This window comes from Okeanomitos corallinicola TIOX110, from assembly GCF_038050375.1.
In the GTDB taxonomy this organism is placed as follows: Bacteria; Cyanobacteriota; Cyanobacteriia; order Cyanobacteriales; family Nostocaceae; genus Okeanomitos; species Okeanomitos corallinicola.
The window spans coordinates 403,528-518,870 of the sequence record NZ_CP150886.1 but is presented as its reverse complement, the minus strand read 5'-3'; the positions used below and the strand labels follow the sequence as shown (position 1 = coordinate 518,870).

Genomic DNA, 115,343 nt, shown 5'->3' with positions numbered 1-115,343 from the left:
TTCCAGGCATTATTAACAGCAATTGTCGAAAATCCCCAACAACCAGTAGCCTCACTGCCATTACTAACACAGTCAGAACAACAGCAATTATTAGTAGAGTGGAATCATACAGAAACAGACTATCCACAAGATCAATGTATTCATCAACTATTTGCACAACAAGTTGAGAAAACACCAGATACAATAGCCCTAGAATACGGAAATCAACAATTAACTTATTGCGAATTAAATAACCGTGCTAACCAACTAGCCCATTATTTAATATCTCTAGGCATTGGTGCAGATACCTTAGTCGGAATATCTGTAGAACGTTCTGCGGAAATGGTCATTGGACTTTTAGGAATACTCAAAGCTGGAGGTGCTTACGTACCATTAGACCCAGATTATCCCACCGAGCGTTTAGTATCCATCCTCGAAGATGCACAGGTCAGAGTATTATTAACCACAGAAAAATTAGCTCAGACAATTCCTGCAAATCAAGCCCGTATTATTTCCTACGATAGAGATGTAGAAGCGATCGCCCAGCAAAGTCAAGAAAATCCAGTCATACAAACAACATCAGAAAATCTCGCCTACGTAATATACACATCAGGTTCAACAGGCAAACCCAAAGGAGTCAGCGTTACTCACCAAGGGGTCAACCGTCTCGTACTCAACACCAATTACATCAACATCAAACCCCAAGATGTCATAGCCCAAGCATCAAATTATGCCTTTGACGCAGCCACCTTTGAAATATGGGGAGCATTACTCACAGGAGCGAAATTAGTAGGAGTCAGTAAACAGATAGCACTCTCACCCAGAGAATTAGCCGCCACCATTCGATCACAGGGAATTAGTGTTTTATTCCTCACCACAGCATTATTTAACCAAATAGCTCAAACAGAACCCACCGCATTTAGCACCCTCAGATATTTGTTATTTGGAGGAGAAGCAGTAGATCCTAAATGGGTGCAAGAAATCCTGAAAAAAGGCAGTCCTGAACAACTATTACACGTATACGGACCCACAGAAAATACAACCTTTACATCCTGGTACTTGGTAGAAAATGTCCCCAATCATGCCACCACCATTCCCATTGGTAAACCAATTGCCAACACCCAGATATACTTATTAGACGAAAACTTACAACCAGTACCAGTGGGAGTACCGGGAGAACTACACATAGGTGGTGCAGGTTTAGCGAGAGGATATTTAAACCGTCCAGAATTAACAGCAGAGAAATTTATTTCTAACCCCCTTGACAACGGTAAAACCAAACTTTACAAAACCGGAGACTTAGCCAGTTATTTACCCGATGGCAATATCGAATACGTCAGTCGGATCGATAACCAAGTGAAAATTCGCGGTTTTAGGATAGAACTGGGTGAAATTGAAGCTGTTTTAAATCAATACCCCTTAGTCCAGGAAAGCGTCGTCATTATCAGAACCAGCAGTGCTGGAGATAAAAGCCTGGTAGCTTATCTAGTCCCTGGTACTAAAAGTCAAGAATTACCTGAACAGTTCGCTGAGTGGCAGAGTGAGTTCATTAGTGACTGGCAAATACTGTACGAACAGGCTTATGGCCAAGGTGAAAAAACCACAGAAGACCTCACCTTTAACACTGCTGGTTGGAACAGTAGTTATAACAGAGAACCTATTCCAGAAGTAGAAATGCGGGAATGGGTGGAAAATACCGTCAATCGGATTAGGAAAGTATCACCCCAACGAGTTATAGAAATTGGTTGTGGAACAGGGTTATTACTATCGCGTCTTGCTCCTAGTAGTCCACAGTATTGGGGAACAGATTATTCTGTTACTGCCATTGAATATGTACAGCAGCTACGGGACACAGTTCCAGGTTTAGAACACGTGCAGTTAAGACACCAAATGGCGGATAACTTTACAGGTATTCCCCAAAACTTTGACACGGTGATTTTAAACTCGATTATTCAGTATTTCCCCAGTGTTGAATATCTGTTACAGGTAATCACAGGGGCAATGGAAAGCATTAATAACCAAGGATATATCTTCATTGGGGATGTCCGCAGTTTCCCGCTGTTAGAACCTTACTATGCGGCGGTGCAGTTGTCCCAGGCCAGTGAGTCAAGAACAGTTGAACAATGGCAACAGGTAGTACATCAAAGTGTAGCCGCAGAGGAAGAACTCTTAGTTGATCCCAGATTTTTCCTTGCCCTCAAACAAACTTTCCCGCAAATAACTTGGGTAGAAATTCAACCAAAACGGGGAAATGCTATTAATGAGTTAACCCAATTCCGCTATGATGTGACCATGCACCTGGGTAGTGCGGTGCCAACAAAGGCAGTATCTTGGTTAAATTGGCAACTAGACCAGCTTTCCTTAGCTAAAATTCAGCATCAGTTAACGGCTGAACAACCAGCACAACTAGGAATTAGGGCTATACCGAATAGAAGGTTGCAGAAAGCATTACTAGCTTGGCAATGGTTAGAAAGTCCCCCCGGTGTAGAAACTGTGGGAGAACTGCGAGAATTATTAGCCAAACAACCAGAAACTGGAGTAAACCCAGAGCAGTTTTGGCAACTGGGACAAAATTTAGGTTACACAGTAGAAGTTAGTTGGTGGGCTGGTACTAATGATGGCGCTTATGATGTGGTGTTCAGCCGTCATAGTTCAACTATAAAACCGGAATTCAATATTTTTTGGGAGGGGGAGAATGTCACAGTTAAACCCTGGACTCACTATACCAATAATCCACTTTCCGGTAAGCTAGTCCAGAAGTTAGTCCCACAGGTGCGGGAGTTTATTCAGCAAAAGCTACCTAATTACATGATTCCCCAGGCTTTTGTACTGTTAAATTCTTTACCTTTGACACCTAATGGTAAGGTAGATCGTCGCGCTCTACCCACACCTGATACAGCTTCCAGAAGTCTTTCTGGTGGCTGTGTGTCGCCACGAACTCCTGTTGAAGCTCAACTGGTGCAAATTTGGAGTGAGGTTTTAGGGATGGAAACTATTGGCGTTAAGGATAATTTCTTTGAAATTGGGGGACATTCTTTGCTTGCGACTCAGGTCATTTCTCGAATTAACTCAGCTTTTTCACTTAACTTATCTGTACAAAAAATGTTTGAATTTCCCACAGTGGCGGAAATAGCAGATTACATGGAAATGATGAATTGGGCAACTACAGACTTATCAGCAGATCAGACAAATACCGAAATAGTGGAGTTTTAAGAAATGACTAACAGCACCTTTGAATTTATCAGCCAACTGAAAAAGTTAAAGATTAACCTAGAGACTGATGGCGATCGCCTCCGTTGTCAAGCTCCCCCAGGGGCTTTAACTCCTACTATTAGTAAGGAAATTGGTCAGCGTAAACAGGAAATTATCGCTTTTTTACAAGATTTAAAGCACGACCAAGAACAAAACCGCGCTGATGGTTTGGCTATTTCTAAAGCTCCCAGAGATGGTAATTTACCTTTGTCTTTTGCTCAACAAAGATTATGGGTAGTACAACAGATACAGCCTGATAGCACTGCTTACAATATGTTGGAAGCTTTGTATTTACAAGGTGCAGTTGATGTAGTTGCTTTAGAAACAAGTCTGAGTGAATTGCTGAACCGGCATGAGGTGTTAAGAACTTCTTTTCCCACGATGGATGATAGTCCGATTCAGTTAATAGCTCCACCCACGGGTTTAACTTTACCAATTCAGAATTTACAAGGGTTAAGTGAACAGGAACAAACTGAGCAAATTAGAGAAATTGGTATTTCTTTAGCATCTACACCAGTGGATCTGGCTGTTGGACCCTTGGTAGAATTTGTCCTTTTACAATTACAAGCTCAGGAATATGTATTGCTGATTAAGATGCACCATATTATTTATGATGGTTGGTCTTTAAATATCTTTTTTAGTGAATTATCTCAACTATATACTGCATTTTCTCAAGGCTTACCTTCCCCACTGCCTGAGTTACAAATTCAATACGCAGATTTTGCCGTGTGGCAACGTCAATGGTTAACTGATGCGGTTTTAGAACGTCAAATTAATTATTGGCAAAAACAGTTAGAGGGTGTACCTTCAGTGTTAGAATTGCCATGCGATCGCCCTAGACCTCCAGTCCAAACTTTTCAAGGGGGAATGGCAAGATTTAAGCTAGATAGCGAACTCAGCCAACAATTGAAAAAGTTCAGCCAGGAATTTGATGTTACTTTATTTATTACTTTACTATCAGCTTTTATAGTTTTAGTTTCTCGTTATAGTGGACAGTTAGATTTAGTAGTTGGTTCTCCCATTGCTAACCGCAATAATTTAGCTTTAGAAAAAATCATGGGCTTTTTTGTTAACACTTTAGTTTTGCGAGGTGACTTATCAAAAAATCCCACCTTTGCAGAATTTTTAGCCCAAATGCGGACAACTACACTGTCAGCCTATAGCCATCAAGACTTACCCTTTGAAACCTTAGTAGATAAATTACACCCAGTCCGAGATTTAAGTAGAAATCCTTTAGTACAGGTAGTTTTTGCCCTGCAAAATGCACCCATGTCTGCTTCTAATTTGCCTGGGTTAACTATTGAAAATATGTCTTTACCCCTAGATTTAAAATCTCGGTTTGACCTAGAAGTTAACTATTGGGAAATAGATGGAGGTTTAGAGGGGGTTTGGTCTTACAGTAGTGATTTATTTGATGCTTCTACAATTGCACGCATAGCGAAAAACTTTGAAACCTTACTTTGGGCGATCGCTACAAATCCCCAAACAAAAGTTTCTGAATTACCATTGTTGAGTGCAACTGAACGCCATCAAATATTAGTAGATTGGAATAACACTTGCCAAGCATATCCACAAGATAAATGTATTCATGAATTATTTGCAGAACAAGTTGAAAAAACACCGGATGCGATCGCAGTAGTCTTTGCAAATCAACAATTAACATACAGAGAATTAAATAACAAAGCTAACCAATTAGCTCATCACTTGCAATCTTTAGGAGTCAAAGCAGATACCTTAGTGGGAATATGTGTAGAGCGTTCGGTGGAAATGGTAATTGGACTTTTGGGAATATTCAAAGCTGGTGGTGCTTATGTACCAATTGATCCTAGTTATCCCGCTGAACGCAAAGCTTTTATCCTCGCCGATACCCAAACTACCATACTCTTAACACAGCAACATTTAACCCACAACTTATCCACAGATGGGATCAAAGTCATTTGTCTAGATGCTGATTGGTCAAATCTACCACAACAAACCCAAAACCCAGTCAGTGCAACAAATTCCCAGCATCTGGCTTATGTGATCTATACTTCTGGTTCTACAGGTAAACCCAAAGGAACATTAATTCCCCATCAAGGACTTGTTAACTATCTAAGCTGGTGTACCCAAGCTTATGAAGTCAAAGCAGGAACAGGAACAATAGTTCATTCTCCTTTAGGTTTTGACCTGACAATTACCAGTTTATTCTCACCATTGTTAGTCGGTAATCAGGTAGAAATTCTCCCCCAAGGTGAAGATGTCGAAAACCTGAGTCATGCTTTACATCATCACTCGGATTTAAGCTTAGTTAAAATTACACCTGCTCACTTAGAATTACTCAACCAGCAAATACCAGCAACAGAAGCAGCCAATAGAACCAGATCCTTTATCATCGGTGGTGATAATCTATTAGCGGAAAATATTGCTTTCTGGCGAGAATTTGCCCCAGAAACTAAGCTAGTCAATGAATATGGACCAACAGAAACAGTAGTAGGTTGTTGTATTTACGAAGTTCCCAGGGGAAAACATTTTTCAGGTTCAGTTCCCATTGGCAGACCAATAGCAAATACACAATTATACATTCTAGATCAGAATTTACAACCAGTACCCATCATGGGTTCGGGAGAACTACACATAGGTGGTGCAGGGTTAGCAAGAGGTTATTTAAACCGTCCTGAATTAACAGCAGAGAAATTTATACCCAACCCCTTTGACAATGGCAAAACTAAACTCTATAAAACCGGAGACTTAGCTCGTTACTTGCCAGATGGCAACATAGAATACTTGGGGCGAATAGATAATCAAGTAAAAATACGGGGGTTTCGGATTGAATTAGGAGAAATAGAAGCCGTACTCAACCAACATCAAGAAATAAAAGCATCTTGTGTGATTGCTCGTGAAGATATACCTGGTAAAAAACGCTTAGTAGGTTATATAGTAGCCCAGGCAGAAACAACCCTCACCACCAGTCAATTACGGCAATATTTGAAAAACAAACTCCCAGAATACATGATACCTAGCACCTTCGTGTATCTGGAAAGTTTACCCTTAACAAGCAACGGTAAAATAGATAATCGCGCTCTTCCAGAACCAGAAACACGCGCTGGAATAGAAGAAGATTTAGTATCACCAAATACGCCAATAGAAGCTAAATTAGTAGAAATTTGGGCATTGGTTTTAGGAGTAGAAAAAGTAGGCATAAATGATAATTTCTTTGAATTGGGTGGCGACTCAATTCTAAGTATTCAAATCATCGCCAAAGCCAAACAAGCAGGCATAGAAATCACCTTAAAACAGCTATTTGGTAATCAAACCATAGCTGAACTAGCAGCAGTAGCGGGAACAACAAAAACCCTAAAAATAGAACAAGGAATAGTGAGGGGAAAATTACCATTAACACCTATTCAACAATGGTTTTTTGAGCAAGCACAATCAGAAAAACATCACTTCAATCAAGCCTTTTTACTATCAGTTCCAGCGGATATTGATAGAGAAAAATTAGAGCAAGTTTGGCGATATCTGCTAAATCATCATGATGCTTTGAGACTGAGATTTACCAAAGTAAATGAAGAATGGATAGCGAACCATGCAGAACCAAGTGAAAGTTTTAAAATAGAATATTTTGACATATCAGAAAAAATAGAAACAGAACAACCACAAGTAATAGAAGATATAGCCAACAAACTCCAAGCCAGTTTAGATTTAGAATCTCATCTAGTCAAAGTCGGATTATTTAAACTAGGAGAAAACAAACCAGGGAGATTATTAATAGTCATTCATCACCTAGTAGTGGATGGAGTATCTTGGCGAATTTTATTAGAAGACTTAGAAACAGGATATCAACAACTAAGTCAAAATCAGAAAATAAAATTACCTGCAAAAACCACATCCTTTAAAAACTGGAGTCAACACCTGAGAGAATATGCACAAACAGAAGAATTAAAATCCGAATTAGCTTACTGGTTACAAACATCAAACAACGAGGTTTCAAATATTCCCGTAGATAAACCAAAAGGAGAAAACACGATTGCATCTGCGGAAATAGTTTCCGTCTCATTAACAGCAGATGAAACAACTTCTCTACTGCAAGAAGTACCCACTGCTTACAAAACACAAATTAATGATATCTTATTAACTGCCTTAGTATTGGTATTGAGTAAATGGACAAACTCAAAATCAGTAATCTTTAATTTAGAAGGACATGGGAGAGAAGATATTATTGAAGGTGTAGATTTATCACGTACAATAGGATGGTTTACAACCTTATTTCCAGTGGTTTTAAAACTAGAAACAACCAAAATAAACAATCTAGAAAATGTTATTAAATCAGTTAAAGAACAACTAAGATCCATTCCCAATAAAGGTATAGGCTATGGTGTATTGCGCTATTTGAGTAAAGATGAAAACGAAAACATTAAACAACAAATAGCAAAAATACCCACAGCAGAGATAAACTTCAATTACTTGGGACAATTTACTCAAACATTGAATACGTCATCTTTGATCTCACCTGCAAATGAATCAAGTGGAGAATTACAAAGTTTAGCAAGTCAACGTTCTGCTTTATTGGAGGTGAATGCTTTCATCGCTGAGGAACAATTACAAATAAGTTGGATATATAGTAATAATATTCATCATCAAATAACCATTGAACAAATTGCCCAAGAATTTTTATCTACTTTACAAGAGCTTATTTCCCATTGTTTAGATCCAGAAAATTCCGGTTATACACCTACAGATTTTCCTTTAATAGACCTTGACCAATCAGAATTAGACCAAATATTACAAAATCTTTGATTTGTGAACTTTATGAAACTAGAACTTAACAAAACCAACCGCCAAAATATTGAAGATATTTATCCCTTGTCACCAATGCAAGAAGGGATGTTATTTGAAAGTTTATATGCACCAGAAGAGGGAGTATATTTTGAACAAATTACCTTTACATTTAATGGTGATATAAATGTAAAAGCATTTGAAAAAGCATGGCAACAAGTGGTAAATCGTCATGCTATTTTTAGAACTGCATTTATGTGGGAATCTGTCAATCAACCTGTACAGATAGTTTATAAACAGGTAGATATTAATATTGATTTCCAAGACTGGAGAGAGTTATCACAACCAGAGCAAAAAGAGCAATTAGAGGAATTTTTAGTTGCAGAAAGTAAAAAAGATTTCCAACTTGCTCAAGCACCATTAATCAGATTATATTTACTACAATTAGCTGAAAATAAATATCAATTTATTTGGTGTCATCATCATATATTACTTGATGGTTGGTCTTTACCCATAGTTTTTAAAGATTTATTTGCATTTTATCAAGCAATTATAGATGGAGTAACTTTAAAATTAAAACCTGCTGTTAAATATCGTAATTATATTGCTTGGTTAAAACAACAGAAAAAAGATTTAGCACAGGAATTTTGGCAGCAACAATTACAAGGTTTTAGCGCACCAACTCCGTTAGTTGTAGATAAATTATTTTCATCTTCAAAACAAGACAATGGTTATTTAGAAAAAGTTGTTTTTTTGACAGATGAAAAAACCATAGCATTAACAGAATTTGTCAAAAAACATAAGTTGACAATGAATAATCTTCTCCAAGGTATTTGGAGTTTGTTATTATCTCGTTATAGTCAAGAACATGATATAGTTTTTGGTTCTACTGTTTCTGGTCGTCCTCCATCTTTACCTGATGTAGAATCAATGGTGGGTTTATTTATTAATACCTTACCTGTAAGAGTTAAAATTAATGAAAATAGTGATGTTTTAAGTTTGTTAAAAAATTTACAACAGCAACAGGTAGAAAGTGAACAGTATTCTTATTGTTCGTTGGTAGAAATTCAAGGATGGAGTGATGTTCCTAGAGGTAATGGGTTATTTGATAGTTTAGTTGTCTTTGAAAATTACCCTCTTGATGCTGCTGGAGAAGATGATGGTAATTTAAAAGTAGAGAATTTCCGAGGAATTGCACATACTAATTTTCCTTTAGTAATTGCCGCTGGACCTGGTGACAGGTTATGGTTGAGAGTAAGTTATGATAGCAGTAGATTTGAGGATGATACTATCAATAGAATGTTAGGACACTTGCAAACTTTGTTAGTTGCAATAGTAAAAAATCCTCATATCATCATTAAGGAATTACCACTTTTAACAACAGCAGAAACACAACAGTTATTAATTGACTGTAATCAAAAAAATATAGATTTTTCTGTTAATGAATGTATTCATCAATTATTTGAATCACAAGTTAATAAAACTCCTGATGCAATTACAGTAGTTTATGAAAATCAACAATTAACTTATTTTGAATTAAATCAAAAAGCTAATCAATTAGCAAATTATTTAATTTCTTTGGGTGTGAAACCTGATACTTTGGTGGGAATTTGTGTAGAACGTTCCCTAGAAATGATGATAGGTATTTTGGGAATATTGAAAGCGGGTGCTGCGTATGTTCCCTTAGACCCTGAGTATCCCCAAGAACGTCTGCACTTTATTTTACAAGATGCTCAAGTTTATACACTGGTTACTCAAGAGTATCTAGTAAATAAATTACCGGAAAATACAGCTAAAGCAGTTTACTTAGATACTAACTGGAATTTAATTTCTCAGTGTAGTTGTGAGAATCCAGTCACGGAAGTAAATAATGCAAATTTAGCTTATGTGATTTATACTTCTGGTTCTACAGGAACTCCCAAAGGTGTGTTAGTCAAGCACTGTAATGTGACTCGTCTGTTTGCAGCTACACAATCTTGGTATAATTTTAATTCTGAAGATGTATGGACTCTGTTCCATTCCTATGCTTTTGACTTCTCAGTGTGGGAAATTTGGGGTGCTTTACTATACGGTGGAAAACTGGTAGTTGTACCTTATTTAGTAACTCGTTCTCCTGAGTCTTTTTATCAGTTGTTATCTGATGAAAAAGTGACTGTTCTCAATCAGACACCTTCGGCTTTTAGTCAGTTAATTGCTGTAGAAGAGTCTAGAAATCATGCTCAAGCTTTAAATCTGCGGTTGGTGATTTTTGGTGGTGAAAGTCTGGACATTAATAGTTTACAACCTTGGTTTGAGCGTCATGGTGATAAATCACCGCAGTTGGTGAATATGTATGGAATTACGGAAACTACTGTACACGTTACTTATCGTCCTTTGAGTCAGGATGATTTAGGTCGTAGTGGAAGTGTAATTGGTCGTCCTATTCCTGATTTACAGGTTTATGTTTTAGACCAGTATTTGCGGATTGTCCCTGTGGGTGTTCCTGGGGAAATGTATGTTGGTGGTGCGGGTGTGACTCGTGGTTATTTAAACCGTTCTGAGTTGACTGAGGAAAGATTTATTCCCCATCCGTGGTTGTCAGATTCTGGGAATGTTCTGTATAAGACGGGTGATTTAGCTAAGTATTTACCCGATGGTGATTTGGAGTATTTGGGTAGAATTGACAATCAGGTAAAAATCCGGGGTTTCCGGATTGAATTGGGTGAAATTGAGGCGATGTTAAGTCAATCAGAGGATGTCCAAGCTTGTTGTGTGATGGTGCGGGAAGATACACCTGGTGATAAACGTTTGGTTGCTTATATTGTCGGCCAAAATCCACAGAGTTTGAGTGTGAATACTCTTCGTCAATTCCTCAAAGACAGGTTGCCTGATTATATGCTGCCTGGTGCTTTTGTGGTTTTGGATGCTTTGCCTCTGACTGCTAATGGCAAAATTGACCGTCGTGCTTTACCATCACCAAGTATAAACACTGAAGGAGAAAATAAATATGTAGCTCCACGCACCGCTACAGAAGAAATACTGGTCATGATTTGGTCGCAAGTGCTAAAAGTAGAACGTGTGGGAATTTACGATAATTTCTTTGCACTGGGGGGACATTCACTACTAGCAACTCAGTTAATATCACGTATCCGTAGCAGTTTTCAAATAGAGTTACCCTTACGCAATTTGTTTACTACTGCGACTTTAGCGGAACTAGGGGAATTAATACAACAACAACAGCAGCAAAAAGCAGATATAACTTATACTCCCATCTTACCAAGAGCAGCCGAGGAAGAGTTACAGCTTTCTTATGCACAACAACGGTTATGGTTTTTGGATCAATTAGAACCTAATAGTTCTTCATATAATATACCTATAGGTTTGCGTTTGCAAGGAAAATTAGAAATTGCCGCTTTAGAAAAAAGTTTTACTGAAATAATTAATCGTCATCAAGCATTACGAACTAACTTTATAGCAGGGAACGGAACAGCCGCACAAATTATTCATACAGCCAAAAGCTGGAAAATCTCATTAATTGATTTACTAAATTTATCACCACAAGCACAAGAGAAAAAAGTTCAGGAATTAGTCACAGACCAAGGAATTAACCCTTTTAATTTAGCTAATGAATCCTTAATTAGAGCCACATTAATAGTTTTATCAGAGACAGAATATATATTAAGTATTTGCATACATCATATCGTTGCTGATGGCTGGTCAATGGGTGTGTTTATAGATGAATTGATGGCATTATATAATGCCTATATTCAAGGTCAAGAATCTCCATTGGAAGCATTACAAATACAGTATGCAGATTTTGCAATTTGGCAAAGAAACTGGTTACAAGGAGAAGTCTTAGACAGGCAATTAAATTATTGGGAAAAACAATTAAAAACAGCACCTACATTTCTAGAATTACCCACAGATAGACCTAGACCAGCAGTACAAACCTTTGCAGGAGCATATCAAGAATTTACACTATCAGCAGAATTAACAGACAAGTTAACAAAACTGAGTCAACAGTATGGTGTGACTTTGTTTATGACTCTTTTAGCAGGGTTCAAAACCTTACTATTTCGCTACACAGGACAAACAGATATTTTAGTAGGTTCTCCCATTGCTAACCGTCATCATAGAGAAGTAGAAGGGTTAATTGGGTTTTTTGTAAACACATTGGTATTGCGGACAGATATTTCTGGTAATCCTAAATTTAACGAATTATTGACTCGCATTCGTTCAACCGCATTATCAGCATACACACATCAAGATTTGCCTTTTGAAATGCTGGTAGAAATTTTGCAACCAGAAAGAGACTTGAGTCATTCACCATTATTTCAGGTGATGTTTATTCTCCAAAATGCACCGATGTCAGAAATAGAATTGACTGGTTTAACAGTGAATTCCTTAGCAATAGAAACTGCTACAGCTAAATTTGATTTAACCTTGTCAATGAAAAATACTGCTACGGAATTAGTGGGAGTTTGGGAATATAACACTGACTTGTTTGATAGTAGTACAATTACAAGAATGACAAGTCATTTTGTGAATTTATTAGAAGCCATAGTAGTTAATCCTCAAGAGCAAATTAATCAATTACCATTCTTGAATCCAGAGGAGAAACAACAGTTATTAGTTGCATGGAATGATACAGAAAAAGCATATCCCCATGAACAATGTTTACATCAACTATTTGAAGAACAAGTTAAGACAACACCAGATTTTATTGCAGTAGAATTTGGTGAACAACAACTAACTTATCAACAACTAAATAGTCGCGCGAACCAACTAGCAAATTATCTCATTTCCTTGGGAGTGAAAGCAGATGTAGTAGTGGGAATATGTGTACAACGTTCTCTAGAAATGATAGTGGGGATATTAGCAATATTAAAAGCCGGTGGTGCGTATTTACCCCTAGATCCCGAATATCCCATAGAACGTTTACAGTTCATGGTAGAGGATGCAAACATACCCGTTTTAATCACCCAAACATCATTAAAATCACAATTTAATCAATATCAAGGTCATACCATCTGTGTAGATACGGATTTATCAGTAATTTCCCAATACAGCGAAGAAAACACCAACCCCCAAGTAAAATCAGAAAACTTAGGATATGTAATTTATACATCTGGTTCTACGGGTAAACCCAAGGGTGTGGCCATGAGTCAATTAGCATTAGCTAACTTGATATTCTGGCACGTTGACGAATTAAAAGTTACCAGTGAAAAACGTACCTTACAATTCTCCCCATTAAGTTTTGATGCTTCCTTCCATGAAATGTTCACCGCTTGGCATTCTGGCGGTACATTGGTATTAATTACCGAAGAAATGCGCCTAGATGCGGTAGCATTGCTAGGTTTCATAGAAGAGAACAGAATTCACAGATTATTTATTCCCTTTGTTGGGTTGCAGCAAATAGCAGAAGTAGCAGTCAGTCGGGAATTCTTCACCAGTCATTTACAAGAAATCATTACCGCTGGGGAACAGTTACAAATTACTCCTAGCATTGCCCAATGGTTAAGTAAACTTACTAATAACTGCACCCTGCACAACCACTATGGCCCATCGGAAACTCATGTAGTCACAACCTATACCTTAACAGGGACAGTGGAAACATGGCCATTACTACCTCCTATTGGTCGTCCCATTGCTAACACCCAAGTTTATATATTGGATAAACAATTACAACCAGTACCAGTAGGAGTACCGGGGGAATTATATATTGGTGGTGTAGCTTTAGCTAATGGATACCTGAACAGACCGGAATTAACCGCTGAAAGATTTACAATTAATCCTTTTGATGAAAATTCACGGTTGTATAAAACAGGTGACTTAGTTAAGTATTTACCCGATGGCAACATTGAATTTTTAGGACGCATAGATAACCAAGTCAAAATCCGTGGTTTCCGTATCGAGCTAGGAGAAATAGAAGCGGTATTAAGTCAGTATGAAGACGTAGAAGGATGTTGTGCGATCGCCCGTGAAGATATACCCGGAGATAAACGTCTAGTAGCTTACGTAGTCGGTGCAAATACACTGACAAGTAGCAACTTACGGCAATTCCTGCAAGGAAAGCTACCAGAATATATGCTACCGACCGCCTTTGTCATCCTCGCAGAAATGCCACAAACCCCCAGTGGTAAAGTAGATCGTCGTGCCTTACCTGCGCCAGATGTCCAGAGTGAAATTACTGAAACTTATGTAGCACCACGCACTGCCACAGAAGAAATACTGACATTAATCTGGGCAGAAGTATTAAAAATAGAAAGAGTAGGAATTACAGATAACTTCTTTGAACTAGGAGGACATTCATTATTAGCAACACAAATAGTATCGAGAATTAGTAGTAGTTTCCAAATAGAAATACCACTGAAAAACATATTTACAGCACCGACAATAGAACAACAAGCACAAATAATAGAACAGACACAAAAAAAACAAACAAAAACCCAAAAAACTCCCATCAAACCCAGAATAGAAAAAACAGAAATACCTCTATCTTATGGACAGCAGCGGTTATGGTTTATAGACAAACTAGAACCAAACAGTGCATCATACAACCTACCAGCAGCATTAAAACTACAAGGTGAATTGTCCATAGAAGCATTAGAAAAAAGTTTCCAAACAATCATAAATAAGCATGAATCATTAAGAACAAACATCAAAGAAATAGCAGGAAAACCACAACAAATAATTCACCAAAAAACTAACTGGAAAATATCAACAATAGACATAAAAGCCTTATCAATAGAACAACAACAAAAAGAAACCAAAGCAATAATTAACCAACAAACAAATCAACTATTTAACCTAGAAAAAGACAGTTTAATTAGAGCAACATTAATCAAACTTACAGAAACAGAAAACATCTTCACATTGTGTATGCACCATATAATTTCTGATGGGTGGTCAATGGGTGTGTTTATAGAAGAATTAGTCACAATTTATAACAGCTACATTCAAGGGAAAGAAACAGAACTAAAACCCCTACCAATACAATATGCAGACTTTGCAATATGGCAAAGAAACTGGTTACAAGGAGAAGTATTAGAACAACAAATAAACTACTGGTCAAAACAGTTAGAAAACGCTCCCACATTTTTACCATTACCCACAGATAGACCAAGACCAGCAGTACAAACCTTTGCAGGAGCATATCAAGAATTTACAATATCAAAAGAGTTAACTAATGAACTACAAAAAGTCAGTAAAGAACAAGGTGTAACCTTATTCATGACCCTGTTAGCAGCATATAACACCCTACTGTATAGATACACAGGACAAACAGACATATTAGTAGGAACACCAATAGCCAACAGAAACAGAAAAGAAATAGAAAGTTTAATAGGCTTCTTTGTAAACACATTAGTATTGAGAACAGAACTATCAGGAAATAGTAAATTTAGCGAAATATTGAATAAAACCAGGTCAACAGCATTATCAGCATATGCACATCAAGATTTGCCCTTTGAAATGCTAGTAGAAGCATTAGAAATAGAAAGAGACCTGAGTCATTCACCATTATTTCAAGCAGTATTTGCCCTACAAAACGCACCCATATCAGAAATAGAATTAACAGGATTAAAAACCAACTTATTACCAATAGAAACAGCAACAGCAAAATTTGACTTAACCCTATCAATAGAGCAAACAGAAACAGGTTTAATTGGTGGTTGGGAATACAACACAGACTTATTTGACAGCAGCACCATTAATAGAATGACAGGACATTTCATCAACCTATTATCAGCAATAGTAGAAAATCCTCAAACAGAAATAAACCAACTACCAATATTAACAGCAACAGAAAAACAGCAATTATTAATTGATTGGAACAAAACAGAAACAGAAAATAAAATAGAAAAAACAATCACTCAATTATTCACAGAACAAGTTGAAAAAACACCAAATGCTGTAGCAGTAGTATTTGAAAATCAACAATTAACCTATTCTGAATTAAATAACAAAGCAAATCAACTAGCACATTATTTAATATCCTTGGGAGTGAAAGCAGATATTTTAGTAGGAATATGCGTAGAACGTTCCCTAGAAATGATAATCGGACAATTAGGAATATTAAAAGCAGGAGCATCATACCTACCAATAGACCCAGAATATCCCACAGAAAGAATCAAATTCATCTTAGAAGATACCAAAATAAACATCCTACTAACACAACAAAACCTCAAACAAAAAATCCAAAACAATCAAACACAAACAACCTGTTTAGACACAGAATGGGAAAAAATAAATCAACAAAATCAAAAAAATCCCCACAAAGAAATAACATCAAATCACCTAGCTTACGTAATATACACAAGTGGTTCAACAGGAACACCAAAAGGAGTAGAAATAACCCATCAAGGACTAACAAACCTAATCAATTGGCATCAAAAACAATTTAAAATAACCACAGCAGATAAAGCCACCCAACTAGCAGGAACAGGATTTGATGCAGCAGTATGGGAAACATGGCCATACCTAACAGCAGGAGCAACATTACATCTAGTTAGAAAAGAAATATTAGTATCACCAGAACAACTGCAAAAATGGTTAACAGAAAATCAAATAACCATTAGCTTTGTACCCACACCAATAACCCAAGAACTATTAAAACTAGACTGGAAAAAAGAAAAAACAAAACTACGCTACCTACTCACAGGAGGAGATAAATTAACCCAAAATCCAACAAATAAAATACCCTTCCAAGTAATTAACAACTATGGACCAACAGAAAACACAGTAGTCACCACATCTTGCATATTAGAAACACAAAAACAAACATCACCAAGTATTGGAAAACCGATAGATAATACCAAAGTATACATATTAGACAGCAATCTGCAACCAGTACCAGTAGGAGTAGCAGGAGAACTACATATAGCAGGAACAGGTTTAGCAAGAGGATATTTAAACAGACCAGAACTGACAGCAGAGAAATTTATCCCTAACCCCTTTGACAACGGAAAAACCAAACTCTACAAAACAGGAGACCTAGTACGATACTTAACAGATGGAAACATAGAATACTTAGGAAGAAGCGATAACCAAGTAAAAATAAGAGGATTCAGAATAGAAATAGGAGAAATAGAAACAGCACTCAATCAAAATGAAAATGTACAAACATCAGTAGTTGTAGTTAGAGAAGACAAACCAGGATATAAAAAATTAGTAGCTTATATAGTCTCAGAAACAAAACTGAAAACAAAAGAACTGAGAAAATATTTAAAAAGTAAACTACCAGAATACATGATACCAAGTAACTTTGTATATCTGGAAAACTTACCATTAACACCCAACGGAAAAATAGACAGACGCGCACTACCAGAACCAAAAACAAACACAGAAATAGAAAAAAAATATATAGCACCAAAAACAGAAATAGAAACCAAACTAGCAGAAATTTGGCAACAAGTATTAGGAATAGAAAAAATAGGAATAAATGATAACTTCTTTGAACTAGGTGGAGACTCAATTCTCAGTATTCAAATCATAGCAAAAGCCAAACAACAGGGAATAGAAATCACATTAAAACAGCTATTTGCGAATCAAACCATAGGAGAATTAGCAGCAGTAGCAGGAACAATTAAAACCCTAGAAATAGAACAGGTCACAGTTAGTGGAAACTTCCTCTTAACACCAATTCAAAAATGGTTCTTGGAGCAAAATAGACCAGAAACCCATCACTTTAACCAAGCATTTTTACTAACAGTACCAGCAGAAATAGATAGAAATAAAATAGAGAAAACTTGGCAAGAAATCATCAATCATCATGACGCTTTAAGATTGAGATTTACAGAAACAGAAAATCAATGGAAAGCAACACATAGTGAACCAATAGAAACTTTTGAAATTGAATACTTTGATATTTCCGAAGTTACAGAAACAGAAAAAACAGAAATAATAGAAACCACAGCGGATACACTGCAAGCAAGTTTAGACCTAGAATCTAATCTAGTCAAAGTGGGATTATTTAAACTAGGAGAAAATCAACCAGGAAGACTATTAATAATAATTCATCACCTAGTAGTAGATGGAATATCTTGGAGAATATTATTAGAAGACCTAGAAACAGGATATCAACAACTAAATCAAAATCAGAAAATCCAACTACCAGCAAAAACCACATCCTTTAAAACCTGGAGTGAGAAGTTATCAGAATATGCACAAACAGAAACATTAAAATCAGAAATTGATTATTGGGTAAATAAATCAAACAGTGCAATTAAATCAATTCCTGTAGATAAAGAAGGTGAAAACACCTTATCATCAACTCAAAATATAGCAGTATCATTAAACCAAAAAGAGACAACAGCATTATTACAAGAAGTACCAAAAGCATATAAAACACAGATAAACGATATCTTATTAACTGCATTAGTGTTAGTTTTGAGTAAATGGACAAACTCAAAATCTGTGTTGTTTAATTTAGAAGGACATGGTAGAGAAGATATTTTAGATGGTGTAGAGATATCCAGAACTATTGGATGGTTTACAACCATGTTTCCAGTAGTTATAAATATTGAAAAAACAGAATTCAATAACTTAGAAAACACCATAAAATCAGTCAAAGAACAATTAAGAGAAATACCGAACAAAGGGATTGGATATGGTGTATTGCGTTATTTGAGTGAAGATAAAAGCATTAAAAAACAAATAACAAAAACACCCAAAGCAGAAATTAGCTTTAACTACTTAGGACAATTTACCCAAACATTAAATACATCATCTTTGCTATCATCTGCGGATGAGTCTAGTGGACAAGACCAAAGTTCAGTAGGTCAACGTTCAAATTTACTAGATATTAACGCTATCATTGCAGAAGAACACTTACAAATTAACTGGACATACAGTAATAATATTCATGAAAAAACAACTGTTGAGAAAATAGCGCAAGAGTTTATTACAGCACTGCAAGAGATAATAACCCATTGTTTAGAACCAGAGAATGTAGGATATACACCTTCTGATTTCCCGTTAATAAAACTCAAACAACCAGAATTAGATGGAGTTTTAGGTAAACTGGGTAAACTAAACTGGCAAAATATTGAAGATATTTATCCCTTGTCACCAATGCAAGAAGGGATGTTATTTGAAAGTTTGTATGCACCGGAAGGTGGTGTGTATTTTGAACAAATAACCTGTACTTTCAATGGTGAATTAAATATTAAAGCTTTTGAAAAAGCATGGCAAAAATTAGTCAATCGTCATTCTATTTTCCGGACTGCATTTATATGGGAATCTCTCAGTCAAGCTGTGCAAGTGGTTTATAAACAGGTAGATTTAGGTGTAGAAATTAGAGACTGGAGAGAGTTATCAGAACAACAAACAGAAATAGAAACATTTTTAGAAGAGGAAAGAAAACAAGGATTTAAACTTGACAAAATTCCATTAATGAGATTGTATTTACTACAATTAAGTGATGAGAGTTATCAATTTGTCTGGTGTCATCATCATATTTTATTGGATGGTTGGTCTTTACCTTTGGTGTTTAAGGACTTGTTTGAGTTCTATCAAGAAATAATTGATGGTGTGGAAACTGTTAATAAACCAAGTCTCAATTATCGAAATTATATTGAGTGGTTACAACAGCAAAAACAAGATGCTGCACAAGAATTTTGGCAAGAAAAACTTAGTGGTTTTGATGCACCAACTCCGTTAGTGGTTGAGAAATCATTATCAAGTCAAAAAACACAAAGTGAATATAAAGAAGAAGTTGTTTATTTATCAGTTGAGAAAACCAATAAAGCGACAGAGTTTGTGAGAAAGCATCAATTAACGATGAGTAATTTGGTGCAAGGTGTCTGGGGTTTGTTGTTGTCTCGTTACAGTCAAGAAAATGATGTAGTGTTTGGTTCTACTGTTTCTGGTCGTCCTCCATCTTTACCTGGTGTGGAGTCAATGGTGGGGTTATTTATTAATACTTTACCTGTGCGAGTTCAGGTTTCAGATGATAATAATGTTTTGTCTTTATTAAAAGAATTACAGCAGCAACAGGTGGAGTCTGAACAGTTTTCTTATTGTTCTTTGGTGGAAATTCAAGGATGGAGTGATGTGACGAGAGGTACGTCTTTATTTGATAGTTTGGTTGTGTTTGAAAATTATCCGGTTGATGCGGATACTTTAGATGATGATGGTGGTTTACAGGTTGAGAATTTCCGAGGAATTGAACATACAAATTATCCGCTGACTGTAATTTCTGGTCCTGGTGAGCAGTTGTGGGTGAAGGTTAGTTATGATAATAGTCGTTTTGATGAGGGAACGATTAATAGAATGTTGGGTCATTTTCTGACTTTGTTATCAGCAATTGTGGAAAATTCTCAAGGGGAAATTAATCAATTACCTATTTTAACAGCAACAGAAGAAAAACAATTATTAATTGATTGGAATCAAACAGAAACAGAATATCCAAAAGATAAATGTATTCATCAGTTGTTTGAAGAACAAGTTGAAAAAACACCGGATGCTGTAGCAGTAGTATTTGAAAATCAACAATTAACCTATTCTGAATTAAATAACAAAGCTAATCAATTAGCACATTATTTAATATCCTTGGGAGTGAAAGCAGATGTTTTAGTGGGGATATGTGTTGAGCGTTCTGTGGAAATGATTGTGGGTATTTTGGGTATTCTTAAAGCTGGTGGTGCTTATGTTCCTCTTGACCCTGAATATCCTCAAGAACGACTGAATTTTATTTTAGAAGATGCTCAAGTGAGTGTTTTAGTAACTCAAGAGTCACTGGTTGATAAGTTACCGGAAAATACTGCTGAAGTTGTTTATTTAGATACTGGTTGGAATAAGATTTCTCAATCAAATCAAGAGAATCCCACTACAGAAGTCAACACCTCAAATTTAGCTTATGTCATCTATACCAGTGGTTCTACAGGAACTCCCAAAGGTGTGTTAGTCAAGCACTGTAATGTGACTCGTCTGTTTGCAGCTACACAATCTTGGTATAATTTTAATTCTGAAGATGTATGGACTCTGTTCCATTCCTATGCTTTTGACTTCTCAGTGTGGGAAATTTGGGGTGCTTTACTATACGGTGGAAAACTGGTAGTTGTACCTTATTTAGTAACTCGTTCTCCTGAGTCTTTTTATCAGTTGTTATCTGATGAAAAAGTGACTGTTCTCAATCAGACACCTTCGGCTTTTAGTCAGTTAATTGCTGTAGAAGAGTCTAGAAATCATGCTCAAGCTTTAAATCTGCGGTTGGTGATTTTTGGTGGTGAAAGTCTGGACATTAATAGTTTACAACCTTGGTTTGAGCGTCATGGTGATAAATCACCGCAGTTGGTGAATATGTATGGAATTACGGAAACTACTGTACACGTTACTTATCGTCCTTTGAGTCAGGATGATTTAGGTCGTAGTGGAAGTGTAATTGGTCGTCCTATTCCTGATTTACAGGTTTATGTTTTAGACCAGTATTTGCGGATTGTCCCTGTGGGTGTTCCTGGGGAAATGTATGTTGGTGGTGCGGGTGTGACTCGTGGTTATTTAAACCGTTCTGAGTTGACTGAGGAAAGATTTATTCCCCATCCGTGGTTGTCAGATTCTGGGAATGTTCTGTATAAGACGGGTGATTTAGCTAAGTATTTACCCGATGGTGATTTGGAGTATTTGGGTAGAATTGACAATCAGGTAAAAATCCGGGGTTTCCGGATTGAATTGGGTGAAATTGAGGCGATGTTAAGTCAATCAGAGGATGTCCAAGCTTGTTGTGTGATGGTGCGGGAAGATACACCTGGTGATAAACGTTTGGTTGCTTATATTGTCGGCCAAAATCCACAGAGTTTGAGTGTGAATCAATTGCGTCAGTTTCTCAGGGATAGGTTGCCTGATTATATGCTGCCTGGTGCTTTTGTGGTTTTGGATGCTTTCCCTCTGACTGCTAATGGCAAAATTGACCGTCGTGCTTTAAAAGCTCCAGAACAACGCAATTCCGACACCTTTGTTTCTCCTCGCAATGGGGTAGAACTACAACTGGTGCAAATTTGGTCAAAAGTTCTCAAGGTTGACAACGTCGGTGTAAAAGATAACTTCTTTGACCTTGGTGGCCATTCTCTCTTAGCTTTTCATTTGATGGGTCAAATTAAGGAACAGTTTGGCAAAGATATTCCCTTAGCTGCACTTTTCCAAAGTCCCACTATTGAAGATTTGGCGATTGCCATTCAACAATACACCAGTTCTGAATGGTCTCCTCTAGTAGCAATTCAACCCTATGGTTCTCAACCACCATTGTTCTGTATTCCCGGTTCTGGCGGTTTTCCCTTCTATTTCTACAATTTAGCCCGTTTTTTGGGTGAAGACCAGCCTTTTTATAGTTTCCAAGCTCAAGGTGAAGATGGTGAGTTAGTACCCATGAACAAAATTGAGGATGTAGCAACTCGCTATATTCAAGCTATGCAAGCAGTACAACCCCACGGCCCTTACTATTTAGGTGGACATTCTTTTGGTGGTAAAGTTGCCTTTGAAATGGCACAGCAGTTATTCCGTCAGGGTGAAGAAATAGCTTTAGTCGCAATTTTGGATACTACAGCACCCAAAAAGTCTGAAAACCCAACAGAAGTTGATGATGCTACATGGTTAATTGACATTGCTAAAAGTATGCAAGTTGCCTTTGCTAAGGATTTAGAAATGGATGGTGAATCCTTGCGTTCTTTACCTTTAACCGAGCAACTCCAATATGTTCTCAACTACCTACATCGGCTTGATCTTCTCCCTCCCAATGCCGACACTAAATACGTAAATAATTTATTACAGGCGTACAAAGCTAATAGTACCGTTGAATATGTCCCACAAGACTTTCATCCTCTTCCCATTACTCTATTTCGTGCCAGTGAGTTTGTTTCCGCAGAACAGCAAACGGCTTTACCACCGGAGTTTTTAGAAGATGTGAGTTTAGGATGGAATCCCTTTTCTAGCGAACCAGTGGATGTCGAATTTGTCCCTGGTAATCATGTGACAATGATGACTCAACCCCATGTTCAGGTTTTCGCGGAAAGGTTAAAAAGTTGTCTACAACAAAAGTTGAAATCATAGATTAATAATTACAGTTAGGAGTATTTCCCATGCAGTCCAGTCAAAAAACACCAAAGATGGAACGTTCATTACACTTACTGACCCTATCAGCCAAAAGTGAACAAGCTTTATCCGATTTGGCTGTCCGTTATCAAACATTTTTACAAGATGAACCAACAGCATCATTAGCCGATATTTGTTTTTCTGCTAATACCAGGCGATCGCATTTTCAACATCGGTTAGCTATTCTCTGTCCATCCACAACCCAGTTACAAGAAACCCTAAATCATTTTACAACCGGGTCTCAACCCCCAACAGCGGTTACTGGTCAATCACCAAAAAATCCACCACCACTGGCTTTTTTATTCACTGGTCAAGGTTCACAATATATCAACATGGGTCGTCAACTCTATGAACAAGCACCCATTTTCCAGCAAATCATTGACCAAGCTAATCAAATTCTACTTCCCTATTTAGAAAAACCTCTGCTTGAGGTCTTGTACCCCAGCACTGAAGAAAATTCTCTGATCAATCAAACCGCATACACCCAACCTGCTTTATTTGCTATAGAATACGCACTCACCGAATTATGGCAGTCTTGGGGGATTAAACCTGATGTAGTTATCGGTCATAGTTTAGGGGAATATGTGGCCGCTTGTGTGGCCGGAGCTTTTAGTTTTGAGGAAGGACTAAAACTGGTAGCTAAACGGGCCAGTCTCATGCAAGCACTTCCAAAAGATGGTCAAATGGTAGCAATATTTGCCGATGCAACAACAGTACAAAAAGCTATTCAACCCTACTCGGAAAAGATATCAATCGCAGCTATTAATAGTCCCAGCAACACAGTTATTTCTGGTGTTGGTGAAGCAATAGAAGTAGTCCTGACTATTTTAGAAACCCAAGGAATTGAAACTAGACGATTGAAAGTTTCTCATGCTTTTCATTCTCCTTTAATGGAGCAAATGTTAGGAGAATTTGCCCAAAATATCAGTCAGATGCAATTTCAACCTTTACAAATTCCTTTAATTTCTAATTTAACAGGTCAAATTATCCCTCCAGGTCAAGTTTTAGATAGTAGCTATTGGTTGCGTCAAATTCGTGAACCAGTCCAATTTATGCCAGGAATGAATACTCTTTTTGAACTGGGTTATGAAGTATTCTTAGAAATAGGTACAAAACCAGTTCTTTCTAGTTTAGGTAAACATTGTCAGCAAGAAAATACAGTCACTTGGTTATCTTCTCTAACCTATGATCAAGATAATTGGCATTCATTATTTCTGAGTTTATCAAATCTGTATATTAAAGGAGCAAAGATTAACTGGCAAGGATTTGATGATGATTACTCAAGGAGTGTTTTACCCCTGCCAACTTATCCTTTCCAGAAAAAACGTTATTGGTTTGATACCCTCTCAACCAATGACAATCAAGCCAATGAGAATGGATATAAATTACCAAATAAAATATTAAATCTAAATCAACAGGAACATAATTTACAAATGACTACCATTACACCATCCCAAAAACAGGAGCTAATCCTGGGTAAGATACGTTCTTTAGTAGCTTATTTTCTCAAAGCAGCACCAGAAGACATCAACATTCATCTTTCTTTCCTAGAAATGGGTGCTGACTCAATCGCTATGTTAGATGCTATCCGCGCTATTGAAAATACTTACAACTTCAAAATTACCATTCGGCAGTTATTTGAAGAATTACCAAATATTCAGGCGTTAGCAAATCACATTGCTGATAATTTATCACCAGAATGGATTAATGCCAATTTACAACAGTTTGCTGCTAAATCAGATCCAAAAGTAGCAACACCAATACAACCAAATACACCTTTAATAATTGGGCAAAACTTCCAAGCAACAACCTCAGCAAATGGCTTAGAACAAATCATGAGACAACAGTTAGAACTTGTCTCTCAAAGTTTGTCAGCAGTTGTATCTCAGCAGTTGGAATTTTTGCAAAATAATGGTTTAGCTACAAATAATCACAATCATCAGAATAATAATTCTCCCACTAACACCCCAACCAAAAAACCTGTTGTTCCTGTCAATAAAAGCCAACCAAAACAAAATGGTAGTACACCATATATAAAGTCCCAAGTTAATGGGAAAGTTAATGGGAAATCTAATGTAAATTCTCAACTGAGTGTAGAACAAGAATGTCATTTACAAGAACTGATAAATCTGTATAATCACAAGACTCAAAAATCAAAACAGCGCTCTCAAACTTACCGTCCAGTTTTAGCAGACAGTAGAGCAGTAGCAGGATTTCGTCTTTCTACCAAAGAAATGGTTTACCCCATCATTGGAGAGAGAGCAGTAGGAGCTAAATTTTGGGATATAGATGGCAACGAGTATCTAGATATTACTATGGGTTTTGGAGTGTTGTTGTTTGGTCATGCCCCATCCTTTATTACTCAAGCAGTACAAGAACAGATGGAAAAAGGTTTACAAATAGGACCACAATCAAAACTAGCGGGAGAAGTGGCCGAGTTAATTTGTGAACTAACTGGTATGGAGCGTGTCACTTTCTGTAATTCCGGTACAGAAGCAGTCATGACAGGTTTACGTCTAGCACGTACTACCACAGGAAGGACTAAAATAGCCATCTTTTCTGGTTCATATCATGGTCATTTTGACGGCATTTTAGCCAGATCATTAAATGAACAAGTTATGGGTGTACCTTTATCGCCAGGAGTATCTGAGCATACAGTCGAAGATGTCATGGTACTAGATTATGGAAATCCTGAATCCTTAGAAATTTTACGCTCCTGTGTCCATGAACTAGCTGCGGTCTTAGTTGAACCTGTACAGAGTCGTCACCCTGACTTACAACCCCAAGAATTCTTAACAGAACTAAGACAATTAACAGCAGATAACGGATGTGCGCTAATTTTCGATGAAGTAATTACAGGTTTCCGTATTCATCCCAGAGGCGCACAAGCATGGTTTGATATTGATGCAGACATAGCTATTTATGGAAAAATAGTCGGTGGAGGGATGCCTATTGGTGTTGTAGCAGGTAAAGCAAACTACATGAATGGAATTGACGGTGGTTTGTGGGAATATCAAGACCCTTCCTACCCCCAAGCAGAAAAAACATTCTTTGCGGGAACATTCAACAAAAACCATACAGGGATGGCCGCTGCACGTTCAGTTTTACAACATCTCAAGGAACAAGGTTCTAATTTACAACTGCAATTAAATCAACGTACTGCATATTTAGCTAACACACTCAACAATTATTTTCAAGCAGAAAACGTACCCATCAAAATCATCCATTTTGGTTCACTATTTCGCTTTACCTTTTCAGGCAATTTAGATTTATTGTTCTATCACCTACTATTAAAAGGTGTTTATATCTGGGAAGGACGCAACTGTTTTCTATCTACAGCACACACAGAACAAAATATTGAATTTTTGATTCAAGCAGTGAAAGATAGTGTTGAAGAATTACGTTCTGGTGGATTTTTACCTCAACGTCTAATTAATGTAGAAAAAAACTGAACAATCAGCAAAAAATATCATTCCTAAATTCAAAATCAATGATAGGAGAAACCTATGACTACCAGCGTTGAAAATCCAGTAGTGCAAAGTTCAGGAAATACAATTGCACGTATTCATAAACCCACACTATCAGAGTTTAAACAGGCAACTCAATCTTATAGTAAACCAGTGATTATTACTGGCAAAATAGAGGAATGGAAAGCCTTTGATTCCTGGTCAATTGACTATTTGAATCAAGCTTTAGAAAACAAAGAAGTTAAAATCAGCGTTTCTAAAAATAAAACCTTCACCTTTACCGAAGAAAATGATTACATCTTACCTAGTATACAAATGAAGTTTAATGACTTCACTGACTGGATTCTTAACGGTGATAGAACTGAAACATTTTATTACCTTTATCAAACTCCCATTGAAACATCTTTTCCAGAATTATTACCAGATATTGCAACGCCAGAATACATTAAAAAGAATGTCTTTGTGTTAGCAAATCTCTGGATGGGTACAGGAGGTAATACCAGTCCATTGCATTGGGATTCCGTACAAAATTTATTATGTCAGGTACGAGGAAGAAAAAAACTGTTACTGTTTGAACCTAAACAAACCTCTTGTTTATATTCTTTTCCTGTCAATTCAAAGATACCACATATGAGTCAGGTAAAAATTAATAACCCTGACTTCAATAAATTTCCTAAATTTAAAAACGCCAGATATACAGAGTGTACTCTAGAACCTGGTGAAATGCTTTTCATTCCTCCTTTTTGGTGGCATCAAGTTCACTCTCTAGATCAGCTAAATATTGCCATCAATTTTTGGTGGGGTATGAATTTTAAAGATTATTTTGCACCACAAGCAAGACGTATTTTTGCAAGTAGTCCTCAACAAATTGGACTTCTGATCAAATCCCTCTTCAGCAAGGCTTCTAAAAAAAACTGAGGGATAAGCAATTTAAAATTCCTAATTTTCAAATCCACTAAAATCAACTATGAGATAAAATCATGACTATCAATGTAGAAAAAAACCCGGAACAACTCTCAGTAAATAGCATTGCACGTATTCATAAACCTACAAAGCAAGAGTTCAAACAAGCAACTCAAGCTTATAGCAAACCAGTAATAATTACTGGCAAAATAGAAGAATGGAAAGCCTTTCATTCATGGTCACTGGATTATTTGAATGGTGTTGTGGGTGATAAAGAATTAGATATCAATATCTCTAATAAAAACAAAATATTTACTTTTGATCCAGATACTGGGGATACTTTATCTAGTACAAAAATGCAGTTTTCTGAGTTTACCAATTGGATAACTCAGGAAAATAAATCTGACCAATACTATTACCTGCAACAAAATCCAATTAAATTAATGTTCCCAGAACTATTACCAGATATTGAAGTTCCAGATTACATTAGTCAGAAATCTTTCATCGTGTCGAATCTCTGGATAGGTACTGGTGGAAATACTACTCCATTACATTGGGATGCAGCACAAAATATATTATGTCAGGTGCGGGGCAGAAAAAAACTGCTACTGTTTGCACCAAACCAAACTCCTTTTTTATATCCTCATTCTGTAGATTCAAAAGCACCACATTTGAGTTACTTAAATATTGACAAACCTGACTTTGATAAATTTCCTAAATTTAAAGAAGCACAAGTTATAGAATGTGTTCTAGAGCCTGGAGAAATGCTGTTTATGCCTCCTTTTTGGTGGCATCAAGTTTACTCTTTAGAACAAGTAAATATTGCAGTCAATTTCTGGTGGAAGGCAAATTTGAAAGACTATTTTACCCCACAAGCAAGAAACTTTATTTTCAAAAAACCTCTGATAGTTTTAGCACTTTTGCTACAAAAACCTAATCCTTAAAATTGACTGGAAAAAGGTATTTTATTGATAAGTAGTTACGCAAGAAACAACCAAACTATTCCCAGAAATGTTAAGGTTAGTGGTGGGCAATGCCCACCCTAAGTATATATTCAAAAATTAAATAGAATTGCTATATAATGAAAATTAAAATAAATATCATATAATCTTTATCATGAACTACACAAATAATAAAACTGAAAAATTTACAACTTACTATTCCAGTAAAGTTACTGACTATGTTACATCTCTAGCTTGGTCTGCATCTGGTGAAAAACTGGCTGTAACTTCCGCAGCAGGAGAGGTGATAATTTGGGAAAATCAACAACTTACCAACTTACAAACTATTACAGGTAAATCAACAGATTGTGTAGCTTTTTCTGCTGATGGTGAATATTTAGCCGTGGGTGGACAAGATGGAACGGTGAAAATATGGCGAGGTAATCAATTAATTACAACCTTAGAAAATGCCCCTGCTTGGGTTGATAAATTAACTTGGCATCCTATTAATAATTACCTGGCATTTAGTTTAGGACGTTATGTGCAAGTCTGGGATGCAGACACAGCAGAAATAGTTGTTACTCTTAATTTTGAAAACTCCTCAATCTTAGGAATTGATTGGCGTAATGATGGACAATATTTAGCGCTTAGTGGTTATCAAGGCTTAAAGGTTTGGAATAGTCAAAATTGGGATGATGAACCCTATGTTTTCGCTACTACAACTGTGAGTTTAGCTATGGGGTGGTCTCCTGACGGTAAATATTTAGCTTCAGGAAATATGGATCGTAGCGTTACAGTTTTAGAATGGGGAAATCCTGATCCATGGGTCATGCGTGGTTTTCCGGGGAAAATTCGCCAGTTGGTTTGGTCAGAAGTAAAAAGTGCTACAGGAGCGCCGCTATTGGCTACTTCCAGTGTTGATGGTGTGGTGGTTTGGGAAAAGTCAGTAGATGAAGATTTGGGTTGGGAAGCGCGAGTTTTAACCAATCATGTGGATATAATTAATGCGATCGCCTACATACCTCAAAGTCTAATTCTTACCTCTGCCGGTGCTGATGGTTGGTTATGTGTATGGAATCAAAATGACGAAGTAGCACAGATTTTAACTGGTGTGAGTGGAGGTTTTTCTACCCTAGCATGGCATCCCCAAGGTAAATTTTTAGCCGCAGGTGGGGAACAAGGAGAGTTATTAATGTGGTCAAGAACTAATGACTAATGCTGAATAAATCGAGTATGCTGTATCAGCAGCAGTATTTCAGTGTAAATTATAAGCAGTAAATTATGAACATAGCTAAACTGATTTTTTGCGCTTGTCAAGTTTTTTTAGCATCTCTGCTGTTGGTAGTTAATCCCGCCCAAGCATCTACTAAGTGCCAAGTTATACCTAATGCAGACCAAGTTGTAGCCGTATCTGTACAAGCAACTCCTGAATTAACAGAGCCAATTTTCCATCAACAAAACCATAAAGTTATCAATCACAATGGTTGTGGTTGTAGTGCTTGTGTTCAAGGAAATTTGGCTTTGTTACAAGGTAAATTACCTGTTGCTGACTTTTAAACTTCAGGGGGTGACAAGCAAGGAAAAACCTTTTCCGCAAGCCCTAATTAGAAGGCTTGAGTGCTGGTGTTTTCGGTGCTGGTTTAGATGTTTGTCCATTTAAATTAGCATCTTCTACCATATAAACTGATTCCACTTGACGATCAGATTTAGGCAAAGCAATAAATCGTCCTTCGTCAATTAAGTAAGTAACTCTTTCTGCTCGGATACTATTATTACCCTGTTGCAAAATATAAACATTACCACTGAAATCTATGCGCCGTTCTTGGCTAAAATATTGGGCTTGGGCTGCGGTTGCTTGTAACTGACGAGCAGGATATAACATTTGCACATTACCACGTGCAGTAATCACTTGAGTTGTAGAATCGTATTCTTGCACATCGGAACGAATAGTCAGAGGGCGATTTCCCTTCGCGGTTTGGGCTGTAGCCTGGGGAATTGGGTTGTTTAGGGATAACGTACCCAAGAAGGCTACAGGCAGCATGAGAGCTAATCCTAGACGGAGTATTTGTGATTTTGGCAATTGATAGGAAGGTATCATAGTAATTGGAAATAGAAGATTTCAGGTTATATTCTAATTTGAATTTTTGACGATTTCCTGAACCCAAAGTTTCTGAACTGCTATTCCTTAATAATAGAAATCCTTGGTAAAGGCAAGACTGAATTTGCTATTAAATCACCATGAGGTACTTTTTTTTGATCTGTTTGTTGGAGTACCTTTAAAAATTTCACACCATCGAGTAGTAATTTTTCCACATCAATACCACAATCATTATTAGGATAACGACGGAGACGATTTGTACCTTCTCCTAGTAAAATCATTGCCCCTCGTAAGTTACCATTACCCAGATGATAAAGACCTACGGCAATTTGGAGAATACCTTGGTATAGGCTTTTTTCTGGGTCTGCTGCTTCAATCCATAAAGCTTCTAGGGTGTCGTGACAGGCGTAGAACTGCCCAGTGTTGAACTGTTCTACTCCTTGCCAAAACTCTGGGGGTAGGTTTTCACTCATCAGTGTTTAACCCATGCTTTCGCGTACTTCTTTGATGGTTTCTAAAGAAATGTCTTGTCTTTCACAAGCAAAGTCATTATCACTGGTGAGAAATAACATACAGTGACATTCTTTTCTTTCTCGCATCGGTACACAGGGACAGTTCCAATAGGCAGCGTTAACTTCTGCTTCTTTATCTTCGTAGTGACGACAAGGACATAAAGGCGCTCCTAAATCATCTTTGTGTTTAGCTAAACCCTCAATTACTACTGCTGTAACGGAGGATTCAGTACAGAAGAAAGTACCAGTCCGCTTGGCGTATTGTTCGGAAAAATGGCGCATTGCCTCTAGGCTTTTATCACTGGCTTTTGTGTTCGCTTCTGAATTGACCATTGGGATCGGCGTTTTTATAACTTAAATATTTCTTTGCATTGTACAACAGCAGGGTACTAGGTGAGGGGGAGGCATCAAGTCAAAAGTCAAAAGTCAAAGTTAATAAATTCTGTCTTCTGACTTTCGCATTTCCTGTCAAAATGAGGCTAATGGTTTTTGTAGTTGTAGTTGCAATTCTTGTTCACTATCTAAAATGATGCCGGAGTAGTCTTGGTTAACTATCATTTTTGCTGATGAATTGGGATCTTGCCATAGTACCCAACGACTATCGGCTGGTAGGTTAGATAGGGTGAGGGGGTTTTGGGTTAGCCAAATTAGGGGTGATGTTTCTGGTGGTTGCTTGTCTTCTTCTAGGGGGTTGGTTGCTGCTAGGGCTTCTAAAATGGTGACATCACCTTTAACTACTCCTGTAGCTGCTGTCCATAGTTGTACTTGTAGTTCTTGCCTTTGGGCATAAAAATATAAGGATGCGGCGGCGATGACTGCTTGTTCAAATTGTTCTTCGTCCCATTTAGCAGCAGTATCAAGGGCAATAATCACTTCTTGGCCACCAGTGATTAATTCTAGTTCTCTGACTCGTAATTCTCCATAACGGGCGCTGGTACGCCAATGGATGAGACGGGTAGGATCTCCAATGCGGTAGGGACGGAGCGATCGCACTAAGCCAGATGTAGCTAATTGTAAGGGTTTACCACGGGGGTCATTTCTTTGACTGTCATCTTGGCCAATTTCGTCTACTAGGGGGCAATTGCTTAGGGGTAAGACAGTGGGATAAACTATGGCTATGGCGGGACATTCCCGTTGACGACGACACCAAAATAAACCCCAGGGCGCACCAGTAGCTAGTTCTACCTGAAGCCATTTATATATTCCTCTGCGTTGGGTAGGCTGGTAGTAGTGCCAACGGTAAAATTTTTCTGGCTCAATGATATCTATTGGTTGTTTGGTGGGTTCACCTAATACAAAGGGTAATGTATCGGATACTAGCAATAATGAGACTGGTTTTTGGGTGGGGTTATGAATTTCTATTTCTATGCTGAGTTCATCACCTGCGGTAATTGGGGGGATGGGGAAGCGTTTGACGACTAGATTTTTGAGCAATCGCGGTGCTGAAAATATTGATAATCCTAAAATAGCGAGGGATACCCCACTAATTACATATAACCAGCCCGTCATTGTGTTAATAGCAGCTCCTAAATAACTAACAGATACTCCTGCTAGTACCCAACCACCGTAGGTAGGGGCTGAGGCGTTGGTTTCTAGCCAGTTGGTGAGCCTTTTGGTAATTTTCATGATTGTTTGTTTAATATCTTGTTTGTTTAATTACCTATGATATTTGTTTATAATTGGTATTTCCTTGAGTCGCGCTATTTAGACCTTAATTTTTCTGGCTCTTGCGTTACTTTGATGGAGAATTAATACCAAAGTGCCAGTTTAATAAACTGCGTAATCTATCCGTTTTCTGTCATTTTCCGAAAAGCTTTATCATTTCTGAATTCCAGACCTGAATCAATTGATATTGCGTCTCTTGAAAACTCTTTAATTAATAGGATAATCCGGAAAGTGACAGAATAGGGATACATAACAAACTGCAAATTCCACTAAAATACACAAAAAAATACTTAAATAAAAAATTTGGGATAGTCTTATTCAGGAATGGTGCCAGAAATTTGGCTATCAAAGTTGATTGTTTCGGTTTGTTTGGCCTTAGAGTGCTATTACAACTTTATCCGGATTGGATTATTTTCCACTAGAACATTTTATTGGTAGATGCACCTTGATCTTCAACTCCCCTGGTAGGCTATGCCCACTGGGGGATTTCTTATAGATTTAATACATATCCCTATTCTGTCACTTTCCGGATTATCCTATTAATAAGGAGTTTTCAAGAGACGCAATATCAATTGATTCAGGTATTGGCCATCTTGCGGAATTTCTATGCGTAAAAAACTGGGCAATTGCCTACTGTATAAAAACTCTAGAATTCAGAAATGGCACGTGTTTTCAGAAAGTGACAGAAGAGAGATATTTATAACCAAGTTGCCCGAAAAAGGATGAAAACAGATATTCTATCCTGTTAATCCTTTAATCCTGGACATCCTAATTCTGACAATTTTTATTTTTCCAACAACGGGAAAAAATGCCCCACAGGGCCTTGTCCTTGACCAATATCTAAAGAATAACTCAATGCAGAAGTTACATATTCTTTAGCATCTTTTACCGCTGTCCATAAATCTTTACCCAAAGCTAAATTAGCAGTAATTGCAGCTGATAAAGTACAACCAGTTCCATGAGTATTTTTAGTTTCTACTTGTTTGGTTTTGAGAACTTCTAACCTTTCCCCATTAAACCAAACATCCACACCTTTCACATCTCCAGACATTCCCCCACCCTTCACTAAAACTGCTTTTGTACCCGAATTTTTAGATATATTTCTATAGATAATTTCCGCTGCTGTTTGCATATCTTCTAAACAAACAATTTCCAACCCACTTAAAATCTCTGCTTCATAACGATTTGGTGTGATTATAGCCGCTTGAGGAATTAATTGATTACATAAAGTTTGAATTGCATCATCATCTATTAATTGCGCTCCCGTCCGTGATACCATCACTGGGTCAACTACTAAATTATTAATCTGCAAAGCTGTCACTTCTCCAGCTACAGCGGTGATAATTTCCTGATTGAGTAACATTCCTGTTTTGGCAGCTTGCACTCCAATATCTTCCACCACTGCCCGAATTTGGGCAATTACAGCATCTGAAGTCATAGCATCAACCCGGACTACACCGAGAGTATTTTGGGCTGTAATGCAAGTAATAGCACTTGTTCCGTGAACACAGTGAAAAGCAAAAGTTTTTAAATCTGTTTGCATACCTGCACCTCCACCGCTGTCAGAACCAGCAATAGTTAAAGCTATAGGAATTGATGTTTTTGTAGTTGTCATTGTTAGGATTTATGAGAATCAGTAGTAGGGGTTTTAGCAGTGCTAAACCCTTACAAAATTGAGAGTTTAGGATTCGGAAGAAGCATTAAAATGTTGTAATTTTTGTAAAAATTCCTGTAAAAACTTAGTCCATTTTGCTGCTAAAGGAATTTCTGTAAAAGGAACTTTTACCGATTTATCCGATTCAGAAAATAGAAACTCTATTTCAATATTACGACCTTTTGGGGGTGGATTTTCTATTTCCACAGATTTATTATTTACTAATAGCTGGATTTTTATGACATCTAATAAACTAAAAGTTTCTAGTTGAATTGGTCCTTTAGTCGTGGGTTTTCCCCAAGTAATATCATTACTTTTTTGACCCATAACAGCATAAATATCATACTTAGCTCGTTCAAAGTTTTCTGCCCAAATTTTATATGCTTCTAGTTTCTGATATTCCTGTGAACCTTGCCAAGCTAACCAGAAAAATCCTACCAACAAAGGCAACCAAAAAAGACCACGTTCCATAATTAGTAACTCGTAATTAATAATAGGAAAACAGATAAAAATAAATTTTATCTCTGTTATTTTCCTAATATATAAATTATGCCAAAAAATAATCAAAAAATCTAATTTATTCTAATTTATTTAGTTTGATGTTAGTAAACTTATGGAAATTACAACATATTGTAGATCAATGAGGTACAAATAAGCATCAAAAATTTTTACACCACAAGGGTTTGACTGCTGTTAGCTGCTGTAACCTCTACATAGAATCATTAACCTTGTGTTAATATTCTCTGCTCTGAATCATGTAGATGTAATTAAATGTATAAAATTTCTTTGTAACTATGAAGTAAACTTATTGCTCTTAATGATATTATTAGACAGTGTAAATGCTGCCATATATTGATTTCAAGGATATTTTGTAATTTAAATAAATTCAATTCCCCTATTTGTAACATCAGTACAATTTCACTTAATTTATACATAAAATATATTAAAAATCAGTAATTACCAGGAATACAGAAAATGAAATTTGCACTTTAATAATTAGTATTGGTGTTAAAAATGCTGTAATTAAAACTTGTTTAAGTAACAAGCATCTTGAACATATAAATAGTTGTAGAGATTAAAAAGCGTAGTTTTAAGTGTAAAGAAAAATCTACAGTTAATAAAACTAATAAACAAGACTAAATTAGGTTCTGATTAATTAGTATTTTAATTAAAGCTTATAAACCGCTTCATTTTGAGCTTATTTGTTACTGGCTCACCATGAGAAACCCAATAGACAGTAACAGCATGAGAGAAAACTAGGAGAAGTTATGAATTTATACAGAATTATTTACAGTAGTTATGGAAAACCGGATTTAGGGTATCACGATCTCAGAGATATTATGCAAAAATCGGAAATAAATAACCAGCGAGATGGTATTACAGGAATGCTATGTTATGGTGATTTTGTATTTTTGCAGATATTGGAAGGCGATCGCACAACAATTAGTAACACATTCAATCGCATTTCTCAAGACCCACGTCATCATACCCCCGAACTGATTGAATGCAGACCCATCAAAAGTCGTATATTTGGCGTGTGGTCAATGAAAACAGTCAACCTGAGTGACTTAAAGTCCGAGCAGGTAAAAAACTTAATATTGAAGTATTCTACATCTGACACCATGAAACCACATAATATGAGTCCAAAACAGTGTCTAAGCCTCATGCAAGAACTAGCCGTATTTTATGATAAATAGTTTTCGCTGATAGGTTGGCTGGCGAAGAGAATTCGCGCCTACACAAGCAAAGTCCGTCTGCTCAGACTCACAGCCTGGGGAGGCAGACTTAGTGTGTATATGGAATTTTTACATTTAAGCTGTTGTGCATTTAATTTTGTATAATTCTAGCGGGCAAGATGCCCACACCACAAAACTTAACTATATTTAGGATATAAAGTCTAGCGGCATAACAGCTGAGTATGCTCCCCCACTGACTCCTAGAACACCTAATTATGAGTTATGGTAGTGGTCAAACTGACAAGAAGCGGTGATGAGTTGATATGAAAAGACTTATACTATCAAGCCTGTTTGTCATCGGTTTGGTTGCAGCCATATTTGGGTTTCTGAATATTCAGGGATTAGCAAACAACGGTGAATTCGATACAATCCTACTAGACTTTCGGGAGAATACACCAGCCACAGTTATAAAACAAGACTTAGAAGCGATCGCTCAACAATATAATGTTACACCTAGACTGGATAACCAATATTCGGCCCAAGATAATGTTTATATTATCAAAGGCGATCGCCAGCGGTTAAAAGAACTCAGAAAATCAACCATAGCCAAAGTCACAGAATTTATCGAACCTAACTACATATACAAAGCAGTTCCCATCACACAAACCGCCCAGTTAGGAGAAATACAACCTTCCCAACCATACCCAACCCTACGCGGACCCAACGACCAATATTACAGCAAACAATGGAACTTGCACAAAATTGGCATAGAAGGCGCGTGGACACAAACCAAAGGTAGTGGTATCACAGTTGCAGTCATAGACACCGGCATCACCAAAGTTAGAGACTTACAAGAAACAAAATTCGTCAAAGGTTACGACTTCGTCAACGACACCGAAACCGCCAACGACGACAACGGCCACGGTACACACGTAGCTGGCACAGTCGCCCAAGCCACCAACAACAAATATGGAGTAGCCGGAGTCGCCTACGAAGCCAACCTCATGCCCCTCAAAGTATTAAGCTCAGACGGTGGTGGTACAGTAGCAGACATCGCCGAAGCCATCAAATTTGCCGCTAACAACGGTGCAGATGTCATCAACATGAGCTTAGGTGGTGGCGGTGAAAGCCAACTCATGAAAGAAGCCATCCAATATGCCTACAACAAAGGCGTAGTCATAGTAGCCGCCGCCGGAAACGAAAACACCGACGGTGCAAGCTACCCCGCCCGTTATCCCCAAGTCATTAGTGTTTCCGCCTTTGGTGCAGACGGAGAAAAAGCCCCCTACTCTAACTTTGGTGCAGGAGTAGATATATCCGCCCCCGGTGGTAGTGACTCCGGTACAATTCTCCAAGAAACCATAGACGAACAAGGCCAAGGCGTATTTTTAGGACTTCAAGGTACAAGCATGGCGGCCCCCCACGTCGCCGGAGTAGCCGCCCTAGTCAAAGCCGCAGGAATTAACGAACCAGAAGAAATATTAAAAGTTCTCCAACAGTCAGCCAGAGTTATTCAAGATGACGGTTTAAACTACTACGGTGCTGGACAACTAAACGCCGAAGCCGCAGTAAAACTCGCCAGTGTCGGACAAATTAGCTTTAACGACTTTTTCCGCTGGTTACGAGATAACGGTTATATCAACCCCGGTTTTTGGATAGATGGCGGAGTAGTCGCCCTAGTCCCAAAAGTTCTCATGGTAGTAGGTTCATATCTCCTTGCTTGGTTTTTAAGGGCTTACTTCCCCTTCGGTTGGAGTTGGTCACTAGGTAGCGGTTTAATATTTGGTAGTTCCGGTTTATTCTTCCTCAAAGGATTTTACATCTTTGACCTACCCCAATGGCCATTCCGAGTCTTAGGAAGTTCCATACCCGAACTAGGCAACAGCATCCAGGGAACAGGTACATTAAATCCCCTCTTTGCCAGTGTTTTAATTCCCCTAATTTTAATAGTCTTACTCTTAGGAAACACTACCTGGAAATGGTTTGCCATTGGTTCTAGCTTGGGAGTAGCAGCCTGTTTAACCATCAGCGCCATTTATGACCCCGCAGTTTGGGGTTTAGGAGACGGGAACTTAGCCCGCACCTTTCTACTTTTCAACGCCCTACTCTGCTACGGACTAGCCCGTTTAGCATTGAAAAACGACGAACAAACAGCATAAGTTTAGGGGTAATGGGGAGGATGAATAACCCATTACCCATTACCCATTACCCATTACCCATTACCCATTACCCATTACCAAATGATTACAACCACAGGCAAAATAGAACGCCGTAATATTGGACTCGGTGCTTGGGCTTTTGTCACAGAAGATGGCACTACCTACGAAATTCCTAAAAGTACCGACAAAAACCTACTTAAGTCAGGACAAACAGCCCAAATTACCGGACAGGTACGCGAAGATATCATGACAACCGCCATGATAGGCCCTGTCCTAGAGGTAAAATCCTTTGAAGTAATTAATTCTGACTAGCAACCGTATCTAAAACTTCTTGGATACGGCTTCTAAATTCGCCCTTGGGATGTCCACCTTTGACCTCACCCACAATTTTAAATTCTTTAAATTCCGCTGCCGGAGAATCACATATAATGTAGGTAGGCCATCCCATCTGGGATTTATCAGGGTATTGACTCAACAAAATTTGGCGATATTTACGATAAGTCGCCGTATCCTGCATCTTGACATCAATAAACTGTAAACCCAACTCCTCAGACACTTTTTTGTCATAGAAAGACATCTTATGACAGATACCACAATCTTCTGAGGAAAATTTGATTATTGATAAACTCATTTACTTATGAAAATTTCGTAACTTCTGGAACATTATTCTTTTATCATAAATATTGCAGTAGGATAGCAAGGTTAGTAGTTGCTGTTATTAGCTGACTGCTGAAATACTAAATGCTTAGGCAAAATTATAAAGAAATTATTAAAAGAACAGTTTTATATCGCTGTAATCATTCTGAACCTATGGCTTAGGGTGAAAATAAAATGAAAGCAATTCAGAAATTGGACTTGGCATTTACTAAAAGACAGAGGTAAACTGGAAACCAACAGGTAATGTGAATGTAAAAACCACAGCATTCAGGGTAGTTAGCTGTTATTTATAAAAAACCCCCAGCAGGTGTTAGCCAACCAGGGGAAATTAGTTATCAGGGTGCATCTACCAGTACAATGTACTCAGGTGTAGCCCAATCATCCGGATAAATTCCATTCCATAAGTTTGTTTATATTTCTTAATAAAAAACCCCTAGCAGGTGTTAGCTAACCAGGGGAGATTAGTTATCAGGGTGCATCTACTTATTTATATTTTCTCTAGTTTCGTTTTCAATTCCGGATTAATTTTCTACTATTTCAGTAGTATGTAGTATCATGGAAAATGAATACAAAAAACCCCTAGAAGGTGTTAGCCAAACAGGGGAGATTAGTTATCAGGGTGCATCTACTTATTTGTATCTACTTCCTTTTTATCTTCGATTCCGGAAAATTAAATTGCTTTTTCAGTAATACTGAATAAAGAAATAAAAAACCCCTAGAAGGTGTTAGCCAACCAGGGGAGATTAGTTATCAGGGTGCATCTACTTATTTCTATCTACTTCCTTTTTATCTTTGATTCCGGAAAATTAAATTGCTTTTTCAGTAATACTGAATAAAGAAATAAAAAACCCCTAGAAGGTGTTAGCCAACCAGGGGAAATTAGTTATCAGGGTGCATCTACCATCTAAAAGTTCTGTGCGATCGCATTATGTTCCGGATAAATTTCAGAAGATAGTTAAAAGATATGTGAATTTACCGCAGCTTTCAGCTTATGTCTATAGCTGGCGTGACGACGTAAGAATCATACGGTAAGCTACGCTAATAGTGATCAGCGTTTAGCAGCAAAACCCTTTTAGAACCAGAATTTGTAATTAACCCGCTCCGAAGAAACCGCATTTGTTTGCGGTTGGGGAATAAGCTCAAAACTTCAGGGGGTGACATTTTTTGGAGATTATTAACTGTGCGTTCACGATAGCATAGTCACCTGTCCGGTCTGCTGCAACACAGACCCAATGATGCTGTGAACCGATATCATATCAATTCCGGGTGCATCGGATTATCCTTCTTCTGTCACTTTCCGAAAACACTTGCCATTTCTGAATTCTAGAGTTCTTATACAGTAGGCGATTGCCCAGTTTTTTATGAATAGAAATTCCGCAAGATGACCAAACCACGAAATTTTAATGACCAACACCTGAATCAATTGATGTTGCGTCTCTTCAAAACTCTTTATTAATAGGATAATTTGGAGAGTGACAGAATCAGTAGTCACCCATTTTATAGTTGTTTAACTTAAGAATGAGACAAAAAGTGATAATTTCTGTAGATAATGATTGTAGGATAACCAAGGCGGTACAAATGTTTAGAAGATTAAATTTCCGTGGTTGTTGTTTAGCTTGATGTCTCAATTTAAAGTTAAATGACTATAATAATATAAAAACCAAAAAACAAAAGCCCCTCTATTAATAGAGAGGAGGCTTTTGTGTGAATTATTGCCCTGGCATCGAGCTATTTTGGCGTGGGGCAACCCCCAGACTATCGTGGCCGCAACAGCGTTTCACCTCTGAGTTCGGGAAGGGGTCAGAGTGGTTCCACCGCGCAATAGACACCAGGAAAACTTTTAATTGCTAATTTGTAATTCGTAATTCGTAATTCGTGATTAAAGAATTAAAAATAACAAATCAAACAGCAACCCTGAAGACTGCAAGTAACGCGAAATATGATTGACCAATGAGATGAGAGGTCAAGCCCTCGGTCTGTTAGGACTTCTCAGCTACATACATTACTGTACTTCCACTTAAAGCCTATGAACGGGTGTTCTGCCCGTGACCTTACCTACTTAAAGTAGTGAGAACACTCATCTTGAGGTGGGCTTCCCACTTAGATGCTTTCAGCGGTTATCCGCTCCGAACGTGGCTACCCAGCGTCTACTGTTGGTACAATAACTGGTACACCAGCGGTTCGTTCCTCCCGGTCCTCTCGTACTAAGGAGGACTCCTCTCAATGTTCTTACGCCTGCACCGGATATGGACCGAACTGTCTCACGACGTTCTGAACCCAGCTCACGTACCGCTTTAATGGGCGAACAGCCCAACCCTTGGGACGTACTTCCGCCCCAGGCTGCGATGAGCCGACATCGAGGTGCCAAACCTCCCCGTCGATGTGAACTCTTGGGGGAGATCAGCCTGTTATCCCTAGAGTAACTTTTATCCGTTGAGCGACGGCCATTCCATGCTGAACCGTCGGATCACTAAGGCCTACTTTCGTACCTGTTCGACTTGTCGGTCTTACAGTCAAGCTCTCTTATTGCCTTTACACTCGCCGCACGGTTTCCAAGCGTGCTGAGAGAACCTTTGCGCGCCTCCGTTACCTTTTAGGAGGCGACCGCCCCAGTCAAACTGCCCACCTGAAACTGTCCTCTCTCCGGCTGACGGAGATGAGTTAGAATTCTAGCTTCGCCAGAGTGGTATCTCACCGTTAGCTCCCTTCTCCCCACAAGGAGAAGTTCATCGCTTCCCACCTATCCTGCGCAAGCCAAGCCCGAACACAATTCCAGGCTACAGTAAAGCTTCATAGGGTCTTTCTGTCCAGGTGCAGGCAGTCCGTATCTTCACAGACATTCCTATTTCGCCGAGTCTCTCTCTGAGACACCATCCAGATCGTTACGCCTTTCGTGCGGGTCGGAACTTACCCGACAAGGAATTTCGCTACCTTAGGACCGTTATAGTTACGGCCGCCGTTCACCGGGGCTTCAGTCGCTAGCTTCATGTTGCCACTGACCAACTTCCTTAACCTTCCGGCACTGGGCAGGCGTCAGCCCCCATACGTCCTCTTTCGAGTTTGCGGAGACCTGTGTTTTTGGTAAACAGTCGCCTGGATCTCTTCACTGCGACCCACTCTCGTGGGCACCCCTTCTTCCGAAGTTACGGGGCCATTTTGCCGAGTTCCTTAGAGAGAGTTATCTCGCGCCCCTTGGTATTCTCAACCTCCCTACCTGTGTCGGTTTCGGGTACGGGTAAGATATCTTCATCACATTACTAGCTTTTCTTGACACTATCCTTCACCAAACGGAGTTCGTAAACCCCTCCCAAACCAATCAGGGTATGGCTATCTTTCATGCGTCCCTAGCAATGCTCCCATATCTTAGTCAGGGATTGTTGACCCTGTGTCCATCGACTACGCCTTTCGACCTCGCCTTAGGTCCCGACTAACCCAGAGTGGACGAACCTGGCTCTGGAACCCTTAGGGTTTCGGGGCATTGGATTCTCACCAATGTTTGCGCTACTCAAGCCGACATTCTCACTTCCGTTTCGTCCACAGCTGCTCGCCGCTACTGCTTCTCCCTACTACGGAACGCTCCCCTACCGATTAATGTTTAGTTAATCCCACAGCTTCGGTACATCACTTAGCCCCGTTCATTTTCGGCGCAGGATCGCTTGACTAGTGAGCTATTACGCACTCTTTCAAGGGTGGCTGCTTCTAGGCAAACCTCCTAGTTGTCTGTGCAATCCCACCTCCTTTATCACTTAGTGATGATTTGGGGACCTTAGCTGGTGGTCTGGGCTGTTTCCCTCTTGACGATGAAGCTTATCCCCCACCGTCTCACTGGCAATGTGTTCACTGGGTATTCTGAGTTTGTCTCGATTTGGTACCGGTCTCCCAGCCCGCACCGAAACAGTGCTTTACCCCCCAGTTTTAATCATTACCGCTGCGCCTCAACACATTTCGGGGAGAACCAGCTAGCTCCTGGTTCGATTGGCATTTCACCCCTAACCACAACTCATCCGCCGATTTTTCAACATCGGTCGGTTCGGACCTCCACTTGGTGTTACCCAAGCTTCATCCTGGCCATGGTTAGATCACCAGGGTTCGGGTCTATAAATACTGATTATCGCCCTCTTCAGACTCGGTTTCCCTTTGGCTCCAGCATTCTCGCTTTAACCTACCAGTACCTATAAGTCGCCGGCTCATTCTTCAACAGGCACGCGGTCATCCGTTAAATCGGACTCCCACTGCTTGTAGGCTAACGGTTTCATGTTCTATTTCACTCCCCTTCCGGGGTTCTTTTCACCTTTCCCTCGCGGTACTTGTTCACTATCGGTCACACAGTAGTATTTAGCCTTACGAGATGGTCCTCGCTGATTCACACGGAATTTCTCGTGCTCCGTGCTACTCGGGATTCAGCTACTATCCTTCAACTTTCGACTACAGGACTTTCACCCCCTCTGGTGCAGTATTTAGCTGCTTCGTCTAGTCTCTAGATTCGATATCGCTGTCCCACTACCCCAACAAGTAAACCTGTTGGTTTAGGCTCTTCCCCTTTCGCTCACCACTACTCAGGGAATCTCTTTTGATTTCTCTTCCTCCAGCTACTAAGATGTTTCAATTCGCTGGGTTGGCTCTTTCCTGTCTATATATTCAACAGGCAGTATATAGGGTTGCCCCATTCGGACACTTCCGGCTCTCAGTTTGCTTCCAACTCCCCGGAACTTTTCGTAGGTAACCACGTCCTTCTTCGCCTCTGTGTGCCTAGGTATCCACCATTAGCCCTTATTAGCTTGACCACAATCCATTGGTTTCTTCCATCTGACAGTCTTTCGACTGCCTGCTTCGCGTTACTATGCAGTTTTCAAGGTTCTGACTGGCTTTCACCAGCAGTCTAGCTTTTCACTAGTTGCTGATTTTTTCCAAATGTGGAGATTAGCGGACTCGAACCGCTGACATCCTGCTTGCAAAGCAGGCGCTCTACCAACTGAGCTAAACCCCCAAGAACAATTCAAAAGTCAAAAGTAATTATTTTTGATTTTTGAATTCCTTCAGGTGGGCCATCCTGGACTCGAACCAGGGACCTCACCCTTATCAGGGGTGCGCTCTAACCACCTGAGCTAATAGCCCTTAATCGAACCAAATATATAGTTTGAAAGAATATAAAACAATCTACGACCGACCTAGAGTAGACCAATTTAGTCTCTAATTGCTGATTGCTTTCGATTTCTAAATGGATTAGGTCTCCCTAAAAAGGAGGTGATCCAGCCACACCTTCCGGTACGGCTACCTTGTTACGACTTCACCCCAGTCACCAGTCCTACCTTCGGCATCCCCCTCCTTGCGGTTGGGGTAATGACTTCGGGCGTGACCAACTTCCATGGTGTGACGGGCGGTGTGTACAAGGCCCGGGAACGAATTCACTGCAGTATGCTGACCTGCAATTACTAGCGATTCCTCCTTCACGAAGGCGAGTTGCAGCCTTCGATCTGAACTGAGCTACGGTTTATGAGATTTGCATCACATCGCTGTGTAGCTGCCCTTTGTCCGTAGCATTGTAGTACGTGTGTAGCCCAAGGCGTAAGGGGCATGCTGACTTGACGTCATCCTCACCTTCCTCCGGTTTGTCACCGGCAGTCTCTCTAGAGTGCCCAACTTAATGCTGGCAACTAAAAACGAGGGTTGCGCTCGTTGCGGGACTTAACCCAACATCTCACGACACGAGCTGACGACAGCCATGCACCACCTGTCTCTGCGCTCCCGAAGGCACTCTCAGCTTTCACCGAGATTCGCAGGATGTCAAGCCTTGGTAAGGTTCTTCGCGTTGCATCGAATTAAACCACATACTCCACCGCTTGTGCGGGCCCCCGTCAATTCCTTTGAGTTTCACACTTGCGTGCGTACTCCCCAGGCGGGATACTTAACGCGTTAGCTACGGCACGGCTCGGGTCGATACAAGCCACGCCTAGTATCCATCGTTTACGGCTAGGACTACTGGGGTATCTAATCCCATTCGCTCCCCTAGCTTTCGTCCCTCAGTGTCAGTTACGGCCTAGCAGAACGCTTTCGCCACCGGTGTTCTTCCTAATATCTACGCATTTCACCGCTACACTAGGAATTCCTTCTGCCCCGAACGTACTCTAGTTCTGTAGTTTCCACTGCTTTTATCTGGTTGAGCCAAATTCTTTAACAGCAGACTTTCAGTTCCACCTGCGGACCCTTTACGCCCAATCATTCCGGATAACGCTTGCATCCTCCGTATTACCGCGGCTGCTGGCACGGAGTTAGCCGATGCTTATTCCTCAAGTACCGTCATTTTTTTCTTCCTTGAGAAAAGAGGTTTACGACCCAAGAGCCTTCCTCCCTCACGCGGTATTGCTCCGTCAGGCTTTCGCCCATTGCGGAAAATTCCCCACTGCTGCCTCCCGTAGGAGTCTGGGCCGTGTCTCAGTCCCAGTGTGGCTGATCATCCTCTCAGACCAGCTACTGATCGTCGCCTTGGTAGTCCCTTACACTACCAACTAGCTAATCAGACGCGAGCTTATCTTCAGGCAATAAATCTTTCACCTTCCGGCATATCCGGTATTAGCAGTCGTTTCCAACTGTTGTCCCCGACCTAAAGCCAAATTCTCACGCGTTACTCACCCGTCCGCCACTATCTCCGAAGAGACCGTTCGACTTGCATGTGTTAAGCATACCGCCAGCGTTCATCCTGAGCCAGGATCAAACTCTCCGTTTTGGTTTGTTTGTAGCTCTTTCGACTGATTTAATACCTCAGTCAGGTAGTAATTATCTTTACTTGACGCAGGACTTGTTATATACTGTCTTTCAAACTATATTATTTTCAAGGTTCGGTGTCCTTCCGAGTCCGCTCTTTGGCGGCTCTCTGTCCGGCACTTAATTAATATAACGAACCTCCTTTGGTTTGTCAACTCTTTTTTCAAAGTTTTTTGGGAAAAATTTTTTTAACGGCTGAAAGCTGCTCAGTCGCCAACTGTCTCAAGGTTTCTCTGTCTAGTTTTGGGGGCAGGTTTTTTTCCATAATTTATATATGTTGCTTCCCATCTCACACTTGTCAATACCCCGACCTGAATCCTTACATTCAAACTAATGGAGTACAAATTCAAATTTTGGGAACTTTAATTTTTTATTCGGTATTAAATCTCAGAAGTGGCAGTTACATTGAATCAGCCAAAAGAGAACATATCAGTAGAAATGGTGTTTAAAAGTCTATATTATGTCGCTAGAGCAGTTGCACGGGGTGAAAACCCCGAAGTCGTTACCTATCTTGTAGAACGAGCGAAATTATTTGGTTTAGTTAAAGCTACTAGGAAACGACATCGAGATGTAGAAAAAATTAGTCAACAAGTTTGGGAGGCAGTACCGTTAAGTTGACACCAATGAGCCGTGCTAAACCCCTACGGACTTCTCCTGTATTAACTCTGGGCAATTCCTTCTTCCCTAGCTGCTTGTTGAACAGCAGCGGCGACAGCAGTAGAAACACGCTGATCAAATACAGAGGGAATGATATGTTCTTTGTGCAAATCAGCAGGTTTGACTAAAGATGCGATCGCACTGGCAGCTTCTAAACACATGGTAGTAGTGATTCTACTAGCCCGACAATCTAAAGCCCCACGGAATACACCGGGAAAAGCGAGAACATTATTAATTTGGTTGGGATAGTCACTGCGGCCAGTAGCCATGACTTTTACGTTTGCAGGTACTAATTCTGGTTGAATTTCTGGGATGGGATTGGCCATTGCAAAGACAATTGCATCCTTAGTCATACCTTCTACCATTTCTGGGGTTAAAACTCCCGGTGCGCTCAAACCAATAAATACATCTGCACCTTGGGTAGCACCAGCTAAAGTACCTTGGGCTTTGACAGCAAATTCTTGTTTTTCTGCGTTTAAATCTGTACGATTGGTGGAAATGATTCCTTTAGAGTCACACATCCAAATTTGCTCTGCGCCGGCTTTACGAAGTAAACGAGCGACTGCTACCCCCGCAGCACCAGCACCGTTAATGACAATACGCACATCTGTAATTGATTTCTGTACTAATTTTAAGGCGTTAAACAAGGCTGCTAAAGTGACAATAGCTGTACCATTTTGGTCATCGTGAAAAATGGGAATGTCTAATTCTGCTTGTAGTCTTTTTTCAATTTCAAAACAGCGGGGTGCGGCGATATCTTCTAAATTTACACCACCAAATACAGGAGCAATATTTTTGACAGCTTTGACAATTTCATCTGTATCTTGGGTATCCAAACAGATGGGAAAAGCATCTATACCCGCAAATTCTTTAAATAACATGGCTTTACCTTCCATGACTGGTAAAGCTGCTGCTGGCCCTAAATTTCCTAAGCCTAAAACTGCACTACCATCGGTGACAATAGCTACGGTATTTTGTTTGATGGTGAGATTATAAACTTCTTCTGGGTTTTGGGCGATCGCTTTACAGACTCTTCCTACCCCTGGAGTATAAGCCATTGCTAGATCGGAAACACTTTTCAAGGGAATTCTACTAGCAATACTAATTTTGCCCCCGCGATGTAAATTAAATGTCCGGTCGTAGACATCTAAAACTATAATATCAGTTAATTCTTTTACGCTTTGAACTATGGTTTCTGCGTGTTCTGTACTGGCTGCATCAACGGTAATATCACGAATAGATTGTTGACGGCTTTGTTCTATTAAATCTATTGTACCCAAATTACCGCCATTATTGGCGATCGCTTGAGTTACAGCCGCTAACATTCCCACTCGGTTAGGAATTTGTAGGCGTAGAGTTACACTAAAACTAGAATTGGGAGTTAAATTTGTCATTGTGCTTTTAAAATTTCGGATTTTAGATTTTATAGTGAATTGCCGATCAAGATCCTATTTTGACAATAAAATATGACATTTAATGCTAATAATTAAGCAAATACTTAGTAAAATTACTTTATCTTCTGTATAAGAAAATATAACAGTAGTCATGCTTTGCTTTACATAATTTACCTTTTATTCTTTTTCTTTTTGCCTTTAATTTGAAAATTTACACCTCGTAAAAAATTACCTAAATCTGAATTTCTACTAATATCATAATTACCTTCTCCAAAATTTCTTTTTAACTCTTCTTTATACTGATCAAATTCTTTTGGTACAGAACCATCTGACACAATATAACACTTAGGAGTAAATTCTTTTGACAAGCCTGACTCTTTTAGTTTCTTATTGAAATGTATACTTTCATAATCAAAATACAAACACTATTAATAATATAATATCCTCAAACAAAAAGCCTCAAACAAAAAAACACCCCCCATTTCTGGAGGGTATTTTTTATTTAACTAAGCTTATTAAACCCAGTGGATTAACCGTTGATTGCAGGAGCAGTCAATGCAACAGGAGCAACTTCACCAGCAGCTAAATCTAAGGGGAAGTTGTGAGCGTTACGCTCGTGCATTACTTCCATACCTAAGTTAGCGCGGTTGATTACATCTGCCCAAGTACCGATGACACGACCTTGAGAATCAATGATTGATTGGTTGAAGTTGAAACCGTTCAAGTTGAACGCCATGGTGCTTACACCTAAAGCAGTGAACCAGATACCAACTACTGGCCATGCAGCCAAGAAGAAGTGTAAGGAACGGCTGTTGTTGAAGGAAGCGTATTGGAAAATCAAGCGACCGAAGTAACCATGTGCTGCAACAATGTTGTAGGTTTCTTCTTCTTGACCGAACTTGTAACCGTAGTTTTGAGATTCGGTTTCGGTTGTTTCACGAACCAAGGAAGATGTTACCAAAGAACCGTGCATTGCAGAGAACAAAGAACCACCGAATACACCAGCTACACCTAACATATGGAAGGGGTGCATCAAGATGTTGTGTTCTGCTTGGAACACGATCATGAAGTTAAATGTACCGGAGATACCTAAAGGCATACCGTCGGAGAATGAACCTTGTCCGATGGGGTATACCAAGAATACTGCTGCTGCTGCTGCTACAGGAGCGGAGAATGCAACACAGATCCAAGGACGCATACCTAAACGGTAAGAAAGTTCCCATTCACGACCGAGGTAGCAAGCTACGCCGATTAAGAAGTGGAAAATTACCAATTGGTAAGGACCACCGTTGTACAACCACTCATCTAAGGAAGCTGCTTCCCAGATTGGGTAGAAGTGCAAACCGATAGCGTTAGAGGAAGGAACAACTGCACCAGAGATGATGTTGTTTCCGTAGATTAAAGAACCTGCAACTGGCTCACGGATACCGTCAATGTCAACGGGAGGCGCGGCGATGAAGGCGATGACGAAGCAAGCGATCGCAGATAGTAGGGTTGGAATCATCAATACACCGAACCAACCGATGTATACACGGTTTTCAGTGCTGGTGATCCACTCGCAAAAGCGATTCCATACGTTACCGTTAGAACGCTGTTGAATGGTTGTAGTCATTTTATAAGTGCGGTATTTGCATTATTTAAAAGTACAAACAAGTTTTATTTTGTTTGTACTTTTAACGTTAGCACAAGCTAACCAGATTTGTAATACTGATTATTTTATCAAAAAAATAAAAGTAATCACTTTTACTTATCAAATAGTTAATAAATATTTATGCTTCGTAAAATTGCTTAATAGAGTTTCTAAAACCCACCAAAACATTAATAAAATAGGGGTAGTCATGAATTAATGAACTACCACCAAATACTTAATTACAGCACTGCACACAAGCTAGAGATATAAGCCGCTGTAAATTAAATTGTCAGTTTTTTCTAGAAATCAAAATAAATGTAAGGTAAGCTACCTGCTGGTGCTAATAACCAAACTGCGTAAAAACATAGGGGTACAAAGACAAGTTTGATCGGCCAACTCAACTCTAACTTCATACCTCGTTTGAAAGTATAAGATGCAAGCATGAATAAAAACAAAAAGAACATCAACCACGATATTTGATGTGGTGTACTATTTAATGCTTCAACATAGACTTTTTCAAAAAACTGTGCATCTGCACTACGTCCCCAAAAATTCTGCATCACTAAAGCGGAGTCTTGTACATTAGGAAGACGAAACCAAATCCAAGAAGTGAAAACCATAAACTGAGTTAATAGCCAAGCAAAAATTATCCCTATCGGGTTTTGCCAGAATACACTAAGCCAGTCAAAGCGATCGCTCAAAGCATCTGTAAGACGATGAACAGCTAAAGCTAAACCATGTAAAGTACCCCAAATAATAAAACCCCAGGCTGAACCATGCCAGATACCTGCCACTATCATCACAATAAACAAGTTTAAACACGTACGCATCAATCCACTGCGAGAACCACCCAAAGGAAAATATAGATAATTACGTAACCAATCACCCAAAGTTATATGCCAGCGCCGCCAAAAATCGGCAATACTGGTACTAAAATAAGGAAAATCAAAATTTTCAGGTAAAACTAAGCCAAAAAGTAAAGCACTACCGCGAGCAATATCTACATAACCGTTAAAATCAAGATATAACTGTAAACCATAGGCAATAGTAGCTAACCATAAATCTGTGCTACCTGCTCTTTGTAAATTACCAAAACATAAATCTACAAAAATTCCCAAATTATCAGCGAGAATACCTTTTTTAACCGCACCCCTGCCAATTAACCATAAAGCTTCAGAAATTCGATTAACATTAGGAAATTGTAAAGTGTTAAATTGCAGGGCAAAATTATGGTAGCGAGTAATTGGCCCGGAAATTAACTTAGCAAAAAATAATTTGTAGGTAGCAAACTTTAAAAATTGATTTGTAGCTGGCGCACCACGATAAACATCTATTAAATAAGCAATACATTCAAATGTAAAAAAGGAAATTCCTAAAGGTGCGACTAATTTAAAAGGTGAATTTGTTGATTCTACAGATATATTAAATATCCATTTCAGGACAATTGGTAAATATTTGAAACTTAGTAATAAGCCTACATTTAAAATGATCCCAAACCATAAAATCTTGAGGCGATTTAGATTCCAGTCTGACTGGGAAATTTGCCATTCTTCGTTAGATATTTGTGAATTTTGGGAATGTTTTGTCGGTGAAGTGTTTTTACCAATTTCTAAACCAAGGCGAAAATTAATAAAAGTAAGTGCTAAAAGCAACGGCAAATATTGAATTTGCCAGGATGTATAAAATACTAAACTGGCTAATAACAGTGTCCATAGCCTTAATTTCTGTGATCCTAAATTCCAGTAAATGCCCAGAATACTCAGTAAAAAAAGTCCGTAAAAAATTGATATAAATTTCATTTTTTAGTCATTAGTCATTGATAATGTCATTTCAGTTTATTTAACATTCCAGGGGATCATAGGGTCAACCGCTAGTTCTTTAGATACTTCATAAGCTCCGTAGCGATTGAGGTGACTAGGATCGGAAAAGTAGTGATTAGCATTAAGCCAAATTTGACTTAAATCCCGGTATATAAAGTGATTGTTGTTCGTAGAAGTTTCTAACATATACTTTTGGAATTCTTGCTCATATTTCTTTCTGACTGGGTCTAAATAATCAGCTGTTAGAGGCATATTCACAAATACTAAAGATACTTTCTTCTTCTGGGTAAATTCTATCACTGATTGTAAAGCAGAATCTTGTAAACCTGTGAGTTCAAAAGACTTATAATCGTTATCGTAACTTCCTGATACTTTGGGGTGATTATCATAATAAGTTTTGGGATTAAAGCGAATAGATAGAGGCAAAAATCCATCAAAATCTACACCTTGGGGAAAATCATTAATATCTGCGTCACCCTCCGAATTAATTTTTGATTCAACTTGTTGATTTTTAAAAGGCAAATTATCTATTTGAGTTTGGAATAAATTTTTGATTTGCTCTCGGTTATTGTAACTTCTGGACACACCAATTAATAGTTGATTTAAAAAATCATTAGCTGCTTGATAACTATTAACATTGACCGCTAATTGCTGATTTTCTGTTTTATCCTCTAGATTTAATTTTGAGGATGTCTGATTATTATTTACTGGTTTTGTAGCTTTTTTCAAAACTTCCTGATAGCCTTGAGAAGCAGCAATAGAATTAAAAGTTATATCTTCACGACCACCATTAAATGCTCGAGAACCATCAGCCCAAATAATCAGTTTTGGTAATTCTGATTGTTCTAAAACACGACTGATAATAAATTCTACAACTTGGGCGGTAGCACCATTAATCCCAAAATTAAAGACATCAATTTTCCCATAACCTTGAGTTGCTAGAGATTGAGAAAGGGCTACAGGATCAACTCCTCTCAAGGCACGGGAAGAACCAATAACTAACACCTCTGGTACTTTACCAGTCGTTGCTAAACGCTGTTGATAAAGTGCTAACTGTTCATCTAATTGACGAGCATTAAAACTGGGCATTTGCGATCGCGCTGCTAATAGAATTGCCGTAGCACTGGCTTTTTGTTTCAATGGCGCTGCCTGGAGATTTTCTGAAGGGCTATCATGTTGGGTAAAACCAGAAGCATTGAAAGCAGAGCTAGTAAATTGAGAAGATTTATGATTAGTGAGCAACTCTGTATTTTGATTTTGAGTATTTTCTGATGTTAAAGATGCTGGAGGTGTTGAGGAGACAACACTATTGTCAGCAGTAGTATTTTGGATGTGCTGATTAGCAACATAACCTAATAACCAATCACTTTGGAGTGTAAGAATAAACCCCAAAGCCATCCACACCAAACTAACCCCTACACCTTGACCATCAGGGTTTTGCTGCCGTGAGTGGCTAATTTTTACAAATAATTGTGTGCTTATTAATAATTTTCTCAGTAGTCTGTAAATATTTCCTAGCCAATCCTGTGTTACTTCTGTAACTACATTTTTCACGTCCTCCGTAGTTAAATCCGGTCGAACAGTTGGCTGATTATCCTCATTATTGATTAAATCACTGACATATTCAGAAGTAGCGGCAAATTCTGGTGTGGCTTCTGGTACTAAACGCTGGCGTTGTCCAAAATCAATTCCATGATGCCACACGGGTTCAGTATCTCCCGCTCGACGGCCATAAACCCTGACACCAGTAATACCATCAATATTTAAGTGACGAATAAATTGAGTCACCTTACTGGCTACCTGTTTTCGTGTGGGACAATTAGGTGCATCACACATGACGTGCAGTAAATCACCTTTGTGAAGTAAAAGGATGCGGATACCACCCGTCCGTAAACGCCAATCCATATCTTGATTGAGTAAACGTTCTAGTAAGAAGACTATCGCAGGTTCATCACCAGTAGTACCTAAAGCTAGAGTAGAAGGTGCTAGAGCAGGATGTTGTGAAGCTGGTAAAGACAACCAATCTACCCAAGCTGGTTGTTGATCATCTGTTTTTTGACCATAAACAGCAGCAGCCATCATCCCTTGAGGTGCGATCTTTTCTAACTCTGAGTTAATAAGTGGTAAACAGACTGACTTATCTGGAGCGGGGGCAGATTTTAAAGGATCAACGGCTGGGGTACAAAAAACGTGTAAAGTAAATTCTTTTAAAGAAGCTTGAACAGAGACCTTAAAATCTGATAGTTTATCACTTAATAAACGGCTGATTGCCTGTACATCACCCCATCGCGCCCATTCTTTGAGCATCGTTTCCGCTGGGGTTAAATCCACCCTTAACCGCCAATCTGGTTCACTTTCACCCCGAACCTGGGAAACAATCACCGCATCTTCATAACCAGCTAACTTGAGATGACGAAGTTGTTGCGCTATTGGTTCAGCCAGGAGAGTGGCATCAGGACTATAACTAGATTGGCAAAATATCCAAAGACGATTAGCTATTTTGGCAGTTTTTTGAACATTAGCCTTTGTTTGATGGAATTGGCTTTTAACCTGGACAGCGACACCTAAATTACTGAGATTTTCACTGAGATAGCGAGCAATAGCATCGGGATTTCCTTGACGTGCCAAACTTTCATTAGATACAATTATCCCTCCACCTGATAACTGAGATTTTTTGGTTTCCAGTAATAGAGCTTGTTCTGCTTGTTCTATGTGTTTATCTAATTGATTCAAGTAGACACGATGACACCATTGAGGACGATGTTCTCCTTTCTTTCGACCATAGACCAATACTTGGTATATTGAGGATTGATCTTCATTTGTGAGGCTATCCAGGTCAGTTTGCCCCAGTGCTTGTAGGAGATCATAAAGAGTGTGCCAACGTTTTGGACAGTCGGTGCCTTCACAAAGGATATGTAGGTCATTTCCCAGTAACCTGACTTTCACTCCGAAAGTGCTGATTCCTGTTGCTTGGCTGACCCATTGCACCAAGGTTTGCTGACGATCTAGTAATAATGTTTTCATATATGAAGTTAACTGTAACAGGAAGCGAGTATAGGGGGATTTTGCCTGTACTTGTAAAATAGAAACATAGATTTATCACATTTTGCAGTTTTTATTTAACAATTTTGTTACCTTTGGAGCTTGCAAAATGGGCAAAGATAGTCTTAGAAGGTTACACGTCCTCTCAAGATTGAGTTTTGCGTCTATTGTACTCAACTCACCATCACTAAAAATTAGCAATGTTACCTGTAACCCAAAACCCCTCACCCAATCCCGGATTAAACTTGATTTTGTTTGATATCCCCCAATCATGTCTTCTGCAAATGGCTACAGCATCTATGCTACTGCTAGTTGTGGCAGATAAAGCAACGGGTAAAACATTGTCAGCTTTAGGAGAAGCCAGTCAAGAAGTTTTTAGGGGCGATCGCCTTCCTGTTCTTGACTTTCCAGTGGAACAGGAACTAAACCAAAGCTAACAGTTATATATAACCATCTATCTATTGGCTGAGATTGATCCTATCAGCCAATCAGTAGAAAACTACAATTGTAAACATTAATTGGCTTTACTAGAGCGGAGAATATGGGTTCCCTTTTATACTCTTCATCGCCAACAGCGAATATCTACCCCATGTCTGAATTATTTTTGCGTCATCGTCTACAGGTAGTAGAGGAATTGTGGGAGTCGGTTCTTCAACAAGAATGCGGCCAAAATATGGTGGATCTATTGCGGAAATTACGCGATTTGTGTTCACCAGAAGGACAAGCCACAAATGATCAAGCCTCCTCAGTGGTGGAATTAATTGAACAGCTGAATATTAATGAGGCTATTAGGGCGGCTCGTGCTTTTGCTCTCTATTTTCAGCTAATTAACATCATTGAGCAGGAATATGAACAAAAACAACAATTAACTCGGTATTCTGAGACAGATGTATTAGATCAGGAAAATCCACCGAATATTATCTATTCGACTAACCAAAGAGAAAATGAGTTACCAGTCACTAGGTCTCTAGGTGCAAATTTTGCTACCCACAGTTGGGGAGATACAACACCAGCTAAACAAAAGGGTACTTTTGCCGCCCTGTTTCCTTTGTTATTTAGGCTGAATGTCCCACCCCAGCAAATTCAACGGTTAATTTCTCAACTGGATGTGCGCTTAGTTTTTACTGCACACCCAACGGAAATTGTCCGCCATACTATCCGCGATAAACAGCGTCAGGTGGTATGTCTTCTACAAAAGCTAGATACTCTAGAAAATAATGCTGGGGGCTATCCTTGGGAAGTAGGAGAGGTAAAAGAGCAATTACTAGAGGAAATTCGTCTCTGGTGGCGGACAGATGAGTTACATCAATTTAAACCTACGGTACTAGATGAGGTAGATTACGCTTTACATTACTTCCAAGAGGTGTTATTTGATGGTATTCCCCAACTCTATAAACGCTTCAAATATTCTCTAGAACAAACTTTCCCCTGGTTAGAACCTCCTAGTAAAAATTTCTGTTCTTTTGGTTCTTGGGTGGGTTCAGATCGGGATGGTAATCCATCGGTAACGCCGGAGGTAACTTGGAAAACCGCTTGTTATCAGCGGAAAATGGTGTTAGAGAGATACATTAAATCAGTAAAACATTTGATTGAACTGTTAAGTGTTTCTATGCACTGGAGTGATGTCCTCCCAGATTTATTGGAATCTCTGGAGATAGATCAATCTAAGCTGAGTGATGTGTATGATGCTCTGGCTTTGCGTTATCGTCAAGAACCTTATCGCTTAAAACTTGCCTATGTGCTGAGAAGGTTGGAGAATACCCGCGATCGCAATTTGTCTTTGTATAATCGGGAAATGCCAACCAATGAAGAAGCTCCCATGTATCGTTCTGGGGCGGAATTTTTGGCAGAATTGCGATTAGTGCAACGCAATTTAACGGAAACAGGTTTAAGTTGCCGAGAATTGGATCATCTAATTTCTCAAGTGGAAATATTTGATTTCCACCTAACTCAATTGGATATTCGTCAAGAATCATCTCGTCACTCTGATGCGATTAATGAAATTCTTGAATATTTACAAGTTTTACCCCAATCCTACAACGAACTCACCGAAGCTCAAAGAGTGGCTTGGTTAACGGGAGAATTACAAACTAGAAGACCATTAATTCCCGCTGAATTGCCATTTTCCGAAAAAACTAACGATATTATCCAAACCTTCCGCACCGTGCGATCGCTACAACAGGAATTTGGTTTGAATATCTGCCAAACATACATTATCAGTATGTGTCGGGAAGTTAGCGATGTTTTGGAAGTTCTGCTCTTAGCTAAAGAATCTAGATTATTTGATCCGGCGATCGCTGTCGGTACAATTCGAGTCGTACCCCTATTTGAAACCGTAGAAGATTTACAACGTTCTCGTAGTGTCATGCGAGAATTGTTTGAATTGCCCCTATATCGCGCCTTTTTAGCTGGTGGTTATGAACCGCAGACGACAGATGTTAATCCATCTGTGACGGTTAAACCTAACCTACAGGAAGTGATGTTGGGTTACTCGGATAGTAACAAAGACTCTGGCTTTTTAAGCAGTAACTGGGAAATTCATAAAGCCCAAAAATCACTCCAGCTAATTGCTGAGGAATTTGGCTTGAACCTGCGAATTTTCCACGGTAGAGGCGGTTCTGTTGGCCGTGGTGGTGGTCCGGCTTATGAGGCGATTTTGGCTCAACCAGGTCATAGTATTAATGGCAGAATCAAGATTACAGAACAAGGTGAAGTTTTAGCTTCTAAATATTCCTTGTTGGACTTGGCCTTGTATCACGTGGAAACCATCACCACTGCCGTAGTCCAAGCCAGTTTGTTAAAAACCGGGTTTGATGATATTGAACCTTGGAACGAAATTATGGAAGAATTAGCTGTGCGATCGCGTCAGCATTATCGCGCTCTAATTTACGAACAACCAGACTTTATTGACTTCTTCCACCAAGTCACCCCCATTGAAGAAATTAGCCAACTGCAAATTAGCTCTCGTCCTGCTCGTCGTCCATCTGGTAAAAAAGATTTAAGCAGTTTACGAGCGATTCCTTGGGTATTTAGTTGGACACAAACCAGATTTTTATTACCTGCTTGGTATGGTATTGGTACAGCATTGCACGACTTCCTGAACGAAAAACCAGAAGAACACCTGAAATTAATGCGTTACTTTTATCAGAAGTGGCCTTTCTTCAAAATGGTAATTTCTAAAGCGGAAATGACCTTGGCTAAGGTAGACATGGAAATGGCACGTCATTACGTAGAGGAGTTATCTAATCCAGAAGATAAACCCCGCTTTGATAAAGTATTTGAACAAATTGCTAGTGAATTCTACCTCACCAGGGATTTAGTCTTAAAAATTACTGGCTACCAAAAGCTTTTGGATGGTGATCCTGTCCTGCAACGTTCAGTACAGCTACGTAATGGCACAATTGTACCGCTAGGATTTATCCAAGTTTCTTTGCTCAAACGCCTCCGAGAATACAAAAACAGCACTACTCCAGGTGTGATTCATTCCCGTTACAGTAAGGGAGAATTACAACGAGGAGCATTGTTAACCATTAATGGTATTGCTGCGGGGATGAGAAATACTGGTTGATTGGTGATTGGGAATTTATTAACCATTCCCTTTTACCCATTAACCATTTCCTATGTTCTTTACCTTATACCAATGAAAAAACGTATCCTAATTTGTACTGCTGCTGCTTTATCATCTGGCTTTTTTGGTGGTTTAATGGGTGTGCAAATTACCTCCATGCTTCACAGTCAAAAATGCCAAAATCAGGCTTGGGGTTTTCAACAAGTGTGTAATGCTTGGGTAACACCAGGAGCAATTTGGCAAGGCAGCATAGCCGGAATATGGACGGGTACAATATTAGGTGCGTTTATTGGTGGTTCAGTAACCCGTAAAATTCATTAGGCATTAGGCATTGGGTTGTTCATCCTCCCCATCACCCCTGCTTCATTCTTTTGGGGTAGTAGATGATTGTAAATTACGGAAAGATTTCCAGGTATTAGTGCTAGTATCAAAACATTGCCAATTTCCTTTACGTTCATCTTTGTAGCAGAATAAAGTGCGATCGCGGTCATCAAAATTATCAGTTAAAAAATATACCATTCCGCGAAACGGATAGGTTTTACGACTCAGGCGCTTTGCAACAGCTTGATTCGGGCATTCAACAATAAAAACGGATTCTCCATTAATTTTGGCTAAGGAGAAAATGCACATTCGCAAAATTGCTCTGAGCCAACTTTCCGAATTCTCAAAATAATCGTCAATAATTTTGTCCGTGAGGGCTTTTTCGAGGCTGCGATCTTGATTGCGAGGAGTGTGGGCTTCAGACATAGCATCACCTAAATTGCTATACCGCTGGTTTGAGATTAAACTAAAATTTCCTAAAGTGGCAAGTCTGGGAATAGATGACAGGTGACAGGGAGATTAATAGCCCTACACCTGACACCCTACTCCTTCCCTGGTAAGATATACCTATTATCTTCAGACTATACAGCCATGACCAGTGAAACAAATTTAAAAGATCAAACTACTACAGGTGCTGATGCGATTGATGTGGCGATCGCCAAGGGAATTGATTTTGATGGTTCTCCTATTCCTACTGCTAAGTTAGATTTGTATAATCAAGTAATGGGTTTAGAAGCAGGTAGACAACGTAGTGGTGTATCTAATACTATGCGTTCTCGGATCGTTCGTATTGGGGCTAAACATATTCCCCAAGCAGAATTAGATCAAAAGCTCGCTGATGCTGGTTTTGCACCTTTGAAAGAAAAAGAAATAGCTTTTTTCTACGGTGGTAAGTAATTTTTAATCCGTTAAAAATAGAACTTTAGCTTTTTTAAACCCTCCCTTTTTTCAGGGTAGGGTGAGCTATGATTAAATATGTTTTTATAAAAATCTCTACTTATAATGAATACAAATACCTCTAATCATCCTCAACGAATCTTATTTTTACATCCCAATTTTCCTGCTCAATTTCGTCATTTAGCCTCAGTTTTAGGACAAGATAGTAGTTATCAAGTTGTGTTTGCGACCAAGCGACAGGAAGGAACAATTCCAGGTGTGTCTAAAGTTATTTATGAACCTTCCCGTACAGCAGCACCACAAACTCATCATTATGTCCGCAATTTAGAAAATGCTGTGTTAACAGGACAAGCTGTATATCGCGTTGCCGAACAATTAAAAAGTCAGGGTTTTGTTCCTGATATAGTTTATGGTCATTCTGGTTGGGGACCAACTTTATTTATGAAAGAAGTTTTCCCCAAAGCAGAGTTATTATGTTTTTTTGAATGGTTTTATCATGCGCGTGGTTCTGATGCAGATTTTGATCCTAATGAACCATTAAATGCTGATGATATGTGTCGAATTCATATTAAAAATTCCCCAATTTTATTAGATTTATATCATTGCGATCGCGGACTTTCTCCTACTCATTGGCAACGTCAACAATTCCCCCCAGAATTTCATAGTAAAATCTCTGTTTGTCATGATGGAGTTGATACTAATTTCTTTCAACCTAATCCTGAAGCTAAATTAGTTTTACCTAGAATTAATCTTGACCTTTCTCATGTTTCTGAATTAGTCACCTATGTAGCTAGAGGAATGGAACCCTACCGGGGTTTTCCCCAATTTATGGAGGCAGTTTCTTTAATTCAACAACTACGTCCAAATTGTCATGTGGTAGTTGTAGGAGAAGATAGAGTTGCTTATGGAAAACAACTTCCTGAAGGTCAAAGTTATAAACAATTAATGTTAGATAAATTAGATTTGGATTTATCCAGATTACATTTTACAGGTTTATTACCCTACAACGAATATTTACAAGTTTTACAAGCATCATCTGCCCATATTTATTTAACTCGTCCCTTTGTTTTATCTTGGTCAATGTTAGAAGCCATGTCCGCAGGATGTTTGTTAATTGCGGCAAATACTCCCCCGGTTTTGGAAGTAATTAAAGATGGTAAAAATGGGATTTTGGTAGATTTCTTTAACCCTGAACAAATTGCAGAGAAGGTAAATTTAGCTTTGGAAAAGCCTAAAGATATGATGTCTATTCGTAATGCTGCGAGGAAAACGGTGGTTAAGAATTATGATTTAGCAACATTGTTACCTCAACATTTAGATTGGATGTTGGGGAAGAAAAATGCTCTTAATTCTTTGGGGTTTGGGAAGAGGTAAGATTGTGTGCATCAGGATTTACCAGATTTGTAAATAGCAGATGGAAGGTAAAATTTAGATATGGTTTTTTGAAATAGACTTAACGCCTGTTGATGGTTTGGATCAACTTCCCTTCCGAAGTCCATAATTTGATAGTTTTATCATCACTAGCAGTAGCAATTGTTTTACCATCAGGTTTAAATGCAATTTTAATTACAGAATCTGTATGTCCCTCAAGAATATGCAGTAAATCCCCTTCTAAAGTCCAAATTATCGCTGTGTTGTCATCACTTCCAGAAACAATCCTCTGACCATCAGGACTGAAAACTACGACTTTAACTGATTTGGTATGTTTTTGATCAAATTCTTTGAGTAATTTACCTTCTAGATCCCAGAGTCTAACAATACCATCATCACTACCTGAAACAATAGTCTTACCATCAGGACTATATGCAAAAGTATTACCTTGCAAGTTTGCCACTTTTATACCATCTTCTGATTTCCAGATGTTAACTTTGTCGTTATCACCAGAAGAAGTAATAGTTTTACCGTCGCTACTAAATGTTAAACTATTCACCCAATCTTGATCTTTTGTTATCAGAAGACTATATATACTCAGACAAATAGTTGCAAGGGTGAATATACCAGCGAACGTGGACAACAATTTGAAGACTAAGGAAATATGCCTAACTTTTTTACTTCTGTCTATATATTCTTTTTGCAAAGTAGTTAAAGCGGGACTTTTCTGATCCTGTTCAGCTGCGAATGACCATTTATAAGCAGCTAAAAATTCACTACCCCGTAATAATAAATCATCATTTTTATTCTTCTTTTCCCATTCCAGAGACCTTTGCAACCACTTACTATGAGTACGTACATATTCTCGATCAGTATCTAAAGTTATTATCAACTTCTCAAATTTAGCGTTAAAATCCTCTACTTTACCACTAAAATCAATCCATTGTACTTTTCCCAAATCTGGATGCAAATTATTGGTATTTATTTCCCTATAAAGTACAGTTACAAAACGTTTATTCAAGGAAGCAGCATAGTCTACCTCCTGTTTACAATAGGGCGAATTTATTGATCGTGGTGAAAGAATAAATAAGAAGTTATCGCAAGTTTTAATACCTTCCTCAATCTCTTTAGCAAAGTCACTCCCTGGTGCAATACTTTCTTGATCAAACCAGGTCATTTTACCTTGTTTTTGTAAAGCATCATTCAATTTTCTCGCTAAGTCTGAATCAGTACGGGAATAGGAAATAAATACATCCAGAGAGTCTAAAGGAGGTTGTTGTAGACTGGCATTAATGAATTTTTTTTGTAATTCTGTAGGTGGTTGCTGAGTTCTATTTTGTCCCACTTCTAACCAAGTTTTTGCACTTTGTAGGTTGTTTCCTCGCAGCAAAATACTAGGATTATAATTCTGTTGTTCCCACTTTAATGCTTGAGTTAAAATAATTTTGTGCTGGTTGTAATAATTTGCATCTTCTTGCAAAATCTTTAAGAGTTGGCTTTCATCAGATAGATAATCATCTTCTTTGAGATTATCTGTGAGGTCAATATATTGTAAATTCCGCAACGATGATGGTAAATCTATTTCCTCTTCTTTTCGCACCAGTAAGGGAATAATTCGTTTATTCCATGAGATAGCTAAATCCAATTCTTGCTGACAATATTTTGAGTTGAGTGCATCTGGAGAAAGTAGATAAATTAGATTATCTGTTTTCAAAATACCGCGTTGAATAGAATCGTGAAAATCTTCTCCTGGATTGATATCTGTAAGATTTGTCCACACTGTAATACTTTCTCGTCTCAAGCTGGTGCGAATTTTTTCCATAATTTTCCTATCTTGATCCGCATAAGATATTAACACCTGAGTCATCAAATTATTACCATTCTTGATACTTTCGGTGATGTATTCACAATGCAAATCTGTGGGTAAACAAGGCGGTTGTTCATCTTTAAAATGTATTTTTAACCAATCTTGAGCTTGTTGTTTTTCTTCCCCTACTAATAAATAGTTTGTTTGCTGTTGATTTCTCTCCCATTGCAATGCTTTGGCTAAAAACTTGGTATGCTGTTCTACATAATCAGTATGACTTTCAAGTATGTTAATTAATCCCTGTAAAGAAAGTTCAAAATTATCTATTCTCTCTCGAAAATTGACCCAGTTAATTTTTCTAATTGTGGGGTGCATATTCTGGAAAGAACTAAGTTTTCCTGCGCTTTTCTCTGCTTTCCATTGTTCATCACTACCATTTGGATTTCTTTGTTGCCATAGTTCCCGACTAATTTCCTCAACGTGCAATATCGGAATAATACGTTTATTATATTTAACTGCTAATTCAATTTCTTTAAGACAGTAGTCAGAATTAACTGAATGAGGGGAAATAATAAATAAGAAATGATGTGCTTTTTCGATCCCATCATCAATTTGATTCTGGAAATCAACACCCAGCGGAATATCATTAAAATCAAACCAGATTCGGAAACCTTTTTCATTCAAACTAGCTTGGAGTTTGGTTGCAAACTCTTTACTGTCAGGTCTTCCGTAGGATATAAAGGCATCAAAAAATTGTCTCATAAATAGTGAACCCTGTGTATTAAAACAATACTGATAAAAATTTACAAATAATTTTTGATATCAATTACTCATCAATAGTAATAGACATAAATAAATTTAAAATAAAGCTTTTCAAAATAGGGGAATTAAATCCCCATAAATCAGGTTACTAAACAAAATTTGCAAAATGTTCTGGTTGAACTTTTTTAGCGATCGCTTTGCCGATACGTTCTAACTCAGTCATATATTTGATGGAATCCATTTGCTGAACATTCTCTACGTTGATATCATCTAATCCACCTAATTTATCCAGTCCCTGACGAGTTAATTCAACGTCATAGCGTAAGTAGGTAAAGAGTTTTGATTCTAAAGGTCCTTTTGCTCCAATTAGATCACCAACTTCTCCATCAATTGGATCTCCTGATAAACACTTACCAAAAATACGACACAGAAAGTCCTGTTCGTTCTGACTAGCAAGCATTAGTGCGCCAGGAATATTCTGAGCATTGTATATAGTGTGCATTTGTGATGCTTTCAGATTTGGATCTATTTTAGGAGTGAGACCAGTACCAACTGAGACTAAAAGCATATTGTCTTCACTTGCCGACCACTTGAGTTGGTAGGGTTGAGCTGTTGCCATCAGGAATAGTTGAAAAGCTGGGTTATTGTAGGGAGTGACTCCACCATCAACGAAGATAAACTTATTGTCACCTAATTGAACCTGTTCCGGTGGGAAGAAGGTTGGTGCGGCTGTGCTTGCTCTGACAAGTTGCCAAAGAGGCAGTTTCAAGTTAGAATCTACATTCTCTGGGTTGTTGTACTTAGCATAGGGATTATTGGATAGAGGCCAAGGAGAATCTGTGTTAACGTTACGCATTACCAGCATCAAAAGAGTTTTCAGATCCTTACTACCAAAGGTGGTGTCTTCTCCAAATACCTTTTTAAGTTGATTAGCTAGGTTTTTATCTCCATATTTATAGACTAATGTTCCAGTTATGGAGAGGATAAATGCTTTATCAAACATTCGCTCACCACTCTGCCGATAAAATTTTTGAATATCTGCTACAGACATACCTAAAGAGATGGCAGTGGCAATGATTGCACCTGTACTTGTTCCAGCAACGTAATCAAAGTAATCTGCTAGGACAAAATTCTCGTCAGCACCCAAGCTATTTCGCAAGGTAGCTTCAATTTCAGCCAATACTTCCAGAGTCATCATCCCCCGAATACCGCCACCATCGAGGGCTAGAAGTTTATAGGGGCCAGTTTTTTTGTCTGCTTTTTCGTATATGGACATATTTGATTTCTTTTGATTAATTGCGAATTTTTCAGAGTGTGGAGTTACGATTTTTCTTAACTAAGATATGACTTAATCAACTCGGTTAAGCTATCAAAACTATCTTTGAAATCAATTGCTTGCACCAAACCAGAAGCAACTAACTCCCTCACCTCTTCATCACTAGCTTCCCCTTCCAGTGCAAATGCTAGGGTATCAGCTAATCGGCCACTCCCAGCTACAGCCAGCACTGGCCGATTAGCTCTGAGGTTATGTGATACATCCTGTTTGGAAATTTCCCCACCATTGACTAGGATGGCAACTGATGGTGATCCTTTTGCTAATACAGTTGCGACATCAGCTAACCAAGGGGATTCATCACCCCAGTTAGTACCAGGAGTTAGCACAAAATGACTATGGTTGGGTTCTAGTGCTGTCACTTCTTCTGAATGTGTGTGACCAGGAAGAGCTACTTTTCCGACTGGAGTTACACCAATCAAGGCAAATTTTCCTGATATCTCGGCACGAGCTTGACCTATCATTTGCATAACACCAAAATCAGTGCCTCCATCTACGACAAATGCACCTAATTCTTCGACCACTGGAGCTAGAACTTTGACAAATAGCGATCGCAAACGGTCTAGATCAGTTTGGCTCATCTTAGCTGCACCACCCAAAATGACTAAGATGGGGCGTGGATCATGAAAACCTAGATCATTCATAGACTTAGATAAGTCTTCAGGTGAATCAACTTTAATAGTCGGTACTGTTAATTCATTCGATATGGCAATGCTGAAAGGATTTGTCATACAACTAAAAACGCTACAGATACTTTATCAGAAAATTCCGAAAAAAATACCTGAGCAATAAACAATTCATTACAACTAGTGCTGTATTACTTACACATTCACAAAATGCTAAAAACTGGCAGATTTTGATAGTTTTCTTAGATGCGGGAACTTTTGTAATACAGCACGTTTCGGTGTTATAAATTACATATCTAGCGGGCAATATCCCTGCACTACAACAGTTTCAATATTCAAGTTTATACCTCATTAGAATGGAATCTGCCGTATGATCTTTCGGGAATTTCCTAACTCTGCATCACTGCATCTAACAATATTCCTGCGTCAAACCTGACGGGATCTGTACAAGGTAAACCTGTCTCAGATGTAATTTGGGCGATCGCCTCCTTAGCAGCATTTTCATCTAACTTTCTAGTGTTTAAAGCTACTCCCGCTACTGGAACTTGACCAAACGCACCCGCACCACTAGCGACTATTTCATACATCTTGATCACTTCTGGTAGAGATGGAATCGGTATATAAGGGTTATTACGGTTGTGAGTTTGTCCAAATTGATGCAATAAAATTAAATGCGTAGGCTGAGAACCTCGAATTAAAGGTAAAGTTGCCGTTGAACCAGGGTGTAATAAAGAACCCTGTCCTTCAATTTGCAAAATATCATAATGTTTGCCAAAGCGCATTACTAACTGTTCCACCGCACCCGCAGCAAAATCAACCCGCACTGCGTCTAAAGCGATACCATCACCTTCTAACATTAACCCAGTTTGACCGGTAGCTAAAAACTTTGACTTCCAACCCCTTGACTTAGCTGCCCAATGTAGCTCTAAACTGGTAGACATCTTGCCAATGGCCATATCCGTACCCACCGTCAACACTCGACGACAGGGAAGATTTTTAGCTAAACCAGCAGCAATATCTAAATTACCCGGTTCTTTGCGAACATCCCAAATAATTTGTCCTGGTTTAAGCAGTGCTTTTAAATCAGGTATATTTGCTAAATGCACGTGCAAACCATTAACTAAAGACATTCCCCCTTTTAAAGCATCTTTGATATCAGCCCAATAATTATCAGGTATCATCCCACCTTTGGGTGCTATACCAATCACTAAAACTTCCGGTTGATACTGCAAAGCTGCGGCTATAGATGCCACAATTGGTACATCACGCTTGATACCTGTGATATTTGCTAAGGACTTACCTTCAGACTCTTTATCTATAACTGCAACTATGGGAGATTCACTATAACGTAAAATGGATAAACCAGTTTTTCCCTGACTTCCAGTTAATCCTTCATGTAATAAAATAGCAATCTTTTTATTAAGTGGTAATCTCACTGTATTTTACTCCCAAACCTGGTAAATTATTAGGTAAAATTCGTCCGTTTTCTACTGATGCACCCATAAAAGGATCATCAATTAAATTCAGGTGACTATCTAAGTCTAAATAATCTGCTAATGGTGCAAGTTGTGAAGCTGCTGTATTAGCTAAACAACTATCAGAATAACAGCCAAACATGACTTGTAAATTATGTGCTTTAGCTGTATTTACCATTCTCAATGCTTCACTTAAACCCCCAGATTTCATCAATTTAATATTAATTCCATCCACATATTCAGCTAATTTAGAAATATCTGCACTGGTAAAGCAACTTTCATCTACAAAAATGGGTAAAGGTGAATGTTTTTTTAAAGTTGCTAAATTTTGTTCTTCACCTCTGGGTAATGGTTGTTCTATATATTGAATCCCTAAATCTGCTAACCACAAAGACATAGATATAGCATCTGCTAAACTCCAACCTCCGTTAGCATCAACAAATAAGGCAATATTTGGTGCAGTTTGTTTTACTGCTAGGAGCATTTTTTGATCTGCTGCTATTCCCTCTTTTGATCCTAGTTTTATTTTTAATAATTTCACATCCATATATTCTAGCCAGTCTTGGGTACGTTTGGCTGCACCTTCTGGGGAATTAATTCCAATTGTTACTGATGTAGGAACGATTTTATTAATGTTTAATCCCCAGATTTTCCAAAGTGGTAAATCTATACTTTTTCCCATCCAATCATATAATGCCATGTCTATTGCTGCTCTGGCTGCTGATGAGATTTGATATTGATTTAATATATCTTCTATTTCTTGTCTTTGCCAAGGGTTATATAATTCTAAAATAGGGGTGATTCGGTTTAATGCTTGGATAATTATCTCTGTTGTTTGTCCCTGGTTTCCTACTCCAAAGGGTGATGCTTCTCCCCATCCTTCTATTCCGTTTTCTTTGATTTTTACGATGATGTTTGTGGTTTGTGCTGTTGTTCCTCTACTTATTGTTAAGGGAAATCTTTTGTTGACTGTAAATTGACTAATTTGTGTTTTCATGTTTTAAGATTTATCTCACGCAGAGACGCAGAGGCGCGGAGAGAGGAATGAAGGTGTTATGATTTGGGGTTGATAGATGTTTATTTTAAATGCAATATGGGTAATTTACAAAGGTGGAAAGTTATAAGTTCACAAATGTTGATAAATCATCGTTTCTGTCAGGTGCGACGGGATGCGGTTGAGTTGTCTAATGGTGTGGTGATTGATGATTTTTTTGTTTATGTTAAGCCTGATATTGCTTTGATTTTACCTGTTACTAAGAATCAGGAAGTTGTGTTTGTGCGTCAATATCGTCACGCGGTGGGGGATTTTTTTATTGAACTTCCTGCGGGTAGGTTTAATGTCGAGGAGGAAGACGCAAAAACAGCAGCTTTAAGGGAGTTACGGGAGGAAACTGGTTATGTTGCTGAAAGGGTAAAAATTCTTGGGGTTTTATATGATAATCCTAGTAAGGAAACTAATCAAATTTATTTATTTTTAGCTGAAGATGTGGTGAAGGTTGGAGAACAGGAAAATCTGGATGTGACTGAGGAAATTGAGGTGATTTTAATTCCTGTAAATGAGGTTTTTGATAAGGTTTCTAATGGGGAAATTTCGGTTGCGGGAACGGTTGCTGCTTTGTTGTTGGGTTTACATCAATTCAGAACACCAACTTCTGAGATAAATTCATAATTTCTTGTTTTTTATTTTGGGATATTTAGCCAAATTATGTTATTATTATGATAGTGATTAACTACCTCAAAATTAACTATGCTAAAAACAATTGAAGGTATTTATCAAGATGGTAAAATTGAGTTTACCGAAACACCAGATAATATTAGCAATAATACTCAAGTTCTGATTACTTTTTTAGATCCCAGTAATATCAATCCTAGCAAGATACGGCAATTAATTGAGCATTTAGAAACTGTTGCAGGTATTCAGCAAGGTTTGGATGAACTTAATAGTGGTCAAAGTCGTCCTCTAGCAGATTTTATTCAAGAAATGCAGCAAAAATATGACATTTCAAGTTTAAATTACCCCAATTGCTGAAAAGCAAATTGAGAAAGCATATAATTGGTATCGAGATTTAATGAATACTATTGCTAGTTTATAGGAATTCACCTTTTCCATTGTTGTAAAATATAATTATAAAAACTATCTTTATCAACTTTATCCATTGCTTGAATTTTCCTCCCTCCTTTAACAACTTTAGTTTTTCCTTGACTCACACCTTGGGTAATAATTTCTGTTTCCCATTCTTTCAATTCATAAAATTCAGGTTTTTCTAAATAAGCTGTTGCTAAAACATCCCAGAAATAATAATCTTGAGGAATTACTAAGGCGTAACATTGACCTGCTAAATTGGAACAAGGATAATTATATTGTTTACCGATATTTTGGACTAATTCTGATGTCACCGGAACTTGGTTTGTTAAGTCTAAAGGACACATAATTATTTCTATTTCTGTTTCCCAAACCTTTGCAGCAGAAACCGCATCCCAATACACATTCCATTCCGCTGAACCATCTTGTATTGGTTCTATTCCTTTTTCGACATTTCCAGGAACATTTAATGCACCACCCATCCACACTATTTGTTTAATTTTATGTTCTATTTCTGGTGCTTTTGCTAATGCAACTGCTACTGTTGTTAATGGCCCTGTTACCATCAATGTTACAGGTTCAGGTGCTTCTCTTAACACCTTGATCATAAAATCTTCACCTGTTTCTGTTAATAAAGGAGTTTTAATTTCTTCTTTTTGATTGAGAATTGGGAGATGATCAATAATTAATGAATCTCGACGATAAAGACGAGGAAAAGAGTTAATTCCTCTGACTGTACTTTCAGCAACGGGAATATGAGAAAATCCCATTAAGTCTATAATTTTACGAGTTACACTCACAGCAGATTGAATATAACAGTCTGCGGGAGTGACGACTATTCCCAATAGTTCAATGTTTTCCATTGTTAACAGTAACATGGTGGCTAAATAATCATCTACACCACCATCATGATCCATTAATACCAGTTGTTTTTTCATATTAGGAGTTAATCAAATGGATGAGTTTATGCAAGCTGCAATTAGCGAAGCAAAACAAGGCAGAAATGAGGGTGGAATTCCCATTGGGTCTGTTTTGGTCAAAGATGGTAAAATCCTTGGTAGAGGACATAATAAACGGGTTCAAGATGGTGATCCTGTCACCCATGCGGAAATTGATTGTTTACGAAATGCCGGGAGAATTGGTAATTATCAAGGTACAACTTTATATTCTACTTTAATGCCATGTTATTTGTGCGCTGGTGCGGTGGTGCAATTTGGAATTAGAAAAGTAATTGCGGGTGAGTCAAGAACTTTTCCCGGTGCGAAGGAGTTTATGGTTTCTCATGGTGTGGAAGTTGTGGATTTGAATCTTGATGAATGTGAACAAATGATGAGTGAATTTATTAATGAAAAACCAGAATTATGGAATGAAGATATAGGGTTTTAGTAGTTCTCGTTCCCAGTCTCTGACTCTCACTTCACTCAAGGTACAACCTTGAATAATTCATTCCTATACAGAGTATGGGAACGAGGAAATTAAGAATTAAGAATTAAGAATTAAGAATTTATCCAATGTAATTCTATCAGGAAAAGAACTTTGCGCTCCTAATTTTGTGGTTGCTAATGCACCTGTTGCTGCACCCCAATTTACTGCTTCTTTTAAAGGTTTTTGATGAAAAAGTGCTGCTGCTAAACCACCATTAAAAGCGTCACCTGCTGCAACTGTATCTATTGCTTGAACTGAAAATGCTGGAATGTAAAAACTCTCTTGTTTAGTTGCACAAAAAACACCTTTTGCTCCTAATTTAATGATTGCACATTTGACACCTTTTTGTAATAAAATCTCGGCTGCTTTGGCTGCGGTTTCTTCTCCGGTGACTGCAAAACCTACTAATTGACTGGCTTCGATTTCGTTGGGTGTGATAATATCAATTAATGGATAAATTTCTTCTGGTAATATTTGCGCTGGTGCAGGATCTAGGATAATTTTAATGTTAGTATTTTGGGCAATTTTGGCAATTTGAATAACTGTATCTATGGGAATTTCTAATTGTAAAAGTATGGCGTTTGTTGTTGGTAATAAGGGATATAATTTGTTAATGTCTTCTTGGTTAACTTTTGCGTTTGCACCGGGAATCACAATAATATTGTTTTCACCTTTTTGACCTACAGTAATAACTGCAATTCCAGAATTTACAGTTTCATCAATGAAAATATTTTCGGTTTGTACACCGCAATTTTTTAAGTTGTTGATTAATTCTAACCCAAAGTTATCGTTACCAACTCTACCAATTATTTGGGTAGGAATTCCTAGTTTTGCTAATGCAACTGCTTGGTTTGCACCTTTACCACCTGGGGTTGTGAAAAAGCTATTTCCTATTAATGTTTCTCCAGGAATTGGTAAACGGGGGGTGGTGGTTACTAGGTCTATATTGATGCTACCAAAAACTATGATTTTCATTTTTTGTCTAAATCAGGATTTTCATGATTTAAGATGTTGATTTTAAGGTTTTATTAATTTTATTAGATGTTATTGTTCAGGTAAAAAGTTTTTAAAAACTACTTTCATACAAAATCACTAACTTCTTTTTTGATCTGGTTTATCAATGATGAATTTACGTCAGAAGTCGGAGATCTGAATTTTATCCCTTTTGCGTCTTTGCGTCTTGGCGTGAGGAAAAGGTGGATTGTTGTTTCAGTCCCCTTGCGGGGATTATTTGTTTGGAAACTAACTTAACCAGATAAATAACTAATCCTGCTAAGTTTCAGTCCCCTTGCGGGGATTATTTGTTTGGAAACCCATACCATTGACTGCAATGCGTGAATGTGGAATATGTTTCAGTCCCCTTGCGGGGATTATTTGTTTGGAAACGCTGTTAGCGAGTATTTGTTTTCCAGCGATGTAGACAGTTTCAGTCCCCTTGCGGGGATTATTTGTTTGGAAACCATTCACAGTGAAGCGGTATTAACAGCAGGTGGCCGGTTTCAGTCCCCTTGCGGGGATTATTTGTTTGGAAACATTTCAAATGGCGGTAATCTAATGGCTAAAAAATCGTTTCAGTCCCCTTGCGGGGATTATTTGTTTGGAAACTCCACAACAATATATACAGCGTTCAATTTGTTGACGTTTCAGTCCCCTTGCGGGGATTATTTGTTTGGAAACGTAGTAATTATCTATGTGTCAATCCCGAACATTTGGTTTCAGTCCCCTTGCGGGGATTATTTGTTTGGAAACTTTTAAAAGACTTGCCATGTAAGGATAATTTAAACGTTTCAGTCCCCTTGCGGGGATTATTTGTTTGGAAACTCCGCCATCTGAAACATAATCTGGGAGCGGAATCCAGAGACGATTTTGGCAGACCTGATCAAAAACCTCATTTCAGGCTTCGGGTGTGCAGCCAACTGAAACTGATGAAACGCTGAAACTATTTAATTATCAAGGTTCTGGCGATTTGGCGGACCCCCCAGGGTTTTCGACCCCACTATAGGTTTGCCAAAAATACTAATCTTTCTGTAGATTAAAATCTAAGTATATTAGTTGTCAAGAAAAATTTAGTTAAAAATAATTAAGCAAACACTAAATATATAAAGTATTCAATGGTGAGCAATGCTCACCCAACAGGTTAGAACTTACCTGTAAATACTCTTTCGGCTGGCCCTGTCATGTAGATTTTGTTGTCATTTTCTGACCATTCAATTTCCAAACATCCACCGGGTAATTCTATAGTAGCAGTGCGATCGCATTGATCATTCAAAACCCCAGCAACCAAAGAAGCACAAGCACCTGTTCCACAAGCTAAGGTAATTCCTGCACCTCTTTCCCATACCCGCATTTTTAAATAATTACGGTTGACAACTTGAATAAATTCTGTGTTGATTCTTTGGGGGAAAACAGAATGATGTTCAAATTTGGGCCCGATGGTTTCTAGGGGAATGGCTGCGACATCATCCACAAAGGTGATACAGTGAGGATTGCCCATGCTGACGCAGGTAACATTCCAGGTTTTGTCTGCGACTTCTAGAGGTAGATTAATGACTTTACTGTCAGCGGATGCAAGGGTGGTGGGAATTTCCTGAGCTAATAACCGGGGTGAACCCATATCTACTTTAACTTGACCATCATCTGTGAGTTGGGGTGTGATTGTACCAGCTAAAGTATGAATGGTGTAAAAATCTTTAGTCCGGGATATGCCTTCCAACTCAGTTAAAAATACTCCTAAACAGCGAATTCCGTTACCGCACATTTCTGGTTCTGAACCATCAGAATTAAAAATTCTCATGCTATAATCTGTTCCTTTTTGACCAGGAAGTGCGAAAATAACACCATCAGCACCGATACCAAAATGGCGATCGCACAATTTGATAGCTTTTTCTGGTGTAATGACTGGTGTTAATGAGGAACGATTATCAATGAGAATGAAATCATTACCCAAACCGTGATACTTAGTAAATTCTATTGCCATTTTTCCCTAGATGAATTATTACAGATATGTGTTTACTAATTTATACATTGTCCAATAAGGTTGGTAATTGGTAATCAGGAAATAAGTTTCTCTCCTATTACCCATTACCCATGACCCATTACCCATTACCTAATAAAAATGGCAGCAACTGATTTTGACACTACTTTACCCAGTATTCGACAATTACAAAATTGGATCAAGGAAAAAACCTCTGTAGAATTTAAACTGATGAGTGGCGATGTGATCACAGGTAAGGTTTTTTGGCAAGATATTAATTGTGTTTGTATTGTAGATGCTAATGAAGAAAAAACTATCGTTTGGAAACTAGCGATCGCTTATATGAAAGCTCGCAGTTAGAAAGTTTTAAGTAAATAATCAGTAGGTGGAAACTATGTTACCGTTTCTGCCTTTTCATCTCCAATCATAGGAATTGCTAATGGTATTCCACAGTCAGCAGTAAACCATTGTTGTAACTGACTCAGTTGAGAAAAACTACCGCACAGCAGCACTTGATCACCTATTTTTAAATCAATTTTCTCATGGGGAAAGCGGCTAAACTTGCCATCTCGCCGAATTGCTGCCACTTTCACATCATAATGTTCATCAGTGGTTAAATCAGCGATTTTATTTCCTAAAATTGGACAATTAGCTTGAACTGTCACCCACTGACAGGCATTAGTTTCACTGGGTACAGCTGCATTACCTTGAGCAAATTCTGCTAAAGCTGCTAATTCTTCTGTCGCACCCACAACCAACAAGCGATCGCCATTTTCTAATTTTATCTGACTCTGGGGATAATCTATCTCTGTGCCATCAGCGCGACGAATAGCCATTAAACTCACACCAATTAGATAGCGCATATCTGCTTCTTCCAAAGTCATCCCAATTAAGGGAGAATCAGCAGGTAAATCATACCAACGACGGTTTAAATCACGAGTAACTTGTTGTAAATGTTGGGAAACCTCAGCCGCAGAACGTTCTGAACGCAAATCTAAATAATGATCTTGGCGTATTTCCTGCATTTTCAACTGTACCAATTCTGGGGATAAACCCACATCTGTGAGTAAATGGGTAGCCATTTCTAGACTAGCTTCAAATTCCGGTTGTACCACCTCCCGCGCACCCAATTGGTAAAGCACCTCAATATTTTTATCCTGGGTAGCACGCACCACTAAATCTAATTCTGGGGACAATTCCAAAGCCCGTTTTAAACATAAACGAATACTAGCAGGATCTGGCAGAGCGATCGCCATACCCTTCGCATGATTTACCCCAGCAGTTTCCAACACATGAAAACTCACCGCATTACCATAAACATAAGGAATACCCGCATCTCGTAACTGTTGAATTCTGCTTTCTGACTGATCAACTACCACCACAGGTAAATCATATAACTGCAACAACCGCACCAAATTCTTCCCAATCCGTCCATAACCGCAAACCACAATATGATCTTTTCGAGGTATATCTTCCGCAAAATCTCGCGTTTGTTCTTCTACTAAATAGGGTTTTAACCACGGCATCGTCTCAGCCAAATTAAATAAAAATGGGACTAATCGCAACACAAAGGGAGTCAGCATTAAAGTCACAGCAGTAGTTCCCAAAATTAACAGATATATCCGTCGGGAAACCAACCCCAAAACCTGACCTTCACTAGCCAGTACAAAGGAAAATTCCCCAATTTGTGCTAACCCCAAACCCGCAATTAAAGCAGTTTTCAAAGGATAACGGAATATTTTCACTAAAGGTGTGATAATTATAAACTTGCCTAAAAAAACCAAAACCACCAAAACCAAAATCACATCTAGGTTTTGCCACAAAAATACCGGGTCAATCAACATTCCAATCGCTGCAAAAAACAAACTCGCGAAAATATCTCGCAAAGGTTCAACAATGGTCAGGGTTTCATCAGCGTATTCCACCTCAGAAATCATCAACCCGGCCACAAACGCTCCCATTTCAATGGAAAGACCCAAATATTCAGTTAGTAAAGCAATACATAAGCATAAGGTGACAACCCCCAGTAAAAATAATTCCCGGCTTTCCGTCCGTGCTATTAACCTTAATAACGGTGGAATTATCCAAATACCAGCAGCTACAGCACCCGCAGCAAATAAAGCAATCCGAACTAAAGCTGTTAATATCGCTACACCAATAACCTCCCCTGGTTCATTCAGTGCAGGTAACACGGCCAGCATTAAACCCAGTGCGAGGTCTTGAACTACTAAAATTCCTAGCATCACCTGGCCGTGGGGGGTTTCCGTCTCATTTCGTTCCATCAAACATTTGAGAACAACCGCTGTGGAAGAGAGGGAGAGAATACAACCCAAAAATACACCTTTAGCCGGTAACGCATCCCACAGACCTGTAACACCACATACCAAAACTGTGATCAGGATGGTGAGGATTATTTGTAGTCCTCCACCCCCTAAAGCTATGGCTTTAACCTTTTTCAGTTCTGCTAGGGAAAATTCTACACCTAAAGCGAAGAGTAAAAAAGCTACACCAAATTGTGCCAAGGTTTCGACTTGGACAACTTCTTTAATTAGTCCCAGTCCTGCTGGCCCAACTATCATCCCCCCAATTAGATATCCCAGCAGTACGGGTTGTTTGAGTAGCGCGGCTAGGAGTCCACCACAGGCCGCTACTGCGAATACGGAAACTAAGTCAACGATTAAGCGAAAGTCTTCTTGCACCAGTTCTAATAAGAAATATAAAGTTTATTAATATAGTCTACAAAGTTTTCTCTATTCGCGGGGGTGAGGAGGGATGAATATTTTTTATGTTCACGCAAAGGCGCAGAGTCGCAAAGAGGCTTGAAGGGTTTTATTGGGTTTGTGAGGGGTTGATTTGTGAATCAGTCATTATTTAATCTTTTCATTTGTTCAATTAATCTTTGCATTTGTGAATCAGGTATTATTGGTTGCTTAATTTGTTCAATTAATCTTTGCATTTGTGAATCAGGTATTATTTGTGATTTCATTTGTTCAATTAATCCTTGAATTTGTGAATCAGGTATTATTGGTTGCTTGATTTGTTCAATTAATCCTTGAAGTTGTGAATCAAGTATTGATAATTTCATTTGTTCAATTAATCTTTGGCTTTGTAAATCAGGTATTGGTGGTTTCATTTGCTCAATTATTTTTTTTGATGAAGAATAAATACTTTTTGAAATTACTTGATCAATATCATCTTCTTCATCTACTAATTCAGCATCAGCAATTACATTTGTTTCTTCGATTGATCTGGGATTAATTTCAACGGTAAATTTTTCCTTTGCCATTTCCAAAAAATGTTGAGTTCTGTACATCCAAAATGGCTGTTGCACATATTCATGAAATTCTCTTCTTAGTTCTATGTGTGGAGAAATAATCTCTCCATTTTTCTTTATCCACCAATCTTCTTTTTTCTCACTAGTAATAATAATTATTGGTCGAGCTTCTTTTTTAGCAAAATCTAATATTTGTTTCCAAAGAATGAAGTCTCCATACTTTCGTTCATCTTCCTTCTTCTTAGCGTCTTCAAATCCAGGAGGTTGTAATTTTTTGTACCGATCTTCTCCCTGTTTATATAATTTCTGTAAAGTTTGCTCATCGTATGGTTCTCCCACTTTTGCATCAAATATTGAGAGAATTCTTTCCAAAATTATGTCATTGTCTGCATCAAAGGGAAAATGAGTATTTTTAAGCTGATTTATCTTGTCCCGAAAAACCATCTCTAGCTCATCTACTGCATCAAGATAGTTTGTCTGTTTATCAAACAAATACTCTAATTCAGATGCTACAATTCTTCCTGCTTCACCTAGTTGACCTCGAAGACTGTTGAATTTCTTTTGTTCAGATGTCCATTTTTCTAGTGCTAATAAGGCTTTTTGAAATGATGCAGCCTCACGATCAATTTCTTGTTCTCGCCGGTTTAAAAACTCGTCAGCTACTTGATATGGTAGCCAAATTCTATCTTGCAGATGTTCTAATATTTTTAGGAAATCTTCTACAGTAGGACGAGATACGCGATATAAATCTAGGAGACAATTTGTATCAAAAACAAAGGTAGCTGTTTCCCAAAAACTTGAAAACTCAGCATCAGAAGGGATCAGTCTCCAGGAGAATAAGTTTCTCATATACAGAGGATTGGATTAAGAATATTAGTATGATTTTAATATTTAATGTCAAAAACTAAAATCTTAACAACCGAATATTCACGGTAATGTAATTAATTTAGGTTACAGGAGCAGACCTAAGTTATTATTAATATTATAAGCAAACACAAAAATATAGTGCTACTTAGAAAGTAACTATTTTTTCAATAAAATCACTATCTTTAAAAATCAAATATTATTCCTATATATAAATATAAAGGTTAACTAAAAAAGTATACTTAATATTATCATTAACAGTGTTACAGTACAAATAAACTAAAAACTAAGCAAATGTCTGATTTAATTTTATTTTGGCATCGTCGAGATTTACGTATTTCCGATAATACCGGACTAGCAGCAGCTAGAAAACAAACCGCAAAGGTTGTAGGTGTATTTTGTTTAGATCCGCATATTTTAAACTCTGATGATGTTGCACCAGCTAGAATAGCTTACATGATTGGTTGTTTGCAGTCTTTACAACAGCGATATATCCAAGCTGGTAGTCAGTTATTAATTTTACATAATCATCCAATCACAGCTATTCCTAAATTAGCTGAAGCATTAAACGCAAAAGCAGTATTTTGGAATTGGGATGTAGAACCCTACGCACAAATACGAGATCATGATGTAAATTTAGCATTAAAAGAGAAAGGAATTCAAACCCTTGAGCAAAATTGGGATCAACTATTACATTCACCAGATGAGATTTTTAGTGGTGCACAAACTCCTTATACTGTTTATACACCTTTCTGGAAAAACTGGAATAGTAAACCTAAAAATAAACCAGTTGCGATTTTAGAAAACTGCGAAAATTTAACGGATTCAGAACAGGAAATAGCTAAAAAATCAGGAGTTATCAATTTACCATCAGCAGCAGATTTAGGTTTTAATTGGGATGGAGAATTAATCATTCCACCAGGAGAAACAGCAGCACAGGAAAAGTTAGCAAGTTTTACTAATAAAACCATTAATAGTTACGATGAACAAAGAAACTATCCCGCTATTGATGGTACATCCCAATTAAGTCCAGCTTTGAAATTTGGTGTGATTGGAATTAGAACAATTTGGCAAACAACCATAGAATTATTAGCAAATAGTAATAGTGAAGAAGTCACAAATAATATTACTACTTGGCAGAAAGAATTAGCTTGGCGGGAATTTTATCAACACGCAATGTATCACTTTCCAGAATTAGCCCAAGGTGCGTATCGAGATGTTTTTAAAAACTTTCCTTGGCGAAATAACGAAAAACATTTTCAGGCTTGGTGTGCAGGAAAAACCGGATATCCAATTGTTGATGCTGCCATGCGACAGTTAAATGAAACAGGCTGGATGCACAATAGATGTAGAATGATAGTTGCTAGTTTTTTAACCAAAGACTTAATGATTAACCCCCAATGGGGAGAAAAATATTTTATGCAGAAACTCATTGATGGTGATTTATCTGCTAATAATGGAGGTTGGCAATGGAGTGCTTCTAGTGGGATGGACCCCAAACCATTAAGGATATTTAACCCAGCAAGTCAAGCACAGAAATTTGATGCTGATGGGGAATATATTAGACAATGGGTAAGAGAATTAAAATCTGTAGATACACCATATTTAATTAGTGGTAAAATTCCCCCTTTAGAACTTAGTAGCATTAATTATCCTGCCCCAATTGTAGATCATCAGAAACAGCAAGCACTGTTTAAAAAATTGTACCAAGAACAAAAAGTAGATAGTTAGCAGTAGGGGTTTAGCAATGCTAAACCCCAAAATATTTCAATTCATTAGTGAAAGCTGACTGCTGATAGCTTAATAGCCAATTACTAATTCCCAATTATTCAATTTACCAACATCTTGGGGAGATGTATCAATTACTTGTAATTGCCAATTTCCCCTAGCAGAAACACCCAGGAATTTTTTAAGAACAGGGTGCGATCGCACGGTATAATTCCTAGTTAACTCAGTTTGTCTGCCTAAAGTTCTACCTTGCAATAATATTTGTTGATTATTAGGAGCAGTTAAATAAATTTCTAAATCTCCTAAAAAATCATGGTTAATATTTACTTTCACCTGAATATCAGAAACATAGACATTTTCACTCACAGTTATCGCACTAATAATTCCCCATTTGTTATGATCAGGAATTGCTTGTTGATTTTTATTTATTAACCTAAATTGACCACTAACAGTTGATTTAATATTCCTTGATTGTTGTGCTGCACGTACAGCCTTAGCCGCATTTACCTTACCATAACCAAACCATATACAATGACCATTACTATCATAAGTACCACCCCGTAAACCCAATTGTGGATCAGCTTCAGGATCAACAATTTTATCAGTTGTTTCTTGTAAAATTCGATTAACTTGTTGGGCAGTTAAATGAGGATTAGCTGATAATATTAAAGCCGCTACCCCTGCTACTACCGGAGTAGCACTAGAAGTACCACCAAAATTATTAGTAAAATTACCAGGACTATAACCAGCAGCACCGATTTGATCTGTAGTAAACATTCCCAACCCAGATAAAGCAGTATTAATAGTTGGTTGAGTGTAAACAAAACCCGTTTCTTGAAACCACATTCCTGGAGGAGCATTATTACTAGGAGCGCAAACAGAAATATTTTCGCCCCAATTACTATAAGCAGCTTTTTTATTTAAACTTGTAGACGCAGAAACCGCAATTACATCAGGATGAATGGCAAAACCACTCAACCAAGCTGTTTTACCCTGTAAGATATTTTTAGGCCAATTATTCTCATTAATAGTGCCATCAATAGGCCGATTAGCATTTCCCGCCGCAAAAATAATTACACATCCTTTACCATTTCTGCCTTGAGTAGCAGCGCGAGTAATAGCCGCCTTTTGGCGTAAAGATAAAGGAAAATAAACCGCAGAAGCTCCCCAACTACAAGAAATTACAGCTGCACTATTAGTAATTGCCCAATTAAAAATTTCTTCAATAGATTCATCATCTAAAAAACCAGTAGTGCGAATTGGCATAAACGCACAACCGGGAGCAACCCCCACTATTCCTTGACCATTTTCTTCGGCTACGGCAATTCCCGCACAAGCAGTACCATGACTGGTTTCCTTTTCACCAGGTAAAGGTAAAAAATCTTTTTCCTTTAAATCTCTGGGAGCAACAATTTTACCCGCACCTTGAAAATCTGGATGATGTAAATCAAAAGAATCATCCACAACTGCCACAACTATAGAACGTACACCACGGGTTATATCCCAAGCTTGTTCTACAGAAATATGAGAACCTACACCTAACTGATTACCACTATTATGGTTAAGATACCACTGCTGAGAATAGAGAGAATCACTAGGTTGATAATGGGGTTCTTGTTGAATAAAAATATTTGGTTCAGCCGCTAAAACTTCCCCTATTCCTTGTAATTGATTAGTAATTTTGATGGGATTTTCTGTTGCTTCTTTACTAATTAAAAATATAAATGTGTTATCCAAACCTAAAACTGGCCGATTTTTAATTAGTCTAAATGTGGCAGCGATAATATTAATCTTGGCATCATCTACCCAAGCTGCAAATTGGACTGTAATTTGATCACTTAAATAAACATAAGTTCCAGGATTATCTTTTAACCTGTAAACATGACTGGCAAAGACAACATTTTCATCAGCCCTGACTTGAACCATAACCGCTTCTAACTGGCTAGGTTCAACCGTAAATAGCTCTAGGTTGGCTTTGGGAATATTCCGCCGCCAAACGCCCCAAGTTCCTTGAACTAATTGTTCACGGGGAAAATTGTTAGTAGTACGGAGTGTAAAACGATCAGCAGCTTTTTCTAAAATTAATTCCTCTCCACCACGTTGTAAAACCACACCTTGGCTGCTTGTGGGTACACCTACGGTTTCAGAATTGGGAGAACTCAAGTTATCACTCATCATGGAATACTTCGATAAAAATACGGGGTAACAGGAACTATATCTAACTTATGTTCAGTCTAAATCAGAAAAAGTTGTGATCCAAGTTTGCTGTATCTGAAGCACAAACCGAGTTAAGATACCCAAAGTTTCCATAATTTTTTTATAGACTTGCTACAATAATTCAAATCATGAACTTTGCTTCTACTTCTTTATCACTTATAGTCGTTCTTGGTTTCCTCACTCCTGTACAAGCTCAGGTAATCCAGTTACCAGACACCAATAACCAAGCACAACCTATAGATGCTGATCAACCAAATACTCTCCGTCCTTCTAGTCAAAATGATAGCTTTTTAAGTATGGCAGGAGGATCTCGTTTAATGAAAGAAGCAGAACAGGCTGTTTCTGGTCAAAATTACGCCCTAGCCGCTAAAAAACTCCAAGAAGCAAGACAAGTTTACAATCAGCTATCCAATTTTTACCAAGACTTAAACGCCAGTTTTTCAGGTATTGATATCAGAGTATCAGATTCTCAACGCCAAAAAGCCCTAGAAACAGCCCAAAAGCGTGACGAAGCCACCTATCAGTTAGCATTGGTGCATAGGGCTTTAAACCAGCCAGAACTTGCTGTACCGTTGTTAATTCAAATCATCAAAAGCCAAAACCCCACAAGAGAATTAGGTAAAAAAGCCTATCAACAACTTTTTGAGTTGGGTTTCGTAGATACAGCCTATCCCCGACAAGGATCAAAATAGGTAACAGTTTACCCTATTCCCCATTTGCTATTCCCTGATAATAATAGAAAAGTAAGTTTTTTTAGGAATTATAATGGTTACTCCACAGCAAGTTGAGGAAATGATCAAGGCAAAACTGCCAGACGCACAAATTGAAGTGCAAGACTTAACTGGTGGTGGTGATCACTATCAAGTTACAGTAGTTTCATCACAGTTCGCGGGTAAAGGACTGGTAAAACAACACCAGTTAGTTTATGGTGCTTTGCAAGAAGCTATGTCCACAGAAGCTATTCATGCTTTGGCTCTGAAAACATCCACTCCCTAAGTTTATTTAGCAACTAATTGATTTTAGATTGGAGATTTTAGATTTGGACGTGAAAATCAAAATCAAGAAAAATCTAGGATTGTCTTCACTCTTCACTTTTAACCTCAGTAAATCAGCCATAAGGAACTAGGAAATCATGACTTTAGAAGTAAAAGAAAGAATTGAGAAATTAATCAAAGAAAACAAAATTATGGTTTTCATGAAGGGGACTAAATTAATGCCCCAATGTGGTTTCTCTAATAATGTAGTGCAAATTCTTAATGCTTTGGGAGTTCCTTTTGAAACAATTAATGTTCTTGATGACAATGAAATTCGTCAAGGTATTAAAGAATATTCCAACTGGCCAACAATTCCCCAAGTTTACATCAACGGCGAATTTCTAGGCGGTTCTGATATTTTGATTGAAATGTATCAAAAAGGTGAGTTGCAGGAAGCTGTAGAAATAGCGATAGCTTCCTAATATTTTCTCTACAAAGGAAACAGGAAATTAAGATAATTTTTAATTCTTAATTCCTGAATCCTAATTGTAAAAAGTTAGGAGTCAGAAGATATCAGAAAAAATTAGGGTTTGCTGATAAAGTCTTGTCGTGGAGACAGGTGACAGGTGACAGGTGACAGGTGACAGTTTCAAGAGTTGGATGGGAACTATTTTTCCTTGAAGCAGGAATTAAATGCAAGGTTTTTCAGTTCTCACCTCATCAAAGCTTGCATTTTTTGAAAGTCAAAATCGCTAAAATCGTTTACCTGTAATGTTTTGAGATTTATTCAGCAAGCCCAAATTATTGGTGACGTAAGTCGAAAAAGCTGATAGCTGAATAATTATTCCTTATTTGTGGTAGGATTTTTATAATAGCGATCTACAATATATGGTAATTCTTTTTCAATATCTATTGATGTACCTCTTTTGGCAATTTCTTTAACTTCTTGTAGAATTTGAGCAAGCAAATTTTTATCTTTAGCTAACTCTTCTTTACCGATCTTTTTCATAGCTAATTCAATAGCTGCAAAACCTGACTGCATACCTAAAGCTAAATTACTTTTTACACCTAAAATTTCTGGATCTAAACTTTGATATAATCTCTCATCTTTAGCTATAGCTTTAACATGAACACCTGCATAATGAGTAAAGGCATTTTTACCCGTTATTGGTTGATGGGGAGGAATAGGAATATGAGAATTTTCACTCACAAAATTATATAAATTACTTAAATAGGTAAGTTGCCAGAGTTTTTCTTCTTCTCCCATATCTATTAAATTTATGAGTAATTCTGCTAAATCAACCACTCCTGCTCTTTCTCCTAGTCCCATGATAGCTACATCAATAATATCAGCACCTGCTCGATAAGCATCTAGGGCATTTGCTAATGCTAAACCTTTGTCATTATGACAATGTACTTCTATTTGCGGAAATAACCCAAGATTTCCTAATTCTGCTTTTAAAGTTTGAACATGAAAATAAATACTGCGATAGGGATGAAATGGTGTAGCGTAACCTGTGGTATCGGCAATACTAATGATATTCGCTCCCGCTTTTACCGCTGCACTAGCCGCATCAATAACATTTTCTATCGGCGATCGCACAGTATCCTCTAGTGTATATCTAATTAGTAAATCCGGTTGTTGTAATTTTGCATAACTAATTACTTCTACTATTTTCTCAATTGCTTGATTTAAACAGATATTATAATCATTTTCTAATCTTTTTTGAGAAACACTAAAAAATATACCTAAAAAATTCACTCCACAATCTAAAGCCTTTTGCACATTATCTATTCTACATAGTGAATGAGCGCCAATTTTTGCTTTCAAGCCAGCATGAGCAATTTGTTGAATAGCTAAGGCAATTTCATTATCTACAGCAGGATTTCCAACTTCAATAATATCAACCCCAATCTGATCTAGCATTTGAGCAATATATAATTTTTTATCAGGAGAAAAATATACCCCTGGCGTTTGTTCACCTTCTCTTAAAGTTGAGTCAAGAATTCTAATCATATTTAATATTCGTATCACCCAAAAATCCCCTCAGCCGCATAATGCTAAGGGGATACACCTTTTCAATACAGTATTTACAAAATTTCATACCGTTGGATACAGTTGACCAATGCAAAAATTATGCTATAATCATCTGCGGTGATGTGCGGTAGTAATCAAAAAACCAATTAACGGTATTTAGTAGTATCCGTGCTGTGGTTCTGGTTCTGGTTGTACCATTGCGAAATTTGACCCATCGTACAAGTAACGGCTTGCTTCCTCCTCTAACCGGTGAATCAGATAAGGTTCAATGGCGTTACTCTGTCGCAGTGCGGCTAAAAATCCATCCAAATACATCCGCATATCATCCGTACGATAACCGCGATTCCATAACTCGACGAAGGCGTCAGTAAGTCTTTGGTAATAGCGAATGGTTTGTGTGTCTTGGAGCATAACTGCTGTGTTAATCTCTGTAGAATGGGAATTGTATATGATTCACGCTTGAAAGTGAAGTTTGACTTCCTTCTTTAGTATTAACCCAAAGTTAATATTTTGACGTTGGGTCAGACCCCCCAGCAGCTAAAAACCTGCTGATTAGATTTTAATGGGGAAACTTAGTCAAGGATAGTTATGTAAACTATTTTTATGTTTTAGCTGGGAATTAAACAATTTTAAAAGTTGGCAACAGCATCGGCTTATTTGAGTTTCATGCAAATTTTCCGTGCCGTCAGACTTAGAAAAATTGGAATTGTAAAATAAATATACCTTCTGATAGATTGCTACTCTAGTTTACTACAATCCTGGGGTTAGGTGCTGGATGAAAAAAAAATTTTGGCTCAGTCTTGCGAACAAATTATTTTAAACCCAGAAAATTAGACATCAGAAAAGCTAAAATATCATTAAGTTTTTGAGACATTTTTGGGGATATTTTTGGGGATATTTTTAAATATTTAAATTTATTGCAAGGATTTCTTTGGGAAAATGTAAAGATAATAGTAAGGGACGTAACAAAGACTACAAAACCTTCAGCTTGAGATTGTTAATTTGAAAGTCATCGACGCTAAGGGGTCTTGCCACTGTGGGTTCGGTTTGTATTGAAATCATTGAGGGGAATCCCCATCTGAGGTCGTTACTGGGTTGGCACTTGCAACAACTAGAATACCGCGTCCATCAGGCCGCTAGTATTTACCAAGCAAGAGAAGTCTTTCTCAGTCATCAACCAACTCTGGTTATTTTAGATGCGGACTTATCAGATGGAGATGGGATTGAATTTTGCCGTTGGTTACATCTTCAACAACAGCCTTTAATTCTCATGTTATCTGCCCGTAACAACGAAGCGGATATTGTTACTGGCTTGAAAGCAGGAGCAGATGATTATTTAAGCAAACCTTTCGGAATGCAAGAATTTCTGGCTAGAGTAGAAGCTTTAATTCGCCGTCGAAGGACACCAACTGCACCAGCTTACTTAGATTATGGCACTTTACAAATTGATTTAGTACAGCGCCGTGTTCGTTTCCAAGGGGAGTTTATAGATTTGACACCCCAGGAATTTAGTTTGCTGTATGTGTTAGCGCAAGCAGGTGGAACACCTTTAAGTAGGTCGGAATTACTGCGCCGTGCTTGGCCGGATGCTATTGATAATCCGCGTACTATTGATACTCACGTTTTATCATTACGCAAAAAAGTGGAACTTGATCCGCGTCAACCCAATTTAATTCAAACTATCCGCAATGTTGGATACCGATTTAATATGGAAATTTTGAACGCCAATGTTCCACAATCACCATCGAAGTTACCAAAAGAAAAATTCACTAATCAACGTTCTACCCTGGCTACTCAAAGTTCTTAGTTACAGGGAACAGTGATAACTGATAATTGAATTTACCAATTTTCATCTACTTGATTTTGTGCCGTTATCAAATTGGTTTTTAATTCCTCCCAGTTAATTTCAGTGGCTGGAAGATTTGACACAATTTGACCTTGCTGGAGATGTAACAAACGGGTGCTAAATTCTTGAGCCAGGTCAAGTTGGTGATTTACCATGAAAACAGCGGTTTTAAAGGGTCGAGAAGAGACTTCTGTTAGTTGGGTGATGATGTTGATAACAAGGGTGGCTTTACCAGGGTCTAAGGCGGAAATAGGCTCATCTAGGAGTAAAATTTTAGGTTGGACAACTAAAGCACGAGCGATCGCTATTAATTGTCTCTGTCCAGCTGAAAGCTGTACTTCAGTGCGTCCTAACCACTCATCAGGAATTTGCAGTTGTTCGCTCCAATAACTTACTCTTTCCTGGATTTCCTGCTTGGATAAACCCCGCACAAATAAAGGATAAGCCAAAGCCTCCCTCACTGTCATCCCCAACAATTTTGCTTCTTGTTGTACCAGCATGATCTGTTGACGCAAAGCAATTACAGGAATTTGCTGATACTCCTGATTTTCCAGATACATTTTACCGCTGGTAGGTTCAGCTAAACGATTGATCAGACGTAATAAAGAAGTTTTACCAGCACCATTATGACCAACAATAGTGATGCGATCGCCTGGAAACACTTCCAAAGAAATATCCTGTAAAATCGGATATCCAGGTAAATTATTCGTAGTCTGACTTTTCAGCCTTGTAAATAGGTTAACTTGCTCTAGTCTGAGCATGATGGGGAGAGGGGGAGAGTGGGAGGTTAATGACTTAATTACCAATTACCCAAAATAGCAGTATTAATCGTCCAAGCATCTACTAATAACAATAACAGAGTACAAAAAAATAAAATTACATACATCCAAGGTTGAGCTAAAGGACGGACATCGGTGGTATCAATACCTGTTTTTGCTTGGACAAAATTTACCAACCGATTAAAACCCGCTACACGCATGGGTAATAAATAAGCCTTACCATCTTGACTGAGGAAATAATACACTAAACCTCCTTGTCCTGTAGTGCGAGGTTTTAAACTTTTAACATCAGACCAAGATAAAGACCAACCTTTGCGAAAAAAACGGGGAACCCAAACCGGGTAAGTAACTTTAATTTCTTGGTCATTGATTATTACTCTTTCCGTTAACACTGCATATAATCCCACAAAACCAATAGCAATTCCTATCCATAACAATGTCGGTGGTGTAGGTGCTTGAGTTACTTCCGCTAAAAATGGTAAGGGAATTGTTAACGATATGTACAAAGTTAACAGAGTAATTCTAATTACTGGAGAGAGACGAAAAATAGAGGTTGAACTATCAGTTAAATTTGCTGTCACGGCTCGATTTTCATGGTTTTTCTTTCTTATTGTAAACACAAATATCAGAGGTCAGGATTTTTTTAATTACCAATTACCAATTATTCATTTCATCTTCATTTCATCACAGTTTGGCATCTTGAGAGTTGAAAAGTATGGAGCCAAATAAAAATGCTTACTTACTCTCCAGAACCAACCATCAGAAAAAGTTTACCATCATCACTACTGTTTGAAAATGTTACCGAAGCATTAGGTAAAGTTCCTATTGTCCAGTTAAATAAAATTCATCCCAGTTGTCAACATCATCATTTATATTTAAAACTAGAATCTTTTGACATACTCCCCACCCTAAAAGGGTGAGGATTCTGGGGTCAAACAGCAATTGCTGGCTATAGCCAGTCTCACATCGCCTAAACCAATGGTTGATGCCCCAACCATTTGAATATTTCTAGCAGCGTTTTCATCACGTCCATTGACTGAATTACAAGATGGACAACGCCACTGTCTAATCGCCAAATCTAGACTTTCTAAAACATGACCACAGCAAGAACAAGTTTTACTAGATGGATACCACCTATCCACAAAAACAAGTTGTTTGTTTTTCTTTTTGGCTACCCATTCTAATATTTGTATAAATTCTCCAAAAGCTAAGTCTGATATTTTTCTACCCCAAAGACGTTGCATAACTTTGAGGTTTAAAGTTTCAAAACATAAAACATCAAACTTGTCAGTCAATGTATGCGCTAGTTTCCAAAACCAATCACGTCTTCTGTTACAAACATCTTCGTGTTTACGAACTAAATTCTTTCTAGCTCCTTCTCTGTTGTTTGAACCTTTTACCTTTTTGGAATGATGTCTACTAGCTTTCTTAATAGCATTTAGAGATTGTTTTAGAAACTCTGGAGAATCAATTTTAGTTCCATCAGAACAAGTCAGGAAGGTTTTTAATCCAAAATCAAACCCCGCTATCTTACCAGTCGTTGATTTGATTTCTGGTTCTAGCTCATTATCAACTACAATAACCATAAACATTTCACCTAATGCGGTACGCTTTATGGTTATTGTTTTAATCTTTCCTTCTATTTCTCTAGATTTCCAAAATTGATAAACTCGATTCCCGATTTTTACTCTATTACCATCCAATAATTTATAACCAGCTTGTTTAAGAGTGAAAGATTTATATTTCTTAACTTTCTTAAACCCTGGTGGTCTCACTCCTTTTTTGTTGTGTTTAAAGAATAATTGGTATGCTTTGTCTATTCTTTGACAAATATCTTGTACTGCCTGAGAACCTAATGACTGCCAGAAAGCATTGCGTTTTCTTAGTTTGGCAATATGCGACTGAAGTTTTGCACAGTTTAAGTGTTTACCCCACATTCGGTAATACCGTTTATGCAGGGCAATACAATGGTTGTAGATCACCCCTGCGGCATTAATCATTCGCTTGAGGTGTCTATTCCTTTTGTGTTCGTATAACTTAAACTTTAGTGTTTTCATGCTAGTATTATATCACAAGTTAACGGCAATATGACGGCATGAAAAAATTAACTATCAGATGTTCAGAGGAGGAATATAAACTACTTGTGGAGTATTGCTCAGAAACAAGCCGTACTCAAAATGATGTACTTAGAGAGTTGATCCGCAATTTAAAGAAAAGCCGTCCTAGAAGGACGGGGCTTTAGACCCATTTTTTTGGTAAATAAGAAGTAACGTGAAATTAGAAGAATCTCCATCTAAACAAGTAAGTTTAAGGACTTTATGGCGGGAATTTTTGCCTTTATCCCTCAGTGATGTGACTATGGCCTGTGGTGATCCGATGATGACTACTACATTAGCTCACCTTCCTGATGCTCAAAATAACCTTGCTTCTGTAGGTATTGCCAAATCTTTGGCGATATTTTTTGAAAGTCCGATTATTATGATTCTGCACGCTGCTAATGCTTTGGCAGGTTCTCAATCTTCACGTAAAGCATTATGGCGGTTTAATTTATTTTTGGGTGGAGGACTGAGTTTTTTATTAGGTTTGTTGGGTATACCTATTATATTTAATGCTGTTGGTGTGAGTTTGTTAGGTGTTCCCCCAGCAATGTTAGCTACAGTTAGTCAAGTATTATTAATAGCTTGCGGTTGGCCATTTGCGATCGCTTGGCGGCGTTATTTTCAAGGTTTATTAATTTACCACGGTCAACCCCGTGCGGTGGCTAAAGCTAGTATTTTTAGGCTTCTGACGTTAATTATAATTCTCGGATGTGGTTTTTTACTACAAGTATCTGGAGGTGTCCTAGCCGGAACTGCTCTCATGAGTGGGGTGATAGTCGAAGCAATAGCTGTAACAATTTTTGCTCGTAAAACTGGAGCAACCATACCACCGGAAGCAGTTACCCAACCTAATTTACCCCGCAATTTAGCCCAGGTGTGGAAATTCTATTTACCCTTAGCTAATACGATGATGGTGGTTTGGGGCGGTAGAACTATATTAATTAGCATTCTTGCCCGTGCTGAAGATGCTACAATTGCCATTGCTGGTTGGTCTGCGGCCTGGGGTTTGGTGTTAGTCATTGCCAATTCTACCCGCATGGTACAGCAAATTGTGATTAAATATTGCCATCAAACCAGCGAACTGACAAGTCAGCGCTTGCGCTATCGCCAATTATTGACTTTTGCTATTAGTGTAGGTGCTGCTTGTTCTGCTTTATTATTGTTCATGAGTTTAACACCAATAGGCGATCGCATAGTACAAAGTTTTATCGGTAATGATATCGCCCTAGCGAACAGTATCAAACCAGTAATTCTAATCTGTACAATTGTCCCATTATTAGTAGCATTACAAAATGCAATTCAGGGATTTTTAGTGAGCGAAAATCGTACAAGTCATGTTAATCTATCTACATGGTTAGGAACAGGAACTTTATTAATAATTGCTAGTTTAGCTATCAATAATGGTCTAAAAGGTGCAACAGCCGCCGCCATTGCTATGATCGCATCAATGATAGTTGAAGTTATTTGTTTATCTTGGAAATTAGTGGCAAAATAACAGTAAACTTACTACCCTGATCAACCAGGCTTTCTACTTCCAATTTACCCTGATGAGTTTGGACAATAGCTAAAGCAATAGCTAAACCTAAACCCGAACCTCCAGTATTTCGAGAACGATCACTATTAACTCGATAAAAGCGATCAAAAATGTGGGGAACATCAACAGCAGGAATACCAATTCCTGTATCTTGAATAGTAATTATACCTTGATTATTATTTGCTAAAAGATTAATTTTTACTTCCCCACCAACAGGAGTATATTTAATAGCATTACCTACCACATTTAACAACATTCGATAAATTTGACTTTCATTTCCTTGAATATAAAAACAAGATTGATCAGGAATATGACTAGATAATAAAACTTCTGCATTTATAGACAAAGATAATAATTCTTCGTTTAGGTAATCCCAAGCAGTCTGTCCATCTTCGACCCAATCTACTATATAATCTCGCTTAGTCAGAGCATTATGAATACTCACTCCTAAATCTTTTTCATCTTCAACTAATAACAAACGCATCAGTAAAACATCATCAATTTATGGTAAATACTTCTGCACTACATCCCAACCAGTCAGGGATACCCAGGTAAAACCAACAAACAGAATCACATTCAATGTAATATGTAAAGGTCTAGCCCAAAATTTACCCGCACTGATTTGAGTTGCACTAAAAGCAGAAACTAAAACTAAAGCTACTACTATTAAACCAGCAACTAAATGTGAAGAATGACCCAAAGAACCAAAATGTCCTAACGTACCAACAATTCCAACAGCTAAAAGTAGCAGTACCAAACTAACCATAGTGATACCGATAGCATAATGAAATTGCTTAACAAAATTATTTCCCCTTGGTAAAATCACACCTATGGGAGAACGTCCTGTATTTCTAACTTGCCATAACCAAAAACCAGACATTGCTAAAATAGCATAAGCTAGAATTGATAAACCCATAGACCAGGCGGCTATTTTCCATAACCATAAAAAAGAAGGTAGGTGCATGATATTAACTCGTAATTTGTAATTTGTAACTTGTAACTTGTAATTTACAATTTGTAATTAAAACTTACCACTAAAAACTACTGACAAAATATTTCAAGTATATAAAAAAGAGCAAAAACATAAATTATCAAAACTTTGATTTGATGAGATATCCTATATTTTTTCTCTGTGTCTCTGTGGTTAATTATTCAAGAATCAGGTAATTTATAGAACTAAGATGAAGAAAATCAAGAAAATCAACTACTTCCCAGAGAATACCACAGATTGATTACGTCCTTGTTGTTTAGCTGTATATAGTGCTTTATCAGCTTGTTCTATAAAATCTACTATTGATGAATAAGGATTAGGTATAAGAGTGGAAATACCAAGACTAATAGTAACAATATCACTAACTTCAGAAGCTTGATGAGGAATAGCTAAATTTTTAATAGAAGCATGAATTTTTGTAGCTACAGTAATTGCTCCCTGGAGATCAGTTTTAGGTAAAATTATCACAAATTCCTCTCCTCCATATCTAGCTACCAAATCTGTAGAACGAGAGACAGCAGATTGAGTAGCTTGAGCTAATTTAATTAAACAATCATCTCCCATTTGGTGACCATAATAATCGTTATAGCGCTTAAAATAATCAACATCAAATAAGATTAAAGACAGAGATTCTGCTTCTCTATAGAGTCTTTCCCATTCATATTCTAAACGGTGATCAAAACAACGACGATTAGCAATTTTAGTTAACCCATCAGTATTCACAAGTTTTTCTAATAACAGGGTTGTATGAGCTAATTCTTGGTTAGTTTGCTTTAATTTAGCTTCAGCTTGTTTTCGTTCTATTAGTTCTTCTTGTAACTTGTTAAACAAATCTACTTGGTGAATAGCGATCGCTAACTGGTTAGCAATTTGTTGTACAAAATCAATTTCAAAATCCTTCCATTCACGAGCTTTAGAGCATTGATGAACACACAACAAACCCCACAAATTGCCAAGTTTGACTAATGGTACAATTAAATTAGCGCGAATTTGAAATTCCGTCAAAATATGACGATAACATTCACTTAAATTAGCTTGATATATATCTGATATGGACTGAATTCTACCTTTTTGATACGAAATAGCATATTTTTCACCAAAACAATGGTCATGAATAATAGTCCCCATGGCTGAGTCAAACTGAGAATTTAAAGTTTCAAAAATAAATTCCCCACTGTGAAAATTAGAGTTATTAATAAACTTAAAAATTCCTACGCGGTCAGCCTGTAAGCATTGATAAATACCAGCCGAAGCATTTTTAAAAATTTCCTGCAAATCCATAGATTCATGAATTTGTTGAGTAATTTTTTGCACTAATAAACTTCTCTCATACTCTTGTCTCAATGCGTTTTCTGCTTCACGTTGAGAACGAATAGCTTCCTCAGCAGCTTTTTTAGCTTTGAGAATTTCATCCTCATATTTTATCCGTTGGTGAATAGCTACGAATATACAATGAGTAATAAAACTATCCAAATGATGATGACGTATAGCGTTCACAAGTATAGGTATATTATTTCCCTGCTTGGAGCGCAAAGAAAAGTAAATTTCTTCTACCTTACCCTGCATCTTTAACATGGGGAAGAAATGAGTTTGATAAAAAATCTTACTAGCAATTGGTAAAATAGTTTCTATTTTTCTGCGATTTAATTCATCATTTTCATACCCTAGTAAAGCTGATAAAGTTGCATTAACCATCACAATAGTACCGTCATCAGTAAATGAAAGAAAGCCACAGGGTGCATTATTCAGTAGCTCGTTTATGTGATGGTTCATTTTGTAAACCAATTAAGTAAAAGTCAAGTAATTTCTGATCAAATCAATAGTTTCTTGTGGATGACTTAAATGTGGACAGTGACCTGTAGCATTCATCAGTTTTAATGTACTTTTATATAGATGACTAGCTAAATAGTATCCAACTTCTGTAGGAGCGATCGCATCCTCAGCACATTGTAAAATTAACGAAGGTATTGTTACCTGTGGTAAATCACCCCGATTATCAGAAAAGAAAGTAGTTTTAGCAAAAGCCTTTGCAATAATCGGATCTGTAGAACAAAAACTAGCTTCTAACTCTTGAGTTAGTTCTGGTTTATCTTCATTTTTCATCACCACAGGGGCTAAAAAATTTGCCCAGCCAATGTAGTTTTTATCCATGATATCTAGCATATCTTCAATATCTTGTTTTTCAAAACCTCCTATGTAATCAGGTGGATGATTAATATAGCAAGGTGAAGGCCCAACAAAAATAAGGCGGCTAAAAATCTCAGGAGTTTGAATAGAAGCTAAAACACCTACCATACTACTAACAGAATGACCCACAAAAATTATATCCTTTAAATCTAATTCTCTACAAATTTCCAGAATGTCCTGAGCATAACCATGCAAATGGCTATAACGTTCTACACTATAGGACTGAAGATCAGATTTTCCAGATCCTACATAATCAAATAAAATAATTTTGTAATCTTTCTCAAAAGCTGGTGTTATAAAACGCCACATATTTTGATCGCAGCCAAATCCATGGGCAAAAAGCATGGGTTGTTTACCTTGCCCCAAAATATTTACATGATTACGAGTAATAATATCTTGATTCATTTTCTTTCCCAATTATCCATTTTTTTTGACACTTCCCGGTGTAAACACAAGTGAATTATACATTTTTCAAGACTCCAATACTAGGCTAAAATTTATTTTTAGTCGAGGAATGACGGCTGATACTTGAGACTAGATATATCTATATTTTGTTCTGTTATTTGATAATCCTAAAAAAAAATATATCAACCTGAATATTACTTAGAATATTTCAAATCTATCAATATTAAAGTCCGTGGTAATACTTATGCAGCTTTAACTGTGTAAAACATAGCTAAACTAAATTAAATTGATTAAAACTAAAATTCTGTCACAAATATCAAACAAAAAAGGTTGCTGAACTGAGCAACCCGAAAATTTACAAACATTGTTTTTAATCAGAAAATACTAATCAAGCAATTTTTGAACGTTGACAAAGGTTAAAAAATCCCAGAATTTAAGCTCCCAGATTTAATAAAAACCCCGGCTGAGACTGATTCATTCTCATGCTAGGTGTAATATTTTGTAAAGGTTTTGTGGTATCTTCAACTTGTGTATGAACTGCCGAAACCATTACATCAGTATTGCTAGGTTTACTGCCTGACGCTGACTCTTGCTGACATCCATTACTATCAGGTTCACTAATTGCCAAGCGATCGCATGGTATCGTATCCGATAAAATCGCACTAGCCATCATTCCCGTATGAATCTCCATCTGAGCTACTTTCGGAGCTTCAAAAACCAGTCGTTGTCCAGGAAACACCACCCTTTCAAAGTACCAGTTAGAAATATTGGAGATACGAGCCACCTGTATCTTATTCGTAGCATTGACGTAGCAGCAGAGAATTTTCCCCGATTGCTCCGGTGGTAGAGAATCTAATATTTGAGCCATAACTGCTGAGGAGCTTTTACGCCACTATTTTATTTCACATTACACCTGTCAAACTAACATTTGATGATCCCCAGTTACTGTAACTGCCACTACCAACTGAAATTTTCTGCCATATTTCTATCTAAAGTTATGTTGTGTTTTATCCACGAAAATCATCATTATCGGAGAGATCGTCAAGATTAGCGATCGCCGAAAATTCAAACATGAACGATCTTTTGTTTGTTGCTCTACTATTAATTATTGATTATATAAGTAAGGGTTTAGCACTGCCAAACCACTACCAGCTTGTAGTTAAAGTATTATTATAGGATAGTTCTTCCTTATCGCTTTCATAATAACAAATCTAAAATCTTTTGTCAACCCCCCAATACTCTCTATTGTGCTTTTGTCAGAATCAGGATTTTGAGGATTAAAGGATTAACAGGATTGATTTGTTGTGAGGTTAGGATTTTGGGAGTTGACATACCTCCTCGTCCTAAAGGAGCGAGGATTCCTTGACACTTCGCTGGGATGCGCCACAAGTGGTCTTACCGTCCCTCCATGTCCGTTTAGAGTCTCCCAATGCCCTATGGCGACTATACCTAAATTTTACCATAAAGCCGTCCTAGAAGGACGGGGCTTGTATACCATTCTTTTGGTCAGACTAGATAAATTCATCAAAAAAACAAGATTTTTAATATCCAAAGCAACCGACTAAACCATCTCGTAAATCCTCAAATCCTGGACATCCTGATTCTGACAAAATAAAGTGCGTCAAACTCTTAACATCTAACGCACACTAACAAATCATCCTGAATATCCTCAAATCCTGGATATTCTGTATCCCTAACGGGAGGCGTTAGCCATTTCTGACAATCTATGAAACCACAGTTTCCATAGGATTAACAACAAGTTTCTTTACTGCTAAACGCTTTTTAACTTGTCTCATCAATCCTATAGCAAACAGAGAACCGACTGTGGCCATAGCTTGACCTGCGGGAGTGTCGAAAGGTACAGCGGCAGAAGCGATAGTACCACTTGTCAAACTAGAGTTCACACCAGCAACAGTATTTCCATAAAATCCCGCAGTAATTCCTGGGTTTGCTGTATTTAAAACTGGAGAAAAGTTCAATTGCAAACCTTCAAAAGTTCCTGCCGTTGAGAAGATTTGCAAGACTGAGCTTGAGCTTGACGCAATGTTACTACTAGGAGGTGCAACTAAAGAAATATTACCAAGTGGCACACTCGATATATTTATGTTAACGTCAGTTATTTGTCCAAGTACATCGTCGTAAGTTAATGTACCACTCCCGGTACTTCCATCAGCAAATGTTAAATTAGTAATTGTCCAATTAAACTCCAAAGCTTGCGCTGGAGATGCAGCACTAACCACCATACCAGCGACAGCACCACCAACCACCAAAGGCAAAATCCGAGATAATTTCATTACGTTGTCCTTTTTTAAAGTTTGCAAATAACGTCAGTCACAAAAAAGGTGATGCAAAGCTCAGTAATAACTCCAACACCTAAGTATGAGGACATTAAGCGTATTCTACGAGAAAAGGACAAAGATGTCTAGCATATTTACGGAAATTTATTGAATTTCTGCTGATTTCGTTGTATTTCATGTCACTACAAAATACCCGTCAATTAATAGAGTAAATTTAGAGCAAATTTTTATTTACATTGCAGTGAGTAAAATTGCGTATAAACAAAAAAATCCCCTCACCAAAATAAAATTAAATATTATTCCTATATTGGTAAATTAATATTAAGCTCACAAATACCCTCAAAATTGGCAAGATGGCAGTTGAAACAACCATGATGGAAAATCGAATGTCTGAATCAGGACATCCCGTTGGGGAAATAAAAAGTCAGACTAGATAAATTCATCAAAAAAACAAGATTTTTAATATCCAAAGCAACCGACTAAACCATCCCGTAAATCCTCAAATCCTGGACATCCTGATTCTGACAAAATAAAGTGCGTCAAACTCTTAACATCTAACGCACACTAACAAATCATCCTGAATATCCTCAAATCCTGGATATTCTGTATCCCTAACGGGAGGCGTTAGCCATTTCTGACAATCTATGAAACCACAGTTTCCATAGGATTAACAACAAGTTTCTTTACTGCTAAACGCTTTTTAGCTTGTCTCATCAACCCTAGAGCAAACAGAGAACCGACTGTGGCCATAGCTTGACCTGCGGGAGTGTCGAAAGGTACGGGGGTTGATGCTGCGCCATAAGTCAATGTTGCTGAAGAAGCATCTCTGACACCTGTAGCACCCAAATTTGATCCATTTAGAGCATCTAGGAATGTAGAGCCGTCAGCAAGAGTATTTTTAAGTGAAAGTGCTGTACCCCCATTAAAGAAACCGATGAAAGCACTATTTGCAGCATCTATGTTACCACCTGATACAACGAATAAGTTTTCGACAGTGTTACTAACAAAATCAAATCCTGTAGGATCATAACCTAATCCACCAGGAGCAGATGTAATCAGTACAGAGGTAGCGGCAGAAGTTCCATCACCATCTGGCAATACAATTGTACCCGATACAGTACCAGGAACTGTACCTTCAACATTACTAAAACTGAAAGTATAGCTTAATGCTTGCGCTGGAGATGCACCACTAAGAACCATACCAGCCACAGCGCCACCAACCACCAAAGGCAGAATCTGAGATAATTTCATTACATTGTCCTTTTTTAAAGTTTGCAAATAACGTCAGTCACAACAAGGTGATGCAAAGCCCAGTAAAAACTTGAACACCTAAGTATGAGGACATTAAGCGTATTTTACGAGAAAAGGACAAAGATGTCTAGCATATTTACGGAAATTTATTGAATTTATGCTGATTTCGTTGTATTTCATGTCACTACAAAATACCCGTCAATTGATAGAGCAAATTTTTATTTACATTACCTTGCAGTAAGTAAAATTGCCGATAGACAAAAAAATCCCCTCACCAAAATAAAATTAAATATTGGTAAATTAATATTAAGCTCACAAATACCCTCAAAATTGGCAAGATGGCAGTTGAAACAACCATGACGGAAAATCGAATCCTTTACGTTCGCCTTCCCTGTAACCCCATCTTTCCCATTGGGGTTGTCTATCTATCGGATCATGTCCACAAACAATTTCCTAACATCGAACAAAAAATCTTTGATTTAGGCACAGTTCCACCTTTAGATTACGCCACCGCCTTAGATAGTTGTATTGATGAATTTAAACCCACACTCCTAGTCTTTTCTTGGCGAGATATCCAAATCTATGCACCAGTGGGAGGAAGAGGTGGAAACCCCCTCCAAAATGCCTTTGAATTTTACTATGCCAAAAACCCCTTGATTAAATTACGGGGTGCATTGGGCGGTTTGCGGATCTTCATCGCTTACTATGTAGAACTATGGCGAAACTTGGGATTAATCAAACGGGGTTTAAAACGCGCCCAAAGATATCATAACCAAGCCCGTGCAGTGGTTGGTGGTGGTGCTGTCAGCGTATTTTATGAACAGTTAGGAAAAAGTTTACCCACAGGAACAATTATTTCTGTCGGTGAAGGTGAAACCCTACTAAGTAAATATTTGAGTGGTGCAGAATTTCGGGATGAACGTTGTTATGTAGTCAGAGAAAACCAACCCAGAGAACGCCTTATCCACGAACAACCCACACCTCTAGAAAAAACAGCCTGTAACTATGACTATATAGAAACCATCTGGCCAGAAATTAATTATTACTTGCAAGATAAAGATTTCTATATAGGAGTGCAAACTAAACGCGGTTGTCCTCATAACTGCTGTTACTGTGTTTATACTGTAGTAGAAGGAAAACAAGTCCGCATTAATCCCGCCGATGAAGTTGTGGCAGAAATTCGCCAACTATATAATCGTGGTGTACGGAACTTCTGGTTTACCGATGCTCAATTTATCCCCGCCCGTAAATATATGGATGATGCCATCGAACTATTGCAAAAAATAGTAGATTCTGGCATGACAGATATTAACTGGGCAGCATATATTAGAGCAGATAACTTAACACCAGAACTGTGTGAGTTGATGGCTAAAACCGGCATGAATTATTTTGAAATCGGTATTACCAGCGGTTCACAAGAATTAGTACGGAAAATGCGGATGGGTTATAACCTGCGGACAGTTTTACAAAATTGTCGAGATTTGAAAACCGCCGGTTTTAATGACATGGTTTCCGTGAATTACTCATTTAACGTCATTGACGAGCGCTCAGAAACCATCCGTCAAACCATCGCTTATCACCGAGAACTAGAAAAAATCTTTGGTGCGGATAAAGTTGAACCAGCCATATTTTTTATTGGACTCCAACCCCATACCCACTTAGAAGAATATGCTTTTAAAGAAGGTATTCTTAAACCAGGGTATAATCCTATGAGTTTAATGCCTTGGACAGCCAAAAAACTACTGTGGAATCCTGAACCACTAGGTTCATTTTTTGGGGAAGTTTGTTTACAAGCTTGGCGACAAAACCCCAATGACTTCGGTAGGGAAGTAATGAACATCCTAGAGGAAAAATTGGGTTGCGCTGAATTAGAAACAGCACTTACCGCACCGATTGAAACACCTAAGCAAGAACTAGCAGGTGTTAAATGAGGGGGTGAGGGGGTAAGTGGGTGAGGGGGTGAGTGGGTGAAAGATTTTACCATGCCCCATGCCCCATGCCCCATGCCCCATGCCCCATGCCCCATTACCCATTACCCATTATGTTACAAGGTTCAATACTGCAAAAACTAGAAACAGCCCATCGCCAAAGTACCAGACCGATTAACTTTGGGGTGTATTATAAAAATACTTTAGTTGCTCTATGTCACGCCTTAGAAGATCAAATTTTAGAAACAGATGATAAACCTTTAGTAATTACAGCCTTTCAACAAGGTAAATGGTATTTACAAGAAGCAAATAGGTACGCAGACATTGCCCAAAAAAGTAGTGAAATTGCGATCATGGCTGCTGCTGATTCCGGTTTCTCTGAACATTCTACCAGTCAACTATCTAATGTCAATTTAGTCGGTTTGCAAACAGATGATCCAGTTGCCCAAGAATGGCATTTAATTATTTTATCTTCTGAATACACAGCTATGGTAATTTGTCAAGAATTATCAGAAGCTGACTATATCGTTGGTGGTTTACCTGGATCGGATGTAGAGCGCAAATTTTATGGTTTTTGGACATTTGAACCAGCACTGGTGAGAGAAACCGTAGAATTGGCGATCGCTCATATCCAGACCTACAACCCAGAACTAGCCGCAAAACTCAAAACCCACACCCAAGCAATTTCCCCCATCCGCAAATCTGCCATAGACCTCACTCAAGTAGTTACTCGCGTCGTCAACTACCTGCAAACAGGGCAAGAAAATCTAGATTTTACCACCAACAAAGGACAACAAACCCTAGATCGCAACTTGGCTTCCAACGAAGTCCAAGCCTTCCTGAGAATGGCGCAGATCATGGATTTAGCAGATATTAACAATCCCAGGGCTGCCACCGAAGTTGTCGCACTATCTGAAACCATCGGACAAATGTTAGATCTACCCGCATGGCAAATTAAAAGATTGCGTCTTGCAGCACTACTACATCGCATAGATCCACTGCAAAAAGCAGACAGTGTACTCTCACCCCAATCTACCCACTACCAAGAAGATGCCCCCAGTTGTCCTTTAACCTGTCCCCTAGTTCCAGGAGCGCAAGCACTGAGAACAATGCCAAGATTACGAGCAGTTGCCCAAATTATCACCCACCAAACCGAATGGTGGAATGGTACAGGTGAACCCGCAGGTTTAAGTGGTGATGAAATCCCTCTAGAATCAAGAATCTTAGCCTTAATTGCAGACTTTCAATGGCGAGTCAACCAGCAAAGTTCATCTGGTAAAAGCCGGGAAGAAATCTTTACCCAAGCCTTAGAAGAATGTAGACAGCAACAATCCATCCGTTTTGATCCTAAACTTGTAGATACTCTCACACTGCTAGTCATGGGTTTACAACAAGGTCTAGATTTACCTTTAATGACACCCAAAGTTAGTAGTAGTATCTGGTTACTTGATAACCGTTGGGACAGTCGCCAGGGCAGTCAAAATTTAAACGTCGTCAGTTAACTACAAATACAAATATCATCACGCAAAATTAATCATCCATGAATATAGAAGCCATTCGACTAGGGAAAATTAAGCAACTTTCAGGTACAGACTTAGAAGATGAGGATTTATCCCAACTCGATTTAAACCACATCCACCTAGCAGGTGCTACCTTAGTGGGCGCTAATTTCTGTGGTTCTAAACTTGAAGGCGCCCATTTTGAAGGTGCAAACTTAATGGGTGCAAACCTGCAAGAAACTGATCTGCGAGCTAACTTAATGGGTGCAAACCTCATGCAAGCAGACTTGACAAACGCTGATCTGAGGGGTAGTAACCTCCGGGGTGCAAACCTAATGAGTGCTAACCTCAAAGATGCTTCCTTAGCAGGTGCTTTTTTAAGTGGTGCAAATTTAATGAGTGTCAATCTCCAAAGTGTTGACTTTCGCGCTGCTGATTTACGAGGTGCTAACCTCTCAGGAGCAAATCTGAAAGGTGCAGACTTGAGTCGGGCTGATTTACAAGGGGCTTTATTGAGTGAAGCTAATTTAGAAGAAGCGGACTTGCGCGGAGCAAACTTAGCAGGTGCAAATTTAACCGGAGCTAATTTACTTTGTAGTGAATTAGAATCTGCCAATTTGACTGGAGTAAATTTAGAAAGAGCTTGTATAGTAGGTACAATCCTGGAAAAATTGCCTCAATAAATCTTCCTGAAAAATTGGCGTGAGATAGGAAGACATTTTTAGGTAAACCTCGACTCTAACTAACTCACAAACAACCAATAAAAATCTTTATAAACATATCATGAATGATACTTTTAGCCGCGCCCAAGAATGGCTGACAGTATTTGCATATTTAGCATTTGCTGGGTTTGTTATGTGGCAGGTTTTCACTACAAAAAGTAAATAATAAATCAGTTTATAGTTTCCTATTTATTAGATAAACTGATTGGAATATAAACTCAAAGCATTGGTAATAAGGAAAATTAAAATGGCATTAATTGACGGTTTAGCAGATAATCAAAAAAGAAAAAAACTCGTTGACAACTGCACAACTTTATTGGATGAACAAGTTGCAGCTAAAAGCGGAATTTCTGGTTTAGCTATTAAAGCTGGTTATGCTGCTATTAAAGGAATTAGCCCCCGATACTGTGCTGGTGCTATTGAGCGTCTTTTACCAGAGTCTTTTGCTGTACTTGATCCTTTATGGGATGAGGGTTTACAAACAGGTGATCCTGTCAAACATATTACTAACAATAGTTCTCGCACAGCAGATTTATTACTGAGTATTACCGATATTCGCATTAAAAAAAGCAATAATACAGCCGTTAAAGGTGTTTATAATAAGCTACGTAATTCAGCTAAACAACACATTGAAGAAGCTGTACCAAGTTTAGCTAAAGTTATTGACGAATACGACAAAAATTAGCCTAAAACTCTTGTGGGGTGGGCATCTTGCCCGCCATGATCATTGTTATCACTTTTGAAAAAAACTACAAATCATTTCCCCTGGACTATTTTCTGTAAATTGAGTTACAGTTCCATCTTTATTAATTTTAAACTTACCACGACAATTATAAATTTCTACAGGAGTTTTAACACCATTAATACTTACAGATGCTCTGTATTCCCAATACTTTTTAGCACTACGTTTGATACTCAAAATACAAATTTCTTGATCTTGATATTTTCTACACACCATAGCCGAAGCTGGTGATGTGAATGAAAAAGACAAAATTAAAAATAGTAAAATTAGCAGATATTTAATCATCAGTAAATTACAAATTACGACTTATTTTTCATCCACCAAGCCATTCCACCCATAAATAATATCCCCATTATCCCCTGTAAAGGATTATTATTCACACCTGTTATCCAGTCAGGAACTACACCCGGATACTTTATCAATTCTCCCACATTAACAATGTAATAACCCCAGACTAAACCACTATGTAAACCCATAGGTAAACCTAAACGTCCTTTTTTACTCCGTTTCCCCCATACTTGCGTTAACCCTAATAATACCAAAGCTGGAAATTGAGGTAAAGTATGAATAATTGCCTCTAGTGGTTTAATAAAATGGGCAACAGCAAATAAAATAGCATTTATCCAAGCTGCTAAATTTAAGTTATAGTCTCTCTCTAACTCATCCAATAACCAACCACGAAATAATAATTCTTCTGCAAACCCAATACCAAAACCAACTAACAAACCTTCTAAAATTATCTTTAGTAAAAAGGCTTGGGGTTGTTGCCATATTAACCAACCGAATAAACCCTGTAAACCAAACACAATTAAAATACTAATTAAGCCAATAGCCAAACCTTGAATAAAATTAATACCGTTAAGACTAGAAAATTCTAAACCGTAATTAGTTAATATTTTGGGTTGCTGATAAACTTGCTTACCCCACAATTTGAGTAGAATAATAAACTCTGCATAAAGCAGCACCATTGTCAATATACTTTCTAAATTAGAATCATCTACCAACAAATATATCGGTGTGGCAAAAGGCAGCCATAATACTAATAAACATAAAATAAAACAACCCACCCTAAAAGGGGCGGGACTTTGAGAAAGTTTAGCTAAATTAATTTTCATAATTTATTTAGTTATCTATTATCAGTCAACAATATACTACTAATGACTAATGACCAATAACTAATGACTAATAACTATTCATCCGGTTCAATGGTGCTACTTAAACCATGACTTTTTAAAGTTTCACAATAAAATTCAGCGTGTTCTAAAGCACAGGTAATTACTAAAGCTAATCCGTTCTGATGAGCTTCCATCATAATACTAACAGCTTGGGGCTGGGTAATACTGGGTACGGTGGTCATCAGGACTTGAACGACATACTCCATAGAGTTAAAATCGTCATTATGGAGTAACACGCGATACCGAGGCGCAAGTTTACGGGTTGTGGAAGGCTTTTGAATAGTTTCTACTGACACGGCTCTTGGCTCTTTGATCTTTTATTCACTACAATATAGCTTCTGTTGAACATCAGCTTAACAGTTGTTTACCTAATTCTATAACACGATTGCTTTTATATTCTAGGCAAAAACTGATTTTCCTAGAAAAAGTAAAAATAGAAAATATCTATTCAGATTATAATATTAAACTGATGAGTGTGATTTATGAAGTTGCTCCTCAAATAAAAACAACCAACCACCGCAAAATCATTTATTCTCCTCTGTTTATATGAGTATCCACCCCAACTTTCAACTGGGACAAATTTTATCATTGGATTGTGGCAACAGAAATCTCTATTGTGAAGTTATTCAAGTCATAACTTCCCGTGATATTGGTTGGGTTCGTCCTTTACTACTAGCTGAATTTATCCAAGAACAACCTTTAATTACTGATTTGCGAGATGCTTCTGACTTGCTGTGGCCTATTGGTTTATTTCGGCCTGCACTCGACACAGAAGTAATTAGTCTCTTGAGCCAACTTGTGCCTAAAGAATCTAAAGTTAATATTGATAATGTTGCCCAACACAAACTCCAACAGTTTATTTACCAAGCCTGGCAAGCTTACCAAGACGGCAAAAAATTGGAAAATTCTTGAATGCAGAATTTAGTTATTGAGAATAATTGAGGGTTAATTACAATCTAGCCCCAGCGGGGAACTAATTGAACTCTACCCGCATCCATTTCAGCCATTAACAGTTCTAAAGCTTCATAGTCAACGTCTGATATGTAACCTAACTGAGTTAGTTCTGAGTTGATCTCATTTTCTATCTCTGGTGTTAACTTTTTGATGTGTAAAGCTTTTTCTACCAGTTGACGAATTGCGTATGGTGTGTTCATAGAGAATAAACCAACTTTAATTACTAACTATTATCGAAGATGTACTACAGTATAAAGAGTGAGCCAAGTAACTTAATTTAAGTGATTTAGATCACAATAAGTTTTGAGATACATAGTTGTATTACTGCTAGACTTTTGACCATCAATTAAGTGATGACGCGGTTAATCAAGGAGTAAATTATGACTTAAACCATTATCAGACAAGGCTAAATCAAAATTTCTGACTACGGTACAAAATTAATTAGTTTTTTGGCTGTCTATGTAGATTGTTTTGTAACTTGAAGAAAAAAAATGTATTTATAAACACACTTTATAGTGTGATCATGGTAATCTTTAAACAACGTTATTAATGCAATAAAGATTCAATAAAGAAAGCTCCAGTTTAGTTAATCCAGGAAAAAAGGTTTGTATTGACTGCTTAGGTTAATTTACTTTTTGTGACATTTTTTAACAGGTTAATCTAATCAATAGATAAGCTGGGTTGATCTGTGGTTAATTTTTTGATATCAGATATCATGTAATTTGATTTTAATTTTGAATCAAACAATTCTGAGTTACAATACAAGGGAATAAGTTGTAAATTAAGTTAGCTAAAAGATAGCAAAGTGGCTGTTTTAGTAGAAAAATTAATAACATCGGATATTTTAAAACCTGCTCGTTACCTGGGAAATGAGCGTTTAGCAGTACATAAGCCTTGGGATACAGCTACAGTCCGTTGGGTGCTAACCTACCCAGAAGTGTATGAAGTAGGGGCATCAAATCTAGGACATATCATTCTCTATAACATTTTAAATGCCCAACCTAGTCAACTTTGCGATCGCGCCTATCTCCCAGGCACAGATTTAGGAGCAAAACTTAGAGAAACTCAAACACCCCTGTTTGCCGTCGAGTCAAAACGCTCCCTCAGAGAATTTGATATTTTAGGTTTTAGCCTCAGTTATGAATTAGGGGCAACCAACATCCTGGAAATGTTAGATTTAGCCAGTATTCCCCTAACCTGGCAAGAGAGGAGTTCAGCAATTGGCAACAAAGATCAATGTTCCCCAGTCACCAATCACCAATATCCCCTGATTTTTGCAGGTGGACAAACAGCTACATCTAACCCCGAACCGTACACAGATTTTTTTGATTTTATTGTTTTAGGAGATGGGGAAGAACTATTACCAGAGATTGGTTTAGTTTTAGCAGAAGGGAAAACAGCAGGTTTAACTAGAGAAGAACTTTTATTAGACCTAGCACAAGTTCCTGGTGTGTATGTGCCGCAGTTTTATGAGATGGGGGAAAATGGGGCAGTTAAACCCCTGCATCCAGATGTACCAGAAAAAATTATTAGAAGGGTAGCAACACCTATTCCCGCCTATTCTATTGGTTTAGTTCCCTACGTCGAAACAGTTCATGATCGCCTAACCATAGAAATTCGCCGTGGTTGTACCCGTGGTTGTCGCTTTTGTCAGCCAGGAATGTTAACCCGTCCAGCGAGGGATGTAGAACCAGAAAAAGTAGTAGAAGCCATAGAAACAGGAATGAGAGCAACAGGGTACAATGAATTTTCCCTGTTATCTCTGAGTTGTTCTGATTATTTATCCTTACCCGCAGTAGGGATGGAAATAAAGAATCGCCTCAAAAATGAAAATATTACCTTATCATTACCGTCTCAGCGAGTAGATAGATTTGATGAGAATATTGCCAATATCTTAGGAGGTACACGTCAAGGTAGCTTAACCTTTGCCCCAGAAGCCGGTACTCAGCGAATGCGAGATATTGTTAATAAAGGGTTAACTAATGAGGAATTATTGCGGGGGATAAAAACTGCCTGGGAACAAGGCTGGGATAAAATCAAGCTGTATTTTATGATTGGTTTACCAGGAGAAACAGATGCAGATGTGATTGGGATAGCAGAAACGGTGAGATGGTTACAGCGAGAATGTCGGGGTAGAGGTAGAAGACCTCTGAATTTTAATTTAACGATTTCCAACTTTACACCCAAACCCCACACACCCTTTCAATGGCACTCCGTTTCTACCTCTGAGTTTCAACGCAAACAGGAATTGCTACGGCAAGAATTTCGCCGCATCCGCAATATCAAAGTGAACTTCACTGATATTCGCCTTTCTGCCATGGAAGACTTTATAGGCCGGGGCGATCGCTCTCTAGGTAAAGTTCTCCGTCGGGCTTGGGAATTAGGCGCAGGGATGGACTCTTGGTATGACAGTGTAGAAACAGCTTTTAATGCTTGGGAAAAGGCAATAGCTGAAGCTGGTTTAGACTGGAAATACCGTCAAGTTGAAAACGGAGAATGGAATATTTTCTCTGGAGAACACAAAGAAGAAAAAACACCGTCACCTGTAACCTGTCACCCCTTCGGGGTTCACCAGTCGCTTATGGGGGAAACCCCCAAGACCGCGCTGGCTCACCTGTCACCTTTTGACGTTCCCTTACCTTGGGATCACATTGATAGCGGGATTGATAAAAAATGGCTGCAAGAAGACTTAAACCGCGCTCTAGAAGCAGCAATTGTTCCTGATTGTTCTTTTGAAGGTTGTTCCCATTGCGGTGTCTGTAGCCCTGATTTTGGTCACAATATTGTGATTGAACCACCGACAATTCCAGAATTTTCTGGTGATTTTGTTGCCAATACCACCAAAGCCCAGCGGTTAAGGGTATGGTTTGGTAAACAAGGTAATATGGCTTTGGTAAGTCACCTCGATTTAATGCGTTTGTTGGATCGAGTCATGCGACGAGCAGATTTACCAGTAGCATTTAGTGGTGGATTTCATCCCCATCCCCGAATTGCGGTAGCCAGTGCTTTATCCTTGGGAAGTACAAGTAGTGGAGAAATAGTAGATTTTGAACTAACTCAACCAATGGATGTGGAAACTTTTCGCACTCAGTTGGTGAGTCAGTTACCCTCTGATATTCCCATCTACAAAGTAGAAGAGATACATCTGAAAGCACCCGCCGCTAACCAAGCAATGGTAGCCGCAGAGTATTTAGTGACAGTTTCTACACTAAGTGAAGTAACATCAGCAACATGGCAAGCATGGATCAAGGAAATTATCGCTAGAGAGGAAATTCTCTCAGAACATACGACTAAATCAGGCAAACACCAGATAATAAATCTGCGCGATCGCCTGTTTGAAATTGAGCTAGTACAAGTAGACACATCCCCTAGTGAATCCCAGGCTATCTTGCGTTATGTGGGTAGCTGTCGTCACGATGGTGTGAACTTGCGTCCTGAGCAAATATTGTCTATACTAGGAATAGTGGCTTGTCAAGAATTTCACCTTTTGCATATCCACCGCAATCAGCTAGTTTTAGGGAGATAGTTTCTCAAGGGCAACTTGCTAGTAGTTACTCGGAATAACTATATTCGCTATGAATTGATTTTTAGCAAGGTTGCGCTAGAATGAAGCGAAGAGAAATTTTCTGGCGCTGCGTTGAATGATTCTGATTCACTGCCCTGAAAACCAGGGAGTGCAAGCAAACATAACTAGAGTGTAGTTTCTAGGATTGTATCCCAGACAAACTGAGGCAGATTGAAAAACACTCTCTATAGCTACAGTGTGAATCAGTGACCAACAATAGCTTTACGCCTGAAATCTAACTCTATGCTTTTTTCAACACCTGCACCAATGCCTTTACCCCAGACGGTATAAAGTATTGGCTCAGAGATCAACCATAGACGGTTGATTTAATTACTTAAAACTTATGCAGCCGTTCTGAAATAATCAGGCGTGTAAACGCAATTACAGTGTTTTTACTAGCTTTCAACTGTGGGAAGCAATCTTAGATTTTGAATTTTTATTACCAGTAGCGCCTTGTAGGGCTGCCAGTAGGGGCTAGAGGTATAAAATAAGCTCCTTCTAATCCCCATTGGTGCTGCCAATTTTTGAGGAACTTGAATGCCAAAACAAATTATTATTGCAGAGCAACATCAGATTGCTGCTGTATTTTCCGAAGATCAAATCCAAGAACTCGTTGTTGCCACTGGTCATCATCAAATTGGTGATATCTACTTAGGTGTTGTAGAAAATGTATTACCTGGTATAGATGCAGCTTTCGTCAATATCGGCGATCCAGAACGCAACGGTTTTATTCATGTTACTGACTTAGGACCGTTAAAAATTAAGCGTAGTTCCGCAGCTATTACTGAATTGCTGACACCACAGCAAAAAGTATTAGTGCAAGTAATGAAAGAGCCGACTGGCACAAAAGGCCCAAGGCTAACAGGTAATATTACCTTGCCAGGACGTTATGTAGTGCTAATGCCCTACGGTAGAGGGGTAAATCTGTCTAGACGGATTAAAAGTGAAAGTGAGCGCAACCGTCTCCGCGCCCTAGCAATTTTAATTAAACCTGCCGGTATGGGTGTCTTGGTGCGGACAGAAGCTGAAGGAAAACCAGAAGAAGCAATCATTGAAGACTTAGAATTGCTACAAAGACAATGGGAAGTAATTCAGCAAGAAGCCCAATCTACCCGCGCTCCTGCCTTACTGAATCGGGATGATGACTTTATCCAGCGGGTATTGCGGGATATGTACGGTGCAGATGTGAATCGCATAGTTGCTGATTCCAGCACTGGTTTAAGAAGAGTTAAACAGTATTTACAAAACTGGAGTGGAGGTCAAACACCACAGGGCGTATTAATTGACCATCACCGCGATCGCTCACCCATTTTAGAATACTTCCGCATCAATGCAGCTATTCGTGAAGCCCTCCGACCCAGAGTAGACTTACCTTCCGGTGGTTACATCATTATCGAACCCACAGAAGCTTTAACAGTAATTGACGTTAACTCCGGTTCTTTTACTCGTTCTGCAACAGCTAGAGAAACTGTCTTGTGGACAAATTGTGAAGCAGCTACAGAAATTGCCCGTCAACTGCGTCTGCGAAACATTGCCGGTGTGATTGTAGTTGATTTCATTGATATGGAATCAAGACGTGACCAACTACAAGTTTTAGAACATTTTAACAAAGCCCTAAAAGCAGACAAAGCCCGTCCACAAATTGCCCAATTAACTGAACTAGGTTTAGTAGAACTGACCCGCAAACGCCAAGGTCAAAACATTTATGAATTATTTGGTGAACCTTGTCCAACCTGTGGTGGTTTAGGACACACCGTACGCTTACCAGGGGAAATAGAACACCGGATGCCTATTCCCGCAGCAGACATTCCAGAGCGGTTTACACCCATGCCGCAAAGAGAACAGAGAATGCCCACTGCACGCATTTCCGAACCACGGGAAGCCTATGATGGTTTTGGAGAAGGATTTGATGATACAGAATTGAGTCCTGTTAACCTTGTTAACCATCCTAGTTATCAAGAACTAGGAGATAACAAACGTCGTAGCCGTACCCGCAGGAGTCGGATCGGTATCAATGGGACTAATGGCAAAGATGAAATCCGATTAAGTGGTTTTCCTCACGATTCAGATTTAGACTTGGATGGTGATGGTGAAATCAATTCTTCATCAGAAAATTCATCTCTCCTCCCTGATGTGTCAGACCGAGACACTACACGTACACCCAGTTTGATCAAATCCGGTTGGAGTGAGAAACCAGAACGTGCCAAGCTGAAAATAGATCCTGTCAAACCAGTGGTAGAACCACCACAGATTGTTTCTATAGAAATGTCTTCCCAAGAGCAAGATATGTTTGCTTTGATGGGAATCTCTCCAGGAGTCAAATTAGAATCAGAAGTTAAAAATCCCAAATCTGTGATTTTTAACGTGGTTCAACCAGGAGAAGAACCAAGCAATAGTATAACTGAATTAACTTCAGAACCACCAGTTTCAGAAACACCAAAGCCTGAAGTTAACAAAGTAAAAATTACCACACCAAAAGCTGAGACAGAAGAACCATCTTCAGAAGATTCTCCAAACGTTGGATTTGAATCTTTTACAAACGAAGAAGAAACAAATCAAACCTCTACTACTCCTAATCGTCGTCGTCGTCGCCGTTCTTCGGCTTCAAATCCAGATTCAGAGGATGGTTAATCACTTCTATTTATGGCAGAAACAGAGCTAACATCTACGCCTGTTTGTGTAACCCCACCCTCAGCAGTGTCTAGTTGGTGGGAATTTTCCACCTACTCTGATGTTCGTGGGTGGGTTTCTGGTATAGATGAAGTAGGGCGTGGTGCTTTATTTGGCCCAGTAGTCGCAGCGGCGGTGATTTTGCCAACAGAGGCTTTACCACAACTAATCGCCGAGAAAATCACAGATAGTAAAAAGTTATCTAGTTCTCGGAGAAATAAGTTATCAAAGCAAATTGCTACATTAGCTGTAGATTGGAAAATTGGTTATGCTTCCACTGCGGAAATTGATGGTCTGAATATTTTACAAGCGACACTGTTAGCCATGAAACGGGCTGTAATCAAGTTAAAAGTTGTGCCTGAACTCTGCTTAGTTGATGGCAATCAGTTCATCAGAGGTTTAAATATACCACAAGAAACTCTGATTAAAGGAGATCAGCGATCGCTTAACATTGCGGCGGCCAGTATCATGGCTAAAGTTTGGCGAGATGACCTCATATTACGCTTAGGTGCTAAATATCCTATGTATGAATTAGAGCGCAATAAGGGTTATGGCAGCCAAAGACATCTACTGGCTTTACAAAAATACGGTCCATCACCCTTACATCGTCTTTCTTTTCGTCCTTGTCAAATACCTGGAATTAGACAATAGGAAAGAGGAGAAGACAAATTTCCCCAATCACAGAAGACGGCGAGGAAGCACATTCCTTACAGGGGTGGCAATACTGCTCGGTTAAGGAAAAAGAGGGGGTAAGATCAAGGGAAATATGTTCGCGTTTTATTTACGAGAACTAAGAGCCGAGAGAAAACAGAAAAGCCACACCGTGAACACAGAACAGTGTCCCTATGAATAAAATAATATTCAATTGCTCAAATATAAAGGTAAGAAAGCGAAAATATAATCAGACTAACTAGCAATTTTTTTAATCATAAAAGAAGGTTGATTGATAGTGGTACTACCACGATGACATCGTTTTTTACTGAGGAATTTGGAGCGCGTCTTTTTCAAAACTCTAGGATTACTTCTAAATTGAGGAGGAGGGATTTCTAAATCTAAAATTTCTGCAACTAACCAACTATAAAATAGATGTAAATCTTCAGCAGCAGCTTGTTGGAATTGAGGAACAGCACGTCGAATTAATCGTAAACTACCAGTAAAACTCAAACGTAATGGAGAAATACCAGCTTCGGCAGCACTTTGGAACATCAAACAACGAATACAAAAATGTCCCAACAACCAACCATAAATTTCTTGAATGACTTCACGAGGATTCTTAGAACGAACCAGAGTTTTGCGCCCCAATAGATGCACCTTTAATTCATCCAAAGTATTTTCAGCTTCCCATCTAGTATGATATTCTTGAGCCAAAACCAGTGCTGGGTAAGCCGAAATATCCATTAAATCAGTAATCAAACGGTATACTTTCTCAGAACCATTATCTTCAATCACATATTCAATGACACGAATAGGAATTCTGGTTGCACCTTTCTTTTTAGATTTACCATCAGGTGCAATCCAAGACAAATAAGAACCATCAGCCAAAGTCTTAACTACCTCAAATTTCACATTCGCTGGTACACGACCAAGGATATGACACTTTTGTTTGATTGCGGCATGAACCATTTTAAAAGAATGCAATCCCCTATCCCACATTAACAACATTCCTTCCCCAACACTGCGAAGAATTTGAATCGCTCTTTTTCTTTCGCCAATTCGATAGGGACTCAATAGAGCATCAACAATTACATGAGTTCCTGCTTCTACTAAGAAAACCAATCTAGCTTTGGGAAAAGCTGGATATGTACCCGGTCTTGAACCAGGATAACCAAATACTTTAGCATTGGCTGGAGTATCAGGAACATCAAAAACTGTTCCGTCTATAGCCATCAATCTTAAGTTTCCCAAAAAAGCACCTGGTGTTTGTATTGTAGCTAGGGGTTTTGCTACCATTTCAAACAAACGAGTCATCACAGCAGGACCGATTCTTTGACGTGCTTCGCTGATAGATGAAGAAGTTGGTGCAGTAAAACGTAGACGATGGGGTATTTGTAAACTACTCAAACCTTGAATCAAATTTTTGAAGACATCAACTATGGAGTCAGTTGACCAAAAACTCATGGCAATGACTAAAGCTACAACTACGTGAGTGGGTAGTATTCGTTCTCTTCGCTCTTGAGACGAAGTATTAATGATTGCTCTGTGTATAGTTTGAGCGGGAATGACTTGTTCTAACGCCACCAGCAATTGTGCTTTGGCCACTGATGCTGTAATGACTTCAAAGTTGATTAGTGACATTTGCACCCCTGTTCAGTTTCATTTTAGTTGTAAAATAGTATAGAATAAATGGGTTAATGTTCTCGTACTTAATCCGCGAACAAGTAATTTTTTCTCATTCCCCCCGTAAGTCAATGCCTGCAAAAGACTCAGATATTATTTCTAGAGCCGAATTAATACAACAAGCTATTGCGACTTTACAACTATCTATTCAACAAATTCAGGCTTCTGGGGAGGTAGCACCTCCTGGATGTTGTGTTTTGCGTTACCAAGCACGGGGTAAACAGGGTACTTATTGGTATTACAAGTTGCAGGCTAATAAACCTATCTTCCCTACTCAACAACCTGATAAACTCAGCAAATATAAGCATTTAGGCAAGGCTGGCAGCCCCAATCATATTCATGCTGTCCTCTCAGTTGCCAGACGAACCCAAATTGACCACTTGCAGTCTTGTATTGATTCTCTTAGGCAAAATTGGGTGGAATTATACGATAGCCTCAAAGAGAAAAAGTAAATTTGTTAGTTCTCGTAAATAAAACGCGAACTCTTTTCTCCTGATCTTACCCCCTCGTTTTCCTTAACCGAGCAGTATTGACAGGGGTGGGAGGAATCGCCGTCCGCCGTCTTGGGCAAAGGGCATTGGGCATTGGATTTCTTCCCAATGCGCTATGCGCCATGGCCCATGCCCGCGAAATCCCCCTTGCTTCAGCCGGGGTATGAGCTTAATAATCATTCAAAGTTAAGAAGTGTGATTTCAGTATTATCACTTTTCACATCAATATTTTGTGTTTGAGATATTACCCAATAGCGATAATCTGATAGTAGATGATGTAATAATCTTTGCTTGATTGTTAATAGAACACTTTTGAGTAAGCCATTACCTGTAGCTTCCAAAATTGCTTTTGGGGTCAGGGAAAATGGTTGAGGAATATCTACCAACACTTCTAAGTCAGCCTTTCCATGTAGCCAAGTTTCATTATTATTATGGTAGGGTGATAGATACCCTTTTAAATTCAGAGAAAACCGCTGGTTAATATACTCAAAACCTCGGATTTCACAACCTACAGAGCGTAAGTAAATAGTTCCTTGGGTATCTGCCCAAACTCTCATATCTACAGTAGGTTGAATTTTCAAAGACATAAAATTCAGAGGTCGCATTTTTAAGCGAAATACATCCTCTGATAGTTGTTGAATTCTACTATTGTCAGCCAAAGTTCTCACCAGACGTTGGGGCTGACGCAAGTAGTGTTGAATAGGTATAGGTTGCTTGGGTACAGCAATTTCGACTGATTGAGAGGCGGTAAACTTGGTAGGCATAAGTAGATGAGATAATTATGTTTTAATTTTAATATTTTTTAACAAAGTAAGATAATTTCCACAAAATCAACAGATTTATTCATAATCACTCAGAATAGTCAGTAAATTAGTGATATATGTAGTCAAGAATTCTTGTTTGAGGATTAAGGACTCAAGCCTCTAAAATACTTGATTTCTGAGAGCAAATAGAGTTTTGATTTTGTAACTTATGTAACTTTAGCACTCAGTGCAAACCCAAAATTTTTTATATTCAATCTCCAATTTGTAAAAAATTTGTAAACTATTATGAGTTTAGCGATTGCCCATTTAGGACCAGCAGGGACTTACTCCGAACAAGCAGCCTCTTTCTATCTCAACTGGCTCAAAACTAATCAAGGGACAGACGCAACCTTATCTGCTTACCCTACCATTGTCAAATCATTACAAGCTGTTACCACAGAACAAACTCAAATAGCTGTCGTACCCGTTGAAAATTCCATTGAAGGTAGCGTTAGTATGACAATGGATAGTCTTTGGCAACTTGACAGTTTAAGAATTCAACAGGCTTTAGTTTTACCCATCAATCACGTTTTAATTTCCTGTGCCGATAGCTGGGATAAAATTGAAACGGTATTTTCTCATCCCCAAGCATTAGCACAATGTCAACAGTGGTTGGCAAAATTTCTCCCCAATGCAAATTTAATTCCTAGCAGTTCTACCACTGAAGCACTAGAACGAATTCCCCAAATACCTACAACAGCAGCAATATCTTCCCATAGGGCAGCCCAACTTTACAATTTACCCATTCTTGCCAGCGAGATTAACGACTATCCTGAAAACTGTACACGTTTTTGGGTAGTGGCTCAAGCAAGTCAGGAACAGGAGTTATTCACGCCCACTCACACATCGTTAGCTTTTAGCACCCCTGCAAATATTCCTGGCGCACTCGTTAAAGCTTTAGAAGTATTTGCCCACTTGGGAATAAATCTCAGTCGCATTGAATCCCGGCCTACCAAGCGTTCTCTGGGAGAATACTTATTTTTTCTAGATATAGAAGCACCAGTTAACTCAACTTTAATGGCATCAGCCTTAGCAGAGTTAACCAGTTGCACAGAGGTTTTAAAGATTTTTGGTAGTTATAGCGTATTGACTGTTAGTAAATAACTTTGACATACCTCCTCGTCCTAAAGGAGCGAGGATTCCTTGACACTTCGCTGGAATGCGCCACAAGTGGTCTTACCGTCCCTCCATGTCCGTTTAGAGTCTCCCAATGCCCTATGGCGACTATACCTAAATTTTACC

The 115,343-nt window shown here is 38.3% G+C and carries 79 protein-coding genes, 2 tRNA genes, 3 rRNA genes, 1 pseudogene and 1 CRISPR repeat array (1 of these 86 running past the window's edge); of the genes and pseudogenes, 38 read left to right on the top strand and 47 right to left on the bottom strand.

The genetic code is table 11. The features are described 5' to 3' along the window. From WJM97_RS02170 to WJM97_RS02135, 8 genes are all read left to right on the top strand, one after another. Positions 1 to 3,192: the end of a non-ribosomal peptide synthase/polyketide synthase gene (locus WJM97_RS02170; protein WP_353931426.1), read on the top strand. The gene continues 12,345 nt to the left of window position 1, outside the view; 3,192 of the gene's 15,537 nt are visible here — the last part of the coding sequence; its start codon lies off the left edge, out of view; it ends in the stop codon at positions 3,190 to 3,192. Positions 3,193 to 3,195: 3 nt separating this feature from the next. After that, complete coding sequence (locus WJM97_RS02165; RefSeq protein ID WP_353931425.1) at positions 3,196 to 8,007, top strand: amino acid adenylation domain-containing protein; 4,812 nt, start codon at positions 3,196 to 3,198, stop codon at positions 8,005 to 8,007. A 12-nt stretch (positions 8,008 to 8,019) separates the two neighbouring features. Further along, entirely contained in the window at positions 8,020 to 23,010 is a 14,991-nt protein-coding gene (locus WJM97_RS02160; RefSeq protein WP_353931424.1) for a non-ribosomal peptide synthase/polyketide synthase, read from the top strand. A 29-nt stretch (positions 23,011 to 23,039) separates the two neighbouring features. Then, positions 23,040 to 26,504 carry an aminotransferase class III-fold pyridoxal phosphate-dependent enzyme gene (locus WJM97_RS02155; protein WP_353931423.1) on the top strand — a complete coding sequence of 1,155 codons (3,465 nt, stop codon included), beginning with the start codon at positions 23,040 to 23,042 and terminating at the stop codon, positions 26,502 to 26,504. A gap of 54 nt (positions 26,505 to 26,558) precedes the next feature. After that, positions 26,559 to 27,437: a cupin-like domain-containing protein gene (locus tag WJM97_RS02150; RefSeq protein ID WP_353931422.1), complete on the top strand. Its 879-nt coding sequence runs from the start codon at positions 26,559 to 26,561 to the stop codon at positions 27,435 to 27,437. A gap of 62 nt (positions 27,438 to 27,499) precedes the next feature. Continuing rightward, positions 27,500 to 28,366, top strand: a complete 867-nt coding sequence (locus WJM97_RS02145) for a cupin-like domain-containing protein (protein WP_353931421.1) — start codon at positions 27,500 to 27,502, stop codon at positions 28,364 to 28,366. Between the two features lie 172 nt (positions 28,367 to 28,538). Beyond that, positions 28,539 to 29,579 (top strand): WD40 repeat domain-containing protein, encoded by a 1,041-nt coding sequence (locus WJM97_RS02140; protein WP_353931420.1) that lies wholly within the window; start codon positions 28,539 to 28,541, stop codon positions 29,577 to 29,579. A 65-nt stretch (positions 29,580 to 29,644) separates the two neighbouring features. After that, positions 29,645 to 29,920: a hypothetical protein gene (locus WJM97_RS02135; RefSeq protein WP_353931419.1), complete on the top strand. Its 276-nt coding sequence runs from the start codon at positions 29,645 to 29,647 to the stop codon at positions 29,918 to 29,920. A 43-nt stretch (positions 29,921 to 29,963) separates the two neighbouring features. On the opposite strand, the gene WJM97_RS02130 is transcribed toward WJM97_RS02135, so the two are convergent. The 6 genes from WJM97_RS02130 to WJM97_RS02105 form a co-directional block, all read right to left on the bottom strand. Then, a complete protein-coding gene (locus WJM97_RS02130) occupies positions 29,964 to 30,461 on the bottom strand; it encodes an LptA/OstA family protein (protein WP_353931418.1) in 498 nt (165 codons plus the stop codon). Between the two features lie 80 nt (positions 30,462 to 30,541). Next, on the bottom strand, positions 30,542 to 30,934 hold the full coding sequence (locus WJM97_RS02125; RefSeq protein WP_353931417.1) for a DUF309 domain-containing protein: 393 nt from the start codon (positions 30,932 to 30,934) through the stop codon (positions 30,542 to 30,544). A 6-nt stretch (positions 30,935 to 30,940) separates the two neighbouring features. Further along, a complete protein-coding gene (locus WJM97_RS02120) occupies positions 30,941 to 31,306 on the bottom strand; it encodes a ferredoxin-thioredoxin reductase catalytic domain-containing protein (RefSeq protein WP_353931416.1) in 366 nt (121 codons plus the stop codon). 135 nt (positions 31,307 to 31,441) lie between these two features. Beyond that, positions 31,442 to 32,599 carry a DUF58 domain-containing protein gene (locus WJM97_RS02115; RefSeq protein WP_353931415.1) on the bottom strand — a complete coding sequence of 386 codons (1,158 nt, stop codon included), beginning with the start codon at positions 32,597 to 32,599 and terminating at the stop codon, positions 31,442 to 31,444. Positions 32,600 to 33,422: 823 nt separating this feature from the next. Further along, on the bottom strand, positions 33,423 to 34,253 hold the full coding sequence (gene thiD / locus WJM97_RS02110; RefSeq protein ID WP_353931414.1) for a bifunctional hydroxymethylpyrimidine kinase/phosphomethylpyrimidine kinase: 831 nt from the start codon (positions 34,251 to 34,253) through the stop codon (positions 33,423 to 33,425). Between the two features lie 66 nt (positions 34,254 to 34,319). After that, positions 34,320 to 34,763, bottom strand: a complete 444-nt coding sequence (locus WJM97_RS02105; protein WP_353931413.1) for a hypothetical protein — start codon at positions 34,761 to 34,763, stop codon at positions 34,320 to 34,322. A 797-nt stretch (positions 34,764 to 35,560) separates the two neighbouring features. On the opposite strand from WJM97_RS02105, the gene WJM97_RS02100 reads away from it, so the two are divergent. The 3 genes from WJM97_RS02100 (at position 35,561) to WJM97_RS02090 (ending at position 38,439) form a co-directional block, all read left to right on the top strand. After that, positions 35,561 to 35,989, top strand: coding sequence for a BLUF domain-containing protein (locus tag WJM97_RS02100; RefSeq protein ID WP_353931412.1), 429 nt, complete (start codon positions 35,561 to 35,563; stop codon positions 35,987 to 35,989). A gap of 302 nt (positions 35,990 to 36,291) precedes the next feature. Continuing rightward, the gene (locus WJM97_RS02095) at positions 36,292 to 38,127 is read left to right on the top strand and encodes a S8 family peptidase (protein WP_353931411.1); all 1,836 of its coding nucleotides are present in this window, start codon (positions 36,292 to 36,294) and stop codon (positions 38,125 to 38,127) included. A gap of 81 nt (positions 38,128 to 38,208) precedes the next feature. Then, complete coding sequence (locus tag WJM97_RS02090) at positions 38,209 to 38,439, top strand: hypothetical protein (RefSeq protein WP_353931410.1); 231 nt, start codon at positions 38,209 to 38,211, stop codon at positions 38,437 to 38,439. Here WJM97_RS02090 and WJM97_RS02085 read toward each other — a convergent pair. From WJM97_RS02085 to WJM97_RS02060, 6 genes are all read right to left on the bottom strand, one after another. Continuing rightward, a complete protein-coding gene (locus WJM97_RS02085) occupies positions 38,426 to 38,758 on the bottom strand; it encodes a thioredoxin family protein (RefSeq protein ID WP_353931409.1) in 333 nt (110 codons plus the stop codon). The genes WJM97_RS02090 and WJM97_RS02085 overlap by 14 nt on opposite strands. A 1,741-nt stretch (positions 38,759 to 40,499) precedes the next feature. Continuing rightward, a 5S ribosomal RNA gene (gene rrf / locus WJM97_RS02080) occupies positions 40,500 to 40,617 on the bottom strand. A gap of 126 nt (positions 40,618 to 40,743) precedes the next feature. Beyond that, positions 40,744 to 43,568: ribosomal RNA gene (locus WJM97_RS02075) — 23S ribosomal RNA — on the bottom strand. 130 nt (positions 43,569 to 43,698) lie between these two features. Continuing rightward, positions 43,699 to 43,771 (bottom strand) — tRNA-Ala (locus WJM97_RS02070). Positions 43,772 to 43,825: 54 nt separating this feature from the next. Next, positions 43,826 to 43,899 (bottom strand) — tRNA-Ile (locus WJM97_RS02065). Between the two features lie 122 nt (positions 43,900 to 44,021). Beyond that, positions 44,022 to 45,508 (bottom strand): 16S ribosomal RNA (locus tag WJM97_RS02060). Together the 16S, 23S and 5S rRNA genes with 2 tRNA genes alongside form the textbook arrangement of a ribosomal RNA operon. 370 nt (positions 45,509 to 45,878) lie before the next feature. On the opposite strand from WJM97_RS02060, the pseudogene WJM97_RS02055 reads away from it, so the two are divergent. Beyond that, positions 45,879 to 46,164, top strand: a pseudogene (locus WJM97_RS02055) (IS4 family transposase); the annotation flags it as partial. Positions 46,165 to 46,205: 41 nt separating this feature from the next. On the opposite strand, the gene WJM97_RS02050 reads toward WJM97_RS02055, so the two are convergent. The 5 genes from WJM97_RS02050 to WJM97_RS02030 all read right to left on the bottom strand — a co-directional run bounded on the left by WJM97_RS02050 (position 46,206) and on the right by WJM97_RS02030 (position 54,071). After that, positions 46,206 to 47,597: a malic enzyme-like NAD(P)-binding protein gene (locus tag WJM97_RS02050; protein WP_353931408.1), complete on the bottom strand. Its 1,392-nt coding sequence runs from the start codon at positions 47,595 to 47,597 to the stop codon at positions 46,206 to 46,208. A 170-nt stretch (positions 47,598 to 47,767) separates the two neighbouring features. Next, positions 47,768 to 47,965, bottom strand: a complete 198-nt coding sequence (locus tag WJM97_RS02045) for a hypothetical protein (protein ID WP_353931407.1) — start codon at positions 47,963 to 47,965, stop codon at positions 47,768 to 47,770. Positions 47,966 to 48,126: 161 nt separating this feature from the next. After that, entirely contained in the window at positions 48,127 to 49,209 is a 1,083-nt protein-coding gene (gene psbA / locus WJM97_RS02040) for a photosystem II q(b) protein (RefSeq protein ID WP_353931406.1), read from the bottom strand. Between the two features lie 317 nt (positions 49,210 to 49,526). Further along, positions 49,527 to 51,026, bottom strand: coding sequence for an MBOAT family protein (locus WJM97_RS02035; RefSeq protein ID WP_353931405.1), 1,500 nt, complete (start codon positions 51,024 to 51,026; stop codon positions 49,527 to 49,529). Positions 51,027 to 51,062: 36 nt separating this feature from the next. Next, on the bottom strand, positions 51,063 to 54,071 hold the full coding sequence (locus WJM97_RS02030) for a DUF1574 domain-containing protein (RefSeq protein ID WP_353931404.1): 3,009 nt from the start codon (positions 54,069 to 54,071) through the stop codon (positions 51,063 to 51,065). Between the two features lie 218 nt (positions 54,072 to 54,289). Between WJM97_RS02030 and WJM97_RS02025 the strand changes: the two genes are divergently transcribed. The 3 genes from WJM97_RS02025 (at position 54,290) to WJM97_RS02015 (ending at position 57,978) form a co-directional block, all read left to right on the top strand. After that, a complete protein-coding gene (locus WJM97_RS02025) occupies positions 54,290 to 54,526 on the top strand; it encodes a hypothetical protein (RefSeq protein WP_353931403.1) in 237 nt (78 codons plus the stop codon). A 104-nt stretch (positions 54,527 to 54,630) separates the two neighbouring features. Next, positions 54,631 to 57,657 carry a phosphoenolpyruvate carboxylase gene (ppc, locus tag WJM97_RS02020; RefSeq protein WP_353931402.1) on the top strand — a complete coding sequence of 1,009 codons (3,027 nt, stop codon included), beginning with the start codon at positions 54,631 to 54,633 and terminating at the stop codon, positions 57,655 to 57,657. A gap of 72 nt (positions 57,658 to 57,729) precedes the next feature. Further along, the gene (locus tag WJM97_RS02015; RefSeq protein WP_353931401.1) at positions 57,730 to 57,978 is read left to right on the top strand and encodes a hypothetical protein; all 249 of its coding nucleotides are present in this window, start codon (positions 57,730 to 57,732) and stop codon (positions 57,976 to 57,978) included. A gap of 42 nt (positions 57,979 to 58,020) precedes the next feature. Here the strand turns inward: WJM97_RS02015 and WJM97_RS02010 are convergent, their stop codons facing one another. After that, positions 58,021 to 58,404 carry a hypothetical protein gene (locus WJM97_RS02010; protein ID WP_353931400.1) on the bottom strand — a complete coding sequence of 128 codons (384 nt, stop codon included), beginning with the start codon at positions 58,402 to 58,404 and terminating at the stop codon, positions 58,021 to 58,023. A 165-nt stretch (positions 58,405 to 58,569) separates the two neighbouring features. On the opposite strand from WJM97_RS02010, the gene WJM97_RS02005 reads away from it, so the two are divergent. Then, positions 58,570 to 58,875 carry a DUF4090 family protein gene (locus tag WJM97_RS02005; RefSeq protein WP_353931399.1) on the top strand — a complete coding sequence of 102 codons (306 nt, stop codon included), beginning with the start codon at positions 58,570 to 58,572 and terminating at the stop codon, positions 58,873 to 58,875. Positions 58,876 to 58,980: 105 nt separating this feature from the next. After that, positions 58,981 to 60,249 (top strand): glycosyltransferase family 4 protein, encoded by a 1,269-nt coding sequence (locus WJM97_RS02000; protein WP_353931398.1) that lies wholly within the window; start codon positions 58,981 to 58,983, stop codon positions 60,247 to 60,249. A 79-nt stretch (positions 60,250 to 60,328) separates the two neighbouring features. Here the strand turns inward: WJM97_RS02000 and WJM97_RS01995 are convergent, their stop codons facing one another. The 5 genes from WJM97_RS01995 to WJM97_RS01975 all read right to left on the bottom strand — a co-directional run bounded on the left by WJM97_RS01995 (position 60,329) and on the right by WJM97_RS01975 (position 67,246). Beyond that, positions 60,329 to 62,815: a TIR domain-containing protein gene (locus WJM97_RS01995; protein WP_353931397.1), complete on the bottom strand. Its 2,487-nt coding sequence runs from the start codon at positions 62,813 to 62,815 to the stop codon at positions 60,329 to 60,331. 148 nt (positions 62,816 to 62,963) lie between these two features. Further along, on the bottom strand, positions 62,964 to 64,091 hold the full coding sequence (locus WJM97_RS01990) for a patatin-like phospholipase family protein (protein ID WP_353931396.1): 1,128 nt from the start codon (positions 64,089 to 64,091) through the stop codon (positions 62,964 to 62,966). A gap of 56 nt (positions 64,092 to 64,147) precedes the next feature. Continuing rightward, positions 64,148 to 64,879, bottom strand: coding sequence for a hypothetical protein (locus WJM97_RS01985; protein WP_353931395.1), 732 nt, complete (start codon positions 64,877 to 64,879; stop codon positions 64,148 to 64,150). Between the two features lie 284 nt (positions 64,880 to 65,163). Then, a complete protein-coding gene (locus WJM97_RS01980) occupies positions 65,164 to 66,210 on the bottom strand; it encodes a DUF1611 domain-containing protein (protein ID WP_353931394.1) in 1,047 nt (348 codons plus the stop codon). Then, positions 66,194 to 67,246 carry a dipeptide epimerase gene (locus tag WJM97_RS01975; RefSeq protein ID WP_353931393.1) on the bottom strand — a complete coding sequence of 351 codons (1,053 nt, stop codon included), beginning with the start codon at positions 67,244 to 67,246 and terminating at the stop codon, positions 66,194 to 66,196. The genes WJM97_RS01980 and WJM97_RS01975 overlap by 17 nt, the downstream gene beginning before the upstream one ends. Before the next feature lie 96 nt (positions 67,247 to 67,342). Here WJM97_RS01975 and WJM97_RS01970 point away from each other — a divergent pair, with 96 nt between their 5' ends. Then, complete coding sequence (locus tag WJM97_RS01970; protein ID WP_353931392.1) at positions 67,343 to 67,918, top strand: NUDIX hydrolase; 576 nt, start codon at positions 67,343 to 67,345, stop codon at positions 67,916 to 67,918. A 78-nt stretch (positions 67,919 to 67,996) separates the two neighbouring features. Beyond that, positions 67,997 to 68,278, top strand: a complete 282-nt coding sequence (locus tag WJM97_RS01965; protein WP_353931391.1) for a hypothetical protein — start codon at positions 67,997 to 67,999, stop codon at positions 68,276 to 68,278. Between the two features lie 68 nt (positions 68,279 to 68,346). Here WJM97_RS01965 and WJM97_RS01960 read toward each other — a convergent pair whose 3' ends face one another. Continuing rightward, the gene (locus tag WJM97_RS01960) at positions 68,347 to 69,270 is read right to left on the bottom strand and encodes a nucleoside hydrolase (protein WP_353931390.1); all 924 of its coding nucleotides are present in this window, start codon (positions 69,268 to 69,270) and stop codon (positions 68,347 to 68,349) included. A gap of 16 nt (positions 69,271 to 69,286) precedes the next feature. On the opposite strand from WJM97_RS01960, the gene WJM97_RS01955 reads away from it, so the two are divergent. Further along, positions 69,287 to 69,718, top strand: a complete 432-nt coding sequence (locus WJM97_RS01955; protein ID WP_353931389.1) for a nucleoside deaminase — start codon at positions 69,287 to 69,289, stop codon at positions 69,716 to 69,718. A gap of 96 nt (positions 69,719 to 69,814) precedes the next feature. On the opposite strand, the gene rbsK is transcribed toward WJM97_RS01955, so the two are convergent. Both rbsK and dapF read right to left on the bottom strand, forming a co-directional pair. Next, the gene (gene rbsK / locus WJM97_RS01950) at positions 69,815 to 70,732 is read right to left on the bottom strand and encodes a ribokinase (protein WP_353931388.1); all 918 of its coding nucleotides are present in this window, start codon (positions 70,730 to 70,732) and stop codon (positions 69,815 to 69,817) included. A gap of 231 nt (positions 70,733 to 70,963) precedes the next feature. Continuing rightward, a CRISPR array of direct repeats spans positions 70,964 to 71,578; the repeat unit is 37 nt; unit sequence GTTTCAGTCCCCTTGCGGGGATTATTTGTTTGGAAAC. Between the two features lie 316 nt (positions 71,579 to 71,894). Further along, positions 71,895 to 72,734, bottom strand: a complete 840-nt coding sequence (dapF, locus tag WJM97_RS01945) for a diaminopimelate epimerase (protein ID WP_353931387.1) — start codon at positions 72,732 to 72,734, stop codon at positions 71,895 to 71,897. A gap of 138 nt (positions 72,735 to 72,872) precedes the next feature. Between dapF and WJM97_RS01940 the strand changes: the two genes are divergently transcribed. After that, the gene (locus WJM97_RS01940; RefSeq protein ID WP_353931386.1) at positions 72,873 to 73,091 is read left to right on the top strand and encodes an RNA-binding protein hfq; all 219 of its coding nucleotides are present in this window, start codon (positions 72,873 to 72,875) and stop codon (positions 73,089 to 73,091) included. Positions 73,092 to 73,123: 32 nt separating this feature from the next. On the opposite strand, the gene WJM97_RS01935 is transcribed toward WJM97_RS01940, so the two are convergent. Then, positions 73,124 to 75,430: a cation:proton antiporter gene (locus tag WJM97_RS01935; protein WP_353931385.1), complete on the bottom strand. Its 2,307-nt coding sequence runs from the start codon at positions 75,428 to 75,430 to the stop codon at positions 73,124 to 73,126. 161 nt (positions 75,431 to 75,591) lie between these two features. Next, positions 75,592 to 76,854 (bottom strand): PIN-like domain-containing protein, encoded by a 1,263-nt coding sequence (locus WJM97_RS01930; RefSeq protein ID WP_353931384.1) that lies wholly within the window; start codon positions 76,852 to 76,854, stop codon positions 75,592 to 75,594. Positions 76,855 to 77,163: 309 nt separating this feature from the next. On the opposite strand from WJM97_RS01930, the gene WJM97_RS01925 reads away from it, so the two are divergent. Beyond that, entirely contained in the window at positions 77,164 to 78,600 is a 1,437-nt protein-coding gene (locus WJM97_RS01925; RefSeq protein WP_353931383.1) for an FAD-binding domain-containing protein, read from the top strand. 69 nt (positions 78,601 to 78,669) lie between these two features. Here WJM97_RS01925 and WJM97_RS01920 read toward each other — a convergent pair whose 3' ends face one another. Beyond that, positions 78,670 to 80,772, bottom strand: a complete 2,103-nt coding sequence (locus tag WJM97_RS01920) for a S8 family serine peptidase (RefSeq protein ID WP_353933086.1) — start codon at positions 80,770 to 80,772, stop codon at positions 78,670 to 78,672. Positions 80,773 to 80,942: 170 nt separating this feature from the next. On the opposite strand from WJM97_RS01920, the gene WJM97_RS01915 reads away from it, so the two are divergent. The 3 genes from WJM97_RS01915 (at position 80,943) to grxD (ending at position 82,270) form a co-directional block, all read left to right on the top strand. Further along, entirely contained in the window at positions 80,943 to 81,506 is a 564-nt protein-coding gene (locus WJM97_RS01915; RefSeq protein ID WP_353931382.1) for a hypothetical protein, read from the top strand. A 73-nt stretch (positions 81,507 to 81,579) separates the two neighbouring features. Further along, entirely contained in the window at positions 81,580 to 81,810 is a 231-nt protein-coding gene (locus WJM97_RS01910; RefSeq protein WP_353931381.1) for a BolA family transcriptional regulator, read from the top strand. Positions 81,811 to 81,946: 136 nt separating this feature from the next. Next, positions 81,947 to 82,270, top strand: coding sequence for a Grx4 family monothiol glutaredoxin (gene grxD, locus WJM97_RS01905; protein ID WP_353931380.1), 324 nt, complete (start codon positions 81,947 to 81,949; stop codon positions 82,268 to 82,270). 359 nt (positions 82,271 to 82,629) lie between these two features. On the opposite strand, the gene WJM97_RS01900 is transcribed toward grxD, so the two are convergent. Both WJM97_RS01900 and WJM97_RS01895 read right to left on the bottom strand, forming a co-directional pair. Beyond that, positions 82,630 to 83,805 carry a 2-isopropylmalate synthase gene (locus WJM97_RS01900; protein ID WP_353931379.1) on the bottom strand — a complete coding sequence of 392 codons (1,176 nt, stop codon included), beginning with the start codon at positions 83,803 to 83,805 and terminating at the stop codon, positions 82,630 to 82,632. Positions 83,806 to 83,982: 177 nt separating this feature from the next. Next, positions 83,983 to 84,237: a DUF6761 family protein gene (locus tag WJM97_RS01895; protein ID WP_353931378.1), complete on the bottom strand. Its 255-nt coding sequence runs from the start codon at positions 84,235 to 84,237 to the stop codon at positions 83,983 to 83,985. A 625-nt stretch (positions 84,238 to 84,862) separates the two neighbouring features. On the opposite strand from WJM97_RS01895, the gene WJM97_RS01890 reads away from it, so the two are divergent. Then, complete coding sequence (locus tag WJM97_RS01890; RefSeq protein ID WP_353931377.1) at positions 84,863 to 85,633, top strand: response regulator transcription factor; 771 nt, start codon at positions 84,863 to 84,865, stop codon at positions 85,631 to 85,633. Between the two features lie 32 nt (positions 85,634 to 85,665). Here the strand turns inward: WJM97_RS01890 and WJM97_RS01885 are convergent, their stop codons facing one another. Both WJM97_RS01885 and WJM97_RS01880 read right to left on the bottom strand, forming a co-directional pair. After that, positions 85,666 to 86,433, bottom strand: coding sequence for an ATP-binding cassette domain-containing protein (locus WJM97_RS01885; RefSeq protein WP_353931376.1), 768 nt, complete (start codon positions 86,431 to 86,433; stop codon positions 85,666 to 85,668). A 38-nt stretch (positions 86,434 to 86,471) separates the two neighbouring features. Beyond that, positions 86,472 to 87,032 (bottom strand): hypothetical protein, encoded by a 561-nt coding sequence (locus WJM97_RS01880; protein ID WP_353931375.1) that lies wholly within the window; start codon positions 87,030 to 87,032, stop codon positions 86,472 to 86,474. A 150-nt stretch (positions 87,033 to 87,182) separates the two neighbouring features. On the opposite strand from WJM97_RS01880, the gene WJM97_RS01875 reads away from it, so the two are divergent. Then, positions 87,183 to 87,371 carry a hypothetical protein gene (locus WJM97_RS01875; RefSeq protein WP_353931374.1) on the top strand — a complete coding sequence of 63 codons (189 nt, stop codon included), beginning with the start codon at positions 87,183 to 87,185 and terminating at the stop codon, positions 87,369 to 87,371. Here the strand turns inward: WJM97_RS01875 and WJM97_RS01870 are convergent. Next, entirely contained in the window at positions 87,360 to 88,508 is a 1,149-nt protein-coding gene (locus WJM97_RS01870; protein ID WP_353931373.1) for an RNA-guided endonuclease TnpB family protein, read from the bottom strand. The two genes, WJM97_RS01875 and WJM97_RS01870, sit on opposite strands and share 12 nt — an antisense overlap. Positions 88,509 to 88,722: 214 nt before the next feature. Between WJM97_RS01870 and WJM97_RS01865 the strand changes: the two genes are divergently transcribed. Next, complete coding sequence (locus tag WJM97_RS01865; protein WP_353931372.1) at positions 88,723 to 90,045, top strand: hypothetical protein; 1,323 nt, start codon at positions 88,723 to 88,725, stop codon at positions 90,043 to 90,045. Here the strand turns inward: WJM97_RS01865 and WJM97_RS01860 are convergent. From WJM97_RS01860 to WJM97_RS01830, 7 genes are all read right to left on the bottom strand, one after another. Next, positions 90,011 to 90,568, bottom strand: coding sequence for an ATP-binding protein (locus WJM97_RS01860; protein WP_353931371.1), 558 nt, complete (start codon positions 90,566 to 90,568; stop codon positions 90,011 to 90,013). The genes WJM97_RS01865 and WJM97_RS01860 overlap by 35 nt on opposite strands. A gap of 18 nt (positions 90,569 to 90,586) precedes the next feature. Beyond that, positions 90,587 to 91,048 carry a DUF4079 domain-containing protein gene (locus WJM97_RS01855; protein WP_353931370.1) on the bottom strand — a complete coding sequence of 154 codons (462 nt, stop codon included), beginning with the start codon at positions 91,046 to 91,048 and terminating at the stop codon, positions 90,587 to 90,589. 240 nt (positions 91,049 to 91,288) lie between these two features. Next, positions 91,289 to 92,848: a diguanylate cyclase gene (locus WJM97_RS01850; protein ID WP_353931369.1), complete on the bottom strand. Its 1,560-nt coding sequence runs from the start codon at positions 92,846 to 92,848 to the stop codon at positions 91,289 to 91,291. Between the two features lie 12 nt (positions 92,849 to 92,860). After that, positions 92,861 to 93,667, bottom strand: coding sequence for an alpha/beta hydrolase (locus WJM97_RS01845; RefSeq protein ID WP_353931368.1), 807 nt, complete (start codon positions 93,665 to 93,667; stop codon positions 92,861 to 92,863). Between the two features lie 433 nt (positions 93,668 to 94,100). Further along, complete coding sequence (locus WJM97_RS01840) at positions 94,101 to 94,535, bottom strand: DUF1830 domain-containing protein (protein WP_353931367.1); 435 nt, start codon at positions 94,533 to 94,535, stop codon at positions 94,101 to 94,103. Positions 94,536 to 95,391: 856 nt separating this feature from the next. Next, the gene (locus WJM97_RS01835) at positions 95,392 to 95,961 is read right to left on the bottom strand and encodes a hypothetical protein (protein WP_353931366.1); all 570 of its coding nucleotides are present in this window, start codon (positions 95,959 to 95,961) and stop codon (positions 95,392 to 95,394) included. Between the two features lie 645 nt (positions 95,962 to 96,606). After that, on the bottom strand, positions 96,607 to 97,215 hold the full coding sequence (locus WJM97_RS01830; RefSeq protein ID WP_353931365.1) for a hypothetical protein: 609 nt from the start codon (positions 97,213 to 97,215) through the stop codon (positions 96,607 to 96,609). A 338-nt stretch (positions 97,216 to 97,553) separates the two neighbouring features. On the opposite strand from WJM97_RS01830, the gene WJM97_RS01825 reads away from it, so the two are divergent. From WJM97_RS01825 to WJM97_RS01810, 4 genes are all read left to right on the top strand, one after another. Next, positions 97,554 to 99,146 (top strand): photosystem II high light acclimation radical SAM protein, encoded by a 1,593-nt coding sequence (locus WJM97_RS01825; RefSeq protein ID WP_353931364.1) that lies wholly within the window; start codon positions 97,554 to 97,556, stop codon positions 99,144 to 99,146. A 110-nt stretch (positions 99,147 to 99,256) separates the two neighbouring features. Next, positions 99,257 to 100,645 carry a DICT sensory domain-containing protein gene (locus tag WJM97_RS01820; protein ID WP_353933085.1) on the top strand — a complete coding sequence of 463 codons (1,389 nt, stop codon included), beginning with the start codon at positions 99,257 to 99,259 and terminating at the stop codon, positions 100,643 to 100,645. A 38-nt stretch (positions 100,646 to 100,683) separates the two neighbouring features. Beyond that, positions 100,684 to 101,325, top strand: coding sequence for a pentapeptide repeat-containing protein (locus WJM97_RS01815; protein ID WP_353931363.1), 642 nt, complete (start codon positions 100,684 to 100,686; stop codon positions 101,323 to 101,325). Between the two features lie 286 nt (positions 101,326 to 101,611). Beyond that, positions 101,612 to 102,049 (top strand): hypothetical protein, encoded by a 438-nt coding sequence (locus WJM97_RS01810; protein WP_353931362.1) that lies wholly within the window; start codon positions 101,612 to 101,614, stop codon positions 102,047 to 102,049. Positions 102,050 to 102,097: 48 nt separating this feature from the next. Here WJM97_RS01810 and WJM97_RS01805 read toward each other — a convergent pair whose 3' ends face one another. The 3 genes from WJM97_RS01805 to clpS all read right to left on the bottom strand — a co-directional run bounded on the left by WJM97_RS01805 (position 102,098) and on the right by clpS (position 103,577). Further along, positions 102,098 to 102,355: a hypothetical protein gene (locus WJM97_RS01805; RefSeq protein WP_353931361.1), complete on the bottom strand. Its 258-nt coding sequence runs from the start codon at positions 102,353 to 102,355 to the stop codon at positions 102,098 to 102,100. Positions 102,356 to 102,405: 50 nt separating this feature from the next. Beyond that, complete coding sequence (locus tag WJM97_RS01800; RefSeq protein WP_353931360.1) at positions 102,406 to 103,221, bottom strand: type II CAAX endopeptidase family protein; 816 nt, start codon at positions 103,219 to 103,221, stop codon at positions 102,406 to 102,408. Between the two features lie 74 nt (positions 103,222 to 103,295). Then, complete coding sequence (gene clpS, locus WJM97_RS01795; protein WP_353931359.1) at positions 103,296 to 103,577, bottom strand: ATP-dependent Clp protease adapter ClpS; 282 nt, start codon at positions 103,575 to 103,577, stop codon at positions 103,296 to 103,298. 250 nt (positions 103,578 to 103,827) lie between these two features. On the opposite strand from clpS, the gene WJM97_RS01790 reads away from it, so the two are divergent. Continuing rightward, positions 103,828 to 104,193 (top strand): hypothetical protein, encoded by a 366-nt coding sequence (locus tag WJM97_RS01790; protein ID WP_353931358.1) that lies wholly within the window; start codon positions 103,828 to 103,830, stop codon positions 104,191 to 104,193. A 44-nt stretch (positions 104,194 to 104,237) separates the two neighbouring features. Here WJM97_RS01790 and WJM97_RS01785 read toward each other — a convergent pair whose 3' ends face one another. Next, on the bottom strand, positions 104,238 to 104,435 hold the full coding sequence (locus tag WJM97_RS01785) for a hypothetical protein (protein WP_353931357.1): 198 nt from the start codon (positions 104,433 to 104,435) through the stop codon (positions 104,238 to 104,240). A 605-nt stretch (positions 104,436 to 105,040) separates the two neighbouring features. Here WJM97_RS01785 and WJM97_RS01780 point away from each other — a divergent pair. From WJM97_RS01780 to WJM97_RS01770, 3 genes are all read left to right on the top strand, one after another. Continuing rightward, complete coding sequence (locus WJM97_RS01780) at positions 105,041 to 107,761, top strand: TIGR03960 family B12-binding radical SAM protein (RefSeq protein WP_353931356.1); 2,721 nt, start codon at positions 105,041 to 105,043, stop codon at positions 107,759 to 107,761. A 576-nt stretch (positions 107,762 to 108,337) separates the two neighbouring features. Next, positions 108,338 to 110,431, top strand: a complete 2,094-nt coding sequence (locus WJM97_RS01775) for an Rne/Rng family ribonuclease (protein ID WP_353931355.1) — start codon at positions 108,338 to 108,340, stop codon at positions 110,429 to 110,431. 12 nt (positions 110,432 to 110,443) lie between these two features. Beyond that, positions 110,444 to 111,121, top strand: coding sequence for a ribonuclease HII (locus tag WJM97_RS01770; protein WP_353931354.1), 678 nt, complete (start codon positions 110,444 to 110,446; stop codon positions 111,119 to 111,121). 255 nt (positions 111,122 to 111,376) lie between these two features. Here the strand turns inward: WJM97_RS01770 and WJM97_RS01765 are convergent, their stop codons facing one another. Next, complete coding sequence (locus WJM97_RS01765) at positions 111,377 to 112,765, bottom strand: IS4 family transposase (protein WP_353931353.1); 1,389 nt, start codon at positions 112,763 to 112,765, stop codon at positions 111,377 to 111,379. Between the two features lie 113 nt (positions 112,766 to 112,878). Between WJM97_RS01765 and WJM97_RS01760 the strand changes: the two genes are divergently transcribed. Beyond that, positions 112,879 to 113,259, top strand: a complete 381-nt coding sequence (locus WJM97_RS01760) for a hypothetical protein (RefSeq protein ID WP_353931352.1) — start codon at positions 112,879 to 112,881, stop codon at positions 113,257 to 113,259. Between the two features lie 215 nt (positions 113,260 to 113,474). Here WJM97_RS01760 and WJM97_RS01755 read toward each other — a convergent pair whose 3' ends face one another. Further along, on the bottom strand, positions 113,475 to 114,062 hold the full coding sequence (locus WJM97_RS01755) for a DUF1997 domain-containing protein (protein ID WP_353931351.1): 588 nt from the start codon (positions 114,060 to 114,062) through the stop codon (positions 113,475 to 113,477). A gap of 285 nt (positions 114,063 to 114,347) precedes the next feature. Between WJM97_RS01755 and pheA the strand changes: the two genes are divergently transcribed. After that, positions 114,348 to 115,205: a prephenate dehydratase gene (gene pheA / locus WJM97_RS01750; protein WP_353931350.1), complete on the top strand. Its 858-nt coding sequence runs from the start codon at positions 114,348 to 114,350 to the stop codon at positions 115,203 to 115,205. Positions 115,206 to 115,343: the final 138 nt, after the last annotated feature.

Coding starts and splice junctions, on each gene's coding strand:
- WJM97_RS02165 (WP_353931425.1), top strand. CDS start 3,196: ATGACTAACAGCACCTTTGAATTTATCAGCCAACTGAAAAAGTTAAAG.
- WJM97_RS02160 (WP_353931424.1), top strand. CDS start 8,020: ATGAAACTAGAACTTAACAAAACCAACCGCCAAAATATTGAAGATATT.
- WJM97_RS02155 (WP_353931423.1), top strand. CDS start 23,040: ATGCAGTCCAGTCAAAAAACACCAAAGATGGAACGTTCATTACACTTA.
- WJM97_RS02150 (WP_353931422.1), top strand. CDS start 26,559: ATGACTACCAGCGTTGAAAATCCAGTAGTGCAAAGTTCAGGAAATACA.
- WJM97_RS02145 (WP_353931421.1), top strand. CDS start 27,500: ATGACTATCAATGTAGAAAAAAACCCGGAACAACTCTCAGTAAATAGC.
- WJM97_RS02140 (WP_353931420.1), top strand. CDS start 28,539: ATGAACTACACAAATAATAAAACTGAAAAATTTACAACTTACTATTCC.
- WJM97_RS02135 (WP_353931419.1), top strand. CDS start 29,645: ATGAACATAGCTAAACTGATTTTTTGCGCTTGTCAAGTTTTTTTAGCA.
- WJM97_RS02130 (WP_353931418.1), bottom strand. CDS start 30,461: ATGATACCTTCCTATCAATTGCCAAAATCACAAATACTCCGTCTAGGA.
- WJM97_RS02125 (WP_353931417.1), bottom strand. CDS start 30,934: ATGAGTGAAAACCTACCCCCAGAGTTTTGGCAAGGAGTAGAACAGTTC.
- WJM97_RS02120 (WP_353931416.1), bottom strand. CDS start 31,306: ATGGTCAATTCAGAAGCGAACACAAAAGCCAGTGATAAAAGCCTAGAG.
- WJM97_RS02115 (WP_353931415.1), bottom strand. CDS start 32,599: ATGAAAATTACCAAAAGGCTCACCAACTGGCTAGAAACCAACGCCTCA.
- thiD (WP_353931414.1), bottom strand. CDS start 34,253: ATGACAACTACAAAAACATCAATTCCTATAGCTTTAACTATTGCTGGT.
- WJM97_RS02105 (WP_353931413.1), bottom strand. CDS start 34,763: ATGGAACGTGGTCTTTTTTGGTTGCCTTTGTTGGTAGGATTTTTCTGG.
- WJM97_RS02100 (WP_353931412.1), top strand. CDS start 35,561: ATGAATTTATACAGAATTATTTACAGTAGTTATGGAAAACCGGATTTA.
- WJM97_RS02095 (WP_353931411.1), top strand. CDS start 36,292: ATGAAAAGACTTATACTATCAAGCCTGTTTGTCATCGGTTTGGTTGCA.
- WJM97_RS02090 (WP_353931410.1), top strand. CDS start 38,209: ATGATTACAACCACAGGCAAAATAGAACGCCGTAATATTGGACTCGGT.
- WJM97_RS02085 (WP_353931409.1), bottom strand. CDS start 38,758: ATGAGTTTATCAATAATCAAATTTTCCTCAGAAGATTGTGGTATCTGT.
- WJM97_RS02050 (WP_353931408.1), bottom strand. CDS start 47,597: ATGACAAATTTAACTCCCAATTCTAGTTTTAGTGTAACTCTACGCCTA.
- psbA (WP_353931406.1), bottom strand. CDS start 49,209: ATGACTACAACCATTCAACAGCGTTCTAACGGTAACGTATGGAATCGC.
- WJM97_RS02035 (WP_353931405.1), bottom strand. CDS start 51,026: ATGAAATTTATATCAATTTTTTACGGACTTTTTTTACTGAGTATTCTG.
- WJM97_RS02030 (WP_353931404.1), bottom strand. CDS start 54,071: ATGAAAACATTATTACTAGATCGTCAGCAAACCTTGGTGCAATGGGTC.
- WJM97_RS02025 (WP_353931403.1), top strand. CDS start 54,290: ATGTTACCTGTAACCCAAAACCCCTCACCCAATCCCGGATTAAACTTG.
- ppc (WP_353931402.1), top strand. CDS start 54,631: ATGGGTTCCCTTTTATACTCTTCATCGCCAACAGCGAATATCTACCCC.
- WJM97_RS02015 (WP_353931401.1), top strand. CDS start 57,730: ATGAAAAAACGTATCCTAATTTGTACTGCTGCTGCTTTATCATCTGGC.
- WJM97_RS02010 (WP_353931400.1), bottom strand. CDS start 58,404: ATGTCTGAAGCCCACACTCCTCGCAATCAAGATCGCAGCCTCGAAAAA.
- WJM97_RS02005 (WP_353931399.1), top strand. CDS start 58,570: ATGACCAGTGAAACAAATTTAAAAGATCAAACTACTACAGGTGCTGAT.
- WJM97_RS02000 (WP_353931398.1), top strand. CDS start 58,981: ATGAATACAAATACCTCTAATCATCCTCAACGAATCTTATTTTTACAT.
- WJM97_RS01995 (WP_353931397.1), bottom strand. CDS start 62,815: ATGAGACAATTTTTTGATGCCTTTATATCCTACGGAAGACCTGACAGT.
- WJM97_RS01990 (WP_353931396.1), bottom strand. CDS start 64,091: ATGTCCATATACGAAAAAGCAGACAAAAAAACTGGCCCCTATAAACTT.
- WJM97_RS01985 (WP_353931395.1), bottom strand. CDS start 64,879: ATGACAAATCCTTTCAGCATTGCCATATCGAATGAATTAACAGTACCG.
- WJM97_RS01975 (WP_353931393.1), bottom strand. CDS start 67,246: ATGAAAACACAAATTAGTCAATTTACAGTCAACAAAAGATTTCCCTTA.
- WJM97_RS01970 (WP_353931392.1), top strand. CDS start 67,343: ATGGGTAATTTACAAAGGTGGAAAGTTATAAGTTCACAAATGTTGATA.
- WJM97_RS01965 (WP_353931391.1), top strand. CDS start 67,997: ATGCTAAAAACAATTGAAGGTATTTATCAAGATGGTAAAATTGAGTTT.
- WJM97_RS01960 (WP_353931390.1), bottom strand. CDS start 69,270: ATGAAAAAACAACTGGTATTAATGGATCATGATGGTGGTGTAGATGAT.
- WJM97_RS01955 (WP_353931389.1), top strand. CDS start 69,287: ATGGATGAGTTTATGCAAGCTGCAATTAGCGAAGCAAAACAAGGCAGA.
- rbsK (WP_353931388.1), bottom strand. CDS start 70,732: ATGAAAATCATAGTTTTTGGTAGCATCAATATAGACCTAGTAACCACC.
- dapF (WP_353931387.1), bottom strand. CDS start 72,734: ATGGCAATAGAATTTACTAAGTATCACGGTTTGGGTAATGATTTCATT.
- WJM97_RS01940 (WP_353931386.1), top strand. CDS start 72,873: ATGGCAGCAACTGATTTTGACACTACTTTACCCAGTATTCGACAATTA.
- WJM97_RS01930 (WP_353931384.1), bottom strand. CDS start 76,854: ATGAGAAACTTATTCTCCTGGAGACTGATCCCTTCTGATGCTGAGTTT.
- WJM97_RS01925 (WP_353931383.1), top strand. CDS start 77,164: ATGTCTGATTTAATTTTATTTTGGCATCGTCGAGATTTACGTATTTCC.
- WJM97_RS01920 (WP_353933086.1), bottom strand. CDS start 80,772: ATGAGTGATAACTTGAGTTCTCCCAATTCTGAAACCGTAGGTGTACCC.
- WJM97_RS01915 (WP_353931382.1), top strand. CDS start 80,943: ATGAACTTTGCTTCTACTTCTTTATCACTTATAGTCGTTCTTGGTTTC.
- WJM97_RS01910 (WP_353931381.1), top strand. CDS start 81,580: ATGGTTACTCCACAGCAAGTTGAGGAAATGATCAAGGCAAAACTGCCA.
- grxD (WP_353931380.1), top strand. CDS start 81,947: ATGACTTTAGAAGTAAAAGAAAGAATTGAGAAATTAATCAAAGAAAAC.
- WJM97_RS01900 (WP_353931379.1), bottom strand. CDS start 83,805: ATGATTAGAATTCTTGACTCAACTTTAAGAGAAGGTGAACAAACGCCA.
- WJM97_RS01895 (WP_353931378.1), bottom strand. CDS start 84,237: ATGCTCCAAGACACACAAACCATTCGCTATTACCAAAGACTTACTGAC.
- WJM97_RS01885 (WP_353931376.1), bottom strand. CDS start 86,433: ATGCTCAGACTAGAGCAAGTTAACCTATTTACAAGGCTGAAAAGTCAG.
- WJM97_RS01875 (WP_353931374.1), top strand. CDS start 87,183: ATGCTTACTTACTCTCCAGAACCAACCATCAGAAAAAGTTTACCATCA.
- WJM97_RS01870 (WP_353931373.1), bottom strand. CDS start 88,508: ATGAAAACACTAAAGTTTAAGTTATACGAACACAAAAGGAATAGACAC.
- WJM97_RS01860 (WP_353931371.1), bottom strand. CDS start 90,568: ATGCGTTTGTTATTAGTTGAAGATGAAAAAGATTTAGGAGTGAGTATT.
- WJM97_RS01855 (WP_353931370.1), bottom strand. CDS start 91,048: ATGCACCTACCTTCTTTTTTATGGTTATGGAAAATAGCCGCCTGGTCT.
- WJM97_RS01850 (WP_353931369.1), bottom strand. CDS start 92,848: ATGAACCATCACATAAACGAGCTACTGAATAATGCACCCTGTGGCTTT.
- WJM97_RS01845 (WP_353931368.1), bottom strand. CDS start 93,667: ATGAATCAAGATATTATTACTCGTAATCATGTAAATATTTTGGGGCAA.
- WJM97_RS01840 (WP_353931367.1), bottom strand. CDS start 94,535: ATGGCTCAAATATTAGATTCTCTACCACCGGAGCAATCGGGGAAAATT.
- WJM97_RS01835 (WP_353931366.1), bottom strand. CDS start 95,961: ATGAAATTATCTCGGATTTTGCCTTTGGTGGTTGGTGGTGCTGTCGCT.
- WJM97_RS01830 (WP_353931365.1), bottom strand. CDS start 97,215: ATGAAATTATCTCAGATTCTGCCTTTGGTGGTTGGTGGCGCTGTGGCT.
- WJM97_RS01825 (WP_353931364.1), top strand. CDS start 97,554: ATGGCAGTTGAAACAACCATGACGGAAAATCGAATCCTTTACGTTCGC.
- WJM97_RS01820 (WP_353933085.1), top strand. CDS start 99,257: ATGTTACAAGGTTCAATACTGCAAAAACTAGAAACAGCCCATCGCCAA.
- WJM97_RS01815 (WP_353931363.1), top strand. CDS start 100,684: ATGAATATAGAAGCCATTCGACTAGGGAAAATTAAGCAACTTTCAGGT.
- WJM97_RS01810 (WP_353931362.1), top strand. CDS start 101,612: ATGGCATTAATTGACGGTTTAGCAGATAATCAAAAAAGAAAAAAACTC.
- WJM97_RS01800 (WP_353931360.1), bottom strand. CDS start 103,221: ATGAAAATTAATTTAGCTAAACTTTCTCAAAGTCCCGCCCCTTTTAGG.
- WJM97_RS01790 (WP_353931358.1), top strand. CDS start 103,828: ATGAGTATCCACCCCAACTTTCAACTGGGACAAATTTTATCATTGGAT.
- WJM97_RS01785 (WP_353931357.1), bottom strand. CDS start 104,435: ATGAACACACCATACGCAATTCGTCAACTGGTAGAAAAAGCTTTACAC.
- WJM97_RS01775 (WP_353931355.1), top strand. CDS start 108,338: ATGCCAAAACAAATTATTATTGCAGAGCAACATCAGATTGCTGCTGTA.
- WJM97_RS01770 (WP_353931354.1), top strand. CDS start 110,444: ATGGCAGAAACAGAGCTAACATCTACGCCTGTTTGTGTAACCCCACCC.
- WJM97_RS01765 (WP_353931353.1), bottom strand. CDS start 112,765: ATGTCACTAATCAACTTTGAAGTCATTACAGCATCAGTGGCCAAAGCA.
- WJM97_RS01760 (WP_353931352.1), top strand. CDS start 112,879: ATGCCTGCAAAAGACTCAGATATTATTTCTAGAGCCGAATTAATACAA.
- WJM97_RS01755 (WP_353931351.1), bottom strand. CDS start 114,062: ATGCCTACCAAGTTTACCGCCTCTCAATCAGTCGAAATTGCTGTACCC.
- pheA (WP_353931350.1), top strand. CDS start 114,348: ATGAGTTTAGCGATTGCCCATTTAGGACCAGCAGGGACTTACTCCGAA.